Genomic DNA, 115,164 nt, shown 5'->3' with positions numbered 1-115,164 from the left:
AAGCATTCCGCCAGCGTTCAATCTGAGCCAGGATCAAACTCTACAGTTCGATCTTGATAAATTTATACTCTTTCGAGTTACTCATAAAAAAGGAATTGAAGTGAACTTCACTTCTATTCTCATGAGCGTTTGATAGTCTAAAAGACTTGGCAATTAACCCACCAAACGCTCACGCTTATCGGCTGTATATTTTTAATGAACCCAGTAGCAAACTTGTCGTTTTCTGCCTGACTCGCTGCGATCAGCGAAGCCTTGAATTATCGCACAGATTTTAAAGACCTGTCAAACTCTGGGGTTTTTTGCAGCTGAGTCCGAAAACTCAAAACCACCTAAACCCACCAGCAATTCAGTTAACTTGTTAACCTCCTTGCCACCTCACCGAACAACTTAGTTGTTATCAGCGAAGCCCTCGATTATGGCACAGTATTTTATAACCTTGCAACAACCGGGGTCTTTGTCTTCGCGTTTCAACTAAAAGCCAAAACATCTCCAACTCAACCCACCGCAAACTGCGCTTCTCAGCACCTTCTGCTTCGCCCCCGCTTCAAACTGCTTGCAGTCATCAGGGGAGGAGAGCGACTATAGCACCGTTTGGCGGGCCCTCACATACCCGCCTAAAAATAATTGACAGAAGGACCTGTCAGACTCGGCACCTTTCCTTCCTGCTTCTTCCTGATCTCTATACAGATGGCCCTGCTTACTTTGCTCGACGCTCAACTCGCCTTCGGTCACGTACCGCTACTAGACCATGCGGACTTCTCTCTTGAGGAGAATGAGCGTGTCGGTCTGATTGGCCGCAATGGCGCAGGCAAATCCTCCATGCTGCGCATTCTGGCCGGCATGGAACGCCCTGACGATGGCACCTTGCAAAAGCGCCTGGATTTGCGGGTGGCTTTTGTAGCCCAGGAACCCTCTCTTGATCCCGACGCCACCGTGTTCGATACGGTGGCGTCTAGCCTGGCCCCAGTACGCGCGCTGATTGATGCTTACTGTATGGGCACTGGTGACCTGGATTCCATGCAAGCCCAGATTGAAGCCCAGGATGGATGGACTTGGGAACAACGTGTGGAAGAAACGCTTCATCGGCTGCGCTTGTCACCCGAGAGCGTGATTGGCACGCTCTCAGGGGGAACCAAAAAGCGTGTGGCGCTGGCCCAAGCCCTGGTCAAGAGACCAGAAGTGCTGCTGCTCGATGAGCCCACGAACCATCTGGATCTTGACGCCATTCACTGGTTAGAAGAGCTGCTGAAGGATTTCAACGGAAGCCTGGTGACTATTACCCACGATCGCGCCTTTTTAGATAGCGTGGCTACCCGCATTGTGGAGCTGGACCGTGGACATCTGCGCTCGTACCCTGGCAATTTCGCCACCTACCAAATTACCAAGGAAGAGCAGGCGGCGCAAGAAGCAACCATCAACGCGCGCGCTGACAAGCTGCTGGCCCAGGAGGAGATCTGGATCCGCAAAGGTGTGGAGGCGCGCCGCACGCGTGCCCAAGGCCGCATCAACCGATTGCAAGGCCTGCGCGCTCAGCGTTCGGCCCGGCGCGATGCCGTCGGCCGGGTGCGTATGGATGTCGATTCAGCGGGTGTGAATGGCTACCAGGGCAAGCTAGTGGCCGATCTGGAAGATGTTTCCCTGGCTTTTGGCGACAAGCTGATCGTGCAGGGCCTCACCACCACGGTGCTGCGTGGCGACAAGATTGGCCTCATTGGTCCTAACGGGGCGGGCAAGACAACGCTGCTGAAACTCGTTCTCGGCCAACTGGCGGCGGATAGCGGCAGCATCAAGCTCGGCGCTAATCTGCAAGTGGCCTATTTCGATCAAATGCGCGATGCGCTGGATCTGGACGCTACGTTGGCAGATTTCATCAGCCCTGGAAGTGAATGGATCGAGATTGGGGCCCGTCGCCAGCATGTGAAAAGCTACCTGGGAGATTTTCTGTTCAGCCCGGCACGCGCAGCATCTCCGGTGCGCAGCCTTTCGGGTGGGGAGCGCAACCGCTTGCTTCTGGCACGTTTGTTCGCCCGCCCAGCCAATGTGCTGGTGCTCGATGAGCCCACCAACGACCTGGATATCGACACGCTGGAACTTCTTGAGGAGTTGCTGCAGGCCTACGAAGGCACCGTGTTCCTGGTCAGCCACGACCGGGCTTTTCTCGACAACGTGGCCACGAGTACGCTGGCTTGGGAAGGCCCCGGCCTCTGGCGTGAGTATGAAGGCGGTGTGCAAGATTGGTTGACGCAGAGTGCGCGCTGGCGAGCGCTACAAGCCGCCGATGTGGACCAAGCCACTCCAGCCATTGCGGCTCCCGCTGCGGCGCCAATGCCGGGAGCTACCAGCACGGCGTTAAAAAAGAAGCTTTCCTACAAGGACCAGCGCGAGCTCGACACCCTGCCGGGACAGATTCAAGCGCTGGAGGCCGAGCAGAATAACTTGCGCGCGGCTTTAGCCGACGGCACCCTCTATCAAACGGATCTGGAAAAGGCCATGGCGATGCAAGCACGCGATGCGGCTATCGACGAAGAGCTCTTGGGTGCCATGGAGCGCTGGGAGAGCCTCTCCGCTTGAAGTGTCGCGGGACCTTACCAGCGCAAGCTGGCAGGTCCTAGTTGTTGATACGGCCGCATGAAATTTGAATTCCGTTCGCCCTGAAAAGGGTCTAAGCCCTTCGACAAGCTCAGGGCGAACGGTTAATACATCACCGTGCCTGATCAACAGTCTGATGCAGACATGGCGTAGGCCCACGGCCTAAGCTCTCGGTCCGCAGCGCGAAATTCCTCTATTTCTGGCAGGCGCTGGAGCGTGAGCGCGATCTCATCCATTCCTTCGAGCAGCATGGCTCGTAAGGCCTGGGGCGCAGTAAACGACCAAACCCTCCCGGTGGGTGACTCCACACACTGCCGCTCCAGGTCCACCGTGACGCGGCCCATGCCCTGGCTGGACTCGACTTCTTCCGCGATGGTGCGCACGTGCTCTATGGGCAACTCCACCGGCACCATGCCGTTGCGAAAGCAGTTGTTGTAGAAAATTCCGCCGAACGATGGCGCAATAACGGCACGAAATCCAAACTCGCGCAGAGCCTTGGGCGCTCGCTCGCGCGAAGAACCGCATCCAAAATTGCGGTCCGCCAGCAGTACCTGGGCATGGTTGTAAGGAGCTTGGTTAAGCACGAAGTCTGTATTGGGCGAACCATCAGGCAGAAAGCGCCAGTGATGGAACAGGTTCGCGCCATATCCTTTAGCGTCAGTGCCACCCAGGAAAAGCGCCGGAATGATCTGATCGGTATCGATATTGATGTGCAGCAGCGGTGCGGCTATGCCGCTCACTTGGCGGAAGGCTTCCATGGTGGTTCTTCAGTCAGTGCCCGTGAGAAGGCGGGGATCGGCGATGCAGCCAGCGATGGCAGAAGCGGCCACGGTGGCGGGGCTGGCCAAATGGGTACGCGTGGCAGGGCCTTGGCGGTCTTCGAAATTGCGATTAGTGGTGCTGATGATGCGTTGGTCCGCAAAGCGCGAATCCCCCATGTTGGCGCAGAAGCCACAAGCGGCTTCTCGCCATTCAAACCCGGCCTCCATGAATACGCGATCAAGGCCTTCAGCCTCCGCTGCGTGCTTGACCGGCGTGGAGCCCGGTACACACACGGCTTGTATGCCCTGTTTGACACGTCGCCCACGCAGCAAGCGCGCTGCGGCTCGTAAGTCAGATAAACGTGCGTTCGTGCAGGAGCCGATGTAGGCCGCATCAATGGCGGTGCCCATAAGAGGCGCTCCGGGTGTGAGGCGCATGTACCTGATGGCTCGCTCAGCCAGTGCGCGGGACTCTGCATCTGGCGCAGTTGCGGGGTCAGGCACCACATCTCTTACCGACAACACCTGCTGCGGGCTGACGCCCCAGGTGATCTGCGGCGTAAGGCTTCGGCAGTCAATATCCACCTCTTTGTCGAACTCCGCTCCTTCGTCGGTGCGCAGACGGCGCCAATGAGCCACCGCCTGATCCCACGCGGCACCGCGCGGCGCGAACCGGCGCCCCACCAGATATTCGAAGGTGGTGTCATCAGCCGGCACAAAGCCGTACTTGGCCGAGAACTCCACTGACATATTGCACAGCGTAAGCCGGCCCTCTACCGGCAGGCTGGCCACAGCCGAGCCCGCGTACTCCACCGCGTAGCCGATGCCGCCCTGCGCCCCCAGCTTGCCAATCAGCGCCAGGATAAGGTCTTTGGCATATACGCCCTCGCCTATCGCGCCGTTGAAGTTCACCCGCATACGGCGCGGGCGGGTCTGCGCGAGTGTCTGAGTGGCCAACACGTGTTCGGCTTCACTGGCGCCTATACCCCAGGCCAAGGCACCAATGCCTCCTACCGTGCTGGTGTGGCTGTCGCAACAAACCAGCGTAGCCCCCGGAAAAACAATACCTTGCTCGGGTGCCACCACATGAGCAATGCCTTGAAGCGGATGGTCGTAGTCGAAGAAATGCAGCCCCCAGTCTCGCGAGGCCTGGCGCGTGGTCTCTATCATGATGGGCCCGCTCTTGGATGGCGATTCGATCGGCCCACGACCTGGGCGGGTGGAGATCAGGTGCTCGATCACGGTGAGCACTTGCTCACGCGCCATGGGGGTCCGCCCGCTCTCAGCCAGCGCACGCATGACCTGGCTACCCGAGAGTTCATGCAATACCAGCCTGTCGATCTGAAGCAGATCTGCATCAGGCGATAACGAAAGAATACGGTGCTCAGCCCATACCTTATCCAGGAAGGTGCGGGGTGGCGCGGGTGCTTTCATGCTCATGCATACCTCTGTTCCAGCGCCTTGAATCCGGCGCCATCCAACACTTGCTGACGCTCAGCAAACATCATGAGTTGATCTTCCGCCCCCTCAATGGAGCCATGTTGATGCAAGTGCCCCAGTACGCGCTCCATGGCGAGCATGGACGCTTGCAGCGCGGCGTTGGCGTAGCAAATGGCAGCGTATCCCGCACTTGCCAATTCCTCGCGTGGCAGCAACGGTGTCTTGCCACCGATCACCATGTTGCACATATGAATACCAGGCACTTCCCGGGGGATGGCAAGCAGCTCCTCTCTCGTCAAGGGAGCTTCAACAAACAGGAAATCAGCACCTGCCGCTTGATAGGCACGTGCTCGATCCAGCGCTGCCTCAAAGCCCTCCACGGCACGCGCGTCGGTGCGGGCGAGGATCATCAGTCCATCATCTTCACGCGCGTCGACCGCCGCCTTGATCTTGGACACCATTTCCTGCGTGGGCACCACGCCCTTCCCATCGAAGTGACCGCATCGCTTGGGATAAGTTTGGTCTTCCAGCATGATGGCGTTGGCGCCAGCGCGTTCCAGCAATTGCACCGTGCGGCGAGTGTTCAACGCGTTGCCAAAACCGGTGTCTGCATCGGCGAGGATGGGAAGACTCACGGCCTCACGAACGGCCGCCACGTGCTGAGCCAACTCGGTCACAGACACCAGCCCGATATCGGGCATGCCCAGGTACGAATTGGCCACCGCCGCGCCACTGACCATGAGCGAACGAAAACCCGCCCGTTCAATGAAACGCGCCGCCAGTGCGTTGCCGGCGCCAGGCATCAGCATGCCTGCGCCCGCACGCAACTCAGCACGCAACTGAGCATGGATGAGCTTCATGCTCATTGCACCACCACGTTGGCACGTTTGACCAGTGCTTTCCACGCACCGATCTCGTCACGCAATGTCTTGGCCAGCACGTCTGGGGAACCGCCCACGATGGCCACACCGTCGGCACGGAATTTTTCTTTCACGGCGTCCAGCGCCAGCACATCGTTCATGGCCTTATTGAGGGTTTGCACGACCTGAGGCGGTATGCCGGCTGGCCCGGCAATGGCTTTCCAGTCGTAGAGCACGTAATCTGGCCACCCTTGCTCCACGAAGGTGGGCACCTGGGGCAGCACATCGGTGCGCTCAGAGCCGCAAATGCCCAGCGCATGGACACGGCCCGATTTGACGAAACTCGCGCCATAAGTGGAGGTCGTGAGCATCAGATCGATGGAGCCTGACAAGAGATCATTGAAGGCTTGTGAAGAGCCTTTATAGGGAACGTGCTGCATCTGCACGCCCATGTGGAAGGCCAGGGCCTCCATGCCAAGGTGGGCAATCGTGCCAATCCCGGCGGAGCCATAAGTCAAACGACCGGGGTTTTGCTTGGCGGCTTGGTAGAGGTCTTTGCCGTTACGCAGTTTGGAGTTGGCATTGACCAGGATCACGCCGGGATCGCGCGAAACCATCACAAGAGGCTGGACATCCCGCACTGGATCAAAGGGCACGTTCGTCGTGGCGGCCTGCATGGCATAGCTGCTCGACATATTGAGCAAGGTGTAGCCATCGGGCGGGGAACGTAATACGTGAGCACTGCCTATGGTGCCCCCTGCCCCAGCCTTGTTTTCAACCACCACGGCAGTCTTCAGGCGTTCCCCGAGATGCTTGGCCATCAGGCGCGCCACCATGTCACCACCACCCCCGGCTGTAAAGGGCACTACAAACGTGATGGGCCGACTGGGGAATTCACTCTGAGCGGAAGCCATATGAGGCCAGGCAAGGCCCAAGCTGCTGCACGCACCTGCATGTAGCCATTGGCGGCGGTTCATGTTCATCGAGGTCTCCTGATTATTTTTAAGTTCAGGGCTGCAGTGTCCATAACCCAAGGCTGACACACAATAAGACCACTGGTCCTATCGTCATAAGACCAGAATTCCCCCACCATTCCGGCCGAAACTACTCGCCTTATGTCCGCAACGCTCAAGTACCGCCATGTCGAACATGCCCTGGCTCAACGCATCCAGCGGGGGGACTATGCGCAAGGCTTGCCGGGCGAGCGAGCGTTGGCTACGGAATTTTCTGTGGCGCGCGTCACTGTGCGCAGTGCTTTGCGTGCGCTGGAAGATGCGGGGCTGATCAAGCGCCAGCAACGCCGCGGCACCCAAGCCACGGGGGGCCCTGACATGGCAGCGCGACGCCGGCTACTGCGCGAGCATGTGGACAAATTTCTAGACCGCGGTCGCCGCGACCACCGCAAGGTGCTGTACTTTGGGCGCGTTGGGGCAAGCGCTTCCGTGGCGACATCGCTGCAGGTGCCGGCAGGCACGGAGGTCATACACATTGCCCGCCTCAGATCGGACGATACGGCGCCGCTCACCTATACCGAAACCTATCTGCCCGTGGCCATAGGCCATCCGCTCACCCGAGCTGAATTGGAGCGCAAGGCTTTGGTACAGATCCTGGAGGCAAGCGGCACCCGCATCGCGTCTGCGGAGCAGCGATTCACGTGCATCCCTGCTCCTTCGGGGGCGGCGCAGCATCTGGGTATTACCGAAGGCGCGCCGGTGTGGAAGATCCACCGCGTGCTGTTTGACTCCCAGGGCAAGCCTCTTCAGTTTCTACTGGGTTGGTATAGAGCAGACAGGTTTGAGATCGGGATGCGTCTTTCGCTGGAAGAGGATGCAACTAAGGTTTGGTTCGACTATCAGTGAGGGAGGTGTGGCCACCGGGTAAGGGCTGGTCTGATCTGGGTTTCAAATTTGGCGTTTCTGGGCGCCGGGTCCGGTCTTCGATCTGAAGACAAGAGAAGAAGGCAGCTATCAAGCGTTGTGAATAAATCTACCGCCGCTTGCCCTCACCCCCACCCTCTCCCAAAGGGAGAGGGAGTAAAAAAACCCGCGCCGAAGAGGTGAAAGGATCGCACTAACCCCCAGAGCCTTGAAGCCTTGAAGCCTTGAATTCCTGAAGCCCCAGGACTTCAGGAGTCCTACGAGGCCTTTTTGGGTCGTTCCCAATTGCCAAGGGTTGTCTGCTTGCCTCGTGCGACGCTCAGGGCGCCTTCAGGGACGTTCTTGGTAATGGTGGAGCCGCCTCCTATGGTGGCACCAGCGCCAATGGTCACCGGGGCTACCAGCACACAGTTGCTGCCCACGTGGACATCGGCCTCGATCACAGTACGGTGTTTGTTGGCGCCGTCATAGTTGGCGGTGATGCTGCCGGCGCCATAGTTCACACGTTCACCCACGGTGGCATCGCCCAGGTAGGCCAGGTGATTAGCCTTGGCGCCCGCGGCGAGGGTGGAGTTCTTGACCTCCACGAAATTTCCGATGTGCACCTCAGGGCCTAATTGAGCGCCGGGGCGCAGGCGGGCGTAAGGACCGATCAGGGCACCGGCGCCCACCGTGGCGCCCTCCCGACCACCGTCGATGTGGGTAAAGGGATGGATCACGGCGCCAGCATCAATGCGGGCATTCGCGATCACGCAATGCGCGCCGATCTTCACACCATCTGCCAGTGACACCGCACCTTCAAAAATGCAGCCAACGTCAATCTCGACGTCTTGCCCGCAATCGAGCGTGCCGCGCAAATCAAACCGGGCCGGATCTAACAGGCGAACACCAGCTTCCATTAAACGGGTGGCGGCGCGCCTTTGTACCCCTCGCTCCAGCTCAGCCAATTGCACGGGGCTGTTGACGCCGGCTACCTCCATTTCGTCATCGATCTTCAAGGCCACTACCGGCGTGCCGTGCGCCACCGCGTGCTTGACGACATCAGTCAGGTAGAACTCCTTTTGAGCGTTGTCGTCACGCAGGAGCGCCAAGTATTGTTTCAACAGCGCGGTGGGCGCTGCCATGACGCCGCTGTACCACTCGGTGATGCTGCGCTGGGTGGGAGTGGCGTCGCGGGCTTCGACAATGGCTTCCACAGGGGCGTCGGCCGCGCCCGAAGCTGCACGCACGATGCGGCCATAAGCGCCCGCGTCTTCTCCCGTGTCAACCGTCAGCAGCGCAATCTTCTGGCCGCCGCATTGAGCCACCAACTGACGCAACGTGGCAGGCTCCACCAAGGGAACATCGCCGTTGAGAATCAGGGTGACGCCATCGTCAGGCAGCAGTGGAGCGGCCTGTTGAACCGCGTGCCCGGTGCCTAGTTGGGGTTCCTGCCGCACAAACTGGAGTGGCATTTGAAGCGGTTCGCTCCCATTCAACCTGGAGCCTGCCGCGCAAAATGCCTCCACTTCCGCGGCCCCGTGGCCGACGACCAACGTGGCCCCTCTGGCACCCAACCGCTCGGCGGCCTGGAGTACATGGCCCAGCAGAGGCCTCCCTGCCAGCCGATGAAGCACCTTGGGTAGGCGGCTTTTCATGCGCGTGCCCTTGCCGGCCGCCATGATGACGACGTCCACGGAATTGAAGATCGGAGATGCGATTGGTTCGGTCATGGGAGCGAATTATCGGTCTCCCCGGAACATGGGGCGACAAGGCCTTGCGAAGAGTGGCTAGAGCACCTGCAATTGCAACGCCAGGCGTCGTTCGAGTCGCCCCAAAAATCTGAGTTTCATTTCCTGTTTCCGGTGCCGTCCAAGTTTCAATCAAAGACTGCGGGCCTGGTATGTACCAGCGCCGACGGGAACCTAGTGCATGAGCCTTGCGCCGATGTGCAAAGCAGAAGTGCCGCAGAGGGGCTTACTGAAAGCTTACTCGGATTACTACACTGAATTAACAACTACCCGGGAGACAGTTACATGATCAAGCGAGAGGGCGATTCAGCCTCAGCGTCTCGTCGAACCATTCTTCGAGCGTTTGCAGGCGGACTTGCGGCCATTTCTGCAGGCGTGCACGCCGAGGAGTTTCCTAACCGGACTATCAAGATCGTGGTGCCCTACCCACCAGGCGCGATCAACGACGTGCTGGCACGGGCCATCGCCGATCAGATGACGAAATCCTTGAAGCAGTCAGTCATTGTGGAGAACCGGGCGGGGGGTAATACGTTGATCGGTACAAACGCCGTGGCAACGTCCAAACCCGACGGCTACACCTTGCTCCAGATGCCCCCGGCTCACGCCATCAATGCCAGCTTGGTAGCCAACCTTCCCTACGACTCCGTCAAAAGCTTCACTCCCATTACTTTGGCGGCGAGCGCCCCCCTCCTACTGCTCGCGCGCAAGGATGCACCGGCCAAGAACGTCAAAGACCTAGTGCGACTGGCAAAGGAAAAACCTGGGCAGTACACGTTCGGATCTTCCGGAACTGGAGGAACTGCTCACCTCATGGGGGAAATGCTCCAGTCGGTAGCAGACATCAAGATGCTGCACGTGCCCTACAAAGGTACGGCTCCTGTCATTACCGACTTGATCGGAGGGCAGCTGGATTACACATTCGGCACGTACTCCGGGGCGGCATCTGCACTGAAGTCTGACCGGGTGCGGGTACTCGCCATCACGAGCGCAGAGCGCTCTCCCGCATTCAAAGACTACCCCACCATCGCTGAATCCGGTTACCCCACCTACGACATCGAAGGATGGTGGGCATTCGCCGCCCCGGCCAACACGCCTGCTCCGATCGTCGAGCGATTGAACAAAGCGATCGTTGAGGCCGTCAATGCCCCCGGCCTGGCCCCCAAGCTGGCCATGGAGGGCATCCGCGCCCGAGGCACCACACCCAAGGAATTCGAAGCTTTCCTGACCAAAGAGATAGAAACATGGAAAACGATCATCAAGGATCGCGGTATCAAACTTGATACATAAAGTCTTGGTGGATGCTGGACGCATTCGACTTCGAAAAGCATTCCGGTAACGCCAAATAAAAAGGGTCACGACAAGTCGTGACCCTTTTTGCTGGGAGGAGCTCTGCTCAGCAGGGCTGGGCAAGAGCGCCTGAAAATCAACCGTCAATCGGTTCTGTGGCTTTCAAAGAGGGGCGCTCGGAGAACTTGGCGTACCACTTGGCGAGATTCGGGGCTTGGGCACGCCAGCCGAAATTTTCGAAGCGATAGTCCATGTAGCCCAATGCACATGCCACGGTGATGCTGCCCATTGAAATCGGGGCCGCTTCAAGCGCAGGTGCTTCGGTATCCAGCTGGCGCAGCGAAGCGCGAGATTTCAATTCGAAGGCGTCCATCAAAGTCTGCAAGGGCTGTTCGCGCTCGCGTTCGTTGCGCCAAAGGATCAAGGCATCCAGCAGACCGTCTCCAAATGCATGCCAGCGCAGGGACTGCCAGCGGCTTTCCCCTTCCAGCGGGAACAGCGGGCCCCCAGCGAGATCGTTCAGATATTCACAGATGACCACTGAATCGAACAACACCGAACCATCCGGGCGAACCAGGGTGGGGATCTTGGAGAGCGGGTTCGCCACCATGATGTCCGGATTGGGCTTGAGCATGGCAGCCACGGAGCGAATCAGCTCCAGCTGCGGCAATAGATTGAGCTCGTGTGCACAGATCATCACCTTGCGCACATAGGGTGACCTGGGGGACCAATGGAGTTGCAGCTTACCGTTCATCAGATGACCTCCGAAGCGCGCAGCGCCTCTATATCAGCGGGTGCATAACCCAGCTCCGCGAGAATATCCTCGCTATGTTCACCCAGAAGCGGAGGCGCCGACCGGATCGGTAGCGGATCGCCTTCGAAGCGCATGGGGCTGGCCACCAAAGGTACATCTACGCCAGATGGATGCGGCACGTGACGCAGCATCTGCCTCTCCACCACTTGAGGCTCCTCAAAGACTTCAGCCACGTTGTTGATCGGGCCACACGGTACACCAACCGTGTCCAGTGCGGTGATCAGTTTCTCGCGGGTCCACTGGGCGAACTCAGCGCGCAGCAGCTCGGACAATTCACCTATGTTGCGCACGCGCTGTGCATTGGTGGCGAAGCGCTCATCCTCCACCCATTCGGTTCTTCCAAAAACCTTGCACAAGCGAGCAAATTGGCCATCGTTACCTACGACCAGGATCACATCACCATCTGCGCAGGCATACACGTCTTGCGGCTGGATATTTGGATGCGCGTTGCCATTTCGGCGGGGCACCTTTCCACTCACGAGATAGTTCATGGCCTGGTTGGCCAGCGTGGCCACTTGAACATCCAGCATGGCGATGTCAATGTAGCCCCCCACACCGGTTTCATTGCGCCGCGCAAGCGCCGCCAATACAGAAACCGCTGTGTACATGCCGGTCATCAGATCCACGATGGGCACGCCTACCTTCTGCGGCCCGCCACCCGGTTTGCCGTCTTTCTCACCGGTCACGCTCATAAGACCGCCCATGGCTTGAATGAGAAAATCATAGGCGGGTTGATCGCGACGTGGGCCAGTCTGACCAAAGCCGGTCACCGAGCAATAGATCAAGCGAGGATTGATTTGGCGCAGTGAAGCTTCGTCCAGCCCGTAGCGCTCCAAGGTGCCCGCCTTGTAATTTTCAAGAACGATATCGGCGCGTTTGGCCAGCTCCTTGATGATCTGCTGGCCTTCAGGCTTCTCCAGGCTCACGGTGATGGAGCGCTTGCCACGGTTAACGGCCAGGTAGTAGCCCGCCTCCTTGGTGGGTTTGCCCTCAGCATCCTTCAGAAAGGGAGGACCCCAGCTTCGGGTGTCGTCGCCTGCTCCGGGACGTTCTACCTTGATGACTTCGGCGCCCAGATCAGCCAGGATTTGACCCGCCCAGGGGGCGGCCAGAATGCGGCTGAGGTCAAGGACCTTGACGTGGGACAGGGGGCCAGTTTGGGTGCTCATAGGAAAAAGGGAGTCTTGGAGAAATACGAAAGACAGTGTTGAAATTCGGCGTAAGGGATTACTTATCCCCCAACAAACCCAGGGTGCCGAGTAGTTGCTGCATGGCTTGCTTGTCTTTCTGGACGAAAGCCGTGGTTTCTGCCGGTGAAAGCTGCAGTTGTTCAGCCCCTTGGGTGGTCAGCACCTTCTGCCATTCGGGATCGGCACTCACGCTTTCGAAAGTCTTGCGCAAAGTTTCAATCACTTCTGGCGGCGTTCCCTTGGGCGCAGCCAAGCTATACCAAGTGGCGGTAGCCGTATTGCCGTACCCGAGCTCTGCCATAGTGGGCACCTGTGGTAGTTGTGGGCTTCGCTTGGCACCGCCGTAAGCCAAGGCCTTCATTCGGCCATCATCGATAAAGGGCTTCACTGCGGCAAAGTTAAGCATGCCCAGTTGCACCTGACCGCCCAGCAGATCTTTGAGGGCTGGAGCCGCACCGGAATAAGGGACATGCGTCATTCGGATCTGCGCGGCCTGCGCAAATGCTTCCGCACCGAGATGGGTCGCGCCCCCCGTGCCTGCGGAAGCGTAGTTCAGCGTTCCTGGATGCTGGCGCGCGTAGGTGATCAGGCCTTGCAGATCGTTCACGGGAAGCGAAGGGTGAGCCACGAGGACGTTGGGTTGACTCACCACAATAGCTATAAAGGAGAAGTCTCCAATGCCGTCGTAGGGAATGCGCTGCATCAGTGGCGTCACCACATGACCGGCTGAAGTGCTGATCAACAAGGTGTAGCCATCAGGTTTGGCACGTGCCACAAAGCCTGTGCCAATGGTGGCCGCCCCGCCTGCCTTGGCTTCTACGATAAAGCTCTGGTTAAGCCGCTTCGATAGTTGCTGCCCCAAGGCTCGCGCCATCCCATCGGCCGGGCCCCCAGCCGCGTAGGGATGAACTAGCGTGACAGGCCGAGCCGGCCAGGCGCTCTGCGCTTGTGCAAAAGGGACCGCGGCAAAGACTGCTGACAGCAGCAAGGCGCGGCGAGCGAAGGACTTGATTAGCAAATGGGCCACGGTGTCTCCAATATTAAAGTTATGACCGATTCCGGCGTGCGAATCAGGATGACGGGTTGCTCTGTGAACTAATGGGGGCCCAGCCCTCTCCGCCCGGTGGTTTTTGCAGCATGGGGCGATGAAAAATTTCCCCTAAACCAGCATAGAAAGGACCGCCCAAGCGGGCCACAGGCCGCATAGCTTCGGAATTCACGCGGTGGCCGTCATAAACACGGTCTGCCAGATGGAAGGCCACCACCTCGCCAATGTAGAGCGTGTTGATGCCACGCCCGAGTGTCACTATCTGGTCGAGCTTGCATTCCATCTGCACCGGGGAATTCGCGATGCGTGGTGCACGCACGTGTTTGCTGGGCAGCAAATCAATGCCCAGCGCTTCCGTTTCGCTCACTTCAGGTCCAAACTCCTGAGCCGTGCGATGCATGACGTCCATCTGGTCTTCAGTGGCGATGTTCACGACAAATTCGCGTGTAAGGGCGATATTGCGGGATGTATCTTTGACGTTCCCGCTACCGGGCCGCAGAGCAATGTTGACCGCCAGCATAGGCGGGCTGGTCGCGACATAGTTGAAGGAGCTGAAAGGCGCTGCGTTCACGCGCCCTTGCTCATCGACTGTGGTGATCCAGGCAATTGGCCGCGGCACCACGCACCCCACCAGCAGCCGATAGGCAGTTTCGGTGTCCAGCGCTTCTCCGTCAACCAGTTGAAAGCGATCTTTGTTCGTGGAGCCAGCGGCCTGCTTGGGATCGTTCATCATTGTTCAATTCTTTCGGAGCACAGGGTTAGCAGCAAGGGTATAGCCGGCATAGCAGCTTTGCGGCTTGAGGGCCAGGGCTAAAAGTCTGGGCTTAGGAATAAAGGCGCTCAGGATTAAGGGTTAGAACCTGCTTCACGACGGCGTCGCTTCCGCTCCAATCCATGAACATGTCCAGCAGTTTCACTGGATCCGGCGTGGGCGTGACGCGCAGATGCGGCCAATCGCTGCCCCACAGCAGCCGTTCGGGGTTGGCTTCGACCATTTTCTTCTGGAACACACGCCCCGCCTCCCAATCGGGCTCCTGCAAGAGGTTGCGGTAAGCGCACAGCTTCACCCAGACGCGCCCGGTTTCCAGCAGCTCCAAAAGCACGCGAAAGCCCGGCTCATCAGGCCCGGCCTTGACATCGAAACCGCCCATATGATCAATTACCACAGGCATGGGCAGCTTGCGGACGTCGTCTGCGATGTCTGGAAGCGCCTTGCAATCGGTCCAGAGTTCGGCATGCAAGCCGGCATCCATCAGTGCCGGGGTCAGTGCATGCAGATCGGCCAGCGAGGCGCTGCCCGAAAAATTGGTGCCAGCGCCGCTGCGATGACTGAAACGAGCCCCGCGCACGCCGCGGTCACGCAAACCCTTCAGCGGGAGCGGGCTGCCAGGTCGCACCACCACCACACCGCGCAACGTTGGCTGTGCAGCCAGCGCATGAAGCAGCAGAGAGTGATCATCTCCATACGCACTTGGGTGCACGAGCACGCCATGGCGCAGACCCAGGCGGCGCAACAAGGCCATGTATTGCGGTTCCATGGCCTCTGGAGGGGTGTAGCTCCGATCGGCCGCAAGCGGGAAGCGCTCGTAAGGCCCGAACAGATGAGCGTGGCAATCCCAGCCGCCCAAACTGGGCTCCTCAGTCGTCATGTCAGCTCCCCTTCCTGCGGCAGCGCAAAGGCTGGGGCCACGCCTTCGGGCAAGGGAATTTCGTGGCAATTGAGCGTCATGGCCACCAAGGTGTAGTAGCCGACGAGCGCTGTCAGCTCTACCACCGCACGGACTCCAAAGCGCTCCACTACAGCTTGGTACGTGGCGTCAGAAACGGATTTGTGACGATTCAGTTCAGTGGCGTACTTCCAGATGACGGCGTCATCTTGCGACATGCCAGGAGGCTCTTGCTGTGCCAGAAGTGCTTCAAGAATGGCCAGCTCGATACCTGCTTTTTCGGCTTCGATGCGGTGGGCATACCATTCGAACGGCGAATGGCACGCGCGGCCTGTGACCAGGATGGCGAGCTCTGACAAGCGCGGAGGCAAGGATGTCTCATAGCGCAGGATGGCACCGATGGCCTGCCACTTCTCGGCGAGTTCGGCATTGTGCAAAGCCGCGCGCAGCGGGCCTTGGATTTTCCCGCGAGGGCCGGAAACGATCTTGTCGAGCACCGCACGCTGGGCGTCGCTCATCTCTTCAGCAGGGAATAGTGGAATGCGAGGCATAAGAATCCGATGATGAAGAGAAAGAATCAACGTCCAGTGAACACGGGGGGGCGTTTTTCGGCGAACGCGGCTTGCGCTTCCTTGGCATCATCCGTCTTGGCGATCTGGGCGGTCATATCCTGCTCGTAGCGATAGCCATCGCGCAGGCTCATGTCCTCAATCACGTTCAGCGTGTGCTTGAACATCCGGGTAGCCACGGGGCTCTTGGAAGCAATGGTGCGAGCGATTGAATACGCTTTGGGCATCAACTCTTCAGGAGGTACACAGGCTTCGACGATCCCCAGGCGGTAAAGCTCCTCACCGCCCATGCGCGTGCCAGTGAGCGCCATGAAGCGCAGCCGTGAATGACTGAAAAGGCGCATGGCATGCCTGCCACCGCCCAGCAAGCCCACGTCAACTTCCGGCATCCCCAGCGTAGCTTTCTCTGAAGCCACCAAAATATCGCTGGACGCGGCCATGGCAAGGCCCGAACCAAGAGCCGCGCCATTAATGGCGACAATCACCGGCTTCGCGCATTCCCGGATGGCATGAAAGCACTCGCGCGTACGACGGGAGTGCGCTGGCAGATCGCCAGGGCCTTTGATCACATCCTTGCGGCCTTTGAGATCCGCGCCGGCACAGAACACTTTTCCGGCGCCAGTGAGAACAACGGCACGCACTTCATCCATCTCGGAGATGCGATCCAAAGCGAGCGTGAGTTCATCGTTCAGCACACGCGTCAGCGCATTGACTGGCGGTGAATTCAGCGTAAGAGTGGCGACGAAGTCTTCTATCTGGACTTGGAGTTGGGTCAGGTCATTCATGGCTAGTGTCTCGGTTTTCTATGAAGTACCTGGGCCACCTTCTGCAAGGAGCCTCAGGATTGGATTGCAGTCTAGAGGGAGCGGTGCTGGCAAGTCATGAACCGTTCCCGCAATACTGGTATGCGCTGCAGGGGCATGGCATTCAGGACGTTTGCAGGGCCAACACTGGCCGCCCTTCAATCCACGCAAGAATATTCTCCACCACCCCCGCATAGAAGGCGGTGAAATTTTCCAAGGTGGCATATCCCAGGTGCGGCGTCAGGACGACGTTTTCCATTTTCAGCAGCGGATGCGAAGCTGGAAGCGGCTCCTGCCAGAAAACATCCAGCCCCGCGCCAGCAATGCGCCGCTCACGCAAGGCGTCTAGAAGTGCCTCCTCCTGGACGAGCCCAGCGCGCGACGTATTGATGAGCACGGCCTCACGCTTCATTTGCGCCAGCCTGGCCGCTGAAACAAGTCCAGCCGTGCGTTCGCTGAGCACCAGATGCAAGGAAAGTACGTCTGACTGCTGAAACAGCTCATCACAGCTCACTGCGCGGGCGCCATGCTCGGCGGCTCGATCTGCCGTGAGATTGGGGCTCCACGCGATGACTTCCATGCCTAAGGCGCGGCCGAGTTGCGCCATCTGTGCACCAATATTTCCCAGGCCGGCAAGGCCCAGCACACGACCGGCCACGCTGGACGCTAGCCTGGGCTGCCAACGCCCCTCAAGCAAGGCCTGATGGGATGGCACGATCTGCTTGGCTAGCGCGAGGATCAGTGCCAAGGCTGTCTCAGACGTGCTGGTACGCCCGTTGCGTGCTCCACGGGATCCGCTGACCAAGACACCTTGGCGCTTGCAGGCTTCGAGATCAATCGAAGCATTGCGCAAGCCCGTGCTGGCCAGCAGCCGCAGTTGGGGTAAGCGCTCGATTACGCGTGCAGGAAACGCGGTGCGCTCGCGCATGGCAACGACCACCTGAAAAGGCTCCAGGCGCCGCACCAACTCGTCCTCATCGGCGGCGGGCGTGGCGAATGCCTGCACCCGTACCCTCTCGGGTAAGGCATTCCACACTGGAAGATCTACCGCCAGTTGCTGGTAGTCGTCCAGAACGGCAACATTCAGTTGCCCGTGGCGATGGTCAGTCAAGTTTGATACCGGCTTTTTTGACCAGCGCACCCCAACGGGCAGACTCGGATTGCATCAGCTTGCGATACTCATCCGGAGTGGTGCTGATGGCGACAGCGCCCAGACCGGCCAGACGGCTTTTCACATCGGGTGTGGCGAGAGTGGTCACGAGTGCCTGGCGCATTTTCTCGAAGATAGGTGCTGGCAGGCCTTTGGGCGCGATGATGCCGTAGTTCGACTCCGCCACCACTTCTGGCAAGCCAAGTTCTCCGGTGCTGGGCACGTCTGGAAGCAACTCAGAACGGCGTGCGCTGGAAACAGCAAGAATCTTCACGCCGCGCGCGGTAAAGGCGCGCACTGCGGGAAGGTCAGCCGCCAGCACCTGCACTTCGCCGCCGAGCAAGCCGGTTACCGCCGGGGCAGCACCTTTATATGCGATGTGCACCATATTGATGCCGGCCTCCTGGGCGAACAGCGCAGCGCCAAGATGCGGCGTAGTTGCATTTCCTGCGGACCCGTAGTTAAGCTTGCCTGCGTCCTTTTTGCCCAGAGCGATCAACTCCTTAAGGGTGTTCACTGGAACCTGAGGCCCCACCGTGATGACCTGTGGCACGCGCGCGACCAGCGAAACGTAGTTGATTTCGTTAACGTCGTAAGGCATCTTTTGCAAATGCGGCAAAACGGTAATGCCACCAGGCACACCAAAGCCGAAGGTGTAGCCATCCGGATCGGCCTTGATAGCTGCGTCCATACCAATGATGCCACTGGCCCCGGAGCGGTTATCCACCAGAATGCTTTGCCCCAGCACCTCACCCAGGCGCTGTTGAATGGCGCGTGCGATCTGGTCCACAGGCCCTCCGGGCGGATAGGGCACGACGATGCGGATGGGTTTGGCGGGCCAGTTGGACTGCGCCATTGTGGGCATGGCGGTGCCGGCCAGCAAGGCCGAAGCGATGATGAGCAGGGAACGTTTTTTCATTTGAAGTCTCCTTATTGACGCGATAAAAACTAAAAAATGGGAAATGCTCACTCGTCTTGCAGCAGCAAGATGAACTGAGCGACCACAGCGGGGCGCTGCTGGCCTTCGATCTCGAACTCACACGCGGTGGTGATGCGCGTACCTGCGCCTACGCGCTCAGCGGCGTGCAGGCTCTGATGCAGGCGCACACGCGAACCTACGGGAACCGGTGCGGTGTAGCGCACACGGTCGGAGCCGTAGTTAAGGCCCTTGCCCCGGCGTTCCACACGGAATATCTGGCGCTGCAAACGAGGCACCAGAGCCAGCACGAACAAGCCATGCGCGATGGTTTTTCCTTGCGGCATCTCACGCGCCGCCCGCTCCGTGTCCACGTGAATCCAGAAGTCGTCTCCGGTCACTTCGGCGAAGCCATCGAGGTGGCGCTGCTCGATGGTGAACCAGTCGCTGGTACCAAGTTTCTGGCCGATGTGATCAAGAAAATCAGCGGGAGTTTGCAAAATCAACATGTTCGATCCTTGAAGAACGTGTTCATGAACTCAGGCGGGAAGTTCCAGCACGGTCTTGGCCAGAATGTTTCGCTGGATTTCATTGCTACCGGCAAAGATCTTGGCGTTCATGGCGTTAAATAGCGGCGACACCACATGCAGATCAATCTCACCGGTACGGCAATGGTCTCGAAACGCGCCATAGTCCTGCGCTGACTCGATCAGCAAGAGTGCCAGGCGCTCGTAGGTTTCTGTCGACCATATCTTCAGCATGGAGATCGTTGGCGGAATCGGCTCTCCCCGTTTGGCAATTTCCGCAAACCCGGCGTAGGCGGCGCCGAGATCGGCCGTATCCAACTGCAGTTCTGCCAAGCGAGCCGCGAAAGCCGCGTCGTCCAGCAACCCACGCTGCGCAGCCAGCATTTCCACTTGATGGAGGGTGTGCTGCGAATGCTTGGGACTTCCGGTGAACAGACGCTCGAACCCCAGCAAGGCCTTGGCCACGGTCCAGCCCTGATTCAGCTCTCCCACCAGGTTTTCACGCGGCACCCGAACGTCATCAAAGAAGACCTCGCAGAATTCCTGCTCGCCGGCGAGATTGCGGATGGGTCGTACGGTAATGCCGGGCGACTTCAGATCCACCAGCAGGAAGCTGATGCCCGCCTGCTTCTTCACGGTTTTGTCTGAGCGCACCAGCATGAACATGTGAGTGCCATCGCTGCCGTAGGTGGTCCAGGTCTTCTGGCCGTTGACTACGAAATGATCCCCATCCAACACGGCCTCCGTGCGGACGGCGGCAAGATCGGAGCCTGCATTGGGCTCGGAATAGCCTTGCGTCCAGACGTGCTCGCCTGCCAGCACCTTGGGCAGGAAACGCTGGCGCTGCTCGTCGGAGCCGAAGCGCATCAGAATGGGCCCTATCATCACCAGACCTTGATCAGGCGAGCGCGCCACACCCCAGGCCTCGGTCTCCTCAATATAGGCGATGAGCTTGTCGGCCGGAAGACCCAAGCCGCCGTATTGCTTGGGCCACGCAGGCGCCAACCATCCCAGGCGCGACAGCGTCATGTACCAATCCCGGCTTTCCGCCCAGGTCTGCCGATACGGCAGGTGTCTGCGCTCTTCGGGGTAATGCGCCGCGAAGAGCGCGCGCACCAAGGTACGGAACTCCCCCTCCGGCATGGCTTGCCAATCCTGATCAGGCGAAAAATCAGGTGCGGCGTTTGGAGCTGCTGCAAGCGCGTGGAAAGCGGCGGGTTCTGTCAATTTCTGCCAGCGGCGGCGATGCGCCGCAGGATTTCCCCAGCGACTGGCCAGTGCCATGGCTCGCTTGAAATACAAACCTACATCGTATTCGTTGGTGGTACCGATGGCGCCATGCATCTGTATGGCCATGCGCGTCATCTCAGTGGCGGCGTATGCGCAGCGCGCCTTGATGCGGCTGGCAGTGGCCGAAAGGTTAGCCTCGGTGAGCGCCGCCACCCCTTCACGCAGGCATGCCGTGGCCAGCTCGACCTGGATCAAGCCGTCGACCGAACGATGCTGCAAGGCCTGAAAGCTGCCAATGGGTTTTCCGAACTGCACCCGCGTATTGAGGTAATCCCGTGTCAACTCCAGGCTGCGGCGCGCAATACCCACCAGTTCGGCACTTTGGGCAATGCGTGCAATTTCGTTGGCTTGCGAAAGCGCGTTCAATACGGCTTCGCCCTGCGCGATCAACTGCCCCTCGGCACTGTCGAAATGCAGCGTAGCAATGGCACCACCATCCACACCACAATCATTTTCCACCCGCAGCCCCGGAGCACCCACAGCCACCCAGCACAGGACGAAAGACGATTCAGACTGTGCAGATACGATCCAGCCGTCCGCCCCCATACCAGGACGCACAAACGCCTTGCGTCCCTTGAGCACCACTTGATCGCCCTGCACGCTGGCCGCAGTGTTGCTTTCACCAGGATCCAATACACCAGCGCCCTCTTGCCAGGCCACGCCCGTCACAAGGCCACCAGATTGCAAATCAGCAAGCAAACGATCACGCAAGCCGCCTGCAGGCAAACGTGCCAGCAAGGCGATGGGATGCACACCGGCATCCACCAGTGGCTCCGGCAACAGATGCCGGCCAGCCTCTTCGGTAATGGCGACAAGTTCAGGCACTCCCAGACCCAAGCCGTCATCAGCCTCAGGCACCAGAATGGATAGCCACCCCAGTTCCGCGATCTCACTCCATACGGCGCGATCAAACCCGCCGCCCGCAGCTTCTAGCTCACGTACGCGGTGGCGCTGATCCACGCCCCCTAGAAAGCCCGCCGCACTATCGCGAAACATCGCGATGGATTCATTTTCAGCCATGTTGTTGTTCCCTAGCGCTCTGCGCCATCCTTAGCGTGTAAACCGCAAAAAATCAAAAGGCTGCGGAGCAAGCCATGCGAGGGCCACCGCGGAGCTGGCTTTGCCAGGTCGCTAGTGGCGTCCCCCGAGGGGGAAGGCGCGTAAGCGCCACAGGGGGCTAAATAACTTTCGCGGCCCGCAGCTGGGCAATGCGCTCGTCGTCACAGGCCAGCCTCTCTCTCAATACCTCTTCGGTATGCTCGCCAAGCAGCGGCGGAGCACGGTCGTATTGCACCGGGGTGGCAGAAAATTTGACGGGATTGGCCACCTGCGGAATGCTGCCAGCCGATGTGTGCGGCATATCGAAACGCATCTGCCTATGCAGGATCTGGGGATCAGCGAACACCTCAGCAAAGCCGTTGATGGGCCCGGCGGGCACGCCGGCGGCCTCCAGGGTTTCGTTCCAGTCTTGCACGCCGCGTGTGAGGAACACTGCAGAGATCAACGGAATCAGCACTTGGCGGTTTTTGGCTCGCACCGGATTGGTGGCAAAGCGTTCGTCCGTAGCCCATTCGGGGTGCCCTAGCTCGCGGCAAAGCGAAGCAAACTGGGTATCGTTGCCCACCGCGATGACAATTTGCCCATCGGCGCAGTCGAAAGACTGCCAAGGGCAGGTAATGGGAGATACGTTGCCCAGGCGCGGCGGCTGCTGGCCGGATACCAGGTACATCATGCCCACATGCGAAATGGCGGCCACCTGCGCATCCAGCAGGGCCAGATCGATGTACTGACCTTCCCCGGAGACCATGTCCCGGTGACGGAGCGCAGCCAGGATCGCGCTCACCGCGTAGAACCCTGCAGTGATATCGCCTACGGAATAGCCCACACGCAAAGGGCCTCCACCCGGCTCGCTATCGGCGTGCCCCGTAATGCTCATGAGCCCGCTCATGGATTGAAACAGCGGGTCGTATCCAGGCAAATGGCTGTAGGGCCCAGATTGGCCAAAGCCGCTGATCGAGCAATACACCAGACGCGGATTCACCTCTTTCAGCGAGGCGTAGTCCAGCCCATAGCGCACCAGATCCCCCGCTTTGAAGTTTTCGATGACGATGTCGCTGTCTTTGGCCAACTCACGCACCAAGGCTTGCCCCGCCACTTGAGCGATATCCACCGTTACGGAGCGCTTACCGCGATTCATCGCGATGAAAGAAGAGGTCTCTCGCGTTTCAGCGCCCTGGGCGTCTCGCACGCGCAGCCCCTGATGCCGTACGTCGTCACCGCGACCAGGACGTTCCACCTTGATCACATCAGCGCCGAAATCGGCCAGCATCTGCGCCGCCCACGGACCGGAAAACACGCGGCTCAGATCAAGCACGCGCACGCCATTCAAGCTACCCATAAAAGTCTGCTCCTCTTTGTATCCCGCTAATTTAGGAAACTCTGGCCATGGTTGCCAGCCTGCGCGAGCGCAAAGCTGCTATGCAGGCAGGCCATTGCCGTCTTGTGCGAAACGGAGAATCGCTTCGCGGTCTTGATCCAAGCCCGGTACGCGCCCCAGACGATCAGGGTAGGCATGGCCGGTCATCAGAATGGGGGTGACTGGTGCACGTTGGCCGCCACCGCTGTCAATCTCTGGCAAGACACCGCGGTTGACCACTTGAGGATCGGCCATCATGGTGGCGACATCGTTCAACGGCCCCGCTGGCACGCCAGCCTCGTCCAACCGAGAAAGCCAATGGTCCACGGGTGAACGAGCCAGCGCGCTCTCGATGGCGAGCTTCAGTTCCGCATGGTTCACCACCCTCAGCGCGCGTTGTGCGAACCGCGGATCCTGCAAAAGGCCTGGCTGCTCCAGGACGGCCGCCAAGCTTGCGAATAGATGATCCGATCCTGCGGCAATGACCAGATGTCCGTCAGCTGCGCGAAAAGCATCGAAGGGTGCCGACCCCGGATGGCGCGCTCCGAGCGGCTGGGGAGACTGCCCGGTGCACCAGAGCTGGGGAATGGCGCCCTCCAACATGGCGATCTGGGCCTCGAACATGGAAACGTCCACATGTCCGCCCACTCCGGTGCGGGAGCGCCTCAGCAAAGCCGCCTGTATTCCATTGCAGGCGAAAAGCGCGGCCGAGAGATCACCTATGGACGAGCCGGCACGCGTAGGCGGGCCACCAGGGTGGCCTGTGATGCTCATCATGCCGCTCATGGCCTGCACCACCACATCGTACGCCGCACGGTCGCGGTAGGGGCCGGTCTGGCCGAAGCCGGAAATGGACGCCAGGACCAGCCTGGGGTGCAGAAGCTTAAGCTTTTCCCAACCGTAGCCGAGTCGATCGAGAACGCCAGGGCGGTAGTTCTCCACCAGCACATCAGCGCGCGCCAGCAAGCGCTCGAAGATGACGCGGTCATCCTGGGACTTGAGATCCAGCGCGATGGATTCCTTGCCTCGGTTGACGGCCGCGAAGTAGGCTGATTTCCCATCCGGTGCCATAGGCAGGAAATGGCGGGCTTCGTCGCCGGAGCCGGGTTGTTCCACCTTGATCACGCGGGCGCCCAGATCACACAGCATCATCGTGCAGTACGGCCCCGACAGAACCCTGCTCAAGTCCAGTACGACAAAGCCATCCAGCGGTCCGGGCGTTTGATTTGAGTGCATCACTTGAAGAAGCCGCCGAAGGAGGTCGGAAAAATGGAGCGTGCCGCATTCTGCGTTGATCCTCTGCAAGACTGCAAGGCGCCACGCAAAATACCAGCCTTGCGCTCAAGCGCATGCCTCGACCGGCAGAGGCAGGATAAAGTCCGCCCTAAACAGGAGACCTCATGCTTACGACTCACCGAATTGGCCGCCGCGCCCTCGCCATCGCTCTCGCCGCTGCGGCAGCCATCCCCCTCCCCGCTTTTGCCGCTTTTCCAGACAAGCCGCTGCGCATGGTGGTTCCGTTCCCAGCGGGTGGCGCAGCCGATGTGATGGCACGTGGCCTTGCCTTGCATATGGGCGAGCAGCTCGGCCAGCAGGTTGTGATCGACAACCGTGGCGGCGCCGGCGGCACCATGGGTGCTGAAATGGTGGCACGGGCACCTGCAGATGGGTACACCGTATTTTTCGCCACGATGGGAACGCACGCCATCAACGCCTCGCTCTACCAAAAGCTCCGCTACGACCCGGTCAAGGATTTCGCGCCTATTGCCTTGACGCACATCACGCCTCGCGTTTTAGTGGTCGGCCCCTCCGTCAAGGCCCGCAACGTCGCCGATTTCATCGCATTGGCCAAATCCAAGCCTGGCACCATCACCTACGGCTCGGCTGGTAACGGCAGCTCCAGCCATCTTTCAGGTGCCCTGTTTGCCAGCATGGCTGGTGTCGACATGCAGCACGTTCCCTATAAAGGAAGCTCACCGCTGCTGACCGACCTGTTGGCAGGCCGGATTGATGCGACGTTCGACTCCTACACCGTGTACGAAGAATTCATCAAAACCGGTAAAGTTCACGCGCTGGGCGTCACTTCGGCCAAACGCATGGGCGCCCTCTCTCAAGTTCCCACGTTGGAAGAAGCCGGACTGAAGGGATACGAAGTCTCCAACTGGCTCGGCGTGCTGGCGCCGGCAGGCACACCACGTGACGTGGTGATGCGCCTGAATGGCGCCATCGTGAAAGCCATGGCCGATGCTGGCTTGAAGAAACAGCTCACTGGATTGGGCATCGAGCCCACCGCTTCTACACCCGAGGAGTTCGGCGCACTGATTCGCAGCGAAATCCCGAAATGGGAACGCATCGTGAAGAATTCCGGCGCACGCGTGGAGTGAGCGCACCAGCCACTCAACGTGAACTGGCAGACTCTTTGACCCGGATCGCAACCACTCGGGAAATCCCTAGTGCCAGCCACGCGCTGGTACCAGAGCAGCCGCATGTAATGGTTCAGGCTATTACGGATTGGGCCAGCGGGTTGGATAATCCCGCGAATGCATAAGCCAAAAGCGTCCGACTTCGCACTAGACATCACCGCTGACCTTCAAAAATGGCGAGCCTTCGTCGCCATTGGTGAACTGGGCAGCCTGACGCGTGCAGCGCTTTTTCTAGATAGCAGCCAATCGTTCCTGAGCCGACAGGTCAATGGACTGGAGCGTGAGTGCGGGGCGCGCTTGTTCAACCGAACAGGTCGAGGCGTGGAGTTGTCTGAAGCAGGGCAGCGCCTGTTCCCCCAGGTCAAAGAACTGTTGGAGCGAGCGCAGTCACTGGAACACGAGATCCGCGCCGACCTCCATGAGCCGGTTGGCACGGTCACAGTAGCTACATTGCCATCTATCGGCACGATCTTGATCGGCAAGCTATACGCTGAAGTACGTGCCAAGCACCCTGGTGTGAATCTGAAAATTCTGGAAGGATCGAGTGGTCAGGTGGAGGAGTGGCTGACCGATGCGCGAACCGATCTCGCGATCCTCTATCGCTACGGCCCAACGCTTCCGGAGCAAGAGGAATCTTTAGCAACGGTTGATAGTTATCTGATCGGTGCAAAAGGCAATCGCTTGACCGCACAACCCACAGTGGCCTTCGCCAGCCTGGATGGCTTGCCCTTTATTCTGCCGGCAGCCCCCAACGGACTGCGCACTGCCCTGGATGCGGGCGCGCGGCGACACAGAATCGTGATCACCCCTGCCATTGAGGCGGATTCGTTGCCCCTGCAAAAGCAGCTTTCCGCGGATGAAGGTCTCTACACGGTGCTCCCCATTCACGCTGTGTGGAACGAGGTTCAGGAAGGCAAGCTCCAAGCGGCACGTATTGTGGAGCCTTCATTTTCCCGCGTGGTCTCTCTGGCCTATTCGAAATCGAAAGGGCCCACCCGGGCTGTCACAGCCGTAGCCGCGAGGTTGATCGATATCGTGGGGCAAATCGGGAACCAGGGACTCTGGCTGGCCAATTGACGGGCGCGGACCAGGAGCGCGGGCTCTTTAAGCAAACTTTCAGTTCACGACACTAGAGTCTGACCCGCCCTCCCGGGCAGGCCAGAGCTCCAACTGGATCAATGAACAATGTTCAGCGCCACCAGGAATCGAGAAACCATGTTGTAGGCGGCCACCGTAGCCACCATTTCCACCACTCCGCGATCATCGAAACGCTCGCGCACTTTCTTCATCAAAGCTTCAGGCACTTCGATCTCTCGCGTCATGGCGTCGGCAAGATCGAGTGAAAGTTGCTCATCGGGCGTGAACGCGTCGCGTTGCTCTGGCCAATGTCGGACCGATTCGACCTTTTCTTGCGATACCCCTGCTTTGCGCGCAAGCGGTGCATGGGCTTCGAACTCGAAGGACGCCCTATTGATGACCGCTACACGCAAAATGACCAGCTCGCGCAAGTCCGCAGGAACCACTGTACGGTTTCTCACGGCTGTGAGCATCTTCTCCCAGCCGGAGGCAATCGACGGGCTATTGAGCAGCGCCTGGTAGAGGATGGCGATCTCGCCTCCTCGCTCGGCACGTATCGTGGCCTCAATTTCAGCCAGTTCCGGACGGGTACCGGGCTCAACCAGCGGCACACGAATCGATGAAGCCATCACTTTTCCTTTTAGATCTCTCGCGCCAGAACGAGGCGTCCCTGAACTTTTCCTGAGCGAAGTCGATCAAGTGCTTCGTTGACCGCAGCGAACTCGACGGATTCCACAGGCAAGGGTGCGATCTTGTTGGTTCGCACCAGCTCGATCAGTTGCTTGAGCTCGGCGAGGTTTCCAACATAGGAGCCCCGCACCGTAATGGCGCGCTGCACCAGCGGGGGAAGCGGCAGCGTGATGTCGCCCCCAAAAAGACCGACCGCGATGTAGATCCCGCCTTTGCGTAGCGCGGCAATGGCAAACTCCGCAGTGGCCTTGGCGCCGACAAAATCGACCGCACCTGCAAGCCCTCCCGCTTCGGCGAGAACGCCAGCAGCGCCCGCGTCGCGTGGATCCACGACCAAGGTAGCGCCATGTTTCAGCGCCAGCTCACGTTTGATGGGATCAATCTCAGCCACCGCGACCTTGCGATAGCCCAGGCCCTGAGCAATTTGCAAGCCACTCATACCTACGCCGCCAAATCCCATGAGCAGCAGCAGGTCGTTCTCTTTATCGATATCTAGCTTGCGCAGCGCGCTAAAGGCCGTCAAGCCCGAGCATGCATAGGTAGCCGCAATGGAAGGGTCGACGCCAGACACGTCCACCAGATACTTGGGGTGAGGAACCACGCAATGCGTCGCATAGCCACCGGAGCGGAATACTCCGAGCGAACCTGGCTTGGCGCACAGGTTTTCCTGGCCACGGTTGCAGGCATCACATACGCCGCAACCAATCCACGGATAGACAAGGAAGGTCTTGCCAACTTCAGAGTCGGCAATGGGGGCGTCTGGCCCCTTGGATGCGAGGCGCCCCAGAACCTCATGCCCCATGACCAGAGGCGGCTTGATACCCCGGTCCGCCAAGTTAAGGCGTTTGCCCCCTCCAATATCGTAGTAACCATCTTGCAAGTGGAGATCGGTATGACACACGCCACAACGGCTCACTTCAACAACCACTTCTGTTCCCGTCGCTTGAGGGTCTACGGCCTCGATCTCGACAAGTGGTTCGGTAAAAGAATTCACGGCATATGCCCGCATGTTAAGTCCTTTGGTTTAATTCGAGTAATCCATCCGATATCCGTCACCCCAGCGGCGTACACGCCCGGCCGATGGCGGCGGAAAGTGTGATGTGCAACAGAGGGTGGGCGTATCGCAGTAGCGCTCCAGGAAATTCCGGCGAGTCTTCTGCGCAAGTTCTGGGTCCTTGTCCCTGGCGAAATTCAGCTCGGGATAACGCATCTGCAAGGGTACATGAATCAGATCCCCAGTCACCACAAGCTCGTCTCGTTCACGACCAAAGCAGAATGAAACATGGCCTTCCGTGTGGCCCGGCGTGGGCAGCAGGCGGACGTGATCGCCGAGGGCGTAGTTGTCTTCGACAAGTTCTGCCATGCCTTTTCGGATCACGGGCAGCACACTATCCTGGTAGGGAGCCAGCGGCACCTTCTTATCTTCTGCACTGGCCCATTCCATTTCACGCTTGCTGAAGACGTAGCGAGCATTGGAGAAGGTGGGGACCCACTCGCCATTGACCAGTTGAGTGTTCCACCCCACATGATCGCCATGCAGATGGGTACACATGACGTAGTCGATATCGGCAGGCGTCAGTCCCAAGCGAGCCAGGCCACGCATGAAACTGTCATTGGTCTTCATGTGCCATTCAGGCCGCGGCCTGCTCTTGTGGTTACCCAGGCAGCTATCCACCAGAATGTTGTGATGGGGTGTCCGCACCAGGTACGCCTGGTAACACAGCTTGAATGCGTCGCTTTCGTCGAGTGAGTCTTGCAGCCAGTGCCGATTTTCATCCAGGAGCTGGGGTGTCAGCGCTGGCAGCATTTCCATGGCATGAAGAAAAGGAGCTTCCAGATCGATGATCCGGTGGACTGTCATGTCCGCTCTTGCAAAGTCGAGCTTCATCCAGGTTCTCCTTCCGCCGACAAGGGCACGATGGTTGTGCCGGGCGCCGAGGCACGCGCATGTGTTGCACCGATGTGCTGCCTCATGCGCAACTCGGCTTGTGGGCCGTCTCCAGCCTCAATCGCTTCCATGATTCGCGCATGGATACGAATGACTTGTTTGCGGGTTTCGGGCGTGTCGTATTCCTCGGTAGAGGTGGATACCGAAACGCCGTAAGCGATGGATTCAAGAACACCAGCCAGCAACTCGTTGTGGCTGGCACTCGCAATAGCGCGGTGCCAACGAATATTCAAGGTCGCAAACTCCGGGAAATTTCCTTGGGCAGCCACCAAGGACTCATGCAGTTGCCTGAGAGCCTGGATATCTTCAGCCGTTCGATGCAGGGCGGCCAAGTGAGCCAACGCAGGCTCAAGGATGTCCCTGGTCTCGTGCAAGCTCTTCAGAGGAAGCCGGCGTCCGCGCACAAACCGTCCAATGGCGCTAGCCATGAACTCGCGGCTGGGCAAGGTCACGACATTGCCGCCGAATCTCCCTGAACGCGCTTCCAGAAACCCTTCTACAGCCAGGGTTCGCAATGCTTCGCGCACGGCCCCTCGGGTCAGCCCGGTGGCCAAGACCAGCTCACGCTCCGGCGGAAGAACCTGCCCTTGTACGAACTCACCGCTGAGAATGGCCTCTCGCAGCTGATCTGCCAGCAGCACCTGTGGTTTGGGCGTCGCGATGCGTTTGAGGACGACAGTCTGATCTCTAAGCGTTTCGGCCATGCTCGGTTCTCGATTCATTGTTTGACGATCGGATCGTAGATGCAACGAGCAAGGTGGCCACAAGAGAAGGCTTACTTTTTCTCAATATTCGCGGCGCGGACGATCTCAGCCCAGGTCTTGGTCTCCGCAGCGATAAAGGACGTGAGCTCTCGCGTCGACATGGGCATGGTGGCGCCATTGATGGAGGTCATGTATTCCACCGTTGCCGCGTCCTTCGCGTAGCCATCCACCAGTGAGGCCAGACGAGTACGCACAGCCGCCGGGGTGTCCTGGCGAACCACCACGCCTACCCAGGCACCGAAACTGAACCCAGGCATTTCTTCTGCGACTGTGGGGATGTTTGGCAAGCTGGCGAGGCGCTTTTCGCTCGTGATCGTCAGCCCTTTCAGGCGGCCATCCTGAAGAAAGGGCCGAACGGTATTGGCGTCGATGAACGCGAAATCGAATTGACCGCCCAGAAGGTCAGCCACGACCTGGGGCGATCCTTTATAGGGGATATGGTCTGCTGGGAAGTTATAGCGCAACTTGAACAGCTCTGAAGCGCCTCGTGTGGAGTTGTTTCCAGTGGCATAGAACAGCGGCTTCGTGCGCTTTTTAGCTTCTGCCACGAACTGCGACACATTGCTGGCTGGGAAATCCGGCTTCACCGTGAGAACCATTGGAATGGTCATGACACCGCCAATGGACTCGAAGTCTTTGATGGGGTCAAACGGCAACTGCTTGTAAAGGTTGGCATTCGCGCCGTGTACTGAGTTACCGGTGACAAACAAGGTGTGGCCATCAGCCGGCTGCCTGAGCACGAACTGAGCCGCGATATTGCCATCTGCCCCAGCCTTGTTGTCTACCAGCACGGTACCCCCGGTCTTTGCGCGCATGTATTCGGCCATCTTGCGAGCTACGTTGTCTGTAGTGCTGCCTGCCGGGAAAGGCACGACCAGCGTCAAAGGCCTGTCTGATGAGCTCTGGGCATGGGCAGACCCTGCAGCCAGGGTCAACGCTAAAACAGACATGACGGGAACGAAGAAATTTTTCATGCTTATCTCCTTTTATAAATTAGATGGGGTAAATCAAAGCTCTACCAGCTGTTTACCCAGGTTTTCGCCGCGCATCATTCGCAAGAACGCGTTAGGAAGCTCGCCAATGCCTTTGGCAACATCCTCGCGGAACTTGAGTGCACCAGTGGCGTGCCAATCCGCCAGGCGACGCAGGCCTTCTTCACGGCGATGCCACCAGTCATACACCACAAAGCCCTCCACACGAGCACGGCTGGCTATGAGCTTTCCGCTGGCGCGCAGGCCCAGATCTTCGTGAGCTGCCTTGTTGGCGACCGCGACCTTGCCAACGATGGCGACGCGCGAGCGGAGTGCAAGATTGGCCATCACTGCATCGTGAACAGGCCCACCGGTGCAGTCAAAAAAGACGTTGACGCCCTGCGGGCAGACACGCGCTACGGCCCCGGCCAGATCGGCTTCCGAGCGGTAGTTGATGGTGTCATCGAAACCTAGGGTCTTGCACCATGCGAGCTTCATGTCAGCGCCGGCAATCCCCACAACCCGCGCACCCGCAAGCTTGGCGATCTGCCCGGCGATCTGCCCTACCGCCCCCGCGGCGGCAGAAACAACCACGGTGTCACCCGGTTGAGGCTTCGCGATCTCAAGCATTGCAAAGTAGGCTGTGAGCCCAGGCATCCCATACCAGGAGAGTGCTGATTGCATGGCGATGGGTCCGGCCACGAGCTTGTTCACTCGCGCCGGGCCAGGGATATCTGGATTGAGCACCGCCCACTCCTGCCAGCCGAGTTCGAGCCCCTCTGCGATATCACCCACGCTCCACTCCGCGTGGTTGGACTGAACGACTTCACCTACTCCGCCGCCCAACATCAGATCACCAATTCGCATCGCGCCCTGATTGAGTTTGGAGCGCATGTAAGGGTCTACGGAAAGCCAGCGCACCCGCACCAGAATTTGTCCGGCAGCAAGTAGCGGCAAGTCTTGCTCCACAAGCTTCCAGGTGGTCGCATCGACTTCCTGTTTGGGGTGCGATGCAAGCACCCATTGGCGGTTTTTCATCTCAAGCATTCCTTGCGCAATCGGGAGCCTGAAGCTTAGGAGTCGCGTTTTTAAATGTCAACCATTGATCATGCTGATCTTCTGATTCCCGTCATCACCATTTCAGAACACTCTATAAACATCGGTGAAACCGATCGCCGGCATTAGAAAATCAAATATGGTTAACCATTGACTATGAGGCCGCTCCAGACCTACATTGCACGACATCAACTTGAGGACAAAAAATGTTCAGACTTTCCGGAGAGCAGAGCGCCATAGTTGACGGTGTGACCGCCGTCTGCAAACGTTTCGGCGACGACTATTGGGCCGAGTGTGAGGAGCACGCGCGCTTCCCCAAGGAGTTTCACCGTGCAATGGCGGCAGATGGGTGGCTAGGCGTGACCATGCCCGAGCAATATGGCGGTGCAGGCCTGGGCATCAAGGAAGCCGTGTTGGTCATGCATACAGTCGCCCGCAACGGCGGTGGCATGGCGGCCACGTCGTCCATTCACATGAATATGTTTGGCCCACATCCAATGCTGGTCCATGGCAGCGAAGCGCAGAAGGCCAGCTGGATTCCCGGCCTGGTGGCGGGAACCACCCAGGTGTGCTTTGGCGTCACGGAGCCAGATGCCGGCCTGGACACAACCAGCATCAAGACATTTGCGAAAAAGGTCGACGGCGGCTTTCGGGTGTCTGGACGCAAGATGTGGATCTCCACTGCGCAAGTCGCGCACAAGATCTTGCTGCTCGCTCGTACGTCCCCCAAACCGGAAAAGGGAAAGGGCAAAGCGACGGATGGCATGTCGCTGTTTTACACCGACCTCGATCGCTCGAAGATCGAAGTGCGCCGCATCCCCAAACACGGCCGCGCAGCAGTGGACTCCAACGCGCTGTTCATCGATGACTATTTCGTGCCCGACTCCGATCTCATCGGCGAAGAAGGGAAAGGGTTTCACTATCTTTTGGACGGCCTGAACCCTGAACGTTGCCTGATTGCGGCCGAGTCGATTGGCATTGGCCAGGATGCCTTGGAACGCGCGACACGTTACGCCAAGGAGCGCGTGGTCTTTGGGCGACCCATTGGGAAAAACCAAGGCATTCAGCACCCATTGGCTGAGAACTGGATTGCACTGGAAGCGGCGCAACTCATGGTCGAACGGGCCGTTGAGCTCTACGACGCCGGCTTGCCCTGTGGCGCCGAAGCCAATAGCGCCAAATTACTCGGATCTCGCGCCGGCTATCAAGCATGCCAACAAGCTGTTCTGACGATGGGCGGTATGGGCTATGCCAAGGAGTACGTGGTGGAGCGCCTCCTGCGTGAGGTGTTGGTGTGTCGAATTGGGCCCATCACTGACCAAATGATCCTCAACTACATCGGCGAGAAGGTTCTCGATCTGCCGAAATCCTACTAAGGAAACATCACATGCCTGGACTCTATTTCGAAGATTTCAAAGTTGGCCAAGTCTTCAATCACACCGTTCGCCGCACGGTCACGGAGATGGACAACGTTCTCTTTTCCGCACTCACCCACAACCCTGCGCCGCTCCACATTGACGAGGAGTATTGCCGCGAGCACACCGAGTTCGGTCAACGCATTGTGAATAGCGCATTCACGCTTGGCCTGATGGTCGGGGTTTCGGTGGAAGACACCACACTGGGTACCACGGTGGGAAACCTGGGGTGGAACGAAGTCAGGTTTCCACGCCCGCTTTTTCACGGAGACACCGTGCATTGCCGCACCACGGTCGACGAACTGCGCGAGAGCAAGTCCCGGCCAGATGCCGGCATCACGATATTTCTTCATGAAGCGTTCAATCAGAAAAACGAGCTTGTGGCGTTGTGCAAACGCGTGGCATTGATGAAGCGGAGAGCGAAGTGATCAAACCTTTGGCGGGCATCCGGGTTTTGGATTTCTCGAAAACGCTTGCGGGACCATTGTGTACACAGTCGCTGGCCGATCTGGGCGCGGAAGTCATCAAGGTCGAGCCGCTCAAGCTGGGCGATGAGACGCGCGGCTGGCCCCCGTTCCGCCGCGAAGGGCTAGGCGCGGTATTTCTTAGCGTGAACCGGAACAAGCGAAGCATTGCACTGGATCTCAAGACCGAGTCCGGACGGCGTGTTGCTCATGCGCTCACAAAGGGCGCCGACATCGTGATTGAGAGTTTTGGCACCGGCGTGGCCGAACGGCTGGCGATTGATGCCAAAACGCTGCAGGGCATCAATGAGAAGCTGATCCATTGCAGTATCTCGGGTTATGGCCGAAGCGGGCCTCTGAAGCATCTTGGTGGATACGACGTCATCCTTCAGGCGTTCAGCGGGATGATGTCCCTGACGGGAGAGGAAGACGGCGGACATATCCGCAGTCCGATTTCTCCTATCGACCAAATGACCGGCACGCACGCGCTCACGGGCATCCTCGCAGCGCTGATCGAACGCGGCAGAACGGGCAAAGGCACCACCGTATCAGCCAATCTGTTTGACACCGCTCTGGCGCTTCTTCGCTACAACGTGCAGAGCTTCTGGGAACGTGGAGAGCAACCTCCAAGGTGCGGATCCACACATGAATCACTGTGTCCGTACAAGGTATTCGATGCGTCCGACCGTCCTATATTGCTGGGCGTGGCCAACGACAACCTCTGGCAGAAATTCTGCGCCGTCGCAGGGCTAAAAGATATCGCGGATGCGCCTGAGTTCCGCACCAATGCAGCGCGCGTGGCACGTCGGCAAGAGACGGAAGCCCGAGTGCAACAAGCCATCGCTCTGCAGAGTGCCGAGTTCTGGAGTGAGGAGTTAGCCAAGGTCGGTGTTCCCTGCGCACCCATCAACACCCTCAAACAGGTACTGGAGCATGCCCACACCAAAGCCAGCGGAGTCGTTGTCAGCTATGAGCATCCACATGCCGGCGCCATTCAGTCCATAGGCCAGGCCTTTGTGCTGGGAGGCGAGCCACGTGAGGCTGGATCACCGCCGCCCCTCCATGGCGAACACACCGAAGAGATTCTTCGCGAGTCGGGGTTCTCCGAGAGCGACATCACAGAACTGAGATCCATCCAAGCGATCAACTGAAAGAGATCATTCATGTACATCCGTTCCATGCTCTATGTGCCCGGAGACAATGACAAAAAATTGGGCAAAGTGGACACCTGCGGTGCCGATGCGGTTGTGCTCGATCTCGAGGACTCTGTCGCCCCGCAAAATCGCGCCGAAGCACGCCGGAAGGTGCGGGCTTTTCTCGATCAACGTCCCATCGGCGCTCGTAAGTCCAAACTATGGGTGCGCATTAACGCGTTCGACGACTCCGCACTCGTAGATCTTGCCGCGGTGTTGGGCGGTCAACCAGACGGCATCGTGCAGCCGAAGATTGATAGCCCGGAGGATGTTCAGCGGCTTAGTTACATGCTGGACGCGCTGGAGGTTCGCGATAGCGTGCCAACGGGACAAACAAAAATATGCGCGGTAGCCACGGAAACCGCATCGGCAGTGCTGCGCTTGCCGGAGTTCGCCACCGCCAAGCTGCCTCGGCTTGCCATTCTGAACTGGGGCGCGGAAGACTTGAGCGCCGCAATAGGCGCTTCGACCAACCTTGATTCGTCAGGGCAATGGACATTGACCTACCGTGCTACCCGCTCATCCATGCTGCTGGCGGCCAAGGCATGCGGCGCGCAAGCGATGGAAACGGTGTATGTGGACTACCGTGACACAGAAGGTCTGCGCGCAAGCTGCCGTGCTGCAGCGCAGGAAGGCTTCACGGGGCGGGCAGCCATTCATCCAGACCAGGTTGCCCCCATCAACGAGACGTTCAGTCCTTCGATGGAGGACGTTGAGTTGGCCAAAAAAGTGGTGGCGGCTTTTGATAGCGTGGATGGTGTGGGAACGGTCGGGATCGACGGGAAGATGTTTGACATTCCGCATCTGAAGCGCGCGCACCGCACTTTGAAGTTGCACGAGATGTATTCGCTCTGATGTTCAGCTTGCTGCGGGGGTTCTAAGATGTATATGCGGAGTGCCATGGACAAACCGCAGCGCGTAGATCCACCGCACTCGACCCTCACCGGTTGGCCGGCCCCGCCCACCCTCTCCCGCATGCGGAAGAGGGGGTTCGGTCGGCAGCGCGAGAACTAGGGCGTATTCACACTGAATACACCCCCGCGTGAATTTAGTGTGAATACGCCCTAATCTAGCGTTGCCTTAAGCTTCGAGCCTGAATCGTCCCCGAAAGAGCGGACGGCCTGGAGACTGACATGTTGATTGACCTCGTTCACTTGCGAACCTTCATCGCTGTTGCTGAAGAACAGCATCTCACGCGCGCCGCAGAACGGCTGTACATCAGCCAATCGACCGCCAGCGCGCATGTACGCGCGATCGAAGAGACGCTGAATATGATGCTTTTCGTTCGCACCAATCGGAGCCTCGAACCGACCAAGGCGGGCGAGTTGTTGCTGGAGCGCGCCAAGGCCATCCTGAGCGGCGCAGGTGAATTCATGGCGTATGCGCGCGAGTTGAGCGACAAGGTCGATGGAAAAATTGTCCTTGGAACAAGCACAGAACCAGACACTCGTGTCGGCTCAATAGTCGCGCAATTGCGAAGCTTGCACGAACTGATCACGGTAGACCTCAGAGGAAGGACTTCCGCCAGCGGCCGGCAGGGTCTGCGAAACGGTGAGCTGGATGCGTGCCTTCTTCTGGGCGCGCCCACTGACCCGGGGATCACCTACTACGAGCTAGGCAAAGTGCAATTCAGGGTCGCGGGACCCATCGCCTGGAAAGACAGGATCGAAACAGCAGATGTGTCAGAACTTGCGGCACTCCCTTGGATAGCGCCCGGAAATCCGCATTCCGCCTACTCAGGGATGTTCACCACACTATTTTCCGATCGCGGCCTTGAAATGAATGTCGTTGCAAGCTTCGACAACCCGAGTCTTGGGCGGACCATGCTTGAAAACAATGTAGGCATGATGTTGCTTCGAGACGAATATGTACAGGAGGGGATCCGCGCGGGCGTGCTGGCCTCCTCCCCGCTCGTGAATGCCAATTACGCCATGTCACTCGGGCATCAGGCAGGCCGTACAGATGACCCCTTGATCAAGGCGCTCGTGGAAGCAGTCAGGATGGTTTGGCCCTCCGCCCAGCTTGCTCCGCCGGCCAAGACATGAACGAGTTGAGCTGGAGTGGATTGCGTTCACTTAGGCTTGCTCACGCCCCGGCCGAACTACCGGGCTTGGGAGCTTCTGTAGTCAAGCCCTGCTCAAGGATGCCAATCACTTCATCGGCGTAGGCGCTATAGCTGATGGGGCCCCCGGGGCGCAACCAGGTGAATGTCCAGTTGATCATGCCGAACAAGGTCATGGTGATCGCAGTCTGGTTGTTGGTGTTCAGGCGTTGGGGGTAGGCGCGCCGCAGAAAGCGCCCGACAGCGGCCACCACATCGCGTTGGCGGTTAAGAATAATCTCTCTCTGCTCGACGGCAAGAAACTGAGTGCTACCCAGAAGCGCCGCGTGCCTGGTGGCCGAGGTTTCGTACTCACGCAGGAAAGCGCGCACAAGCTCGTGCAGCGCGGCACGTTCATCCATCGCCTGGCGCTCCGCCCGCGCCTCCGCTTGGCCAATGATCAACAACAGCTTCTGGGTGTAGCGATCAAGCAGGTCAAAAAGGATGGACTCCTTGCTGCCATAGTAGTGATAGAGCCGGGCCTTGGATGTGCCACAAGCCGCAGCGATATCGTTCATGCTGGTGGCTGGGTAGCTCTGTCGAGCGAAACAGGCCGCCGCGACGTCTAGGATTTCGTCTCGGCGCTTGTCATGCGAAGCGGAAATGGGGCGTGCCATCTGGTGATTATCCAGCGCTTGCGGGTTCCATGGCGGCTACGGCGGCCACACGCGCGCGCCGTATCGCCTCACCGATCTGCTCGCCGACAGCGCCACGAGCTTGTGCCGTGCGCGCGATCTCGTCGGTGGCAACCGTTTGCGCCGCTGTCAAGGCCTGAATGAGGCGATCGCGCTGCGGGTATTCGGTCTCCTGCAGGCCTTGCCGCCCACGTGCATCGCATTCGCAAGCCAACAGGATGTCTCGCAGACGCTCTGGCTTGCGAAAGGCATCGCAGCGCTCAAGGAGCCGCACCACAGCCGCCGGGTTCAAATCGCCGCTGCGGTGAATACCGCCGTGCTCACGCGCCACCACATCGGCCAAGGCATGGCATTCAGTGGGCACGCGCAGGCGCTCTGAGAGAGATCCCAGCAGTTCGGCACTGCGCTTCTCATGGCCGATGTGACGCGGCAAAATGTCAGCTGGCGTGGTGCCTTTGCCAAGATCGTGCGTGAGGCAGGCGTAACGAACGGGTAAGGGCGCTTCCAGGCGAGCCGCCATCTGGAGCACCAACATCAGGTGCACGCCAGTATCCACCTCGGGGTGATATTCAGCGCGCTGGGGCACGCCCCACAGACGATCGACCTCGGGCAGGATCACGCGCAGCGCGCCGCACTCGCGCAGCACCTCGAACATGCGCTCGGGGTGCTGCTCCATCAATCCGCGCGAAAGCTCCTGCCAAACGCGCTCCGGCACCAGATGATCGACCTCACCGTCTTGCACCATGCCTTGCATCAATCCCATGGTCTCTGGTGCTACCGTGAAATCATGAAAGCGCGCCGCGAATCGCGCCAGCCGCAAGATGCGTACCGGGTCCTCGCCAAAAGCTTCAGTGACGTGGCGAAGCACCTTGGCGGCGAGGTCGCGTTGGCCCCCGTAAGGGTCCACCAGATCTTCAGGGGAATCCTCGCAAGCAGCTATGGCATTGATGGTGAGATCGCGCCGGGCCAGATCTTCTTCCAAAGTCACGCCAGCGTCTGCGAGCACCGTGAAGCCCCGGTACCCTCTCCCGCTCTTGCGCTCCGTGCGAGCAAGAGCATATTCCTCTCGTGTGCCGGGATGCAGGAAAACAGGGAAGTCTTTGCCCACAGGGGTGAATCCTTGGGCGGTCATCTGCTCCGGGGTGGCGCCCACCACCACCCAATCGCGATCTTGCACCGGTATCCCGAGCAAACGATCGCGAACGGCGCCGCCAACCATATATATTTTCATCGGCCCATTATTAATGAGCTTGGCTGCGCACTTCCTACATCTCAGCCTTTTCGCAAAAGAGGGAATTCGCCACAGCCTGGGCACTAAGGCTGCGCCGCCACCTCCACCAGGAGTGCTATCGTTGCGCCATGAATGGCACACTGACGGAAAGCGCCCGCGAGACCCCGGTTCTCGATGAAGTAGACGTATTGATACTGGGAGGTGGCCCCGCAGGATTGGCGGCTGCAGCATCCGCGGCTCAATCAGGCGCGCGTACGCTGTTGGTGGAACGCTATGGTTTTCTAGGTGGCATGGGCACGGCGGCGGGGGTGACCAATTTTTGTGGTCTGCATGCCAACGTGCACGGCTCGCTCCGTCAGGTGGTGCACGGCGTGGCTGACGGCCTGCTCTCACGTATCGATTCCCTGGGAGGTCTCAATACGCCTCATCTTCTATTTGGGGGCCGTATCGCGGCGCAAGCCTATGACACGGCGGCATTCAAGATTGCGGCAGACGAGCTTCTGGCTACCAGCGGCAGCCGAGTGCTGCTGCATGCCTGGGTAGCCGGTGTGGCGATGCGAGATGCGGCGAATCTCGAAGCAGTGTTCATCGAAACCAAATCTGGCCGCTTTGCTGTTCGCGCGCGCTGCTTCATTGATTGCACCGGAGATGGCGACGTTGCAGCGCTGGCTGGGGCCCCCTATGAAAAAGGTACCGACGGGCACGAGATGATGTATCCGTCGACCATGATGCGCGTGGGTGGGGTTGATCCAGCCAGAGCCGGCCCGGCCTGGGCCAGCGTGGCGGCACTGATGGAAAAGGCCACCGAGCGCGGCGAACGCTTCGCGCGCAAGGCGCCCATCCTGCGACCGCAGAAGAACCCAACCGAGTGGCGTGCCAATGTTTCTCAACTGGCGCGGGCCGACGGCGGCCCAGTCGACGGCACCGATGCGCTGCAGCTCTCGGCAGCGGAGGCGGAGGGCCGGCGCCAAGCAGCGCATTTCCTGGGTTTTCTGCGCCGCGATGTGCCAGGTTTCGAGTCCGCTTACCTGATCGATATTCCGCCGCAGATTGGCGTTCGCGAGACGCGGCGCGTGCTCGGTGACTATCAGCTGAGCGAGCAAGACGTGCTTTCCTGCGTCAGTTTTGAAGACACCATAGGCGTGAATGGCTGGATGGTGGAAGAGCATGTGGCGGGCAATGTCAGTTTTCGCTGGCCGAACGGCACTGATACCCCCCAGGGACAAGCCGCCAGCCGGGGTTTCAATCACTTGCCCTGGCGTATGCTGCTGGCGCAGGGGCTTGACAATCTTCTGGTGGCCGGACGCTGCGCCTCCATGACACACGGCGGTCAATCTGCCGCGCGGGTATCGGGTGGATGCTTCGTCATGGGGCAGGCAGCGGGCACAGGGGCCGCACTGGCGCTGTCTCAAAGGGTGCCGCCCCGCCGTATCGATGTCGCCACTTTGCAGAGCCAATTGCTTCGCGCCGGCGCCTTTCTGGGGCGAGACGGCGACTCTCTTCCAAACAAGATCTAGTGAGAATTTATGTACCGTAGACAGTTCATGAGCTTGGCCGCTGCGGCGACCACCCTATCCGTGCCGGCGTTCGCACAAGGCGAGCCGTGGCCCAATAAGCCAATCCGCATCCTGGTAGGTTTTCCTGGGGGCTCCACCCCTGATATGTCGGCGCGGGCCATCGCTGAGCCTTTGTCACACGCGTTGGGCCAACCGGTGATCGTGGATAACAAGCCCGGGGCTAGCGGCAATATTGCGGCGGATGCTGTGGCGAAAGCCATTGATGACCACACGCTTGGCGTTGTCATCAACGGCAACCTCACGTCCTCCAAAACCTTGTACCCAAAACTCGCCTACGATCCCGCGCGTGATTTCTCCTATCTCAGCCTGCTGACCACTGCCCCGCTGATTCTGGTGGCACCGGCCAATGTGCCTGGCGGCGCGGCGTTTTTTGAAGAAGCCCGGCGGCAAGGCGACAAATGGAACTATGGCTCCGTAGGTGCAGGTTCGGTGGGACATCTTGGGATGGAGCTATTGAAGGCTCGGGTGCCTGGCTTACAGGCCGTGCATGTTCCCTACAACGGCAATCCAGCTGTGGTGGGGGCACTGATCGGCGGTCAGGTCCAGATGGCCCTGATTCCTCCCGGTGTGGCCATGCCGCAAATCAAGGGCGGAAAGCTGCAAGCCATTGGCCTCACAACCAGCGGGCGTAGCGCGCTGGTGCCCGAATTGCCCTCCTTGGCACAGGAAGGCGTCAAGGATTTCAATCTGGAGGTATGGACGGCGCTGATCGGCCCCGCCAACTTGAGTGCCACTACTCGGCAACGCATTTCCGCAGCGCTCGGCACTGTCATGAAAAGTGCCGATGTGCGCCAGCGCATGTTCCAGCAAGGCTGGCAGGCGGTAGGCACTTCGCCAGAAGGCCTGGCCCAGCGGGTACGTCTGGAAACCACCTTGCTGGATGGCATCATCAAGTCACGCGGCATCAAGATCGACTGAACTTCAGCGCCAAACGCAGAAAACGTACTCATCATGAAATCGCTAGGCAAACGCGCTGAAGGCCTCCGCCTGGAGCGCATGCGCGCTTCCCCACGCTGGGCAGAAACAGGTTTTCGAAACGTGAGGCCGATTCCAGCGGGATTGCGGGACACCTCAGTGCCCATGCCAAGCCTGCGGGAATTTCTCAGTCGCGGGGGCCGCCGCGTACCTGAGGCACCGCTACCAGTGAATGATCCTCGCCAGTCTTGGCTGCACAAGCCTGACACCGGCTTGCGTACAACCTGGCTCGGCCATTCGACGGTGCTGATCGAGATCGACGGCTACCGTGTGCTGACTGACCCCGTTTGGGGTCCGCGCGCTTCGCCTTCGGTCCTGGTAGGCCCAAAGCGTTTTCAGCCGGCACCTGTCACGCTACGTGACATGCCTGCCGTCGACCTAGTGGTGATCTCGCACGACCATTACGACCACCTCGACTACCCCACCATCAAAGTACTGGCTAAAAGCAATGTACCTTTCGTGACCTCACTCGGCGTGGGGGCCCATCTCCAGGCTTGGGGGATTGCGGCGGATCGCATCCATGAACTGGATTGGTGGGAAGACTTCAAGTTGCCCGGCACAGGCCTTCAAGTGACCGCGGCACCATCACAGCACTTTTCGGGGCGCGGTCTGAAAGACCGCAATGCCACGCTGTGGTCATCGATGGTGGTGCGCGGGCCACGCCATGCGGTGTTTTTCAGTGGCGACACGGGCCTCACGGGCGAATACGCCACGATTCGCGAACGCCTGGGTCCATTCGATCTGGTGATGCTGGAAGTGGGTGCATTCCATCCAGCCTGGGGCGATATCCACCTGGGGCCTGATCATGCGCTGGAAGCTGCCGCACTGCTGGGCAATGCGCCTTTGCTGCCTGTGCACTGGGGAACGTTTGCGCTGGCCATGCACTCATGGGACCAACCTCCAGAGCGGCTGCTGGAGCTGGCGCCGAAATTCGGCACCCGCCTGGTGATGCCGCGCCTTGGCGAAGCAGTGCAACCGGCGCTCGTGGAAACGGTCACGCCCTGGTGGCGCAGCGCTCGCGCGGAGCAACAAGCCACACCTGAAGAGCCACCAACCGATCAAGCGCCGCCCAGTGCCTCTGCTCAGGTACCGTGGCCGATGGACTAACGCACGTTCATTCCTACCGCGAAAGCCGGTAGGGTTCCTCGAATGCCAGGAAATCCTGCTCGGCCAGCGCGCCATCGATCCAGGCTTTAACCCCCGGCAGTGCACACACACGCCCGATGTAGGCGTCCACCGCCGCAGGCACCGGCAAGGCATAGGTTCGGATGCGCATCACGACCGGCGCGAAGTAAGCATCGGCGATGGTGAAATCGCCATACAGGAAAGGCCCGTCATGGCGTGCGAGCACGCCACCCCATAGTTCGGCCAAGCGATTCAGGTCTGCTCCCACGCCAGGCTGATCGCGCAAAACGAGCGCGCCAATATCCGGTAGGCTGGCTTCGATGTTCATTGGGCAGGCACCGCGCAACGCGGAAAATCCCGAATGCATTTCGGCGCACACGCTGCGGGCATGGGCACGTGCCTTGGTGTCTTTCGGCCACAGCTGCTTTTCAGGAAAAGCCTCTGCCAGATATTCGGCGATGGCCAGCGTATCCCATACGGCAATGTCACCATCCACCAGCAACGGAACCTTGCCAGTGGGGCTCAGCTCGATCAGCGCACGCTTGAACTGCGAATCGGCCTCGAAAGAGTCAAAGCGCACCATCACCTCTTCGAACGCAATACCCGCCTGTTTGAGAAGAACCCATGGACGCATGGACCAGGACGAGTAGTTCTTGTTGCCAATATAAAGCTTGAGCAAGGAGGCCTCCATCATGAATATGTACAGTACCCCATGGCGCACAGGCCGCCTAAACGCCTTCACCGACCTGCGCGACGGCGCATTTCGTTAAAGCGCGCGGCAAAACCCGCATCGCCAAGGTATAGCGGCACGACACCCCCCAGCGGTGCAGGGGTCACGCCCAACGCAGCCAAGCCAGGCAGTTGACCGCCAGCGATATTGTCTACACGAAGCGAATCGAGATTATCGCGGCTCATCAGCGGCTTGGAAGAGATCAACTCCATCACCAGCGCCTGCAGTTTGCCTATGCCCATAGGCAGCCCGATCACCGGCCGTCCACGGCCACCACGCACACCCGCCCAGCAGCCAGCGAGACGCACCAGTTCGCCAAGCGTGAACACATCGGGGCCGCATGCTTCATAGGTTTGACCGATGGTGGCGTCATCGTCCAGCGCGCGGGCGATGGCTTGCCCCACATCGCGCACCCACACCGGCTGCAGGCGAGCATCGGCCCCAGACAGTGGCATCACTAAAAGAAATTTTTGCAGCCGTGCGAACAGATTCATGAAGCGGTCTTCACGGCCAAAGATCACGCTAGGCCGCAGCACCGTGAGATCGAGCAGACCAGCCGTTGCTGCGGCTCGCAATACTGCTTCGCCTTCGGCTTTGCTGCGCTGGTATCTCGAAGGCCCACCGGAATCGGCGCCGAGCGCACTGACATGAATCAATCGGCGCACACCCGCTTGCGTGCACGCCTGGGCCACTTGGCGCGGCCATTCCACATGCACGCGAGCGAAGGTTTTTTCGCTGCCGTGTAGAACGGCGATGAGGTTGATCACGGCGTGGCAGCCCGGTAAAAGCCGCTCCAATTCACCTGGAGCCATGACATCAGCCTCCACCAGCTGCAGGCTGGGCAGGCTTAGCAGGTGCTTGCCCGCCGCGTATTGGCGTGTAGGAACGATGGTGCGCCAACCCTGCCGCTGCAGGTGCTCGCACACATAACGACCGACAAATCCACCACCGCCGAGAACAAGTGCGCGCTGCATTATCTTTTGGCCTTTCGTAGCTGTGAGATGGAATTCACTCGCGGAACATGCAAGCAAGCGATCCCTAGAGCCATCAAGGTTCAGCTCGCACTCTTTGGCAGGCGCTAGGAGGCTGTCGGACTTGGAAATCGCCGGCTGCAAATGGTCCGCAGCGGTCCATTTTTCACGGTCTTTTTGACCCATAGCTAGGCTATGGGCCTGCAAATCCCGTGAAAACTGTCCTCGCTGGGGCCCATTTTCGCTATCGGCGCTCCAAGTCCGACAGCCTCCTAGCACCCGCCGCCATTCATCTCTATCTCCTCTGGCAACATCCGGTCAACGCAGGTCGGGCGAACCCCTCTCGTACCCGGATCTTTAAGGTGGAACCAGCTCAGTGCTCAAATCCACCGCCCCGGTAGGCAGCGGGCCTACCGTACCCAGCCGGGCTTTGAGCGATTGCGGCTGGCCGGTCAGGATGGCCGCGTAATCGACCGTGTTGGAGAGAACCTTTTTCACGTAATCACGGGTCTCGGAAAATGGGACGTTTTCGGCCCAGATCGCACCATCGAGGGTGGGGTTTGAGCCTCCGGGCGCCCGCCACAACCGCGGCCGACCGGGACCTGCGTTGTAGGCAGCGGCCGCCAGGGGCAGAGAGTTCTGGAAATCGTCGAGCGCCAACTTGAGGTAGCTCGTTCCCAGCAAGATATTCGTGTCTTGCTGGTAGATCTGGTCAGGGGTAAAGCCGGTCAGGCCAATTTTGCGCGCCGTCCACCGCGCTGTGGCTGGCATGACCTGCATCAACCCTGAGGCGCCCACGCCCGACCGGGCCGCAATAATGAAACGACTCTCCTGGCGAATCAAGCCGTACACGTACGCCGGATCAAGACCTATGGAGCGCGACTGATTCACCACCGCATCGCGGAAAGGCATAGGAAAGCGATGTCCGTAGTCGAATGACGTCCGTGTACGCTCGCTGGTGTTGATGCAGCGGTCCCATACCTGAAATTGGCAAGCAAGGTCAGCGGCGGCGTGCAGTTCACGCTCCGGCATGCCGCCTGGAGTGTGCAGATTCGTGGTGTAGTTCCATTCACGCACGCCTTCGCTGCGCAAACCGACGGAAATAGCCAGCAGGGCACGATTTAAACCTGCATTGCTTCGCGCTGCGGCTTTTTCGGCTTCAGTGAGAGGCGCTGGCGCGGGAGGCACGCTGATCAGGCGACCCAAATCCTCTTGTGCAAGCTTTTCGTAGAAGCCTTGCACGCCCGCAATGCTCTCAAGCAACTGGCGCGGCAATACGCGGTCAGCGTCGCTGCGGGCTAAAGCCGTCAGGGCGCGAGCACGCCAATAAACCCAAACGGGTTCTTCCCGCGCCGACGCATCCATGGCCTCGATGGCCGATTTCACGGTCCGCCATTGGCCCTGCCGCATGGCGGAGCGGGCCTTCCAAGCCAGCATTTCGTCGCTCAAATCCTTGTCACGCGTCACCTTGGCGAAAATCTGTACCGCGCCATCCTGCAGCTTCAGAGCTGCCTGGCGGCCAATCACGCCCCAAACCCAATTGCGCTCCTCCGGCCTGAGCTGGACGCTCCATTTGGACTCCATCTGAGCCGCGGCTTGGTCAGGGTCTTGCGTGGCCAGCTTGATGAGCGCCAGAACGATCAACTCCTGCCCCTTACGGGTGCCCACAGCCGCGCGGCTCGTCAGATAGCGGATTGGGCTGGTCTGGATTTGCGCCACGGTGGCAGCGGCATCTGGCGCATCCAGCTCGACCGCCGCGCGTGCCATGCCAGGCCGATTGGCCTCCATCGCCAATCGCGCTTTCAACCATAGATCGTTAAAAGGCAGCTTGCCGGCCTGATGCAGCAACCCCGCAGCCAACAGACAACCGTCATCAAGTTCGCGCTGCGCAAACCAATCGCGGCGCACATCAGCGACTACTTCGGCTGTCACTGCACGGCCTTGCGCTACCTCCATGGCCGCTGCGTAGCAGCGCGCCTCCCGGTCGTCTCGCATGCGAAAGCGTGGCCATTCAGCTGAAAAACCTGCCCAGTCACGCCGCTTGCCCGCAAGCAGCAGCCAATCGTTTCGCAAGCGGTCTTCCTGGTAGCTGCCTGCATAGCGAGACAGGAAATCCTGCACGTCCAGCACGTTGGCCTCGTCGAGCCGCGCCTTCATCTCCCAATAGGCTGCCCATGGCTCCAGGGCGTGTCCGCGAGCGAGCGGCAGGAGCGCGGCCAAGCGTGCTTTATCCCCGCGCCGAGCCGCCTCGCGCATGTCCAAAATGATGCCATCGCTACCAGGCGCCGATGCCGATTGGGGTGCGCCGGGCCTGGCTCCCTGGGCCGCCAACAACCCCGGTAGCAACACTCCGCAGGCTGGCAATACAAGCAAGCGAATGAACGATGTCAGAATCTTCGGAAAATACATCAAGGCCATTATGGACAATTCCCACAGAAAAAAGGCACTGCGTGAGCGCCTGATCGAGCAACGCCTTCACCTGGAAGACCGGCTGGCACGCGCCGATATGCTGCAAAGCGTCATGCGGATCTGGCTCCTGGACCGCCCCGACACTGTGATTGGAGCCTATTGGCCCATCAAAGGCGAATTCGATCCCCTGCCCGCGCTCCACCGCTGGAAAGAGGATGGAGAATTACAGGGCGAAGCGCAGCGCCGCCGCATAGGCCTGCCGGTGATCGACAAAGTACACAAAACGCTTACCTTCCACGTTTGGTACCCCGGTTGCCCCATGGAAGAAGACGCCTACGGAATACCCAAGCCCAAGGATACCGAACTCATTACCCCGACCCTGCTCTTCGTGCCCTGCGTAGGCTATGCACCAGGTGGCTACAGGCTGGGCTACGGCGGCGGCTTCTATGACCGCACGCTCGCCGCGCTTGAACCGCGCCCCCACACCGTGGGGCTCGGTTTTACCAATGGTTTCATCGACGATTTCGAACCTGAAGCGCATGATCAACCGCTCGATGCCATCTTGAACGACAACGGCATTGTCTGGCCTCAGTAACTTCCTTCCATGTTGGCGTCCAAAACACGCTTTCTTGACAAAAAAGCAATACCAACGGTTTAATGCCATTAGTCGTGATCATTCGCTACTCGAATATCAGGCTTTAGCCAGAGGTTGGCCTGGCCCAAAAACTGGATTGGATATCGCATGCGAGATATTCGACCCGTCCGGCTGCAAGCGCATGTCCAGCGCACCACTTGCATTTTTTCTGAACCCTTAACCAGGTCTTAATATGAGCAATTTCAAGTGGTGTCGGGCCCATACCCTTGCGGTAGGTGCCAGCCTGGGGTCTAGCCTTTTTTCGGTAACTGCTCAGGCCCAAGTGCTTCCTCCTATGTGCATGGCAATGCTGAGCTACGCCGCCGTGCCGGCCACCCCGACTGCAGTTCCTTCTTCCTCCACCTGGGGATTGCTTGTCCTGGCTTCCTTGCTTGCGATTTTGGTTGCACGTCATCTCCGCTTGAATAAATTCCAGAAGATCGTTGCTGTTCTGGGTGTATCGCTTTTCTTGGCTGCGAATGGCAGCAACCAATTTTCGTCATTGGCGGAAGCAGCCACAGCAAGCCTGGCCAATGCTACAGGCGGAAGTATTCCGATTACCGAGCCCAATACGACGATCACGAACACCAGTGGTACGCCTTTGATCATTGGCAACCTGATTGTCAGTGTTGGCGCGATCGGCGCGGGTTCCACATGTCAGGCAGGGCAACAACTCGCGTCATTGGCTTCCTGTGAGGTCGTTCTGGTAAGTTGCACGGGGCAGACTCCTATAGAGGCGGGCCCCGAATAGAGTTGGTTGGAATGAGTGGGGCGTATCTCAATCCAGATCGTTCACCAGATCAGGATCCTCTCCTTCTCCACTCGTAAGGCGCGTGGCCACAGCCTGCGCTAATAGCCATTGGGAAAACGCCTGAACTTCGGGACGTGAACCGCTTCGGGGGGCCACCAACATCCAGTAGGCCATAGGTGAGTGCAGCCTGGCACCGGGCAACACCTCAATCAGATCGCCGCTGGCGAGGTTTTCTGCTACCAGCGGCGGACGCGCCAGCACCAAGCCCTGCCCTGACAGCGCCGCCTGCACCATCTGGTAGGCATAGTTGAAACTCAACCAACGCTTGGGCTGGGCATGGCCCAATCCGTTGGAATCAAGCCAGCGCCGCCAGGTCAGCCACTCGAGGTGCGGGGTGTAGGCATCGCCGGCCTCGATCAGCGTGAACGCCAGCACATCGCGCGGCTGCCTGATGGCAGGACTGCTTTTAAGCAACCACGGGCTGGCCATAGGCGTGACCGACTCACCGAACAATCTTCGCGCCGAAGGGGGCATATTGGCTGCTGGCGCATAGCGTATGGCGACGTCGATATCGGCCAGATCGAGGTCGAAGGCAGTGTCGGAAGCGTCTATGCGGATGTCGATATCCGGATTTTCTCGCTGAAACACCTCCAGGCGGGGGATCAGCCACATCGAAGCGAACGAGGCGAAAGTGGTGATGGACACCTGCTTACGCCCTGCGGTCTGGCGAATATGCCGTACAGCCCCATCGATTCGTGGCAGCGCCTGTGCCACGGCTTGAAGCAGTTGCATACCCGCAGCGGTGAGTTCCACCGCACGCGTATGGCGCAGAAAGAGCGCCACGCCCACTTCATCTTCCAATCCCTGGATCTGTCGGCTCACGGCAGATTGGGTGAGCGCCATCTCCTCGGCCGCCATACGAAAGTTCAAATGCCGCGCCACCGCTTCGAAGGCGCGCAGATGGCCCGCCTGGATAGGGCGGCTACGAAGATGGGTTTGAGAATGGAGCATGGCGCCAACCATTAATGTGATTTCGGAATCAATAGCGTTGCTTAAATTCATTGGACTGTCAATGAGAGCAAGCGCACGATAGCGTCTACCAACTCATTCTGAAACCGCCCCCTAGGAGCCTGCCATGACATCCAATACACCCTACCTGCCCACGCTAGGCCGTGCGAGCGGCGCATGGACATTGGAGCCAGGACACGCCATGACGCTGCGGCCGCGCCAGAATGGCGAAATTCTGATCATTCACGGCGCCGTCTGGGCTACCTTGGATGGCCCTCACGAGGGCCTGGAAAGCGGCCCTCTGGGCGATTTGCACCTTCAGCCCGGAGCGCGGCTAGCATTGCGCGCAGGCCGGCAGATCGTGTTGGAGCCCATCGTTGCCCAGGGCGCCTGCGCCGCGAGCACTCCCGCAGTGAACTTCGACTGGATTGCATCCCCGCCCTCCGCCGCCGCCGCATCCTGGGAAACCACCGTGGCGCAGCCGGCTGGCGAGCTAAGTCGAGCGCTGAATGAAGCCCGAGGCGCCTTCAAACGCCTGGTGTGGGGGGTGTTGACCTGGAGCGGCGAACGGCTCACGCCCGCCACAGCACCTCGCTAGAGCTCACTGAAAAACGGCCATCAAGGCCCGCAAGACCACCGGGTCAGCAACCCGGTGGAAGCTTGTAACGCAGATAACGTTTTTCAAGGCCTCAAACGCTGCAATGATGGCGGGTGAACCCGTTGTGCGGGCATTCAACTTTGCGCCGAGAAGGAGCCGGACCAGGAAAACCCTCCTACTGGCTTCTCGGGCAACGTCCGATTTTGGGTTAGGCTAGAGGTGCCTCCCGTTTTTTCCGGAACTGGCGGCTTCTCACGCGGACGGATAAAAAGAGGACGACACCATATGCCACAACAGCTTTCACCCACGGAAATGGCGCTGCGCGATGCTGCGCGCGAATATCACCGGTCTCCCACACGGGGCAAGATCGCCGTTTCTCCCACGAAACCCCTCTCCAACCAGCTCGATCTATCGCTCGCCTATTCACCGGGCGTAGCCTATCCTTGCCTGGACATTCAGGCCGACCCTTCCAAGGCAGCTGAATACACCTCGCGCGGAAACCTCGTAGCCGTGATCACCAACGGCACCGCCGTGCTGGGCTTGGGCGACATTGGCCCACTGGCCAGCAAGCCCGTGATGGAGGGCAAAGGCTGCTTGTTCAAGAAATTCGCGGGCATCGACGTGTTCGATATCGAACTGGACGAGCGCGATCCGGACAAGCTGGTCGACATGATCGCTGCTCTGGAGCCCACTTTGGGCGGCATCAACCTCGAGGACATCAAAGCACCTGAGTGCTTCTACATCGAGACCAAGCTGCGCGAACGCATGAACATTCCGGTGTTCCATGACGACCAACATGGCACGGCCATCATCTCCTCAGCGGCCCTGCTCAATGGGCTTGAGCTGGTGGGTAAAGAAATCGGCCAGGTCAAGCTGGCGGTATCCGGGGCCGGCGCGGCAGCCATTGCCTGCCTGGACGTGATGGTCGCGCTTGGGGTGAATCCCAAAAACGTGTTCGCTTGCGACTCCAAAGGCGTGATCTATGAAGGCCGCCCAGGTGGCTACGACGCCTCCAAAGCCAGATACGCCCAAAAAACCGATGCCCGCACGCTGGCTGATGCGGTCAAAGGTGCTGACGTATTCCTGGGTTGCTCAGCTCCTGGCGTGCTGACGGAGGACATGGTCAAGACCATGGCCGACAAACCTGTGATCCTGGCTCTGGCCAACCCTGAGCCCGAAATCCGCCCTGAATTGGCCAAGGCCGCACGGCCGGATTGCATCGTGGCCACGGGGCGATCAGACTACCCGAACCAGGTCAACAACGTCCTGTGCTTTCCCTATATCTTCCGCGGCGCGCTCGATTGCGGCGCCACCAAGATCACGGAAGAGATGAAGCTCGCCTGTGTGCGCGAAATCGCCGCGCTTGCCAAAGCCGAATCCAGCGCCGAGGTAGCTGCCGCTTACGCTGGCAAGGATCTCCAGTTCGGCCCGGACTACATCATTCCCACGCCGTTTGACCCGCGTTTGATCTTGCGCATCGCGCCCGCCGTGGCAGAAGCAGCGGTCGCTTCTGGCGTGGCCACACGGCCAATCGAAGACATGGATGCTTACCGCGCCAGCCTGGGCCGCTTTGTCTATCAAACCGGCATGGTGATGCAGCCGGTGTTTGCGGCCGCGAAAGCAGTGCCGAAGGCGCAAAAGCGCGTGGCCTATGCGGAAGGTGAAGATGAGCGCGTGCTGCGCGCAGCCCAGATCGCGGTGGACGATAACCTGGCTCTGCCCATCCTCATCGGCCGCCCTGCGGTTATCGAACAACGCATTCTGAAAGCCGGTCTGCGCATCCGCCTGGGGAAAGACGTTGAAAACGTCAACCCAGATGATGATCCACGCTTTCGGCAGTACTGGGAAACCTATCACGGCCTGATGGGGCGCAATGGGGTGACCACTGAAGTGGCCAAGGCGGCAGTACGCCGCTCCAGCACCATCATCGCCGCGCTGATGGTGCACCTGGGCGATGCCGATGCCATGCTGTGCGGAACACTGGGGCGATTCGATCAGCACCTGGAGCACATCGAATCCATCATCGGTGTGGAACCTGGTGCGCCCGGCCTGGCCACGTTGAACGCGCTGATGCTGGAAGACCGCACGCTGTTCATGACCGACACCTACGTCAATGAAGACCCCAGCGCCGAGCTGCTGGCCGCCATCGCAAAAATGGCAGCCAAAGAAGTGGAGAACTTCGGCCTGCCACCCAAGGTGGCATTCCTCTCGCACTCCAATTTCGGCACCTCCAAGCGTGGGTCGGCACTCAAGATGCGGCGTGCCCGCGATCTGTTCCGCGAACTCGCACCCGATATCGAGTGCGATGGTGAAATGCATGGCGACACGGCATTGTCTTCCGTCCTGCGCGACCGCGCGGTGGCAGATAGCACGCTCACTGGCGAAGCCAACCTGCTGGTGTGCCCCAATCTGGACGCAGCCAACATCTTGTTCAACGTGCTCAAGATCACGGTGGGCCATGGTGTGACGATTGGACCCATGCTGCTGGGCACAGCAGCGCCAGCCCATGTGTTGACGCCTTCAGCCACGGTGCGCAGGCTGGTCAACATGACGGCGCTTTCAGTGGCAGAGGCAGCGGCGCGGCGAAGCGCTTGAGCGTTGCACCGGTGGAGTCGAAACCTTCCCGGGAACAACGCTGAATGAGCCCCCTCCTCGCCCGAGCAAGATCCAGAAAGCCCGTGTGCAGCGGGACTGGTTTCTTGCTTGCGCGGGATGAACGGAAGGGCCGGGATGGCTAAATCAGCAACCGTTGCGACAAGAACGAATCGCAGCGACGATTTCTTGCCCACCGGCGCTTTCCTGATTCGCGACAGTGGCTCCACCGAGATGCCGCAGCCGCCGCTGCATAGGCATGACTACTTCCAGATCCATGTCAATCTGGCCGGCAGTACTCAGCAAACGCTCGGGGCAACCACCCTTCCCATTCGGCCGGGCACCGTCAGCTTCATTCTGCCCATGCGCATGCACCGCATCGACCATGTGGAGGGCGGTGATTTTTTCCTGATCAACTACCGGCTGGGCTTCCTGCGCCCAGAGAGCTCTCTGAACTTGCTGGAGCTTGAGGACCTTCCTTTAGGCGAGTTGCCTGAGCTTGCGCCCTTCATGTACCAGGAGCACATGGACTTCATGCTCGAAGGTGCGGAACTTCAGGAAGCGGCGTTGCTGTGTGCGCGCATGTTGAAAGAGCAACAGCAGGGAGGCTTCTACGCCACTGAATTCATCCGCGCAGATCTGACCCGCCTGATTGGCTTGGTTTGTCGCCGCTGGGATGCCGCGTTGCAGCGGCTAGCAACCCAAAACCTATTGACTGGCAGCCGGCGCGCCTCGCTGGCACGTGTTAGCCGGTACATCCGTGCTCATCTGGCTGAGCCAATCACTTTGAGCGATGCGGCGGCGGCAGCCTTCCTCTCGCCGAGTTACCTCGCGCACCTTCTCAAGCGCGAGACGGGAAATACGTTTGTAGAGATCGTTACCGCGCGGAGGATGGACCTTGCCTGCCGTATGCTGGCAACCACTGATCGGCCTATTTCCGAAATCGCCGTGCGTGTGGGCTTTGAGGACGAGGCGTACTTCTCCCGCCGCTTCCGCCAGTTGCGCGGACTGAGCCCGAGCATCTTCCGCCAGCAGCAACAAGCCACGCTTGCGCGCATCGCCTGAACTGGGCGCATGTTCACGATCTAAGCGCCGAACGGCGAAAAGTCCAAGTTCTGCCCAATCCGCTCCATTGGGCGTGCGGGATAGGCGTTCCTATACTGGAGTCGTTCCCGGTTCAGCAACAGGAGTTCAGATGCCCAATTGCACGCGCCGCTCGTACCTCGCCAGCGCCTTGCTCGCCGCCATGCTGCCTGCGTCTGGCTTCGCCGCCGACTTTCCCAATCGCCCTCTTCGACTGATCGTGCCCTATAACGCAGGCGGTAGCACCGACCTCCTGGGACGCATCTTTGCGCAGCGGCTCAGCACCGTATTGGGCCAACCAGTGATCGTGGAGAACAACGGCGGTGCGGCCAGCATGATCGGCAGCGGGCTCGTGGCGCGCGCCGCACCAGACGGCTACACCCTCGGCCTTCTCGACACCGCTTTCGCGATCAATCCCAGCCTGTACGCCAAAATTCCCTATAACAGTCTGCGCGACTTCGACTTCCTGTCCGTCATCGCCACCGCCAATGCGGTGCTGGTCGTGAATACGCAACGAGTGAAGGCGCGCACTGTCGCTGAATTGGTAGCGCAGGCCAAGGCCCAACCAGATCAACTCAGCTTCGCTTCCGCAGGCTCTGGCACTGTCATCCACCTGCACGGCGAAATACTCAAAAGTGCAGCGGGGATCAAACTTTTGCATGTGCCTTACAAGGGCGCTGGACCAGCCATTTCGGACCTGCTCGGAGGACAGGTCGACATGATGTTCAACTTGGCGGGCCTGGTCACCCAACAGGTGCAATCAGGCACCCTCGCTCCGATCGCGGTCACCGGCCAAGCTCGCTCACGGCTATTTCCCCAGACCCCAACGTTCGCCGAAGCCGGCTATTCGGGTGTGGATGCCGCATCACTATGGGTAGTCGCAACCCCGAAGGGCCTACCCGCGGATGTACATGCGCGGCTTGTGCAAGCCATAGGCAAGACTATGGAGGAGCCCGAGGTGCAGGCCAAGCTCGCTGAGAATTCCTTCGAACCCACAGTGATTCCGGCTCCGCGCGCGATCAACTTCGTGGAGCAGCAGATGAGCAAGTTTTCAGCCGCCGTCAAAGCCTCTGGCGCTACGCCCAACTGAACATGCGCATCACCCGCATCGTTGAGCGCTCTGTACCACTGCAGACCCACCTCTCCAACGCCCGCTCAGATTTCAGTCAGATGACCACCAGCGTGGTCGCCGTGGTGTCAGACGTTATCCGCGACGGCCAGCCTCTGGTGGGGTACGCCTTCAACTCCTTCGGTCGCTACGCATGCGGTGAGCAGATTCGCGAACGCATCGCCCCGCGTATTCTGGCCGCATCCCCGCATAGCCTGCTGGAGCCTGACCACAGCAACTTCGACCCCTTCGCGATCGCCCGTCAAGGGCAATATCGGGAGCGCCGTGGTGGTTACGCCGAACGCTCCATCCCCATGGGAACCGTCGACGTTGCCGTGTGGGATCTCGTCGCCAAAGTCGCTGAGCAACCGTTGCATCGGCTCTTGGCTGATCGTTTCAACGAAGGCAGGACCATGACGCAAGCCCCCACCTATGTTGGTGGCGGTTGGTATTTTCCAGGACAGACGGCGGCAGACCTGCGCGAAGAAATGCAGCGCCACCTGGATGCGGGTTACAACATGGTCAAGATGAAGATAGGAGGCATGTCGATGGGCGAAGACTGCCGTCGCATTGAGGCCATCTTGAGTGTCATGGGGGAGGGACGCAATCTGGCCGTGGACGCCAGTTGCAGCTTCGACCGAGCCCAGGCACTCTCCTATGCGCAAGCCATCGCGCCGTACCAGCTGCGCTGGTTCGAAGAACCGTGCGATTGCCTCGACTACCAAAGCTTCGCTGAACTCTCTGCTGCATACGATGGGCCGCTGGCTACCGGAGAGAACATGGCCTGCGCCTTGGAGTTGGACCATTTTTTATCTTATGGCGGATTCCGCGCTGATCGCGACATCATCCAGATCGACCCCCCTCTTGCCTTCGGCATTACTGAATATCTGAAGGTGCTGAAGGTCGCTGAGCGACATGGATTTGAGCGGCGATCCATGTATCCGCATGGAGGCAACCTGATGTGCCTTCAACTGGTCGGCGGCCTTGGGCTGGGGGCCTGCGAATCCTACCCGGACACCTTCGGGATATTCAGCGGCTTCGGCAACGAGGTCACGATCGAAGCTGGCCTCGCCAGGCTTCCGCAAACTCCAGGCATTGGCTTTGAGCAGCAGCCGTCCCTCTATTCCGTAATGCGCGAACTGGCCACCTAAGCGGCCCTATCCAAGGAGCAATGAATGAAAGTAGCACGCATGGCGACTGTCGCCGGCCCGCACGTGTGCGTGGTTGAGGGCGATCAAGTGTTGGACCTCTGTCTCGCCGCCTGCGAGGCCGGGATGGATTGGATTGCCCCCCTGTTTCGAGATCTGCGGCTGTTCCTGGCCGCTGACGAGGCTGCGCGCAGTGCAGCCTCCCAACTGGTGCGTGCCAGCCGGAACAGGTTCGTGCCGCTGGGTTCCGTGAAACTGTTGGCCCCCATAGAAAACGGCTCGCGCATCCTGGCCCACGTAGTCAACTATGACGACCATGGCGCGGAAGGCAAACTGATTCCGCCGGAGCAACCCTTCTTTTTTACGAAACTGCCCGGTACCACGGTGGCCCACGGAGACCCGATTGCGGACCACAGCTTTGGCGAAAAAGTGGACTATGAGGTCGAATTGGCGGTGGTGATTGGACGCGGAGGCAGGGACATTGCCGAAAGCGACGCTTATCAGCATGTGGCCGGCTACACCATCTGTAACGACATCAGCTATCGAGGCCTGCAGGCGAATGAGGCAGCACGCACACTGACCGGTCGCTACGGACAGAACTGGGTACAGGGCAAGAGCCTGGACCATTCATGCCCATTGGGGCCAGCGATCGCCTTGAGCGACGAATTGCCAGACCCCTATCCCTTGCGAATCATCTGCCGCGTCAATGGCGAAATCCGCCAAGACGCTTCCACGGCGCAAATGATCTACAAGGTGCCCAAGCTGCTTGCCAGCATTTCGCGCGCGATGACATTGAATCCGGGCGACATCATTTCCACAGGTACCCCCGCTGGTTGCGCCGTTGCGGACGGGCGCTACCTGCGTTCCGGCGATCTGGTGGAGTGCGAGATCGAGGGGATCGGCATCTTGTCCAACCCGGTCATCCTGCACAGCTCATGACGGCGAAGGTGGCCGCGCGCACGGCTCATAGCAAGTGGTGACTTCTCAATCGGTTGCCTAGCTCCCGCACTCTTAGGCCATAGTGGCAGCCGCCATCCGCCCTCTGCAGCACGGGGCGGGTCAGGCGCCTGCTTCAGATTGCCTGGGGAGGTCGGGATTTACACGCCTTCACAGCGACTTCATGCAGCGCCGTTATGCTTAGGCCATGAGCATTCGCAACCTTGACTCGCTGTTCGATCCACGCTCTGTCGCCGTTATCGGCGCTTCGGAGCGGCCTTTCTCAGTGGGCGGCACGCTTTGGCGCAACATGCGCTCAGGCGGTAAGGCGCAGCGCGTCTACCCGGTCAACCCCAAATACAAGAATCTCACAGGTGAACGCTGCTACTCCAGCGTAGGCGATCTACCCGAGACACCTGAACTCGCGGTGATCTGCACGCCGCCCTCCACCGTGGTCGATCTGATCCGGCAATTGGCCAAGCGAGGCACTCAGGCTGCGGTGATCATCAGCGCGGGACTCACTGCAGAACAGAAGCAGGCAATGTTAGACGCTGCCCGCCCCACCCTGATGCGTATCCTGGGACCCAACTGCGTCGGTTTACTGGCGCCTCACGCTGGGCTGAACGCCAGCTTTGCCCACATTCCGGCACGGCCCGGTGAGCTTGCATTCATCTCGCAATCGGGCGCGCTGGTGACGGCCATGCTGGATTGGGCGGATGCGCGGCGCATTGGGTTTTCGCACTTTGTTTCACTGGGCGAGCATGCAGACGTTGATTTTGGCGACATGCTCGACTACCTGGCCAGCGATGCGCGCACGCGCGCCATCCTGCTCTACATCGAATCGATTGACCAGGCGCGCAAGTTCATGTCGGCGGCGCGCTCTGCGGCGCGCAACAAGCCCGTGATCGTGGTGAAAGCCGGGCGGAGCGCGCAGGGACAAAAGGCTGCGACCTCCCATACAGGCGCGCTGGCTGGTGCCGATGCCGTTTACGACGCTGCCATCGCCCGGGCGGGGATGCTGCGCGTAGACAGCCTTGAAGAGCTGTTCCTCGCGGCCGAGGTCCTCACACGGTTCAAGGGGCCAATCGGGGACCGCATGACCATTCTGACCAACGGCGGTGGCGCCGGCGTGATGGCTGCCGATGCCGCTGCGGCCAGCAAGGTGTCACTCGCTGAGCTGGGGAGCCCCCTGATCAAGGATCTGGACGCGGTACTGCCCGCCAACTGGTCGCGAGGCAACCCGGTGGACATCATTGGTGATGCACCCGCCCAACGCTATGTAGACGCATTGGACGCGCTGGCCCGCCACCCCGGTGATACCGGCACTATTCTTTTCATCCACGCACCCACAGCCATCGTGCCAGCCTCCGATATCGCGCGCGCCATGGTGTCTTCCATCCAACCGACAGGCAAGCCGGCCTTGCCGGTAGTTAGCGCCTGGGTAGGTGGCCACGCCGTGGCCGAGGCGCGGGAGATTTTTCTCCAGGCGGGCATTGCCTGCTACGACATGCCTGAGCAAGCCGTGCAGGCCATAGGCATGCTGCAGCGCTACGGAGACAACCAGACGGAGTTGTCTGAAGCGCCCCCTAGTCACCCTTTCAGTGGATCTCTTCCGGAAGAAGGGCGGCCCGACACCGCCCAAGTGCGCTCCATCGTGAGGCAGGTGCTGGACAGTGGCCGCGAGCTTCTGACAGAGCCCGAGGCCAAAGCCGTATGTGAGGCCTATCGCATTCCCGTGGTAGCCACGCGCAGCGTACCGGCGAATCCGGATGCCGCAGCGAACGAGGCGGTGAACATCGGGTTTCCGGTGGTGATGAAAATTCTGTCGGAAGACATCACCCATAAGTCAGACGTTGGCGGCGTGGTCTTGAATCTGCAAGATGCCGAGGCCGTGCGCACCGCCGCGCGCGAGATGCTCACGCGTATCCGTAAAAGCCACCCGCAGGCCCAACTCGATGGATTCACCGTACAGCAGATGGTGAAAATGCCACAGGCTCAGGAACTGATCATTGGCGCCAGCGTGGACCCGACTTTCGGACCCGTGATTTTGTTCGGCCAGGGCGGCACGGCGGTCGAAGTCATGAAAGACAGCGCCATGGCCTTGCCGCCCCTGAATGCGCCGCTGGCACGCGCACTCATAGGCCGCACGCGCGTTTCGCACCTGCTCGCGGGCTATCGCGATGTGCCAGCCGCCGATATGAATTCCATCATCCGGGTGCTGCAGGCTGTTTCGCAGTTGCTGGCGGATGTCCCTGAGATTGCCGAACTGGACATCAATCCGCTGATCGTGAACCACGCAGGAGCGATGGCCCTCGACGCCCGTGTTCGCGTGAGCGCGAAAGAGCCCGCTGGTTCTGCCCACTTCGCCATCCAGCCCTATCCCGATGAATTGATTGAAACCATACCTTGGCAAGGCACGAGCTTGACGCTGAGACCCATTCGTCCGGAAGACGAAACTCAGCATCGTGCCTTCCTGGAAAGCCTGGATCCGGACGACATCCGCATGCGCGTGTTCTACAGCCGCCGCACCATGGAACGCAGCGAGCTCGCACGACTGGTGCAGATTGATTACGCACGCGAAATGGCCTTTGTCGCGACCATCCGGGAAGCTGATGGCGCTGAAAAAACACTGGGAGTAGCGCGGGCACAGGCTGATCCGGACAACATCGGTGCGGAGTTCGGCATCATCTTGCGCCCCGATCTCAAGGGAACCGGATTAGGCCGCATCCTCATGGATAAGCTGATCAGCTATCAACGCGCTGCGGGCACGCAGCGCCTTACAGCCACCGTGTTGACCGAAAACCAGCGCATGCGGCAACTCGCGCAGGCGCTTGGCTTCGTGGAGCAGCGCATCGCCGATTCCGCGAACACGTCCATACTGGCGCTGGATTTGCAGACTACACACGATTAAAGAAGCCGTCGCTCCGGCACTCACCTCTACGCTATCATTTTTTACATGAACCGACTCGTCCGAACGACACTTTCCGCCCTCTCACTCGCTGCTTTCGTGGCCCCGGCTGCCCTGGCGCAAGACCTTCCTCCCAAGCTGGATCCCGCGGAATTCAGCACTTGCTTGAATGAGCTGCGAGGTACAGCCGCCTTCAAAGCCATCACGCCAGCCACCTTCACTCGTTTCACGGATGCCCTGGCTCCTGATCCGTCCGTGCTGGTGCTACTCAATCGGCAGCCGGAATTCACCATGCCCGTTTGGGACTACCTGGCCGTGCTCGTGGACGATGAGCGGGTCGCGGCGGGCCGTGCGGGATTTGCCAAATGGAACGAGACACTGCAACAGATTGAGCAGCAGACCGGCGTGGCGGCCAATGTAGTGGTTGGTGTGTGGGGAGTGGAGAGCAACTTTGGCCAAAACCTGGGTGGCAGGTCACTGGTTCAATCGCTGGCCACACTGAGCTGCTTCGGGCGCCGGCAAGCGTATTTCCGTGGAGAGTTCGCCGCTGCCCTGCGGATCTTGCAAGAAGGCCACATCGCGCCCGAGAAGCTGGCCGGATCCTGGGCGGGTGCGTTTGGGCAAACGCAGTTCATGCCCAGCACGTTTTTCCGTAGCGCAGTGGATTTCGACGGTGACGGACGCCGGGACATCGTAGACAGCGTACCGGATGCCCTGGCCTCCACTGCACGCTTCCTGCAAAACGCGGGTTATCGGCGCGGCGAGTCCTGGGGGTTTGAAGTCCGGTTGCCCGCTGGCATCGATACGAGCAGCGCGGGGCGCAAGAATAAGCAGCCCATCAGTAATTGGCGTGCGGCTGGGCTCACACTGGTAGACGGCTCGCCTCTGCCGGGCAGTGTGAGCACCGCAGGTTTGTTGATTCCGGCGCGCGGTGGCCCGGCGTTTCTGGTGGGACGAAATTTCGACGCGCTCTATAGCTACAACGCGAGCGAGAACTACGCGCTCGCCATCGCCCACCTTTCTGATCTCGTTGGGCGATCGGGAACCGGCACCGCCTTCGCAACGCCGTGGCCTACTGACGACCCCGGACTCAGCCGCGCGCAGAACCGGGAGCTGCAAACTTTGTTGCTGGCACGCGGTCACGACATTGGGAGTGCCGACGGCATGATCGGCGCCAAGACACGGGAGGCCATTAAGGCCGAGCAGCAACGGCTTGGGCACAAGGCGGATGGGCGTGGGGGACAGAAATTATTGAAGGCGTTGGGACAGGTTGGGGGCTAGGAATTAACCGGGGGCTGGTTTTGGTGGGGCGTACGATTCGAGGGCCGCTCACCCCCTACCCTACCCAAGAACCCCGATAACGCGCTGATTTTTCATGTTGAGATGAATATATGAACCTGCGCGGATCGTGAACGTGTTGCTAGAGTCCGCTCTGTCAAAGTCTTAAATTTTTTTCTTTTCCGATAGGAAAAGACTAACCTCCCGAAGGCCGAGCGCAGCAATGGCCCGAGCATGGCTCCCACCCCTTGAGGCCGTGCCGAGGAGCGCAGGGTAAGGGGCGGACAAGAGCACTGAAAGATGCTCTTGCTTCAAGAACTAGCTTGCGGCAGCTGTTTGAACGTAGTGAGCGAAGCGAAAGAAGTGAGTTCTGCCGCACCGCCCCGGATGGCCGGCCCCCTTGACCGAGCACCGGAGGGTGCCCGGAGCGCAGCGCAGGGACACGGACTTGGGGTCGCATTTCTTTGGTTCCTTGCTTTGTGCGAGCAAAGAAAGGGACTGCGCTGCCGGGGGCAATCCCGGCCTCCGACCTCAATACAAGAGCAGAAGGGACTTACAACCGCACCGCTTCAATCGACCGCTGCTTGCCCCCACCGGTTGGCCGGCCCCTCCCAACCTTCCCCCAGCGGGGGAAGGAGTAAAACCAGCCTCGGGTTCTGGGGCTCAAGTCGGCAGGCGCGCCTGCATCAGTCTCTCCCGCATTGCTCTTGGTCCGGGGACTCCATGTCGAACAAGCACTCAGCATCAGGACACTCAATAAGGATAAAAAATGCAGTGACCGCCAGTGGCGCACGGGAGTGATCCGCCGGAAACGAGTTCAAGTGGGTATGCGCCAGTATCATCGACAGATGTCCCTCGGTTCCGAAATATCCGCCATCGCACCAAAGGCTCGCGCCAGACGCGCGTCTATGCACGGCTTCGGAACAGCGCTGGCTATCGCCTATGCCGTGTGGTGTATAGGCGTACTATGGTTCCAACCGCGCTCACCTCTGGCCATCCTGAGCTTTCTTGCGCCCTGCATCCTGTTTGCCTGTTCCTGGGCCTGGCGTCAGCACAGGCTCCTTGGCGCCGCGTTGGCTGTGCTCCTGCCGTTGGGGCTTTATGTCATCTATCAGCACAATGCCGAACGGGCGGAACTGTTCTACGTTGCCGAATATTCCACTGTTTATCTGACTCTTTGCCTCTGGTTCGCAGCTTCGCTTCGTTCGCAGCCACTCATCACGGGCGTGGCCCGGCGTGTGCATCCCTTGACTCCTGCCATGGAGATCTACACCCGCAAACTCACGCGCTCCTGGGCGATTTACTTCCTGGTCATGGCATTGCTTTCAATCGCCATTTACGTCTTGGGAGGCTTGAAGGCGTGGGGATTCTTTACACTCGCCGTCTCCCCAGCATCTCTGCTGGGGTTTTTCGTGATTGAACACGTGCTGCGTTACCGCTGGCATCCTGAGTTCGAGCGTGCAACCATTGGCCAGGCGATCCGGAGTTGGCGAGGTAATGCCAACGCTGATCACGAACATTGAACCGCAACATGACCTCCGACGCGCCTTTTCGACTTCAGCTCTCCGGCATTACCAAGCATTACCCTGGGGTGGTGGCCAATGATGACATTTCGCTCGCCGTACGGCCGGGTGAAATCCACGCCGTGCTGGGCGAGAACGGCGCGGGCAAGAGCACGCTGATGAAAATCATCTACGGTTCGGTCAAACCGGACGCGGGTGAAGTCTTGTTCGACGGCGTGCCCGTGCATATTCACAACCCTCAGGAAGCACGGGCCCTGGGAATTTCCATGGTGTTCCAGCATTTCAGCCTGTTTGAGACCTTGAGCGTGGCCGAAAATGTCTGGTTGGGATTGGACAAGAGCCTGACCCTGGTCGATGTGTCCCGCCGCATTGCCGAAGTGGCAAGTGCTTACGGGCTGGAGGTCGATCCACAGCGGCCTGTGCACACGCTGGGTGTCGGTGAGATGCAGCGAGTGGAAATCATCCGCGCGTTGCTGGCGCGCCCGCGCCTGCTGATTCTGGATGAACCCACCTCTGTACTGACCCCTCAAGCAGTCGACAAGCTCTTCGTCACCTTGCGGCAGTTGGCTGCCGAAGGCTGCAGCATTCTTTATATCAGCCACAAGCTTCATGAGATCCGCGCACTGTGCACAGCCTGCACGGTCATTCGCGGAGGCCGCGTGACGGGCCTATGTGATCCGCGCCAGGAAAGCAACGCATCCCTCAGCCGCATGATGATTGGTGCTGAGCCCCCTGCGTTGGAGCACCACGAACGGACTCCAGGTGAAGTCGTGTTGCAGGTGCAGGGACTGAATCTGAAACGTGAATCTCCCTTTGGAACTGATTTGGTCGATATGTCACTTGACGTCCGGGCGGGTGAGATCGTCGGCATTGCCGGCGTATCAGGCAACGGCCAGCGTGAATTGATGTTCGCGCTTTCGGGAGAAGACCAGCGAGCCCCAGCTTCAGCCATCTCCCTGTGCGGGCAGGCTGCAGCCAGGATGTCGCCAGGCAAACGGCGCGCGTCTGGCCTGCACTTCGTGCCTGAAGAGCGGCTGGGCCGTGGCGCCGTACCGGAGCTGCCTTTGGCGCACAACTTGCTGCTCACTCGCCATGAATCGGTGGGCAAGCTCGGTTGGTTGAGGACAAGAGAGCTCACTCAGCAGGCCACAGGAATCATTGAACGCTTCAAGGTCAAAGCAGCCGGGCCACAGGCACCTGCTCGCTCCCTCTCAGGCGGTAATCTGCAGAAATTCATCATGGGACGCGAGATAGACGCCAAGCCCCGCCTGCTCATCGTGGCTCAACCCACCTGGGGGGTTGATGTGGGCGCGGCCTCCCAGATCCGCAGCGAGCTCCTCGCTTTGCGCGATTCAGGGTGCGCAGTGCTGGTCGTCAGCGAGGAGTTGGAGGAACTCTTCGAAATCTGCGATCGCCTGCATGTGATCGCCAAAGGGCAGCTCTCGCCTGCCATCTCGAGGCGAGAAGCCACGGTGGAAAAAATAGGTCAGTGGATGAGCGGGCTCTGGCACGAAGATGTGCAGTCGAGCCTGAACCAGATGCAGCGGGAGAGCGACCATGCTGCGGCTTGAACCACGGCCAACCCCCTCCAGGTGGTGGACCTACGGCTCCCCCTTGCTTGCGCTCACGCTCACGGTGTTGCTCGGCGTTCTGCTCTTCGTTGCGCTGGGCAAAGACCCTTTGAGAGGCCTGCAGGTTTTCTTCTGGGAACCCATCAAATCCGCTTACGCGCTGGGCGAGCTGAGCCTGAAAGCGACTCCGCTGTTGTTGATCGCGCTCGGGCTCGCCGTTTGCTTTCGCTCCAACATATGGAATATTGGCGCGGAAGGCCAGTTCATCGTTGGCGCCGTTGCCGCGGGCGGCGCCGCCTTGCTGGCCGACAAGGACACGGGACGGTGGATCTTCGTGATCGTATTGCTGGCCGGCACTCTGGGCGGTATGGCCTGGGCCGCCATCACGGCATTCCTGCGCGACAAGTTCAACGCGGGTGAAATTCTCGTCAGCCTGATGCTGGTGTACGTGGCCATCCAATTGCTGGGCTTTCTGGTCTATGGCCCGTGGAAAGACCCTGCAGGCTACAACTTCCCGCAGACGCGCACCTTTGACAGCGCCGCGCTCGTGCCGCGTCTGATGGCAGGTTCCCGCGCCAGCATCGGTTTGCTGATTGCACTGGCCAGCGCGGTGTTTTTATGGCTTTACTTGTTTCGTACCCGCAGCGGTTTCGCTCAACAGGTGGGGGGCCTTGCTCCGGCGGCCGCGCGCTACGCCGGCTTTTCTTCCCGCAAGGCCTTGTGGGTGGCGTTATTGATTTCTGGCGGCGCAGCGGGCCTTGCGGGAGCGCTTGAGGTGGCGGGTCCTGTCGGCCAGCTCACACCTCACATCCCGGCGGGATACGGCTTCGCAGCCATCATCGTCGCCTTTGTGGGACGACTGCACCCGCTTGGCATGGTTCTGTCGGCTATTTTGCTCAGCATGTTCTATATAGGTGGCGAGCTGGCGCAATCGCGGTTGGGCCTGCCAAAATCAATCTCTGGCGTATTCCAGGGCTTGCTGCTGTTCATGCTGCTCGCCTGTGACACCATGGTCAACTACCGTATCCGCCTGGGAAGGTCAGCCTGATGGAAAGTTACGCCCTTCTTATCGCCGCGTCTTTGAATGCAGGCACTGTGCTGGCCATTGCCTCCCTGGGCCTGTTGATCAACGAAAAAGCGGGCATCGTCAACCTCGGGGCGGAGGGCATGATGCTCTGCGCCGCCATTGCCGGTTTCGCCGCGGTGGTGCATACAGGCAGTGATTGGCTTGGGTTCCTGGCCGGCATGGGCGCTGGTGCGTTGCTCGCCGCCATTCTGGGCGTACTGGTGATCTGGCTCAACACCAATCAATACGCCACGGGGTTGGCCCTGAGCCTTTTCGGGGTAGGATTTTCTGCGTTCGTCGGCATCGGCTATGTACAGGCCAAGCTGCCGGAGCGCCCTCGCTTTGCCATTCCGTTCCTGGAAAACCTGCCCTTCGTAGGGCCCGCCTTGTTCCGCCAGCACCCCCTGGTTTATGGTGCGATGCTTCTGGCGGCCGGGATGGTCTGGTTTCTCTATCGCACGCGTGCTGGTCTGGTCTTGCGCTCGGTAGGTGAATCACCCACCTCGGCTCACGCGCTAGGCTATCCGGTACGGCGCATCCGGTTGGCAGCGGTCGTATTTGGTGGCGCACTTTGCGGGCTGGCTGGCGCCTACTTGTCGGTAATTTACACGCCGCTCTGGGTGGAAGGCATGGTTGCCGGTAAGGGTTGGATCGCGCTCGCGTTAACCACCTTTGCCACATGGCGACCAGGGCGCGTGTTGCTGGGCGCTTATCTGTTTGGGGGCGTGACCATGCTGCAGTTTCACCTTCAAGGCCAGGGCGTACACATCGCCAGCCAGTTCCTGACCATGCTGCCCTATGTGGCCACCATCGTCGTTTTGGCGCTAATTTCGCGAAATCCCACGTGGATTCGCCTCAATATGCCGGCATCGCTGGGTAAGCCGTTCTATCCAGGTACTTGAAGCAGTGCCTCAACGCTGCTCATGAACCGATCCGCCTGACATCTACGAATCCAGCCACTACTGAGGCTGGAAGGTCACCACCTCGCCGCTGTCACGCTTCAAATAAAGGACGTTGTCCTTTTTCTTCATTTCATTGCATCCCGGGTTTTTGCCCGAGTCCTGGCAAACGCTGCTCTCCTTCGTGCTCCACTTTCCGGCGTTGCTGTATGAAGCGATATTGAGCAAGAAATCACCGTTGGCATCAAAACGCCACCGCCACGGCTGGCCATTAGCGGGTTTAATAGCGAACACTTTTCCTGACAAGGCTTCGCGAAGAACCTCGGGGGTTATCGCCTCAGCGCCTTCGGGGAACGCAGTCAGGGGTTGCGCAAGGGCATTGACGCTGAAAGCCATTACGGCGGCCGCCACCATCAAGGATGTTTTCAAGATATCCCCTTCAAGATTTTTGTTCACTGGAAATCGAGTCTTGTTGCCGAACTTTCGGACTACGGCCTCCGCACTTCTAGAATGCTAGCTTTTCCACTCCCTCCAAAGCATCCGAGGAAACCATGACCGATCTAAAAAAACGCTCGCTATTCAAAGCCGTCGCTCTCTCGGCCTTGGCTGCGGCCGCGCTGGCTGCGTGTGGCAAAAAAGAGGAAGCGCCAGCAGCCGCCGCGCCCGCTCCGGAGCCTGCAGTGGCCAGCGCCCCGGCCCCTGCCAAACCTGAGCCGCTGAAGATCGGCTTTGTGTACGTTGGCCCGGTTGGCGATGGCGGCTGGACTTTCGCCCATGACAATGCCCGCAAGGCATTGGAGAAAGAATTCGGTGATCGCATCAGCACCACCTTCGTGGAAAACGTGCATGAAGGCCCGGATGCCGAGCGCGTGGTCCGCGACTTGGTGAGCCAAGGCTCCAAGCTCGTTTTCACCACCAGTTTTGGCTTCATGGAGCCCACGCTGAAGGTGGCGCAAGACACTCCAGACGTGAAGTTCGAGCATGCCACCGGCTACAAGACAGCGCCCAACATGCGCACCTACGATAGCCGCACCTACGAGGGCGCCTATCTGGCGGGCGTGGTCGCTGGCGCCATGACCAAATCCGACACACTGGGCGTGGTCGGTTCGGTGCCAATTCCTGAAGTGCTTCGCAACATCAACAGCTTCACGCTGGGCGCCCAGTCCACCAACCCCAAGATCAAAACCAAGGTGGTCTGGGTCAACGACTGGAACAACCCACCCAAGGAAACTGAAGCAGCCACCTCGCTCATCAACGGTGGCGCTGACGTTCTGTTCCAGAACACCGACTCACCCGCCGTGCTCAAGACCGCGGAATCCATGGGTAAGCGCGCTTTCGGCTGGGACAGCGATATGACCGCCTACGGCCCCAAAGCTCACCTGGGCTCCGCCATCATCAACTGGACCCCGTACTACACCAAGACCGTGAGCGAAGTGTTGGATGGCAAATGGGCCACTGGTGAGAGCTGGTATGGCGTGAAAGATGGCGCCATGGACCTGGTCTCGCTGGCAGCCGACGTGCCTGACAACATCAAAGCCAAGCTGGACACCATCAAGGCCGGCCTGAAGGATGGCAGCTTCAACATCTGGAAAGGCCCCATTCTCGACAACACCGGCAAAGAGGTGATGGCAAAAGACCAGGTAGCTGACGATAAGTTCTTGCGCGGCATCATGTTCTACGTCAAAGGCGTAGAAGGCAAAGTGCCAGGCGAACAGAAGTAAGCAAACGAGGGTGGCATGCAAAGGGGCGCATGCCACTCCCAGCCCAACTCAGGGTGAACTTCAATCCACCCTGTGAAGCTTGAAACCCGCTCGGGCGCGTCCTGAGCAGGTCGAAAGCTCGAAGCCTTGCGCAACGCTTCGACAAAGTCAGGGTGAACGGTCAATAAGTCACAGGGCCGGAGCCACCAGCAGAGCACGATGACCAGAAAACTCGCGTACCCTGCAACGCCCCAGCCAGTAGCACCTGCTGATACCCAAGCATCGCGCGAACGTAAGCCACACGCTTGCGATGACAATAGCGTTTCAAGCCCTCGCTTTTAATATTGCCGTGCCGTTTTTCGACCTGACCAATGCTGACCTCGTGAACCTGGCCTTCTACCAGGTGATGGCGTTCGGTCTGTTTTATTTCAGCGCGTTGTACCTCGGTGGCGCTTTGTTGACTTTGGCACTCACAAAGCATGTATTGCCGCGTTTACAGCATGGATCAGTGCTAGATCCGCGCCCCCTTCCCGCTGGCCAAAGGGCACGTGAATGGCGGCAATCAGCGCTCTCCATATTCATCTTTGGCACTGGCCTGGTCGCGCCCTGGCTGGTACTGAAATGGGGCTGGTCTCGCGTGGCCGAAGACGCAAGCGGCGCCCGCATCGTTGCAGAAATCGTGGTGCTTACCCTGTGGAACGAGGTGCATTTCTACCTCTGCCACCGCCTGCTGCACACCGATCGGCTAAAGCGCTTTCATCTAGATCACCACCGCTCGGTGATCACCACACCCTGGGCCACCTTCAGCTTCCACCCCCTGGAGGCTGCTTTGTTGGGTAGCGTGATCGTGCCACCTATGCTGGTGCACCATTTCAGCCTCACTTCGTTGCTCATGCTGCCGGTCATCAGCATCCTGTTCAACAACATCGGGCACTCCAATTACGACTTTCTGCCCGGTGCGGCGCATGATCGTTGGTGGCTCAACGGCGCACGCCGGCACCACATGCACCATGTGCGCTACAAGGGCAACTTTGGCTTCATGCTCCCCTTCATGGATCGCTGGCTCCGAACCGATCTAAAGAATGAACCTCGCCCCTGAGTCGTTCGGAACAAGCTCTGCGAGATTGCGAACTTCAGCGCTTCGTCATCGCGCGGACATGGTCAGCCTGGCCTACCTTCTGGCGTGGCCTCTGCTGCTGGCGCTGCTGTATAGCGGACAACTGGGCGCCTGGGCGCACGCCGTAGCCTACGCACTGCTCGTTTATCTAAGCCTGGCGCTGGTGGTGATCGAGCACAACCATATGCACCTTCGCATCTGGCGCCAGCGCGGTTTGAACCGGGTTACAGATACTGTGCTGTCCATGTTCACAGGCCATGCCAGCCATGTGTTCCACGCCACGCACAACGCCAACCACCACCGGTATCACCATGGCCCGCTGGATGCAGCCCGCACCTATCGTTTCAGTTTTGGCGATACCAATCACCTGGCCGGCTATTTGCTGCATCCGGCCCAGGCGCTCAGCGTGCTGTGGCCATTGATTCACCAGTGGCACGCACGCCTGAAGGCGCGCGCTCCCGCCGTGCACCGCTACTACCAGCGCCAGTGGCTGTGGGTGCTGGGTTTTCATGGGGTGCTGGCCACCCTTGATCCCGTGGCCTGGGGCCTCTATGTGCTGGTGCCCCAGTTATTGGCGTTGCATTGGCTGCTAGGGGCCAACTACCTGCAACACGCTCATGCGGACGGTCGCTCTCGCCTGCAATTCGCGCGCAATTTCACTGGTGGCGTGAATCGGCTGTTCTTCAACATTGGCTATCACACCGCTCATCATCTGCACCCCAGGGTCCACTGGAGCGAGTTGCCCAAATATCACCTGCTCTATGCCCAGCGACTGCACGCCAGCCTGATCGAAGCCTCATTGCTGCGCTATTTCTGGGTCACGCTCACGCTGGGAATGGTATGGCCGGGCATGGCCAGCCGTACGCTGATGACCTCCACCGACAAAGAAGGCGAACAAGCTCGTCCGAGCCTGCCTACCCCCTGATCTCTCCAAGGAGCACCTTTCTTGCCCACCGCCTACCGAAGCGCCTATATCACCGGCCTTGGCCATTACCTGCCGGGAGAGCCCATCAGCAATGACGAGATGGACGCCTATGTGGCGCCGCTCAACCGCGCATCGCAACGTATCAAGCAGCGCATCCTGGCAGAAAACGGCATCCACACACGCCACTACGCCATTGATCCAGGCGGGGAAACGCGGGAAAGTCATGCACATCTGGCGGCGCAGGCCATTCGCGCCTGCCTGAGTAGCGCCTCCTCGGCGCTGGACACGGTGTCCTTGCTGGCCGTGGGCTCCTCCGGTGGTGATGCGCTCATGCCAGGCTTCGCCAACATGATCCAGGGCGAACTAGGCGCTCCGCCCATGCAAACGCTGTCATCCCAAGGCATCTGCGTCGCCGGCGTTTCGGCACTGGAGTTTGCCGCACAGGCCGTGGAACTGGGAAGTCACTCGCAAGCACTGGCGGTCGGGGTGGAGTTGCCCTCGCGCCTTTTCAAGCATTCGCGCTTCGGGCCGTCAGGCTACAACATCGACTTCGACGCCCACTTCCTGCGCTGGATGCTCTCAGACGGCGCTGGCGCCTGCCTGGTGAGCCATGCTCCGGCGGCGATTGGCAGCAGCGGGCTGGCTTTGCAACTCAAATGGACGCATCAGAAGAGCTTCTCGGGTGATTACCCGGTCTGCATGCAGCTCGGCCTCACACATGACCGCTCCAAATCGTTCCTGGATTTCGCCACCTCTGCCGAAGCTGAGGCCGCCGGCGCGCTCTCTTTGCGTCAGGACATCCGTTTGCTGCCGCACGTATTTGACGTGGGTATTCACGAGTACGTGAAGCTGGCGCACGAAGGATGGATCGCTCCCGGCCAAGTGGATCATTTTCTGTGCCACTACTCCTCGGCCAAGTTCGCCCCCGTGATCGATGATCTGCTGGAAAAAGCGGGCTTGCGAATTCCGCAGGAACGCTGGTATAGCAATCTCTCCACACGCGGAAATACGGGCGCGGCCTCCATCTTCGTGATGCTGGCGGAGTGGTTCGCCACCCGTGCGCCCAAGGCCGGCGACACCGTGCTCTGCTTCATTCCAGAGTCTGGCCGCATGACAGCGGCTTTCATGTGCTTTGAGGTGGTGCCAGCACACGGCGCGCTTGCCAAACCCTCTGCACCCAAGGCCACCGTAGCCCCACCCCCTCAGCTTTTGCCCGAAACCTTTGCGGCACCGCATGCGGCCGACAGCGGCGGCGATGTGCTTCGCCCTGTGCTGACTGCCCTGGCGAGCGCCTGGCAAGACTATCGCTCCCGCGTGTGGCGCGCGCCCGTGATGCAGCAACTCGTGCACGGACGCTTCAATACCGAGGCCTACCAGCGCTGGACAGCCAACTGGGTGCCGCAGGTGCGTGAAGGCAGCAAGTGGATGCGCGAAGGGGCGGCTTCGCTCGATAGCCGTTTTATTCCGCTGGCCGCCTTGATCGGCCAACATGCTGGCGAAGAGCAGAACGACTTTCAGATCCTTTATGAGGACTACCTGGCCGCGGGTGGTCAGATGCCCATAGACCAGCTCAAACGAAATCCCGGCGGCGAAGCACTCAACGCCTACTTGCACGGGCTGGCTGCCACGCCCAATCCGCTGGGTTTGCTGGGGGCCATCTACATCATCGAAGGCACTGGCCAGCGCATCGTACCGGCGTTGCTGCCCCTGCTGCGCGCGCAAGTCGACCTCCCCGCCAGCGCCTTCCGCTTCCTGGCCTACCATGGCGCCAATGACGAGCACCATCTGGAGCGTTGGCTACAGGCAGTGAAAATGGTTCTGGAGATCGAACCGTCCGCAGCCGACAAGATCGTGCAAACTGCCCGCCACACCGCACAGCTCTACGCCCTGCAGTTTGAATCCATTTGACTGACCTTACGGTACAAAAATTGTGAGCCCAAGCCTGGACCCCAAGGAACTCTCGCACGACCCCCGCGACCCCAGCCCATGGCTGGCCAGCTATCTCGATCAGAGCACGCCGCTCGAAGACGGCGTCAAGCGAGCATGGTTGGCTGATGCTGCTTCAGGGTCACGCCAGTATTTGCTGCCACTCATCCGGCCGCTGGCACGCACCTGCATCGTGCTGATCCAACTGCTGAAAATCCCATTGCCACGCAACTGGTCTGCCTCACGCGCGTTGCACAGTATTTTGGCGCGAGGCATGCGCCGCACGCTGTCTCCGCGAGCCAACTGGTTAATCATGCGGCACTTCCACCTGGGCTCGCAGATCCTGGCCTTCATTGCAGCGAACTCCGGCGTGAAGGTGCAACTCAGCCCGCTCACGCCCATGGACATCGATGACCTGAAGGAAGAGCTGTTCCTGAAGCACGACCTGAACCTGTACAACTTCATCATCAACCTGAACACGGCGCTGCGGGCCAACGGCAGCACGCTCGCGCCCGTGCCACTTGATCAGGTTGATTTCAGCATGCTGGAGCAGCCGGAGCTGCACTTGGCCGATATGCCCAACGGCCGGCTCAATGCCATAGACCTGCAATCGGCCATTGAAATCTTTACGCCGGTCTACCAGCTCTTTCTGACCGACAACGATTTCTGGCGCGCCTCCAACTCCTTGCAGCTGGATGAGACCATCGGCATCTACTGCGCCACCATTTTGAACAGCCCTGAACACCTGATTTTGCTCAACAACAAACACCCGCTGGTCCCCATGAGCACCCTGCGTGCCGGCTACCGGCTGGTGCTGCACGGGCTATCTACCGAGATGCTGCACTGCCTGCTGATGCAGATGAAAGCAACTCAGGCTCAACAGAGGCAAGGCGAACTATCGCCGGAGGCCTAGGTATCTACGATCTATCAGTGGCGCAGCCAACAGCTGGAGTTGTGGCGAGCCCCACGACCTCACGACTCGCGGCGTAAGCGGCTCGCTCCAAATCCTGCGGCGGAGATGGCCAGCAACAGCAAAGTCCATTCGGAAAGTGTGGGCACGGCCGTCACGGTTGGTGTTGGATTTACTGGTTGCACGTTCAAGCTGATGGCCGCAGGTCCTTCGATCCTGTACGCAAAGTTACCGGGGATATCAGGCGCCCCTTCTCCAGGGGAGACGCCGCCGAAGCTTGTCATGACCAGGGTATATGTTCCGGCGGCCAAAGTTAGCGTGCTGCCGTCATCCACACTTGCCACGCAGTTGGTTCCGAGGGACGCGGGATTGAAAGGCCCAGAGTAGACGGCCATCGTGCCGTTCGAACCGCTCACATCGCTGAAACTATAGGCGCCCGTCGCTGTCACCGTCATGGGCATGGTGCGATATCGATTGTCTATAGGCGTGCTATCAATGTCGCAAGGCTGACCACCGGAGTAGCGGTTGAACATTGGAGCATCTGTGAGCGCCAGGCTGTAGCTCAAGTTGGTAGTCACCTGGGCCTGTGCGGACAGAGCGCAGGAAGCCATTGCAACGGTGGCCAAAAGATTTTTTAATGCGGACATGGCGTTCTTCCAATGAGCTTGAAGTTATCAGCAGTATCTGTGCCCAACGGCTTAAAAGGTGAACTTTTCCGCATAATTCGCAACAAATTACATCAGCGCGTAAAGATATTCTCGTGTTCTAAGTCCATTGATAGCCCTCGCTCAAAGACTCTGCGCACGTTCTAACTGCCGATTGGGTGATAGAACGTTCGGTCGTCGAGGCATCCCGAAAGGTGCTACGCTGCGATAGCTCTCACCCTTCCTACAATAAGCCTTTCCAGCACATCAGACAGACTCGCGCAATGAGCATCAAGAGCGACAAATGGATCCGCCGCATGGCCGAGCAACACGGCATGATCGAGCCTTTCGAACCCGGACAAGTACGGCACTCGCCCACTGGCGAGAAGATCGTCAGCTACGGCACTTCCAGCTATGGCTACGACATCCGCTGTGCCCCCGAATTCAAGGTATTCACCAACATCTATTCGACTGTGGTGGACCCCAAGAATTTCGACGAAAGAAGCTTTGTAGACATCAACGCCCCGGTCTGCGTCATTCCGCCCAACAGCTTCGCTCTGGCCCGCACGATGGAATACTTCCGCATTCCACGCAATGTGCTGACCATCTGCCTGGGCAAAAGCACCTATGCCCGCTGCGGCATCATCGTGAACGTTACGCCCTTCGAACCTGAGTGGGAAGGCTACGTTACGCTGGAGTTTTCCAACACCACCCCTCTCCCAGCCAAAATCTATGCGGGTGAAGGATGTGCGCAGGTGTTGTTTTTCGAGAGCGACCCCGACGACGTCTGCGAAACCAGCTACAAGGACCGCGGCGGTAAGTACCAGGGCCAAGTCGGCGTTACCCTTCCCAAGACTTGAGCTTGGCGTAAGTTCGACGGGTCGAAGTTCTGCGCAAGGCTTCGACAAGCTCAGCCCGAACGGTGTTTATAGGTTTAACGCAGTTCGGTATCAGCCAGGGAGCCTCTGCAAAACCTATCGCAGATGCCGGGCGCTGGCCACGGGATGGGCTGCAAGGCGAGTTTTGCAGCCAATACCGCGTGCTATTGGCAAAAAAATCAACGCAGCAGACTGCCCGGGGGCAGTGATCTGGCGTCGCGAGGGGTTTTGCAGAGGTTCCTTAGCCCCTCAGCTGAGACTTCCGCCTTCTTCACGAATATCCGTATCCGCCGTCAGCGCGGTATGGATACCAGTGCGAATACCCTCAACCAATTGAGCCAGGGGCAAGCCAGTACCCTCCCTTTCGGACAAGGGCGGCACGTGAACGAAGCCGCCTCGCACGGCTTGCAAGCTGGGGTCAGTTGCCAGCAGATGCATCAGGCCAAAAAACACATGGTTGCAGACAAAGGTACCCGCTGTCTGTGAGATTTCGGCAGGAATACCTTTGGCGTTAATTGCCGCCCTCATGGCTTTGATGGGCAAGCTGCTGAAATAAGCTGCCGGCGCACCTTCGACCACCGGCTCATCGATGGGCTGATAGCCAGCGTTGTCTGTGATACGGGCGTCATCCACGTTGATCGCAACACGCTCAATGGATATCGCGCGGCTTTCCCCCGCCAAACCCAGGCAGATCACCAGTGACGGACGATGCTGGCGAACCAATGCACGCAACATCACCAACGAATGGCCGAAAACGGTGGGAAGTTGCGCCGCCACCAAGCGGTGCCCCGCCACGCGGCTGCCATGCAGGTTCTGGGCGAGTAGCCAGCTTGGATTGAGGGCATGGCCCCCAAAGGGATCGAACCCAGTCAGCAACACCGACCGCGAAACAGCATGCAAGCGTGACGCAGCGGGCTTGGTTAGGGATACCATTGGGGTAATTTAGCGCATCAGCGCGTTTTGGCGAGGAGTTCACCCATGAGATGGGAAGGCAATCGGCAGTCGGACAACGTAGAAGACCGACGCTCTGGGAGCGGCGGTGGCGGCGGTGGAGGGTTTGGCTTTGGCGGAAAGTCGATCGGTATTGGCACCATCGTGATCGCCTTGATCGCCTGGGGTGTATTCGGCATCAACCCACTGACCACGATAGGTGTGCTTGGTGGCGGGGGCCAGCCCGCGCAGGTACAACAGCAGGGGCCGGCACAAAAACCACCCGCTGGAGATACCAAAGCGGCCTTTGTCTCCACCGTGCTGGCGTCCACCGAGGACGCGTGGGCTCAAGTCTTCCGCGATGGCGGTGCACAGTATCGAGCGCCTCGTCTGGTGCTCTATCGCGGGGTCACGCCCACGGCTTGCGGCACAGGTCAGGCGGCCATGGGACCGTTTTATTGCCCCGGTGACCAAAAAGTCTACCTGGACATGAATTTCTTCGACACGCTTAGCCGCCAGCTGGGCGCTCCAGGCGACTTCGCTCAGGCCTATGTGATTGCACACGAGGTGGCCCACCATGTACAGACCTTGCTGGGAATCACGCAGAAAGTAGATGCGATGAGAGGGCGAACCAGCCAGTCTCAGCAAAACGCGCTCAGTGTGCGGGTGGAGTTGCAGGCCGACTGCTTTGCGGGCATCTGGGCCAATAAATCGCAGCAAGCCAAAAATTGGCTGGAACAAGGCGATATTGAATCAGCGATGAACGCGGCAGCCCGTATTGGTGATGATGCCATTCAGCGCCAGCAAACCGGTACAGTGCGCCCCGATAGCTTCACTCACGGCTCCAGTGCCCAACGCCAGCGTTGGTTCACCACCGGCCTGAAGACCGGCAACGTGCAAGCCTGCGACACCTTCAATACCCAGGCACTTTGAGTTCGCACTCATCTAGAGCCCGCTGGGCAATCAGAACGGGTTCCTGAGTTCTTCAGGGCCTCAAAAAAGGCGGTGAACACGTCTTAAGACGGTGTTCACGCGTCAAAGGGGGATAATGCTGGGTTAATGAGCAACTCATACTCCAATCTCTCGCTAGCTGAACCCTTGAAGCGCGCCGTGGCCGAAATGGGCTACGAAACCCTGACGCCCATCCAGGCTGAAGCGATTCCGGTGGTCCTCGAAGGCCGCGACGTCATGGGCGCCGCACAAACCGGCACAGGTAAAACCGCCGCTTTCTCGCTGCCTCTGCTTCAGCGCATGCTCAAGCACGAAAACGCCAGCACCTCGCCCGCCCGCCACCCTGTACGCGCCCTGGTGCTTCTGCCCACGCGCGAGCTGGCCGATCAGGTGGCCGGCCAAATCAAGCAATACGCCAAATACACCCAACTCCGCAGCGCGGTCGTGTTCGGCGGTATGGACATGAAGCCGCAAACGGCCGAGCTGAAAAAAGGTGTGGAGGTCCTGGTGGCCACGCCTGGTCGGCTCCTGGACCATATCGAAGCCAAGACGGCCGTGCTGAGCCAAGTTGAGTACGTGGTTCTGGATGAAGCCGACCGCATGCTCGACATCGGTTTTCTGCCCGATCTGCAGCGCATCTTGAGCTATTTGCCCAAAGAACGCATCACCCTGCTGTTTTCGGCCACGTTCTCCCCTGAGATCAAACGGCTGGCCGGCAGCTATCTGCAAGATCCGGTCACGATCGAGGTCGCACGCCCGAATGAAACTGCCTCAACGGTAGAGCAACATTTCTACCTGGTCTCAGATGAAGACAAACGCCGTGCGTTGCACCAGGTGCTGAAAGACCGTGGCGTGCGCCAGGCCTTTGTTTTCGTCAACAGCAAACTCGGTTGCGCTCGACTTGCCCGTACGCTGGAGCGCGAAGGACTGAAGACTACTGCGCTGCATGGCGACAAGACCCAGGACGAACGCCTGAAAGCACTGGCCGCCTTCAAGGCCGGCGAAGTCGATCTGCTGGTAGCTACTGATGTCGCCGCGCGCGGTTTGGACATCAAGGATGTCCCGGCCGTATTTAACTTCGACGTCCCCTTCAACGCCGAAGACTATGTTCACCGTATCGGCCGCACTGGCCGAGCAGGTGCTTCCGGGCTGGCCGTGACCATGGTCACCAAGTCCGATAGCCGCTTGATGGGTGATCTGGAAAAGCTGCTCAAGAAAAAAATTGAGCTCGAGCACATCGCGTTCGAAGAGGAAAAACCACGCGGCCGCTTCAATGATGGTCGGCGAGCATGGCAGGAAGAGGGAGAGGCGCCTCGCGAACGCAGGGGCGGCAATGAACGCCGTTCGTTCACGCCCTCGGCACCACCTGCCGATCCGTTTTTTGACCGGCCTTATGAGTCACCTAGCGAAGCCCAGGAGCAGCCTGCGACCTGGGAATCGGCTGCACGGCCTGCGCGGTCGGGGATTTCGGCGAATATCAAGCCTAAACGTAAGATTGCGGCCTTGTTTAAGGCTAGTGAGACGTCTTCTTAGATTGCGGGCCTCCTCTCCCACTGGGGACGCCGGAGCGGCGGGCTTCACTCCCTCTCCCTCTGGGAGAGGGCTGGGGTGAGGGCAAGCGGCGGTTGATTGAGCGCTGTGGTTGCTAATTACCTTCTGCGCTTGTATCGAAGTCGGAGGCCGGGAATTGCGCCCGGCGGCGCACATACTATTTTTTGCGTCGCCACCGGATGGCCGGCCCAAAAATAGTATGCACAAAAAAGGCGACCCCAAGTCCGTGTCCCTACGCTGCGCTCCGGGCACCCTCCGGTGCTCAGTCAAGATGCGGTGCGGCAGAACTCTCTTCTTTCGCTTCGCTCTCTACGTTCAAACAGCTGCCGCAAGCTAGTTCACGAAGCAAGAGCATCTTTCAGTGCTCTTGCCCGCCCCTTGCACTGCGCTCCTCGGCACGGCCTAAAGGGGTGGGATACCCATTCGGGCCATTGCTTCGCTCGGCCCTCGAATGGTTCGTCTTTTCCGTGCCGTGAAAAGATAAATTGAAGACCTTGAAAGACATGTCTTCAAGAAGTTACTCACATTCTTGACTGGCGCCCAATTTCATTTGCGCTCGCAGAAATCTCCCCTCACCCTGCCTTCCATAAATTCGTCAGGGCGTGGATCACCAGCCCGACCACCCCCCCCACCAACGTACCATTGATGCGGATAAACTGGAGATCGCGCCCAATATGATGCTCCAGCTCAGAAGTCATTTCCTTAGCGTCCCAGGCCTGCACGCGGGCAACGATGTAGCGACGGATATCCTCGCGGTAGCGCGCTATGAGTTGCGGCGCAGCCGTCTGCAGCTCGCCGTTGATCCAGCTGCGGATAGCTTCGTCGCCAGCAAGCCTTTCGCCGAGTGTCTGCGCAGCCTGAGTAATGCGTGCACGGATCGATGAATCAGCTCGCCCAATATCGGATACCAGCCAACCGAGCAATTGCGTCCACAACTGGTTCACGTAGGAGCCCACGGCCGGGTTGTCCAGCAACTCGGCCTTGAGCCGTTCGCCTCGTTCCAGCAAAGAGGGATCGTCCTTCAGGCGCTGCACAAAGCCGGTGACCATCTCATCGAAACGCAATCGCATACTGTGCTGAGGATCATCCGCCATGTCGATGATGGTCTTGGCGATGATCACCACCACTTTGCGAGTCGCCATGCGGGCGGCCATCTGATCGAGACCCACGTATTTAAGCGCTTTGATCTCGCGCGCTATGGCCTCGGTGATGCTCTCCTGAACGACATCCTCTCCCAGCAGCTTGGCCAATTGCAGCAGCACGCCATCCAGCAGTTCCTGATGGCGCCTATCCTGCGTCATGGCTTCAAACACCTGTCCCGAAACACGCGTGAGCTCGATCTGGCGCAGCCCTCCTTTGGCCAGTTCCGCCACGAACTGGCGAACGTGCTCATCATCCAGCGCGCCCACGGTCCAGCGAACCACCTCCACAAGCCGCTCACTCACGCGCTCCGCGTTGGCCGGCGCGGAAAGCCAGGTGGCCACACGCCCCGCGGCGTCGAACTCTCGCAAGCGCGCCAGTACCTGATCCGTCGCGAGAAAATGCTCGCAAAGAAAGTTAGCCAGGTTCTCGCCTATGCGGTCCTTGTTCTCCGGGATGATGGCAGTGTGGGGAATGGGGAGCCCCATGGGGTGCCGAAACAGCGCCACCACGGCAAACCAATCGGCGATCGCGCCCACCATCGCGGCCTCGGCAAAGGCCGCCACATAGCCCCAGGCCGAGTGGTGCGGCGTTTGCCAGGTGGCCAGCATGTACAGGGCCGCAGCGGCTACCAGCAAGCCCAGCGCCAAGCGCTTCATGCCGGCAGGAGACTGACCTACACCTGCACTCATACCCGTGCGCCCGGTACCCGCGCTTGCTCGCAGCGCACCTGAATCAGCTCGCGCTCCTGCGCTCCGCGTCCCAAGCGCACCGCGCTCAAGCAGCCGCCCCAAACGCAGCCCGTGTCCAGTGACAGGATGTCCGGCCGATTCACCCAACCCAGCGTGGACCAATGGCCAAAGGCGACCACGTCGTTCGCCGTTTTGCGGTTCGGGATGTCGAACCAGGGCAGATGGCCCGGAGGTGCGTCCTGCGCGCCTCCCGCTTTGGTTTCGAACTCCATGCGGCCATCCGGCGTGCAATAACGCAGCCGCGTGAGCGCGTTGACAATCACCCGCAGGCGATCAGCGCCTTGCAATTCGTCATGCCATTGATTGGGTTGATTGCCGTACATCTGGTGCATGAACGCCCCCCAATCATCCCCACGCAGCACGGCCTCAACCTCTCCCGCAAGCGCGAGCACCTGATCGGCGCTCCATTGCGGCAACACACCGGCATGCACCATCAACACACCATGCTCGCGCCATGCCAGAGGGCGTGATCGCAGCCAGTCCAGCAGCGCATCACGCTGGGGTGATTGCAGGATGTCGGCCACGGTGTCGCCCTTATGAAGCTTGCGCACGCCGTTGGCCACGGCCAGCAGATGCAGATCATGGTTACCTAGCAAGCAATGCGCGGCATCGCCCAATGCCATCAGGCGGTGCAGCACCCCAAGCGAGACCGGACCGCGGTTAACCAGATCGCCCAGCAACACGATTCGATCGCGGCTGGGAGAGAAAGCAATTTCATCCAATAAACGGCCAAGTGCGGCATCGCATCCCTGTACGTCACCAATCATGTAGAGTGCCATGGTGTCAATTTCCCACCGGGGAGGATCCCGGTTTATATGAATTTTCTGCTGATTGCCTTCCTCACGCTGCTTAACGGCGTGTTCGCCATGTCCGAACTGGCTCTTGCGTCGAGCCGCAAAGCCCGGCTAACGGCGATGGCAGAAAGTGGCGATGCGGGCGCGGCTGCAGCGCTCAAGCTTCTCGACAACCCCACTCAGTTCCTCTCAACCGTTCAGGTTGGTATCACCTCCATCGGCATGCTCAACGGGATCGTAGGTGAAGCGGCTTTCAGCGGCCCCGTGGCGGCGTGGGTAGAGACCATGGGCGTCAGCACCTCAGCTGCATCAGTGATCGCCACTGCCTTGGTCGTGACCATCATCACCTTCACGACCATCATATTCGGTGAATTGGTCCCTAAGCGCATAGGCCAGTTATATCCGGAAACGGTCGCGCGCTGGGTCTCACAACCCATGCGTTGGTTGGCCACGGGTGCCAAACCATTTGTGAAACTGTTGTCGCTCTGCACCCACCTCACTTTGAAACTCCTGCGAATCGACAACACGCAGGAACGCAGCATGACCACGGAGGAAATTTCAGCAAGCCTGGAAGAAGGCGTAGATGCGGGTCTGATCGAAGAACACGAACATCAAATGGTGAGAAACGTATTTCACCTTGATGACCGGCCACTGACCTCATTGATGGTGCCTAGAAGCGATATCGAATGGCTGGATGCGAGCCAAAGCGTCACTGAAGCACTGGATTATGTCGCTGGGCGCGGTGAGAAAGGGGCGCATTCGTGGTACCCCGTTTGCCACGATGGCCTTGACGATGTTGTGGGGCTTATCAGCGTCGCACGACTTTTGGAACTGAGTCGCCAAGAGAACGATTTGCTCCAAAATCACGCGGCACCGGCTGCATTTCTGCCAGAAACTCTGAGCGTCATGGAAATGCTGGAGCAACTGCGTTCCAATTCGGGACGTTTGGCCTTAGTGGTAGATGAATATGGCGTGGTTCAAGGAATGATGACGCCGAGGGATTTGCTCGAAGCCATTACGGGTGAATTGAAACCGAATGCTCACATGGATGCCTGGGCTATTCCCGGTGCAGACGGCTCATGGATTCTCGACGGATTGATGCCGGTCGGGGAATTGAAGGCGCGCCTGGACATCAAGGATTTGCCGCAGGAAGACAAAGGCCGTTACAACACACTCGCCGGGCTGCTGCTCTCAGTGGCCGGGCATTTGCCTACTGTTGGTGAAAAGATCGAATGTGCCGGCTGGATATTCGAGGTGACCGAACTTGAAGGCCGGCGTATCGAGAAAATCCTCGCGACACCCAGTCATTTGATTAAGAACTGAAAACAATATGTTTAAAAATGTGTTTTGCGAATAGATTTCGCAAAACAATTTGAGGACAAAGCACGCGATACCTTGGCGAAACCGCTCCTTCGCTGAATCGTCCTGGGACGGCTCTTGAACGTGCCCGAGCCGGCTGGCATCTAGCGAGCTGGCAAGGCGAACGGACGTGCCAGGCTATCCGTCTGGCAAACAGGAGCCCTGCAGGCTCAGTGGCGCCTGTATGCTTCTGGGAAGCGTCAACACGCTCAGCTACACCCTGGCCTTTGGCTCCGTCTAGCCCTTGCATGGCAGAGCAATGCCACCAACACTTTTGAAGGCGGTTTGATCGGGAGCGTAGCGCTCCGGCCAGACAAGTGAAATTGGGGCGAAGCGCGCAAAGCCTGTATTCGCGCCTATTTTTTCAAACTCTCAAGCAATGAACTGCCGTTTCCAGGAACATTGCAGGGCTTGCACGTTTTCTTCAACGACATGGGTTTACCGATTACTTTCACAAAGCGCACTTACCTCTCGCTAAAGTGATATATTAATGGGACCCTAATATCACACACCTTCGAATCATGGCAACTTACAAAGAACTTCTGAAACAACAGGAAGAACTGGCATCACGTATCGAAGAAGCTCGCAAGGCCGAGATTTCTGACGCTGTTCAACGCGTCCGCACACTGGTTGGTGAATATAACCTCACCGCCAATGACATTTTCCCCTCTGGTCGCCGCGCCAGCAAAGCTTCCGGCCCTACTGGCAAAGTAGCCCCTAAATACCGCGACCCAGCTACCGGCCAAACATGGACTGGCCGTGGCAAGGCTCCAAAATGGATTGACGGTCAGGACCGCGCGAAATTCGTGATTGCCTGAGCGATTTACGTCACTCAACAAAAAAAGGTGCCTTGAGCACCTTTTTTCATTTCAAGCTTGTTTTTAGCGCACTCAAATAGACCCAGGGCCGCTCTGCACAAACCGATCGGGAAGCGTTGGCGGTGAATCGGGTCTGGCGGCCAGCTATGGGATGCAAGGCGATTTTCTTGCCAATAGCTCCGCTATTGGCAAGAAAATCGACCCCGCAGACCGCCCGAGGCCGACGATCCGGCGCCACGAGGGGTTCTGCAGAGGCGCCCCAAGGCGCGTAGGACGCCGCTCAAGCACCACGGGGAACCAGAAAAGGGCGCTGTACGCACACCGTTTTCCACAACGCGGCTATCGGTTCACCCCAAGAAAAATCGGGCAACGACATCTTTGCGCAGCTTCTACGATAATTAGGCCATTGCATCCAACTAGGAATTTCGCCATGAGCGACGATACACAGCAACGCATCGATCAATTGGTCAAAAGTAACCAGGTCGTCTTGTTCATGAAGGGCAACGCGAGTTTTCCCATGTGCGGCTTTTCTGGTCGCGCCATCCAGATCTTGAAAGCCTGCGGAGTCACCCCCCAGGGTCTGACCACGTTCAACGTGCTTGAAGACGATGCCGTTCGTCAAGGCATCAAGGACTACAGCCACTGGCCCACGATTCCCCAGCTGTATGTCAACGGCGAATTTGTCGGCGGCTCAGATATCATGATGGAAATGTACGAATCTGGCGAATTGCAGCAGTTGGTGGGTGCGAGCGACTAAGCGCGTGCTGATCTAAAAGCCCTGCCCGCTCTTGGCAAGGTCCGCTGTACTCTGCGGGCGTGCTTTTAGTTTGAGACTGGCTAGCCATAAAAAACGGACGCGAATGCGTCCGTTTTTTTATGGGTTGCGCGATTCTTACTTGCGCACCACAACTTCGACGCGGCGGGAAGCAGAGTTCGTTGCACCGGTTCCCGTAGGTTCGGCGGGCTTTTCAAGCACGGTGCGATCTTGCGGCACCCCGGCAGCCACGAGCGCGGCCTGCACAGCCTCCGCACGCTGCTTGGAAAGCTCGGCATTTTTCGCTGCGTCTCCGGTAGGGTCATTGAATCCTGAAATGACCGCCTTGGCGTCAGCGTGCTCTTTCAAGTAATTGACCAGCTCAGTGGCTTTGGCACCGAGTTCATTCGAAACCTCTGTTTTACCGGATTCGAAGTACACCTTAAGCGCCGGGGCTTCGCTGGAGAGCCAAGCCAATATCCCAGAGCCTGCGGGCTCTGCGCTCGCTTGAACATCCCCGCCAGGTACGCTTGCACCAGTGGATGGAGCCGAGGCAGGCGCCATGGCCGGACCGGGGCCAAAACTACCGACCGGGCCAGATGCACCGGAGCTAGGTGCGGATGCCGGAGCCACTGCTGGCACAGGCTCAGCCGTGCGGCTCTTCGAGCAGTAGTTCAAGCCGAACAATGCGGCAATCGCCACAATGATCCATGGCAACCACTTCATCGCCCCGCCGCCACCTGCGGCAGCCGACGAAGAGGCCACGACCGGAACTGCCAGGAGCGTTTGCCCGGCAGCAGCCAAACTGGCGATCTCAGGTGGCAAACTGGAAGGGATGCTTCCGCCGGGCGTCAACTTGCCGACCACGGCGGGCAGCAAATAACCTACCGCTGAAGCGACGTTCTCGCGATCGACGCCAAGCTTGGAAGTCAGCAGCGACAGCAGCCCGCCACTGGCACCAACCACCGTTTCGAGTTGGCTATTGCTGACCGGCTGTGCCGCGGGACCGCCGCCGAGCCACGATTGCACGATAGGCCCTAGACCGGCTGCCTTGAATTTTTCCAGGAATCCGACCAAGCCGCCCGTTTCCTTGGCAGTCATATAGGCCAGCAGCATTTGCAGCAGTGGCAGTGCCTTGTCTCCCACGCCAAAGCGCGTGGCAGCTTCACGAATTAAGATTTCAAACATAATAGACCTTTAGTTGCAGGTACCGAGTTGCGCGGGTGCTCCCACGATTTCGCACTTCAGTGATGGTTCACAGCGGGCAGAGGTGTCCCCGGAAACATCTTCGTAAGGTCGCTACCTTAATTCATTATAGGGAGCGAAATGAACTCAGCATGTCATCCGGGTCCTACAAGAGCGCATGCGTTTTCCTGGGTAATTTCCCAATGAAAATTTGCAAAATTGATCACTAGTCCAGTGAAACAGAGCATGCTGAGTTGTCTCCGGTGCGAACTCCTTGAGACATTCTTTTTTCCTGGGCACGCATGAGCTTTACACAACAACTTCTGGTCATTGCCCTGCTGATTGGCGCCAGCGCGTTTTTCTCTGTAGCTGAAATTTCCCTGGCCGCATCGCGGCGGTTGCGCCTGCGCCAATTTGCGGATGAAGGCGATGCACGGGCGCTGCGCGTGTTGCGCGTTCAAGAGCAACCCGGCTACTACTTCACTGCCGTTCAGATTGGCGTGAACGCCATTTCCATTCTCGGCGGCATCGTAGGCGAAGGGCTGCTCAGCCCCCATTTGAGTCGGTGGTTGAGTCTGTGGCTGTCCGAAGGCTCGGCAGGTACGTTGGCCTTCGTGGGCTCAGTGATCGCGGTCACCTCGGTGTTCGTGGTGTTCGCGGATCTTGTACCCAAGCGTCTCGGCATGGCCGAGCCGGAACGGGTAGCGATGTGGGTAGTGGGGCCCATGGAGCAATTCCTGCGCGCCTTCAAGCCCGTGGTGTGGCTCTACACCAGGGCCTCAGACCTCACCATGAAATTGTTCAGCCTGCCCACTCAGCGTGATGAGCGCATCACGCCGGAAGACATTCTCGCGCTGGCCGAGGCAGGTGCACAGGCGGGCGTGCTGGCGCGCCGCGAACAGCAAGTGATCGAAAACGTGTTCGAGCTGGACACACGTGTGGTCTCCAGCGCCATGACACCACGCGATCGCATTGCCTGGCTTGGCAAGGACGACCCCGACGCCGTGGTTCGCGCACGTATTGCCGCCGAGCCCTTTTCCACCTATCCGGTATGCGACGGCCAACTGGACCGCTTGCTCGGCTATGTGGATGCGAAGGATCTCTTCCAATGCGTACTCAATGGCCGGCCGATTCACCTCACCGATCCAAGCCTCTTGCACAAAGTAGTGGTCGTACCCGATCGCCTGACGCTCTCCGAAGTGCTGCTGCAGTTTCGCCACCAGCACGAGGATTTTGCGGTCATCGTCAACGAATACGGCACCGTGGTAGGCGTGGTGACGCTCAACGACGTCATGAGCACCGTGATGGGAGAGCTCGTCACCCCGGAAGATGAAGAGCTGATTGTGCGCAGGGACGACGGCTCGTGGCTGATAGACGGTCACACCCCCATGCAGGACGTACAGCGTGCGCTCTATCTTTCGGATCTACCCGACCCTGAAGAGTACGACACCCTGGGCGGCTTCCTGATGGTCATGCTGAGGCGCGTGCCCCGCCGCACGGACAGCGTAAATTGGGGTGGCTACCGCTTCGAGGTCTTGGACGTGGATAACTACCGGATCGATCAGGTGCTCGTCACCGCCCCTGGCGATGCCGCGGCGACTCAAGCCCCGGTTGGGGATGCTTGATCGCTCCAGAGCCAGCGGCTCTGCGCTCCTGTGACCGCGTTGGGATACTGCGGTTTTCCGCGAGAGCCGTTGTAGCGTCCCAGGGCCATGAAGGTATCTCCCCGCTCACGATCCAGGTAATGCCGCAAGATGATGCAGCCAAAGCGAAGATTGGTCTGCATATGGAACAGCTTGCCGGGGTCGCCATCGCCGATCACTCTGGTCCAGAAAGGCATCACTTGCATATATCCGCGAGCGCCTACGCTGGAGACTGCAAACTTGCGAAACGCGCTTTCCACCTGTATCAAGCCCAGCACCAGGGAAATGTCTAGTCCCGCACGCCGGGCCTCATACCAAACCGTCTGCAGAAACTCGATCCGGCTGGAAAACTCTTTCTTGCGTCCGTAGAGCCGGTCGCTCATGCTTGAAAGCCATCGGAGATAGGAAAGGCGCGCGGCAGTGGAGCTGAAGGTTGGCACGGGCGGCGCCCTGTTGGCAACGGCAGAACTCAGTGCAGTGCGCACCGAGTCCATCAACGGCTCTTCCAACTGCCCGCCCGCCCAAGCCGGCTCTGGGATCAATAACGGCCCGGCCATCACGGGCGCCGATAAGAGGAGTTTTCTCCTTGAAATTCCGCTCGCAATCAGCGGCCCGCCACCCACGCGTATTTGGCACGTACCTTCGGCTTCGCCTGCGGTGCGAGCTTGCTTGGGGCGGCCCGGCGCTGCGCTGATGGACACACCTCCAGCTTCGCCTACGGTGAGAGCTTGCTTGGGGCGGCCCGGCGCTGCGCTCATGCCCCCAGCTTGCCTTTCACGAAAGCAGCGATCTCACCGGCAGCCACTTTGGTGGGCGCGGCATCGCGACGGTGCTGGTACTCGACCTGACCTTCTTTCAGCCCGCGATCACCGATGGTCACGCGGTGTGGCACACCGATGAGTTCCCAATCGGCAAACATGGCCCCAGGACGTTCGCCGCGATCATCAATGATGACATCGACACCGGCAGCCAACAGCTCCTGATAGAGGCTTTCAGCACTGGTTTTCACCGCTTCGCTGCGGTCCATGCCCACAGGGCAGATCACCAGGGTGAATGGGGCAATGGCGTCAGGCCAGATGATGCCGCGCTCGTCGTGGTTCTGCTCAATAGCCGCCGCTGGCAGGCGGGTGATGCCAATGCCATAGCAGCCCATTTGGAAATGCTTGGGCTTGCCGTCTTCGTCGAGGAAGGTAGCGTTCATGGGCTGGCTGTATTTGGTGCCCAGGAAAAAGATATGACCCACCTCGATGCCGCGCTGAATAGCCAGCTCGCCCTGCCCGTCTGGCGAGGGATCGCCAGCCACCACATTGCGGATGTCAGCCACCAGATCAGGCTCGGGCAAATCACGGCCCCAATTGACACCTGTCAGGTGAAAATCTTCTTCATTGGCGCCGCAGACCCAGTCCGCCATCACGGCCACCTCACGGTCAGCAATGACCTTGACGGGCTTTTTCAGCTGGAGCGGGCCGAGATAGCCAGGTTTGGTGCCGAAATGCTCGATGATTTCAGGGACCGTGGCAAAACGGAAATCCTGATCCAGCCCTGGCAGCTTGCCAACCTTGATCTCGTTCATGTCATGGTCACCGCGCAGCAGCAGTAGCCAGACCTGAGTCTTTACGATCTCACCCTGATCATTAAGCGCATCCGTGGCCAGCACAAGCGATTTGACCGTGGCACTCAAAGAGATGTTCAGCAACTCAGCCACATCCGCGCAGGTACTCTTTGCGGGCGTGGGAGTTTTCGTCAAGGCTTGCGTGGCGGCCGGGCGCGATGCAGCTGGCGCAGCGCTTTCGGCCTTTTCCATATTGGCGGCGTATTCACTGCCGGTGCTGTAGACGATGGCGTCTTCACCGGTGGAGGCGATCACCTGGAACTCTTCACTCATATCGCCGCCGATGGCGCCGGAATCTGCCGCTACCGCGCGATAGCTCAGCCCAAAACGATCAAAGATGGCCCGGTAAGCCCGTGCCATGATCTGATAGCTGGCCTTGGCGCTGGTTTCATCACGGTCGAAGCTGTAGGCATCTTTCATGGTGAACTCACGTCCACGCATCAAGCCGAAGCGCGGACGGCGTTCATCTCGAAACTTGGTCTGGATCTGATAGATGTTCTTGGGCAACTGCTTGTAGCTGCGGAAATCCTGGCGCGCGATGTCTGTCACGGCCTCTTCGCTAGTAGGCTGGATGACGAAATCACGCTCGTGCCTATCCTTGATGCGAAGCAATTCGGCACCCATGGATTGGAACCGGCCAGTTTCCCGCCACAATTCAGCCGGTTGCACCACCGGCATGGCGCACTCCACGGCGCCTGCACGGTTCATTTCCTCTCGCACAATGGCTTCAACCTTGCGTATGACGCGCAAGCCCATCGGCATATAGGTATACACACCTGCTGACAGGCGTTTGATCATTCCGGCGCGGGTCATCAGCTGGTGGCTGACAACCTCGGCGTCCGCCGGAGCTTCCTTGAGTGTGGAAATGAGGAACTGGGATGCTTTCATCAGAGCAAAAAAATGTCTGCGCAAGCCATGGGGTTAGTGCCACCCCTCCATGCCCGTTTAAGCGTGCATAATGACTGCAATTATTGAAATATTGAGGTCCGATTATGCTCGACCGGGAAGGCTTTCGCCCGAATGTCGGCATCATCTTACTCAACCAGCGAAATCAGGTATTTTGGGGCAAGCGCATTCGCACCCATTCCTGGCAGTTTCCGCAAGGAGGCATTGATCGAGGCGAATCGCCCGAACAAGCCATGTTCCGCGAACTGCATGAGGAAGTCGGGCTACAGCCTGAGCATGTGCGTATCGTGGCCCGAACCCGCGACTGGTTGCGTTATGAGGTGCCAGACCGGTTCATCCGTCGCGATGCGCGCGGGCACTACAAAGGCCAGAAGCAGATATGGTATCTGCTTCAGCTGACGGGTTACGACTGGCAGCTCAACCTGCGAGCCACCAGCCACCCGGAATTCGACGCCTGGCGTTGGAATGACTACTGGGTGCCGCTTGATGTCGTGGTGGAGTTCAAGCGCGGCGTCTATGAAATGGCGCTGACCGAATTGGCGCGCTACCTCCCGCGCAATGAATACCGCAACCGCTATTTGCGGGGCGGTATGCGTCCGCGCGAGCATGACAATTTAGAGCCTATTCAGACCCAGGCATCTGTGCATGATGGTCATGAGCAGCACCCTGCTTTCGAGCACCGTAACCGGATGTCCGGTTTCGCGCTCCCCCCTGACGCCACGTTGGAGAGCCTGCCAGACGGCGGTGAGGCCAAGCAACAAGGCAGTGCATGAATAAAAGGCAGCGCATGAAATATGCCTGCCGATCTCCAATGAAGAAACCGCGCTATTCCCTCCTCCCTTCGCTCGCGGCCGCTGGGGCTATGGCGGCAACGCTGTGCCTGCCGTTGCCCTCCGCAGCTCAATCTGCTGATATGGATCGTGTCGACTGGAAGGAAGATTCAGTTCCTCCACCGCTGCCCTACAGTCTCAAAGGCCTGATCGAAGTGGAAATGCCCAGAGCATCTTCAGTCAAGATCGGCATTGATCCGAGCACCATCGTGATCAACCACACGACCGGTATCGTTCGCTATGTGGTGGTCGCCCGCGGCCCTAGCGCCGTGAACGCCATGTATGAGGGCATCCGTTGCTCCACTGGCGAGTACCGTGTGTATGCCCGCCAAACGCAAGGCGGTGAATGGTCCCCAAACAGCTCCAGCGAATGGAACAGCATGCTGGGCCAAACGACCTACCGACACCCGTTCCGATTGGCACGCAACGGCATATGCATTGGCACGGGTACCGCTCAGACCAATGAGGATATGGTGCGTGCACTCAAATCGCCCAAGGGCACGCTGTACGAAGATTAAACGGCCAAGAACCTGGGTCATGGCCCCAGGAGCTTACAAAGGTCAGCGCGGATTGAGCTTAGAGGCTCAGCGCTTTGTTTTCAGCGGCTAAGAACCAAGTTGTCGCGGTGAACCATCTCTGGCTCGGCCGTATACCCCAGTAGCGCCTCAATCTGGCTGGAAGACTTGCGGCATAGAAGGCGCGCTTCCGCACTTGAGTAATTGGCCAGACCACGCGCGATCTCCACTCCGGTGGTATCTCGGATGGCCACCACGTCACCGCGCGAGAACACGCCTTCGACTGCAGTCATGCCTACAGGCAGCAAACTCTTACCTTCGGCGCGGAGTTTGACGGCCGCGCCATCATCCACGGCAAGGGCACCACGCAGTTGCAGGTGGTCAGCCATCCACTGTTTGCGCGCCTGCGTTTTCTGCGTGGGCGCCACGAGCAGCGTACCAATGCGCTCGCCGCGTGCCAGCCGCAAAAGCGCATCCGGCTCGCGGCCCCAGGCGATCACCGTAGAAGCCCCGGAGCCTGCGGCGCGCCGCGCCGCCACAATCTTGGTCAGCATGCCGCCCTTGCCAATGGAAGAACCTGCGCCGCCAGCCATCAACTCCAGAGCCGGGTCTCCCGCGCGGGCCTCGTGCACAAACTCCGCAGTGGGATTTTGGCGTGGATCGGCAGTAAAAAGGCCTTTCTGGTCAGTCAGAATCACCAACAGATCCGCTTCGACGAGGTTGGCCACCAGCGCACCCAAAGTGTCGTTATCGCCAAACTTGATCTCGTCGTTGACGACCGTATCGTTCTCATTGATCACCGGCAGCACCTGGTGCTGCAGGAGCGTCAGCAAGGTGGAGCGCGCATTCAGGTAGCGTTCGCGGTCAGCCAGATCGGCGTGCGTGAGCAGCACCTGCGCACTGCGCAGGCCTTGCTCGCGGAGCTTGGTCTCGTACATCTGCGCCAAACCCATTTGCCCCACAGCTGCGGCAGCCTGAAGTTCATTGATCTCCCGGGGGCGCTTAGCCCAGCCCAGGCGTTTCATGCCTTCTGCGATGGCCCCGCTGGACACCATGATGACTTCGCGCCGAGCGCCACCCAGACCGGCCTCCGGCTCGCCGCGTGCGAGTTGCGCCATTTGCCGGCTCCACTCGCCGATGGCCTGCTCGTCCAGGCCACGGCCGTCATTGGTCACTAGGCTGGAGCCAACTTTTACGACGATGCGGCGGGCGTTGCGCAGCAATTCGGATGTATCTTGTTGAGTCATTCAGTTGTCCATGGGGCTACGGGGCCTGAGCTTGAGGGTGTTAACCCCCTCTCCCTCTGGGAGGGTTGGGGCGAGGGTATTGACTCCCTCTCCCTCTGGGAGAGGGCGGGGGCGGCGGCCGGCTGCGGCGTGAGAGCAAGCGGCGGTTGATTGAGCGCTGCAGTTGCTAATGGCCTTCTGCGCTTCTCTTTAGGTCGGAGGCCGGGAATTGCGCCCGGCAGCGCACCTACTTTTCTTTGCTTCGCCAAAGAAACGTAGGCAAAAGAAAGGCGACCCCACTTGCCGTGTCCCTGCGCTACGCTCCGGGCAACCTGCGGTGCTCGGTCAAGGCGCGGTGCGGCAGAACTCTCTTCGTTCACTTCGCTCTCTACGTTCAAACAGCTGCCGCAAGCTAGTTCACGAAGCAAGAGCATCTTGCAGTGCTCTTGCCCGCCCCTTACCCTGCGCTCCTCGGCACGGCCAGAGGGGTGGGGAGACTCACTCGGGCCATTGCTGCGCTCGGCCTTTGAGTAATTAGTCTTTCCCCTAGCGGGGAAAGATAAATTCAAATCTTGGAAAGCGCTGGCTCTGGATCTCGGAGCTGACTCAAAAAAACTCCACCCATCGCCCCCCATTCCGGAGGCTGCGGAGCAAGCCACACCAGTGCGACCGCGGAGCGGGCTCCGCCCGGCCGCTAGTAGCGTCCCCCGCAGGGGGAAGGCGCGTAAGCGACTCAGGGGGGATCTCATTGATTCAGGGGGTGTCTCATCACGTGAATCGTGGGTCTGGAGCCTCTTCAGGCTGCGTGGCCAAATGCTCTACGCGCAGATACTTGTAAACGGCCTGTACCAGTGGCTCGCAACCCTCGCGGGTCAGCGCGGAAATCTCGAAAACCGGGCCCTTCCAGCGCATACGCTTGACGAAGTCCTTCACTCGAGCCTCACGTTCATCCGTCGGCACCATATCCAGCTTGTTGAGCACCAGCCAACGCGGCTTGGCATGGAGCGCTTTGTCGTATTTTTTAAGCTCCGCAATGATCGCTTTGGCCTGCGCAACGGGGTCGACCCCCTCATCGAAGGGCGCGAGATCGACCAGATGCAGCAAAACACGGGTGCGTTGCAAGTGGCGCAGGAACAGATGCCCCAAGCCTGCGCCCTCTGAGGCGCCTTCGATCAAGCCTGGAAGGTCGGCCACTACGAAGCTTTGCTCGGGGCCCACGCGCACCACGCCCAGATTGGGGTGCAAAGTGGTGAAGGGGTAGTCAGCAATCCTTGGCCGTGCATTGCTGACGGCGGAAATGAAGGTGGATTTGCCAGCGTTGGGCATACCCAGCAAGCCCACGTCAGCGAGCACTTTCAGCTCAAGCTTGAGGCTTTTCTTATCGCCCGGCCAGCCTGGGGTTTTCTGGCGTGGCGCACGGTTGATAGCGCTTTTGAAGCGCATATTGCCAAAACCACCGTCGCCACCCTTGGCGATCATGATCTTCTCACCGTCCGTGAGGAGCTCATACAGGACTTCGCCAGTTTCCGAATCTGTAATCAAGGTGCCTACCGGCACCTTGAGCACGATGTCGTCGCCAGCGGCGCCAAACATATCCGAGCCCATGCCGTGCTGCCCGCGCTTGGCTTCGTGCCGGCGCGCATAGCGAAAGTCGACCAGGGTGTTCAGCGCCGAATCAGCCAGGGCGTAGACATGGCCGCCACGTCCGCCGTCACCGCCATTAGGGCCACCGAATTCCTTGTACTTCTCATGCCTGAACGAAACGCAGCCGTTGCCGCCGTCTCCGGCAGCGATTTCAATAAATGCTTCGTCTACGAACTTCATGATGTTCTCCTAGCCTCAGGCTGAGATTTTCGCCTTGGTCTACCTCTCTCAAGAAGAGGAAGCCTTGAGAACCTGCTCAAAGTCTCCTCGCGGCCCCATTGCACCCGAAAACCCGCGTCTGCAGCGTTAAAAATACTCGCGATACCACAAGGTATCCCTGCGTTTTTCGCCTTGCATCCACAGCTTTTCGAACACAATGGTCCTCGCGCAGAGACTTTAAGCAGGCTCTTAGAGCGTGTTCAAAGTCTCCGCACTACACATTGCGCAGAGACTTTGAACACGCTCTAAAACACAAAAGCCCCGCTTGGCGGGGCTCCGGCGCATAGAGCGTCAGTGATCAGGCAGCTGGAGTTACAAACACCGTCTGCCGATTCAATGCACCCTTGATGGCGAATGACACGTGGCCATCAACCAATGCGAAGAGCGTGTGGTCTTTGCCCACGCCGACATTGGTGCCAGCATGGAAGCGCGTACCACGCTGGCGAACAATAATGGAGCCAGCGCTGATGCTCTGGCCACCAAATATCTTCACACCCAGCATCTTGGGCTTGGAATCACGCCCGTTTCGCGTTGAGCCGCCGCCTTTTTTCTGTGCCATGGTTCTTTACTCCTTGGACTTGCCGACGCCATTGATAGCGCCGATCTCGATTTCGGTGAAGCACTGGCGATGGCCTTGGCGCTTCTGATAATGCTTACGACGACGCATTTTGAAAATGCGCACTTTGTCGTGCTTGCCTTGAGCGACGACAGTAGCCGTCACTGTGGCGCCGGACACCAGGGGTGCCCCGATCTGCAACTCACTGCCGCTTCCGACAGCCAGCACCTGATCAAGGGTGATTTCCTGGCCAACGTCCGCAGCAATCTGTTCTATTTTAATTTTTTCGCCAGCGACAACGCGATACTGCTTGCCGCCGGTTTTTATGACCGCGTACATATGAACCTCTTCATAAACTTGAAAAGCCTCTACCAGACCCATTTCCGGCAGAACCGCGTATTCTAGCAGCACTTAGGGTTTTCGCCAAATAGAGGCGCTTCGCCCCTACAAATTGCGCCTAAGAGCGTGTTCATAGACCTTCGATGACATCGGTCAACACCCGGTGTGACTTCTTCACGTAAAAACCCGGCACCGCAACGTGACGAGGTCATTTGCGATAATGCCGATCGCCACGCAGCTCGTGCACGGCGCCTTCTCACTTCCCAGTAGTCTCAGCCCTTGTCAGCCACCTCCACGACCACCAGCCAGGCCTTGAATCTCGTTGCTGCGGACATGCGCGAGGTCGATGCCACCATTGCCCGCCGACTCGATTCAGGCGTACCGCTGGTTGGGGAAGTCGCACGCTACATCATCTCCGCAGGTGGCAAGCGGCTGCGGCCCGTGCTGTTGCTACTGATGTGCGGCGCGCTGGGTTGCCGCAGCGAACAGCGCTTTAATCTGGCTGCGGTGGTCGAATTCATCCATACCGCTACCCTGCTTCACGACGACGTAGTGGACGAATCCACACTCCGGCGAGGCCGCAGCACCGCCAACGAGGTGTTCGGCAACCCCGCCAGCGTGCTAGTGGGTGACTTTCTCTATTCGCGTGCTTTCCAGATGATGGTGGACGCAGGCAGCATGCGGGTAATGCAAATCCTGGCAGATGCCACCAACATCATCTCGGAAGGCGAAGTGCTGCAACTCATGAACATGCATGATGCCGCGCTTGATGAGGAAGACTACCTTCGCGTGATTCGCTCCAAAACAGCGAAGCTCTTCGAGGCCAGTGCCCGGTTGGGCGCAGTGCTTGCCGGCGCCGATGCCAATATCGAAGCCGCCTGCGCTGAATACGGCCAATCGCTCGGTACGGCTTTTCAGGTGATCGACGACGTGCTCGACTACGACGGTGACGCGGCGGAGATGGGCAAAAACCTGGGCGACGATCTTCGTGAAGGCAAAGCTACGCTGCCCATGATCCTCGCCATGCGCCTGGGTACAAAAGAGCAGGCAAGCCTGCTGCAGCAAGCTATCGAAACGGGCAGCACTGAAAATCTCGCCGCAATTGCCGACATCGTGCGCCAGACCGGCGCTCTTGAACGCACCCGCGCCGCTGCAGCAGAGCAGGCGCAAAGAGCCATCGACGCAGCCCGCATGCTGCCGCCCAATGAATACACCGACAGCCTGCTGGAATTGGCCTCTCAGCTTTTGCTACGGCGCTCGTAACACTGCACTGCCGAGCTTTTCCGGGTGGGCTTCGCCTGGCTGAGCGCGAGGTTCGGCTCGAAGAAGCTGGGGGCTCGAATTCAGACTAAGCGTTCTGCTTAGCTTTGGCGCACGTCTAAAGGTTTAGTGAATACCCGATGCTTGCACCCGATCAGCGCGAAGAGTCCGTGAAAGTAAGGCCTTCAAGGTACCTGTCCATTTCAGCGCGAGCAAAGGTGTTTTGCTCTGTGAGCGTCATGGCGTCTGGAACGCTCACGATATAAGACAACTCGATTAATAGGCCATTCCGAACAAAGAATCTTCCGATACCGACCGTTTTCACACCCTTTTCAGGGGGAGAAAACCTGAACTCTGAGGTCGGAAAGCACGGACTACTTATCCGATTGGATGCTATGTATTCAATACCTTGTCCTAATCTGAGGTCAGCGATATGCCGGCGCTCGATAGGAACGGGGGAGGATTTTGCGAGGTTGCGCTGCATCCCGTCCACCACGTCCAACACTGCTTTTGCGCTTGGAATGTTAGGTGGCAATTGAGTTACGACCAGCGCGCCTATTGGTGGCGCGAGGTCATGGTCCGAAATCAGTACGTAGTTGTCGGTAAGGCCGCGTGACTTATCGTCGAAAGCAAGCTTGAGTGCAAATTCATCGACCTTTGGAATGTGGGGAATTTGGTAGCGCACACCAAGTTTATGCAGCTCAACCGCCCCATCGGCCTTGATCCTCTCTGCGTCTGGTGATCGAGTCATGGTTTCGGAAGCTGGCCCCCTACAGCTTTGACTGATGAGCCAAACGGCGTAAATGGGCTGGGGCGCCGCTCTACCGCCCTGGCCATTTGCGCTGGCGATCCCGCAAGAGCACGCAAGAAGAAATGCAAGAAAAGAAAATAGCAGGCGATTCAACGGAAAGTTCTCCAGGTTATTCAACAATGAGGCGGGATTCGAGCGATTGCGACCTCTTAGGCAATCCGCGAGACGGCAGAACGGCGCAATCTCTCTGAGACCCCGACCGTAAGTAACCAATGTGGGTGACGAGTTCTATGGGCGCTCTATATCCGAAAGCAGCGTGACGCTCACCAAGAGTACGGAGCCCAGTGAACCCCGAAACCCGGCTGCCTGCCCGCTCCTGACGGGGAGGCGCTTCCCTGAAGCCAGCGCCCCCCGACCTCCAGCTCGCGCTCCCAACGTCAATAAGGCGGGCGCTGCTTCGTCAAGGCTAGAGGCGCCTTGCCAAATCCAGGCTCAAACGCCCTTTGAAAGTCGCAATATGGTGCGTTGCGGCAAGGTGACATCGTTGTGACATAACACCGTGCAATGTCTCAACCCAGGCGCTTATTGACCAAGATCAATTTGCCGCCGTCGCAGCAGCCGATAGTGATTACAGAGGGCGCCGCACCGCCACTAGTTCAATCACAACCGAGCACAACCATGCGAGAAAAAGCCGCTGCCGCAAAAAAATCCGTGCCTGCCAAAGTCATTCGCAAGACGGCGCAGCCAGCTGGTCGCAAGACCGGCACCAAGAAAGATCTGAACAACCTGGCTCGCCCAACCAGCCGGGGAGACGTCTCGCCTTCGCTGGCGCCCCGCGCAATGGAACAGTTCGTGGTTGAAAGCGCCACCTCTTCCGCTCGCGACAAGCAACTGGCTGCGGCCCGGCACCTGCTCAACGACCCGTCTGCCGGCACCACGACCGAGCGCGCCAGCGGACTGCGCGCCATCCTTGATGGTGCATCTTCGGACGACCGTAAGGCCTTACGCAAAGCGCTCCGCTCACCGGTCGATGCACCCCTGCGCAACGCATCCAACCCCGACGAAGAACTGGTTGAGGGCTGGCGCGACGGTGGCTACCCTTACAAAAACCTGCTACGCCGCTCAGTCTATGAGCAAGAAAAATTCAAGCTGCAGGTGGAGTTGCTCAAGCTGCAGAACTGGGTCAAGGAGACCGGGGCGCGGGTCGTCATCTTGTTTGAGGGCCGAGACGCCGCGGGAAAAGGGGGCACTATCAAGCGCTTCATGGAGCATTTGAACCCACGCGGCGCCCGCGTGGTGGCGCTTGAAAAGCCCACCGACACCGAGCGCGGCCAATGGTACTTCCAACGTTATGTGCAGCATCTGCCCACCCACGGCGAGATCGTGCTGTTCGATCGCAGCTGGTACAACCGTGCCGGCGTTGAGCGCGTCATGGGATTTTGCGAAGAGCAGGAATATCAGGCGTTCATGCGACAGGCGCCCGAGTTCGAGCGCCACCTGGTCAGCAGCGGCGTTTATCTGATCAAGTTCTGGTTCAGCGTCAGCCGTGCCGAGCAGCGCCGGCGGTTCAAAGAGCGAGAAGGCCACCCACTCAAACAGTGGAAGCTGAGCCCCATCGACAAGGCCAGCCTCGACAAATGGGAAGACTACACGCGTGCCAAAGAGCAGATGTTCTTTGATACCGACACCGCTGACAGCCCTTGGACCGTGATCAAGAGCGACTGCAAGAAGCGCGCCCGTCTCAACGCCATGCGCTATGTACTCCACAAACTCCCCTACGCCAGCAAGGAGATGAAGTTGATAGGGAAACTCGACCCGTTAGTGGTCGGCCGGGCGCACGTAGTGTATGAACGAGGAGAGAAACCGCAAGCGCTGATCTGAGCGAGTATTCATGCTCCTCCCGTGGCGCCGAATGGGCCATCGTGATGAAATTTGAAGGTCATGTTCGTCGCAGAGGCGGTGGACCTTATACGCGCCCGACATACCATCTCGGCACGCCATAAGGCCGCTCACATCCCCGTTCAGTTACGAGACAGTTTCCATGGTGATACGGCTCCCTCGATTAGTTTACAAAACGTAAGATTAGAACCACCAAAATCGGGGTCTTCTGACGCAATGTGTTGATTCACCCATACAGTCTGTGGCTTGGTCTTGCATCACCGTTTACAGATACACACTGATCGGCGATGATTGAAGGCGTAACTTAGTAGTATTTCTTCACCCATGGTCACTGCCGAACCCGTTTCCAAGATTCCAGCTTCTGCACTTCCTGGCCTGGGTCGCGCTCTGGTCATGGCTGGCAAACTCAGCCAGCAGGCGGCAGATGACATTTACCGCAAGGCGCTGGCCGGCAATAAGAACTTCATTGCCGAGTTGACAGGGTCCGGCACAGTGTCAGCGGCGGATCTGGCCCATACGATGTCCACGGCGTTTTCAGCGCCCCTGATAGATATTGATGCGCTGGATTCGCAAAAGCTACCCGCCAACCTGATTGACGCCAAGCTGGCGCAGTCCTATCGCCTGCTGGCGCTTGGCAAGCGTAACAACCGCCTGATCATCGCCACGGCAGACCCATCGAACCTCGAAGCGGCAGAAAAGATCAAGTTCACCACGCAAATGGGCGTGGAATGGGTGATCGCCGAGTTCGACAAGCTTTCCACCCTGATCGAAGCGCTCAACCAGTCGACCACTCAGGCGATGGAGGGCCTTGTCGGGGCAGAGTTCGAGTTCGATGAGGCATCCCTGGACACCAACGTTCCGGCGGAAGAAGAGGCGCCACAGACCGATGTAGAAGACGCCCCGGTCGTCAAGTTCTTGCACAAGATGCTGCTTGATGCATTCAATATGCGCGCATCAGACTTGCATTTCGAGCCATTTGAGCATACCTACCGCGTGCGTTTTCGCGTGGATGGCGAACTGAGAGAAATTGCATCGCCACCTGTAGCCATCAAGGAGAAACTGGCCTCGCGCATCAAGGTGATCTCGCGGCTGGATATTTCCGAGAAGCGGGTACCCCAAGACGGCCGTATGAAGCTCAAGATCGGCCCTGATCGCGTGATCGACTTTCGGGTGAGCACCTTGCCGACGCTGTTTGGCGAAAAGATCGTGATCCGGATTCTGGACTCCAGCAGTGCCAAGGTGGGTATTGAGGCACTGGGCTACGAAACGGAAGAGAAAGAGCGCCTGATCAAAGCCATTGCGAGGCCCTATGGGATGATCCTGGTGACAGGCCCCACCGGCTCAGGCAAGACGGTTTCGCTCTACACCTGCCTGAACATGCTGAACAAGCCCGGCGTGAACATCGCCACGGCTGAAGACCCCTCCGAGATCAACCTCCCCGGGGTCAATCAGGTCAACGTCAATGAAAAGGCCGGTCTCACCTTTGCCGTCGCCTTGAAGTCGTTCCTGCGTCAAGATCCGGACATCATCATGGTGGGTGAGATCCGCGATCTGGAAACCGCAGATATCTCCATCAAAGCTGCGCAAACGGGGCATTTGGTGCTCTCCACGCTGCACACGAACGACGCGCCCACCACGCTCACACGTTTGCGCAACATGGGCATTGCCCCTTTCAACATTGCCTCCAGCGTGATCTTGATCACGGCACAACGCCTGGCGCGGCGCCTTTGCCCTAATTGCAAAGCACCAATTGATATTCCCCGCGAAGCCCTCCTGGAGGCTGGCTATCAGGAATCAGAGCTGGACGGCAGTTGGACGCCCTACAAACCCGTAGGTTGCGCCAGTTGCAATAACGGTTACAAAGGCCGCGTCGGCATTTATGAAGTCATGCCGATCAGTGAGGAAATGCAACGCATCATCTTGCGTGACGGCAACGCATTGGAAATCGCCGCTCAGGCGCGTACAGAAGGCGTGCGCTCGCTGCGCACTTCGGGATTGCACAAGGTCAAGCTGGGGGTCACCTCGATGGAAGAGGTCCAGGCTGTGACCAACCTGTAAATCTGCATAACTAGAAAGAATCACCCCGTATGGCAACCCGAGCCGCTACCGCCAAGCAGATCAAGGAATTTGTCTTTGAGTGGAAAGGCAAAGACCGCAATGGCAAAATCGTTCGCGGCGAAACCCGGGCGGCGGGCGAAAAGCAGGTTCAGGCCATGCTGCGCCGTCAAGGCGTTCTGGCCACCCAAATCAAGAAGCGGCGCATGCGCTCGGGCAAGAAGATCAAGCCCAAAGATATCGCCATTTTTACCCGTCAGCTGGCCACAATGATGAAAGCTGGCGTGCCGTTGCTGCAGGCCTTCGATATTGTGGGCCGAGGCAACCCGAACGCCAGCGTCACCAAGCTGCTCAACGATATTCGCCTGGATGTCGAGACCGGCAGCTCTCTTTCGAGCGCGTTCCGAAAGTACCCCCTTTACTTCAACAGCCTCTACTGCAACTTGGTAGAAGCCGGTGAAGCCGCGGGTATTTTGGAGTCTCTGCTCGACCGCCTGGCCACCTACATGGAGAAAACAGAGGCGATCAAATCAAAGATCAAATCGGCGCTGATGTACCCGATCGCCGTGCTGGTGGTGGCCTTCATCGTGGTGACCATCATCATGATCTTCGTGATCCCATCTTTCAAGGATGTGTTCACCTCGTTCGGCGCAGACCTCCCCGCTCCGACTTTGCTCGTCATCGCCATCAGCGAGTTCTTCGTCAAGTACTGGTGGCTCATCTTCGGCATCCTGGGCGGAGGCGGCTACTTTTTCATGCAGGCTTGGAAGCGCAGCGAGAAGATGCAGAAATTCATGGACCGAGTGCTCCTGAAGGTACCTATTTTCGGCGCCCTGGTGGAGAAAGCGGTCGTTGCCCGCTGGACTCGCACTCTCTCCACGATGTTCGCTGCTGGCGTGCCGCTGGTGGAAGCTCTGGACTCAGTGGGCGGCGCTGCCGGAAACTCGGTCTACCTCACCGCCACGGAGAGCATTCAGCAGGAAGTCTCCACCGGTACCAGCTTGACCACCGCCATGACCAATGCGAACTTGTTTCCCAGCATGGTGATACAGATGGCAGCCATCGGCGAAGAATCAGGCTCGCTGGACCACATGCTGGGCAAGGCTGCAGATTTCTACGAAGCGGAAGTCGATGAGATGGTTGCAGGGCTTTCCAGCCTCATGGAGCCCGTCATCATCGTGGTCCTGGGTACGTTGATTGGGGGCATCGTGATCTCCATGTATCTTCCAATTTTCAAGCTTGGACAGGTCGTCTGATGGAATTTTCTAGTTGGTTACACGCCGCCGTTGGCGGCCTGATGGGGCTGCTCGTCGGTAGTTTTCTGAATGTAGTTATCCATCGTTTGCCCAAAATGATGGAGCGCAAGTGGGCTGCCGAATGCGCTGAGCTGTCTGGCCAGGAGCCGGCGTCGCAAGAACCCTTCAGCCTGGTGGCCCCGCGTTCGCGCTGCCCGCACTGCGGGCATCAGATCGGCTGGCATGAAAACATTCCGGTGCTGAGCTATGTGTTCCTTCGCGGTAAGTGCTCTGCCTGCAGCAAGCCCATCAGTGCCCGCTACCCATTGGTAGAGTTGGTGACCGGCGGCTTGTTCGCCTGGTGTGCCTGGACCTGGGGCTGGACACCCATCGCCGGCGCCTGGTGCCTCTTTTCGGCGGCTCTGGTGGCTCTCACGCTGATCGACTGGGACACCACGTTGCTGCCGGATGACATCACTTTACCCCTGCTCTGGGCGGGCCTGATCGCCTCGGTGCTGGGCTGGACAGGCGTCGAGATATCGAGCGCCTTGTGGGGTGCGGTAGCTGGTTATATGTCACTATGGTTGGTGTTCTGGGGCTTCAAGCTGGCTACCGGCAAAGAGGGCATGGGCTACGGCGATTTCAAGCTGTTCGCAGCTCTGGGGGCCTGGTTTGGATGGCAGGCTCTGGTACCCATCATCCTGATGGCCTCCGTAATCGGTGCGTTGGTGGGCATAGGCATGAAGATGAACAGCTCGCTGCGTGAGGGCGGTGTGGTGCCCTTCGGCCCATTCCTGGCCATGGGTGGCATAACCGCCATGCTGTTTGGCCCTCAAACCATCTTGCGTGTGATTGGGCTGGGGTAACCCCCTGAGGCGCTTTCGCGCCTTCCCCCAAGGGGGACGCAGCCAGCGGCCTGGCAAAGCCAGCTCCGCGGCTGCCCTGGCATGGCGTGCTCCGCGGCCTTCAGCGTTGTCCCCCTATGGGGAAGGCACCGAAGGTGACACAGGGGGGCTTACACTCCTCTTATGTGGTGTGATGGACAACTGAAATGAACCAGCCTTTGCGTCTTGGACTTACCGGCGGTATCGGTAGCGGGAAAAGCACTGTGGCCGGGATGCTCGCCGAGTACGGCGCGGCCATCATTGATTCAGATGCTATTTCGCGGGCCACCACGGCGGTCGGTGGCGTGGCCTTACCGGCCATTGAAGCTGCTTTTGGCTCACAGATGATAGGGATGGATGGTGCGCTGGATCGCGCCACCATGCGCCAGTTGGTGTTCAGCGATCCTTCGGCCCGGCAAAGGCTTGAAGCTATCGTTCATCCACTGATCAGCCATGAGGTTGACCGGCAAGCTTCGCTTGGCGTGGAGCAAGGCAAGAAATTCCTGGTGTTCGATGTACCTCTGCTTGTGGAATCCGGCGCGCGCTGGCGAAGTAAAGTCGACCGTGTGCTGGTGGTTGACTGCCCTGCCCAGACACAGATTGAGCGCGTGATGGTGCGCAGCGGTCTCACGAGCGAGGAAGTGCAGCGCGTCATCGATGCCCAGGCGTCTCGCGAAGCGCGCCTTTCGGCTGCAGATATCGTGATCTACAACGGCTCTGGCGTGTCACTTTCCACATTGCACGAAAGCGTGGAAAACGTAGTCACCAGCTTGGGACTATGATGGTGGCCGCCCCAGCCATGGCAACACCCGCGTGATACTTTACGAATATCCATTTAACGAGCGCATTCGCACATACCTCAGACTCGAACATCTGTTTGGACGTCTCGGCCAATTGCTGCCGCGCGAAGCGGCGCTCGATCATCATTTCGCCCTCATCACGATCTTCGAGATCATGGATGTGAGCAGCCGCGCCGATTTGAAATCGGACGTACTCAAAGATCTGGAGAAGCTGAAAAGCCATATGTCTGCGTTTCGCGGCAACCCGGCTATTTCAGAAACTTCACTCGACTTCATCCTTGGACAAATCGAAAACGCATTCACACAGTTCAGCCAGCAGATCGGCAAACCCGGCCATGAACTGACAGACAACGAGTGGCTCATGAGCATTCGTAGTCGAGCCGTTATTCCAGGCGGGACATGCGAGTTTGACTTGCCGGCCTACCATGCCTGGCAGCACGGCGCTTCGGCCAACCGGAGAGCCGATCTTGATCGATGGGCCAACACCCTGGGACCGCTTGCACGCGCTCTAGCGCTGCTGATGCAGATTCTGCGTGACTCCGGGAAACCACAAAAGGTGATGTCCACGGCCGGGCAATTCCAACAGACGCTTCCGCAGGGCCGCAGTTTTCAATTGCTTCGCCTGCGGATCGACGAATCGCTGGGCCTGGTCCCGGAAATCAGCGGCAACCGGTTAGTGACCTCTGTGCGCCTCATGCGACACGGGGATGACGGCAAGCTGCACACGGCGCGCGAAGAAGTGCCATTCGAACTCACTCTTTGCGCATGAGCACCCCGCCTACCCCTCCGCAGAAGGCAGACAAGCCTCGCACCGTGCGCTGCCCGGCCTGTAGCGGCCCCAGCCTCTACTCACCGGAGAACATCTTCAGGCCTTTTTGCAGCGAGCGCTGCAAAATGCATGACCTCGGCGCCTGGGCCAGCGAGAGTTTCCGCATGGAGGTGCAAGAGGACGATGGCGCCACTACGCCAGAAAGCGGAGTGCCTCTTCAATAGCCGCCCTGGGAGAGGCTGATGCAGGTGCGCCTGCCGACTTGAGCCCCAGAACCCGAGGCTGTGAGCTGGGTTACTCCTTCCCCCTCTGGGGGAAGGTGGGGCGGGGCCGGCCAACCGGTGGGGGCAAGCGGCGGTTGATTGAGCGCTGCGTTGCGAGTTACCCCCTGCTCTTCTCCCGAAGTCAGAGGCCGGGAATTGCACCCGGCAGCGCAGTCACTTTCGTTCGCTCCGCCGCCGGATGGCCGGCCCAAAGAAAGTAACCAAAGAAAGGGCGGCCCCACCGGACGCGTCCCTGCGCTGCGCTCCGGGCAACTTGCGATGCTCAGCCAAGGGGCGGTGCAGCCGAACTCACTGCGTTCACTTCGTTCTCTACGTTCAAACAACGGCTGCAAGCTAGTTCACGAAGCAAGAGCATCTTTCAGTGCTCTTGCCCGCCCCTTGCCCTGCGCTTCTCAGCGCGGCCAGAGGGGTGGGATACCCATTCGGGCCATCGCTGCGCTCGGCCCTCAGGATGCTCGTCTTTCCCAATCGGGAAAGAAAAATTCAAGGCTTTGGCAGAGTGGGCTCTAGCAACACGTTCAAGATCCGCGCAGGCTCATATATTCACATCAGCATGAAAAATCAGCGCCTTGTCACGGTTCTTGTGGAGGCTGTCAGGGAGTCTCTTCTTCTAACCATCGTAGAACGGGGAGCGCGCCGGGCAATACCGGAGTTGCCTGTACTGGCAAGCTCTCCCAGGCAAAAGCCTGGCCTTCGCGCATTGAAAGCTCGCCTTGCCAGGTGGTCACCTTGCAAAAATACAGCCGTACCAAGGCGTGTGGATAGTCCACCATTTGTTCCCGCCAACGGATGACTTGCGCAGGCTCCACCTGAATACCCAGCTCTTCGTGCAGCTCGCGCGCCAGAGCCTGCTCCACGGTTTCGCCCGCCTCCAGCTTGCCGCCAGGAAACTCCCAGTACCCTTCGTAGACCTTGCCTGCGGGCCGTGAGGTGAGCAAGAACGCGCCGTCTGCTCTGAACAGGACACCCACGCCCACATCCACTACAGGCCGCTCCCCGCCCTGCGCACGCGGCAAGTGCGTGTCGGCTTTGATGAGGGGATCGTTCACCGCTTCTCAGCGCTGCGCCCGACGAAATCGCGGGCGAACTGGTAAGCCACTCGGCCTGAGCGCGAACCGCGTTCCAACGCCCACACCAGGGCCTCTGGCCGCGACGCCGCAATCTCTTGCTGCGAAGCCCCAAGCGACGACAGCCATTGGGCCACGATGACCAAGTATTCGTCCTGGCTGAAGGGATAAAAGCTGACCCAGAGGCCAAACCGCTCAGAAAGCGATATCTTTTCTTCGATAACTTCGCCCGGGTGTACCTCACCATCTTCGGTGTGCTGATAGCTGAGGTTTTCCTTCATGTACTCCGGCAGCAGATGCCGCCGATTACTGGTGGCATAGATCAACACATTCGGCGTGCTAGCGGCCACGGAGCCATCGAGAATGGATTTCAGCGCCTTGTAGGAACCATCGCCCTCTTCAAAGCTGATGTCATCGCAGTAAACGATGAATTTCTCAGGCAGCCCGGCCACGATTTCCACAATGTCAGGCAGATCGATCAGATCGGCTTTGTCGACCTCAATCAGCCTGAGACCCTGTGGTGAATAAGTGCTCAAGCAAGCCTTGATGAGCGAAGACTTACCTGTACCGCGTGCCCCGGTGAGCAGCACGTTGTTGGCGGGGCGCCCTTCCACAAACTGGCGCGTATTGCGATCGATCTTTTCCTTCTGCTGGTCGATTTCCTTCAGGTCATCGAGCGACATGGCAGCCACGTGGCGCACAGGCTCCAGGGAGCCGTGCCCCGAGGACCGTTTGCGATAGCGCCAGGCTACAGATTGGCTCCAATCCGGCGCCGACAAAGGCCGGGGAAGCACCGTTTCGATTCGCGTGATGAGGCTATCGAGCCGGTCAATCAGCTTGGAAACCATCGAGTCCATAAGAATCCGTCAAAAATTGATCGTTACAAGATCAAGGATCAAGAGTGGTGCCAAGTCGCCTTCAAAAACACACCCGTTCACGCTGAGCTTGGCATGTCCTGAGCCTGGTCGAAGGGTCGAAGCACCGCGCGAGGCTTCAACAGACTCAGCCCGAACGGTGTTTTTCGATTAACAGCAACTCGACCTGAGATTTATCAGGACCTGTAATCCGCGTTGATGCTCACGTATTCGTGGCTGAAGTCGCAAGTCCAGACCGTGTCGGTCGCCGTGCCTCGGCCAAGCAAGACCCGCACCGTAATCTCGGATTGTTTCATGACGCGCTGACCATCTTCCTCGCGGTAGGCGGGATTGCGGCCGCCTTTGATGGCCACGTGCACGTCGTCCAGATAGAGGTCGATCAAGGTCTGTTCGAGATCGTTGATGCCCGCGTAGCCTACGGCGGCCAAAATGCGACCAAGATTAGGATCGCTGGCGAAAAACGCTGTTTTGACCAGAGGGGAGTGCGCTATCGAGTAAGCCACCTGACGGCATTCAGCGGCGGTCTTGCCCCCTTCAACGCGGACAGTAATGAACTTGGTGGCGCCCTCGCCATCTCGCACAATGGCTTGCGCCAACTGGCGAGCCACGCCAAGCAGCGCCTCTTTCAGGGCGCGGCCATCTGCCGAGTCAAGCGAGGTCACTGGTGCGTGGGCGGCCTGATTCGAAGCGATGACAATGAAGGAATCATTGGTGGATGTGTCCCCGTCAATCGTCACGCGATTGAATGAGCCTTCCGCCAACTCCAGCGCCAGCTGGTGCATCACGGCCGGGTCAACACGCGCATCCGTGGCGAGGAATCCAAGCATGGTCGCCATGTTGGGGCGGATCATGCCAGCCCCTTTGCTGATGCCGGTGATGGTGATTTCCACACCGCCCACCATGGCCTTGGCACTGAAGGCCTTGGGCAAGGTGTCGGTGGTCATGATGGCCTCGGCAGCCCGGCCCCAGTGAGCAACTTGGGCATCCGCCAAGGCAGCTGGGAGGCCAGCGATGATGCGGTCCACCGGAAGCGGCTCCATGATGACACCGGTTGAAAACGGCAGCACCTGTTCGGGGGAAACCTTGAGCAAATCGGCCAGGGCGGCGCTGGTCTGGCGTGCACGCTTCAAACCATCTTCACCGGTGCCGGCATTGGCATTGCCGGTGTTCACCACCAGCGCCCGGATGGGTAAGCCCTTCTGATTTTGCAGGTGTTCGCGGCAAACCTGCACCGGCGCGGCGCAAAAGCGGTTGCTGGTGAAGACGCCGCCGATGCTGGCCCCTTCATCGATCAGGAAAACCGTGAGGTCTTTTCGGTTCGCCTTGCGCACGCCTGCTTCAGCAACGCCGATGCGCACGCCGGCTACAGGAAATAGGCGAGAAGGATCAGGAGCAGCGAGGTTGACAGGCATGCTGGGCTTTCTAGAAATGAGTCTGCGCGTCAGCTTAAAGCGCCATGGCACTGCTTGTACTTTTTGCCGCTACCGCAAGGGCAGGGCTCATTGCGGCCTACGCGAGGTAAATCCCCCGCGGCGGCGCCCAGGGCCAGGGCAGACGCTGGAACGGTCTCGGCTTCGCCGGTTTCAGTAGGCGCGGTGTAAGTCACGTTGCTGAACTTCTCGGCGCGCTGCTCCAGATTCTCAGCCGCTTGCTCGATCTCCTCGCTAGACTGGATTTTCACCGTCATCAGCGTACGCGTGACTTCGTTTTTCACGATGTCCAACAATTGGCCGAACAGCGCGAAGGCTTCCCGCTTGTACTCTTGCTTAGGCTGCTTTTGCGCGTAACCGCGCAAATGGATGCCTTGGCGCAGGTAGTCCAGCGCACTCAGGTGCTCACGCCAGTGGCTATCAATGTTTTGCAGTAGCACTGCACGCTCGAACGGACGGAAATTTTCTACCCCGACCAGCTCCCGCTTGGCCGCGTAGGCCTCGTCTGCAGCCTTGAGTACTTTTTCCAGGATTTCTTCATCGGTCATGGCCGCTGAAGCTTCGATTTCCTTTTGCAAAGGCAAATCGATATGCCATTCATCTGCCAGCACCTTCTCCAGAGCAGGTATGTCCCACTGCTCTTCCACCGAATCTGCCGGCACGTACTGACGCACCAGATCCGTGAAGCAGCCCTGCCGCAAGGATGCAATCTGGGCTTCGAGATCGATCGCGTCCAGGATCTCATTGCGCTGCTGGTAGATGACCTTGCGCTGGTCATTGGACACGTCGTCATACTCAAGCAATTGCTTGCGTACATCGAAGTTGCGAGCCTCAACCTTGCGCTGCGCGCTTTCGATGCTGCGCGTGACGATGCCGGCTTCAATGGCCTCGCCTTCGGGCATTTTCAGGCGGTCCATGATGGAGCGCACGCGGTCACCAGCGAAGATGCGCATGAGTGCGTCATCCAGGCTCAGATAAAAGCGTGAAGAACCGTTGTCGCCCTGACGGCCTGAACGGCCGCGCAGTTGGTTGTCGATCCGGCGGCTCTCATGGCGCTCGGTGGCAATGATGCGCAAACCGCCCAGAGATTTGACATGCTCATGATCTGCCTGCCACTGCTCACGCAGCTTGGCGCGCATTGCCTCACGGCCTGCTTCGTCCAGGGAAGGATCGGCCTCCAGGGCCTCGATCGCTTTTTCGACGTTGCCGCCGAGAACAATGTCCGTACCCCGGCCCGCCATGTTGGTGGCGATGGTGATCATCTTTGGACGCCCGGCCTGGGCCACGATGTCAGCTTCCCGCGCATGCTGCTTGGCGTTGAGCACCTGGTGAGGCAGCTTTTCCTTTTGCAGCAACTCGTCGATGACTTCGGAGTTCTCAATCGAGGTCGTGCCCACCAGCACCGGCTGCCCGCGTTCGTAGCACTCACGGATATCCGCAATCGCGGCGGCGTACTTTTCCTCGGTGGTTTTGTAAACCCGATCGAGTTGGTCGTCGCGTCGGCTTGGCTTGTTGGGCGGGATCACTACGGTTTCCAGACCGTAGATTTCCTGAAACTCATAAGCTTCGGTGTCGGCCGTGCCGGTCATGCCCGAAAGCTTCTTATAGAGGCGGAAATAGTTCTGGAAGGTGATGGAGGCGAGCGTCTGGTTCTCAGCCTGGATCTGTACGCCTTCTTTGGCTTCCACGGCTTGATGCAGACCATCGCTCCAGCGGCGACCACTCATGAGACGGCCGGTGAATTCGTCGACGATTACGATCTCTGGCCCACGCTCGCCTTCCTGCACCACGTAATGCTGATCACGATGGTAGAGGTGGTTGGCCCGCAGCGCTGCATACAGATGGTGCATGAGCGAGATATTGGCTGGGTCGTAGAGGCTGGCGCCAGGCGCGATCAGACCTTGCTCGGCCAAAACGCGCTCAGCGGTCTCATGCCCCTGCTCTGTCAGGTACACCTGATGGGCTTTTTCATCGACCGTAAAGTCGCCCGGCTTGGTGACACCTGCGCCGGTACGGGGGTCGGCTTCGCCTTCCTGGCGGGTCAAAGCGGGGATGACCTTGTTGATGGCCACGTAGGTGGCCGTGTGGTCTTCAGCCTGACCGCTGATGATCAGCGGCGTGCGGGCTTCATCGATCAGGATCGAATCCACCTCATCGACAATGGCGTAGTTGAGCTTGCGCTGCACGCGCTCACCCGGCTCGTAGACCATGTTGTCGCGCAGGTAGTCAAAGCCGTATTCGTTATTGGTGCCGTAGGTGATGTCAGAGCCGTACGCAGCCTGCTTCTCCTCACGCGACATCTGGGGCAGGTTGACACCCACTGCCAGGCCGAGGAAGGAATAGAGTCGGCCCATCCACTGGGCATCCCGGTTGGCGAGGTAGTCGTTCACCGTGACCACGTGAACGCCATTGCCTGCCAGGGCATTGAGATAAACGGGAAGCGTGGCGGTGAGCGTCTTGCCCTCGCCCGTACGCATTTCGGCGATTTTCCCCTCGTGCAGCGCCATGCCGCCAATGAGCTGCGCATCGAAATGGCGCATCTTCATCACGCGTTTGGAGCCCTCTCGCACAACTGCGAAGGCTTCAGGCAGGAGTTGATCCAGGGTTTCGCCCTTCTCAATCCTGTCTTTGAATTCCTGCGTTTTTGCGCGCAGGTCATCGTCGCTCAGCTTCTCGAAATCAGGTTCAAGAGCATTGATGCGGGCCGCAACTTTGCGGAATTGTTTGAGCAGACGGTCATTGCGACTGCCAAAAATCTTGGTGAGGAAATTGGTGGCCATGCGTGCACGGCCGCCTTGCTCGTTGACACAAGCAGACGGCCAAAACCCCTAAGACGTCAGAAATGAATACGGAAACTGAGGGCGATCAGCCTGAAATACAAGTCTGGAGGCACTAACGTACCTCACAAACCCATAAACTGACCACCCTTCGCTCGCGCGAGTAACCAAACATTTTACCTGCGCTACAAGAGACCCCGTTGACACGATAATTCCGCTTCAATCTGGAAACGAAAATGGAGCTCACTCTGAGAGCGTATTTACCGATGAATTCTTGCTGCGAACAGGGCGGGACGGGAGGTACAGTCAGGACGTGTTAGAAAGGGCTGGGCTCCCTTGAATAGGCGTACTTAGCCGTTTAACGCCTTCACTCGGTGGGACCGGGTCCTACAACCATTCGCAAATTGCCGTTCGTGGGATTTCCTAAAGATTTCAAGCGATTAACCCAATAAGTTTCCCAGGTTCAATGCACACTCCCCGCCGTCCCTCTGCTGTTTCTGTGCTTCAAGCGGTTGAGAGCGCCCCCACCCTCGCCCACCTGAGCCAGATGGCCAGCCAGTCGGCCATCCGGTTGGCACTCATCCGGCCCTTGATTCCCAAGGCCTTGCAGGGCGCTGTGCAGGCAGGTGCGCTCGAAGAAGGTAGCTGGTGCCTGCTGGTTCCCAATAGCGCGGCCGCCGCCAAGCTGCGCCAAATGACCCCCTCGCTGCTGGAAGTGTTGCAGGCGAGAGGTCATGCCGTGACGAAGCTGCGGATCAAGATAGTGACCACCACAGGGCAAGCTGGCTTCAGGCGCTGAGCGCCCGACAGACTCTTCGTACCTTAGGTCTGAAGCCTGCAGAACATCAGGTCCCAACGACCACGTGATACAAGCCCCAAGGACACTTCGCAAAGCGCTCGGTCACAGGTTTGGCGGCCAGTTCAGGATTTCGGTCGGCGTCAAGCACCGCCCATAAGGGCCCCAGGCCGCCCAAAGGCATGGGTTTGCCATCGAGATGCGTGGCCACAATCAGCTCAAGTTTGCGGGCTTCGCCCAGGGAAAGCTCGATCGTGTAGCCGTCGATGGCGCGCATCGCCAATGGTGTGGCCGCGTCTTCGGGGGCCCCAGCGGCGCGAAGCACCTCTGTCAACAAGGGGCCGCGCAGGGCGTGCACCTTGTTGTCATATTCGAGCGTGGGGCGGATGGTTCGGGCAGGCAACTTCTGCAGCGCCGCGAAATCGAAGACGTGGGCACGAGTAAAGTTCTGCTGCTGCTTGACCATCATCTGGTCGAGGGCTTTGTCTAGAGGTCCGCGGTTGGTGTTGCGCACCGAGCCGGTCACCGTCAACAAGCCTGGGCCTGCGCCGCCTCCGGCCTTGGTTGTCGCCGCGCCTGCGGTTCCACCGATTGCTGCCAGTGTGGTGGCTGCTAGGAATTGTCGTTTGCTGGTCATGCCCTTGCTCCTTTTGGTGGTGCGGATTTTTGATCGGGTGGGGGCTGGGGTCAAATGGGGAGGTGGGGATGAGGGGTATTGCTTGGCATCGTGGGCTGATTGCCTTCGGCCTCGCCGGGCGGGCTGGTCCTTCAGTACGCGGGCTAGTGCCGGGTTTGCTGCTGAGTTAGGAGCGACGACATTTGATTGGGTTAGTACGCGCTTTGTAACGACCTTCTGTTCTTCAATTTAGGTCGGAGGCCGGGATTGCGCCCGGCTGCGCAGTCCCTTTCTTTGCTCGCCCAAAGTAAGGAACCAAAGAAATGCGACCCCAAGTCCGTGTCCCTGCGCTGCGCTCCGGGCACCCTCCGGTGCTCAGTCAAGGGGCGGTGCGGCAGAACTCGCTCCGTTCGCTTCGCTCACTACGTTCAAACAGCTGCCGCAAGCTAGTTCTTGAAGCAAGAGCATCTTGCAGTGCTCTTGCACGCCCCTTGCCCTGCGCTCCTCGGCACGGCCTCAAGGGGTGGGATACCCACTCGGGCCATTGCTGCGCTCGGCCCTGAAACTGTCAGTCGCGCGCGAATGGTTTTACACCCTCTCCCGCAGGCGGGAGAGGGTGGGGTGAGGGTCAGCGCCTCAATCACAACCGACCTTTTCAGGCCTACATCGGCAGGAATATCTACGACTTCATGCGCCAAAAAAAGAACTCATTCGTAATAGACGCGCTGCCAACCCTCACCCCAGCCCTCTCCCGCCTGCGGGAGAGGGAGCAAGATCAGAAGGCCGCGGAGCAGGCCATGCGGGGTAGCCGCGGAGCTGGCTTTGCCAGGCCGCTGGCTGCGTCCCCCTCAGGGGGATGGCGCGAAGCGACTCAGGGGGAACTAGCAATCAAGGCTCAGCGATCAGCGTGTAAAGCACTTGGCCACTATAGGCGTCATCGAAGTCCATCGACTTGTCGCGCAGGCCTAAAACGCAATTGATGGTGGCGGTCCGAGTGCCAGTGTCCACGCTGCTATTGAGGTCCACGAGCACTTGCCCGAAATGATGATCCTCACCATTGGCGAAACCTACTCTGAAGCCCCTCAAAACTACGAACACCCGATCAACTGGGTTGGGGAACGTATGAACCTGGGGCGCGGTGCTTGCCGGCCCTCCAGTCTGCAACGAGAAGTCGAACTGACCTTGATGGATTTGCATGGTGCTGAATCTCCCGAAGAATGACAAAGACAGACCTATTGCGGCCCATGCATTACGCGCTGCGTCTGAATTCTCTTGACGTGTCGCTCAGGCGCACAGGGTTCGTAGGCAATGGGACTCTCCCAGTAACCAATGCCCGTCGCAATGCCGCTTGAGGCGAGCACCCGCAGCTTGGTCAACTTCAAGCTGTCAAGCAAACGGGTCTTGTCAATGATGAGGAACGGCTTCGTACTGCGGGGAGCGAGGCCAGCCCAATCCCCGCCGTCAACCTGAACCTGTACCACGTAGATCAGATCGGCCGCGCACCCCTGAGGCTGCTCAACGCTCCACTCCAATACAACGTGCGGTGAGCACTCGTCGTCATGGCCAGTCGCCGTCACTTGGACGACAGGGGCGGCGGGGATGCACTCCTCATGAATAAGCTCGTCGCATTCATAGATCGACAGTTTCTTAGCCCGTACATCGTAGGGCACAGGATGGCGATACCTGATTGGCCATTTCGATGAGCCACAGCATCCACAACCGCCGCCATCCTTGTACGTTTCATCATAGATAGGGCTTGACACCAGCACACGCCCGTCCTCACCCGAGAATTCAATGGAAAAAGCAGTTGAGCGCTTCTGCAACGTGCGCGGACGGACTGGAAAATGGAAAGTTGAAGCGAGCGTGACTTGCCTTTGCCGATCAATCTGGATGTCAAGAAACAAGTTCTCGCGTTTGCCGGACACCGGCTCTCCCACAGTCATGCTCATCGGGGAGGGGTTCATATAGTGTGCAGACCACTGGTTGAACGCGTTCAGATAGGTGTATGGACTCACCCACTGAGTTGGAGCATAGCCAAGCACGTCGCGGGAAACCTGAGGGGTCCGAAGGGTGATGTTTGAGCCATTGATCTCCACCCCAAACTCACCAATGCTGCCAATCGCATAAGGCTGATAGTTTGGATAGTTGTCATCCGGGTTTGGAGGCATGCGTACACACTCCCCAGGCTGGCAGGGCGCGTGATCGAAACCCAGGGCGTGCCCGAACTCATGCGCGAACCTAGCGTCGCTGCCGCTGTCGATCCGGCTAACACAGCCGCCATCTCCGCCACATCCACCGGCCCGTGGGTAACCAGGCGGCATGAAGCCGACGATGACCCCGCGTCTATCACCGAGCATGTCCAACAGCGCGCTAACAATGCCACCAAACGAGTCGCAGACAGGCGAATTTCCATCGGGGTCGGGCGCCTCTGACCAATCCATGTAGTCGTAGCTGGATGTGATCGGGGCCATCGGGTACAACCGATTTGCAAAGGCCATCTCGTTACGACATTCGGAAGGAAGTGGGTAGAACGTGGATGCACCTGGAATGCGGTGCGGTCCAACATCCGGCCCGGTGTAACGCACTCCGACGAGATGGATCGGTGGTGGCGTTGTTTTGACGAACTTGGTCTGGGAACGGTACTCACGCACGAACTCACCTGGACGATTCACAAGCACGAGGTTGACCGTGATGGTCGGTTCACCTTCGCACAGCGTGGTGGGGAGCAAGAAATTGAGCGTTCGATCAGCGCGTTGGCGAGACACGATGCCATCAGGATGTGGCGTAATTTCAGCAACTGGCGCGTCGATTGCCACGCCATCAACGCCAGTGAAGGCGACCGGAGACACGGTAATTTCCTGGTTTCCATTGCGAATAGTCAATGTGCCTGAAAGCGGTGACATTGGATGGGTGGAGCTCCCATCGAGGTCCACATAGACACGTGCACAGGTGGGTTTACCCTCAACCAATGGAATGGCGTTATCCGGAAGTGCATGCTGTATGGCCAGATGTTGGCTGCTCCGGAAAGCCTGGATGGCTTGATTGAATTCGATCCCGGTTACCCAGATGTCAGGCCTCGGCTCACCGGGTACTAATGCGCCGACCGGCTCAAGCTCCGCGAAGATGACGAATTCAATCAGTGCCGTATAGCGTGCGCTGAGGTCCACATCGCGAACTTCGACATCGATGGTTACTTCGACCGCGCTCTTGTCATCAGGCGTCACCTTGACATCCAGCAGGATGGACAGCATGCCCAGCTCATCGTCGTCACTGCCCAGCAAGCGTGCGTTGTAGCCCGAAAGTCCAATCCCGCAAGCCTGAACGTTACGCGAAAAACTGAAGCGCCCTCGACTCAGGTGGCGTCCGGCACCGATCTCGATGTTGAGGCTGTGCTGAGTGATCATCGTCGACCTGTTCAGAGTATTTGATGCTCATTAAATACCCAATGAACCGACTGTCAACGGTGGAGTGAGGAGCGTAGTGTTTGATTGTGTTACTACGCGCTCTTTAACTAGCTTCTGTTCTTCGATTGAGGTCGGAGGCCGGGATTGCGCCCGGCTGCGCAGTCCCTTTCTTTGCTCGCCCAAAGTAAGGAACCAAAGAAAAGGCGCCCCACCGGACGCGTCCCTGCGCTGCGCTCCGGGCAACTTGCGATGCTCGGTCAAGGGGCGGTGCAGCCGAACTCACTGCGTTCACTTCGTTCTCTACGTTCAAACAGCGGCTGCAAGCTAGGGCGTGTTAACACTAATTGAGTTACCCCTGGGTGGCCAGAGATACTTCATCCATGGAAATCACACCAGCCCAGTTTGCCCAGATCGAGCACTGCCTTCCTGTACAGCGCGGCAATGTAGGTGTCTCGAATTTGGACGTGTTGAATGCGATTCTTTATGTTGCTGAGCACGGGTGCAAATGGCGTGGCCTGCCCGCGCGCTTGGGCAACTGGCACACCATCTACACGCGCATGAGTCGCTGGTCCAAGAGTGGCGTGCTCGATCGTGTGTTTGCCGAGCTTCAGCAGGCCCAAGTTGTGCGCATCAAGATCGAGGCAGT

General features: G+C 59.2%; 100 protein-coding genes and 1 pseudogene. 51 read left to right on the top strand and 50 right to left on the bottom strand.

What is annotated here, in order from left to right; genetic code table 11:
* The first annotated feature begins 687 nt into the window (after positions 1-687).
* Entirely contained in the window at positions 688-2,571 is a 1,884-nt protein-coding gene (locus tag G518_RS0117210) for an ATP-binding cassette domain-containing protein (protein ID WP_028603624.1), read from the top strand.
* 143 nt (positions 2,572-2,714) lie between these two features.
* Here G518_RS0117210 and leuD read toward each other — a convergent pair whose 3' ends face one another.
* The 4 genes from leuD to G518_RS35590 are packed head-to-tail and all read right to left on the bottom strand — an operon-like array spanning position 2,715 to position 6,633.
* On the bottom strand, positions 2,715-3,347 hold the full coding sequence (gene leuD / locus G518_RS0117205; protein WP_028603623.1) for a 3-isopropylmalate dehydratase small subunit: 633 nt from the start codon (positions 3,345-3,347) through the stop codon (positions 2,715-2,717).
* Between the two features lie 9 nt (positions 3,348-3,356).
* Positions 3,357-4,790 (bottom strand): 3-isopropylmalate dehydratase large subunit, encoded by a 1,434-nt coding sequence (locus G518_RS0117200; protein ID WP_245597991.1) that lies wholly within the window; start codon positions 4,788-4,790, stop codon positions 3,357-3,359.
* Positions 4,787-5,656, bottom strand: a complete 870-nt coding sequence (locus G518_RS0117195; RefSeq protein WP_028603621.1) for an isocitrate lyase/phosphoenolpyruvate mutase family protein — start codon at positions 5,654-5,656, stop codon at positions 4,787-4,789. The genes G518_RS0117200 and G518_RS0117195 overlap by 4 nt, the downstream gene beginning before the upstream one ends.
* The gene (locus G518_RS35590; protein ID WP_051236902.1) at positions 5,653-6,633 is read right to left on the bottom strand and encodes a Bug family tripartite tricarboxylate transporter substrate binding protein; all 981 of its coding nucleotides are present in this window, start codon (positions 6,631-6,633) and stop codon (positions 5,653-5,655) included. The genes G518_RS0117195 and G518_RS35590 overlap by 4 nt, the downstream gene beginning before the upstream one ends.
* 132 nt (positions 6,634-6,765) lie before the next feature.
* On the opposite strand from G518_RS35590, the gene G518_RS0117185 reads away from it, so the two are divergent.
* Positions 6,766-7,509 (top strand): GntR family transcriptional regulator, encoded by a 744-nt coding sequence (locus G518_RS0117185; RefSeq protein WP_028603620.1) that lies wholly within the window; start codon positions 6,766-6,768, stop codon positions 7,507-7,509.
* Between the two features lie 275 nt (positions 7,510-7,784).
* On the opposite strand, the gene glmU is transcribed toward G518_RS0117185, so the two are convergent.
* The gene (gene glmU, locus G518_RS0117180) at positions 7,785-9,239 is read right to left on the bottom strand and encodes a bifunctional UDP-N-acetylglucosamine diphosphorylase/glucosamine-1-phosphate N-acetyltransferase GlmU (RefSeq protein WP_051236899.1); all 1,455 of its coding nucleotides are present in this window, start codon (positions 9,237-9,239) and stop codon (positions 7,785-7,787) included.
* A 303-nt stretch (positions 9,240-9,542) separates the two neighbouring features.
* Between glmU and G518_RS0117175 the strand changes: the two genes are divergently transcribed.
* Positions 9,543-10,544: a Bug family tripartite tricarboxylate transporter substrate binding protein gene (locus G518_RS0117175; protein WP_036595069.1), complete on the top strand. Its 1,002-nt coding sequence runs from the start codon at positions 9,543-9,545 to the stop codon at positions 10,542-10,544.
* A gap of 136 nt (positions 10,545-10,680) precedes the next feature.
* Here G518_RS0117175 and G518_RS0117170 read toward each other — a convergent pair whose 3' ends face one another.
* The 13 genes from G518_RS0117170 to G518_RS0117110 form a co-directional block, all read right to left on the bottom strand.
* Positions 10,681-11,298: a glutathione S-transferase family protein gene (locus G518_RS0117170; RefSeq protein ID WP_084651919.1), complete on the bottom strand. Its 618-nt coding sequence runs from the start codon at positions 11,296-11,298 to the stop codon at positions 10,681-10,683.
* Positions 11,298-12,527 (bottom strand): CaiB/BaiF CoA transferase family protein, encoded by a 1,230-nt coding sequence (locus tag G518_RS0117165; RefSeq protein WP_028603616.1) that lies wholly within the window; start codon positions 12,525-12,527, stop codon positions 11,298-11,300. The genes G518_RS0117170 and G518_RS0117165 overlap by 1 nt, the downstream gene beginning before the upstream one ends.
* A gap of 58 nt (positions 12,528-12,585) precedes the next feature.
* Positions 12,586-13,575, bottom strand: coding sequence for a Bug family tripartite tricarboxylate transporter substrate binding protein (locus tag G518_RS0117160; protein WP_245597990.1), 990 nt, complete (start codon positions 13,573-13,575; stop codon positions 12,586-12,588).
* A 43-nt stretch (positions 13,576-13,618) separates the two neighbouring features.
* Complete coding sequence (locus G518_RS35585) at positions 13,619-14,326, bottom strand: flavin reductase family protein (protein ID WP_051236897.1); 708 nt, start codon at positions 14,324-14,326, stop codon at positions 13,619-13,621.
* 94 nt (positions 14,327-14,420) lie between these two features.
* Positions 14,421-15,245, bottom strand: a complete 825-nt coding sequence (locus G518_RS0117150) for an amidohydrolase family protein (protein WP_028603614.1) — start codon at positions 15,243-15,245, stop codon at positions 14,421-14,423.
* Entirely contained in the window at positions 15,242-15,781 is a 540-nt protein-coding gene (locus G518_RS35580; RefSeq protein ID WP_245597989.1) for a carboxymuconolactone decarboxylase family protein, read from the bottom strand. The genes G518_RS0117150 and G518_RS35580 overlap by 4 nt, the downstream gene beginning before the upstream one ends.
* Positions 15,782-15,840: 59 nt before the next feature.
* Positions 15,841-16,617 carry an enoyl-CoA hydratase/isomerase family protein gene (locus G518_RS0117140; RefSeq protein WP_028603613.1) on the bottom strand — a complete coding sequence of 259 codons (777 nt, stop codon included), beginning with the start codon at positions 16,615-16,617 and terminating at the stop codon, positions 15,841-15,843.
* 142 nt (positions 16,618-16,759) lie between these two features.
* Positions 16,760-17,746, bottom strand: coding sequence for a D-2-hydroxyacid dehydrogenase family protein (locus G518_RS0117135; protein WP_211231728.1), 987 nt, complete (start codon positions 17,744-17,746; stop codon positions 16,760-16,762).
* Positions 17,739-18,704 (bottom strand): Bug family tripartite tricarboxylate transporter substrate binding protein, encoded by a 966-nt coding sequence (locus G518_RS0117130; protein ID WP_028603611.1) that lies wholly within the window; start codon positions 18,702-18,704, stop codon positions 17,739-17,741. Before G518_RS0117130 ends, G518_RS0117135 begins: the two co-directional genes overlap by 8 nt.
* Before the next feature lie 47 nt (positions 18,705-18,751).
* Positions 18,752-19,210, bottom strand: coding sequence for a MaoC family dehydratase (locus G518_RS0117125; RefSeq protein WP_028603610.1), 459 nt, complete (start codon positions 19,208-19,210; stop codon positions 18,752-18,754).
* Between the two features lie 30 nt (positions 19,211-19,240).
* Positions 19,241-21,538 (bottom strand): acyl-CoA dehydrogenase family protein, encoded by a 2,298-nt coding sequence (locus G518_RS0117120; protein ID WP_028603609.1) that lies wholly within the window; start codon positions 21,536-21,538, stop codon positions 19,241-19,243.
* A 157-nt stretch (positions 21,539-21,695) separates the two neighbouring features.
* The gene (locus G518_RS0117115) at positions 21,696-22,916 is read right to left on the bottom strand and encodes a CaiB/BaiF CoA transferase family protein (protein WP_028603608.1); all 1,221 of its coding nucleotides are present in this window, start codon (positions 22,914-22,916) and stop codon (positions 21,696-21,698) included.
* A gap of 78 nt (positions 22,917-22,994) precedes the next feature.
* The gene (locus tag G518_RS0117110) at positions 22,995-24,170 is read right to left on the bottom strand and encodes a CaiB/BaiF CoA transferase family protein (RefSeq protein WP_028603607.1); all 1,176 of its coding nucleotides are present in this window, start codon (positions 24,168-24,170) and stop codon (positions 22,995-22,997) included.
* Between the two features lie 164 nt (positions 24,171-24,334).
* Here G518_RS0117110 and G518_RS0117105 point away from each other — a divergent pair, with 164 nt between their 5' ends.
* Both G518_RS0117105 and G518_RS0117100 read left to right on the top strand, forming a co-directional pair.
* Positions 24,335-25,318, top strand: a complete 984-nt coding sequence (locus G518_RS0117105; RefSeq protein WP_028603606.1) for a Bug family tripartite tricarboxylate transporter substrate binding protein — start codon at positions 24,335-24,337, stop codon at positions 25,316-25,318.
* A 156-nt stretch (positions 25,319-25,474) separates the two neighbouring features.
* The gene (locus G518_RS0117100) at positions 25,475-26,434 is read left to right on the top strand and encodes a LysR family transcriptional regulator (RefSeq protein ID WP_028603605.1); all 960 of its coding nucleotides are present in this window, start codon (positions 25,475-25,477) and stop codon (positions 26,432-26,434) included.
* A 98-nt stretch (positions 26,435-26,532) separates the two neighbouring features.
* Here G518_RS0117100 and G518_RS0117095 read toward each other — a convergent pair whose 3' ends face one another.
* From G518_RS0117095 to G518_RS0117070, 6 genes are all read right to left on the bottom strand, one after another.
* The gene (locus G518_RS0117095) at positions 26,533-27,063 is read right to left on the bottom strand and encodes a carboxymuconolactone decarboxylase family protein (RefSeq protein ID WP_211231727.1); all 531 of its coding nucleotides are present in this window, start codon (positions 27,061-27,063) and stop codon (positions 26,533-26,535) included.
* Between the two features lie 11 nt (positions 27,064-27,074).
* A complete protein-coding gene (locus G518_RS0117090; protein ID WP_211231726.1) occupies positions 27,075-28,118 on the bottom strand; it encodes an alcohol dehydrogenase in 1,044 nt (347 codons plus the stop codon).
* 30 nt (positions 28,119-28,148) lie between these two features.
* The gene (locus tag G518_RS0117085; RefSeq protein ID WP_028603602.1) at positions 28,149-29,012 is read right to left on the bottom strand and encodes an MBL fold metallo-hydrolase; all 864 of its coding nucleotides are present in this window, start codon (positions 29,010-29,012) and stop codon (positions 28,149-28,151) included.
* Entirely contained in the window at positions 29,009-29,776 is a 768-nt protein-coding gene (locus G518_RS35575) for a FadR/GntR family transcriptional regulator (protein WP_051236895.1), read from the bottom strand. Before G518_RS35575 ends, G518_RS0117085 begins: the two co-directional genes overlap by 4 nt.
* Before the next feature lie 71 nt (positions 29,777-29,847).
* Positions 29,848-30,810, bottom strand: a complete 963-nt coding sequence (locus G518_RS0117075; RefSeq protein WP_036595064.1) for a Bug family tripartite tricarboxylate transporter substrate binding protein — start codon at positions 30,808-30,810, stop codon at positions 29,848-29,850.
* A 33-nt stretch (positions 30,811-30,843) separates the two neighbouring features.
* Positions 30,844-31,845: an NADP-dependent oxidoreductase gene (locus G518_RS0117070; RefSeq protein WP_036595061.1), complete on the bottom strand. Its 1,002-nt coding sequence runs from the start codon at positions 31,843-31,845 to the stop codon at positions 30,844-30,846.
* Between the two features lie 224 nt (positions 31,846-32,069).
* On the opposite strand from G518_RS0117070, the gene G518_RS0117060 reads away from it, so the two are divergent.
* From G518_RS0117060 to G518_RS0117040, 5 genes are all read left to right on the top strand, one after another.
* A complete protein-coding gene (locus G518_RS0117060) occupies positions 32,070-33,239 on the top strand; it encodes an acyl-CoA dehydrogenase family protein (protein WP_028603599.1) in 1,170 nt (389 codons plus the stop codon).
* A gap of 11 nt (positions 33,240-33,250) precedes the next feature.
* Positions 33,251-33,706 carry a MaoC family dehydratase gene (locus G518_RS0117055; RefSeq protein WP_028603598.1) on the top strand — a complete coding sequence of 152 codons (456 nt, stop codon included), beginning with the start codon at positions 33,251-33,253 and terminating at the stop codon, positions 33,704-33,706.
* Positions 33,703-34,893, top strand: coding sequence for a CaiB/BaiF CoA transferase family protein (locus tag G518_RS0117050; protein ID WP_211231725.1), 1,191 nt, complete (start codon positions 33,703-33,705; stop codon positions 34,891-34,893). Before G518_RS0117055 ends, G518_RS0117050 begins: the two co-directional genes overlap by 4 nt.
* 12 nt (positions 34,894-34,905) lie before the next feature.
* Positions 34,906-35,790: an HpcH/HpaI aldolase/citrate lyase family protein gene (locus G518_RS0117045; RefSeq protein WP_028603596.1), complete on the top strand. Its 885-nt coding sequence runs from the start codon at positions 34,906-34,908 to the stop codon at positions 35,788-35,790.
* A 278-nt stretch (positions 35,791-36,068) separates the two neighbouring features.
* Positions 36,069-36,980, top strand: a complete 912-nt coding sequence (locus tag G518_RS0117040) for a LysR family transcriptional regulator (protein ID WP_028603595.1) — start codon at positions 36,069-36,071, stop codon at positions 36,978-36,980.
* Positions 36,981-37,020: 40 nt separating this feature from the next.
* Here G518_RS0117040 and G518_RS0117035 read toward each other — a convergent pair whose 3' ends face one another.
* The gene (locus G518_RS0117035; protein ID WP_028603594.1) at positions 37,021-37,653 is read right to left on the bottom strand and encodes a TetR/AcrR family transcriptional regulator; all 633 of its coding nucleotides are present in this window, start codon (positions 37,651-37,653) and stop codon (positions 37,021-37,023) included.
* A 7-nt stretch (positions 37,654-37,660) separates the two neighbouring features.
* Complete coding sequence (locus G518_RS0117030; RefSeq protein WP_028603593.1) at positions 37,661-38,902, bottom strand: multifunctional CCA addition/repair protein; 1,242 nt, start codon at positions 38,900-38,902, stop codon at positions 37,661-37,663.
* A gap of 128 nt (positions 38,903-39,030) precedes the next feature.
* On the opposite strand from G518_RS0117030, the gene G518_RS0117025 reads away from it, so the two are divergent.
* From G518_RS0117025 to G518_RS35570, 3 genes are read left to right on the top strand one after another with little or no spacing between them, the layout of a single operon-like run.
* Entirely contained in the window at positions 39,031-40,419 is a 1,389-nt protein-coding gene (locus G518_RS0117025) for an FAD-dependent oxidoreductase (protein WP_028603592.1), read from the top strand.
* A gap of 9 nt (positions 40,420-40,428) precedes the next feature.
* Positions 40,429-41,397, top strand: coding sequence for a Bug family tripartite tricarboxylate transporter substrate binding protein (locus tag G518_RS0117020; protein WP_028603591.1), 969 nt, complete (start codon positions 40,429-40,431; stop codon positions 41,395-41,397).
* A gap of 33 nt (positions 41,398-41,430) precedes the next feature.
* On the top strand, positions 41,431-42,561 hold the full coding sequence (locus G518_RS35570) for an MBL fold metallo-hydrolase (RefSeq protein WP_036595058.1): 1,131 nt from the start codon (positions 41,431-41,433) through the stop codon (positions 42,559-42,561).
* Positions 42,562-42,574: 13 nt separating this feature from the next.
* Here the strand turns inward: G518_RS35570 and G518_RS0117010 are convergent, their stop codons facing one another.
* The 3 genes from G518_RS0117010 to G518_RS0117000 all read right to left on the bottom strand — a co-directional run bounded on the left by G518_RS0117010 (position 42,575) and on the right by G518_RS0117000 (position 46,689).
* A complete protein-coding gene (locus G518_RS0117010) occupies positions 42,575-43,258 on the bottom strand; it encodes a glutathione S-transferase family protein (RefSeq protein WP_028603590.1) in 684 nt (227 codons plus the stop codon).
* 59 nt (positions 43,259-43,317) lie between these two features.
* Entirely contained in the window at positions 43,318-44,283 is a 966-nt protein-coding gene (locus G518_RS0117005) for a complex I NDUFA9 subunit family protein (RefSeq protein ID WP_028603589.1), read from the bottom strand.
* Between the two features lie 354 nt (positions 44,284-44,637).
* On the bottom strand, positions 44,638-46,689 hold the full coding sequence (locus G518_RS0117000; RefSeq protein ID WP_051236908.1) for a lytic transglycosylase domain-containing protein: 2,052 nt from the start codon (positions 46,687-46,689) through the stop codon (positions 44,638-44,640).
* Positions 46,690-46,699: 10 nt separating this feature from the next.
* Between G518_RS0117000 and G518_RS0116995 the strand changes: the two genes are divergently transcribed.
* A complete protein-coding gene (locus G518_RS0116995; protein WP_028603587.1) occupies positions 46,700-47,284 on the top strand; it encodes a 5-formyltetrahydrofolate cyclo-ligase in 585 nt (194 codons plus the stop codon).
* Between the two features lie 232 nt (positions 47,285-47,516).
* A complete protein-coding gene (locus G518_RS0116990) occupies positions 47,517-48,074 on the top strand; it encodes a midcut-by-XrtH protein (protein WP_028603586.1) in 558 nt (185 codons plus the stop codon).
* A gap of 27 nt (positions 48,075-48,101) precedes the next feature.
* Here the strand turns inward: G518_RS0116990 and G518_RS0116985 are convergent, their stop codons facing one another.
* On the bottom strand, positions 48,102-49,085 hold the full coding sequence (locus G518_RS0116985; RefSeq protein ID WP_028603585.1) for a LysR substrate-binding domain-containing protein: 984 nt from the start codon (positions 49,083-49,085) through the stop codon (positions 48,102-48,104).
* 124 nt (positions 49,086-49,209) lie between these two features.
* Here G518_RS0116985 and G518_RS0116980 point away from each other — a divergent pair, with 124 nt between their 5' ends.
* The 12 genes from G518_RS0116980 (at position 49,210) to G518_RS0116925 (ending at position 65,795) form a co-directional block, all read left to right on the top strand.
* Entirely contained in the window at positions 49,210-49,680 is a 471-nt protein-coding gene (locus tag G518_RS0116980; protein WP_028603584.1) for a DUF2917 domain-containing protein, read from the top strand.
* Between the two features lie 285 nt (positions 49,681-49,965).
* A complete protein-coding gene (locus G518_RS0116975; protein WP_028603583.1) occupies positions 49,966-52,275 on the top strand; it encodes an NADP-dependent malic enzyme in 2,310 nt (769 codons plus the stop codon).
* Positions 52,276-52,410: 135 nt separating this feature from the next.
* The gene (locus G518_RS0116970; protein WP_028603582.1) at positions 52,411-53,337 is read left to right on the top strand and encodes a helix-turn-helix transcriptional regulator; all 927 of its coding nucleotides are present in this window, start codon (positions 52,411-52,413) and stop codon (positions 53,335-53,337) included.
* Positions 53,338-53,467: 130 nt separating this feature from the next.
* Positions 53,468-54,445, top strand: a complete 978-nt coding sequence (locus G518_RS0116965) for a tripartite tricarboxylate transporter substrate binding protein (RefSeq protein ID WP_028603581.1) — start codon at positions 53,468-53,470, stop codon at positions 54,443-54,445.
* Between the two features lie 2 nt (positions 54,446-54,447).
* Positions 54,448-55,614, top strand: a complete 1,167-nt coding sequence (locus tag G518_RS0116960; protein WP_028603580.1) for an enolase C-terminal domain-like protein — start codon at positions 54,448-54,450, stop codon at positions 55,612-55,614.
* Positions 55,615-55,638: 24 nt separating this feature from the next.
* Positions 55,639-56,550 carry a fumarylacetoacetate hydrolase family protein gene (locus G518_RS0116955; RefSeq protein WP_051236893.1) on the top strand — a complete coding sequence of 304 codons (912 nt, stop codon included), beginning with the start codon at positions 55,639-55,641 and terminating at the stop codon, positions 56,548-56,550.
* Between the two features lie 205 nt (positions 56,551-56,755).
* Positions 56,756-59,458 (top strand): bifunctional acetate--CoA ligase family protein/GNAT family N-acetyltransferase, encoded by a 2,703-nt coding sequence (locus tag G518_RS0116950; protein ID WP_028603578.1) that lies wholly within the window; start codon positions 56,756-56,758, stop codon positions 59,456-59,458.
* 45 nt (positions 59,459-59,503) lie between these two features.
* Positions 59,504-60,736, top strand: coding sequence for a lytic murein transglycosylase (locus tag G518_RS0116945; RefSeq protein ID WP_036595055.1), 1,233 nt, complete (start codon positions 59,504-59,506; stop codon positions 60,734-60,736).
* A gap of 845 nt (positions 60,737-61,581) precedes the next feature.
* A complete protein-coding gene (locus tag G518_RS35565; RefSeq protein ID WP_156909430.1) occupies positions 61,582-62,256 on the top strand; it encodes a hypothetical protein in 675 nt (224 codons plus the stop codon).
* Between the two features lie 8 nt (positions 62,257-62,264).
* Positions 62,265-63,827, top strand: a complete 1,563-nt coding sequence (locus G518_RS0116935; protein ID WP_028603576.1) for an ABC transporter ATP-binding protein — start codon at positions 62,265-62,267, stop codon at positions 63,825-63,827.
* Positions 63,814-64,875: an ABC transporter permease gene (locus G518_RS0116930; RefSeq protein ID WP_028603575.1), complete on the top strand. Its 1,062-nt coding sequence runs from the start codon at positions 63,814-63,816 to the stop codon at positions 64,873-64,875. Before G518_RS0116935 ends, G518_RS0116930 begins: the two co-directional genes overlap by 14 nt.
* Positions 64,875-65,795, top strand: a complete 921-nt coding sequence (locus G518_RS0116925; protein WP_028603574.1) for an ABC transporter permease — start codon at positions 64,875-64,877, stop codon at positions 65,793-65,795. Before G518_RS0116930 ends, G518_RS0116925 begins: the two co-directional genes overlap by 1 nt.
* A gap of 57 nt (positions 65,796-65,852) precedes the next feature.
* Here the strand turns inward: G518_RS0116925 and G518_RS0116920 are convergent, their stop codons facing one another.
* Positions 65,853-66,206, bottom strand: coding sequence for a hypothetical protein (locus G518_RS0116920; RefSeq protein ID WP_028603573.1), 354 nt, complete (start codon positions 66,204-66,206; stop codon positions 65,853-65,855).
* A 137-nt stretch (positions 66,207-66,343) separates the two neighbouring features.
* On the opposite strand from G518_RS0116920, the gene G518_RS0116915 reads away from it, so the two are divergent.
* The 5 genes from G518_RS0116915 (at position 66,344) to G518_RS0116895 (ending at position 72,373) form a co-directional block, all read left to right on the top strand.
* Positions 66,344-67,513, top strand: a complete 1,170-nt coding sequence (locus tag G518_RS0116915; protein WP_028603572.1) for a BMP family ABC transporter substrate-binding protein — start codon at positions 66,344-66,346, stop codon at positions 67,511-67,513.
* A gap of 289 nt (positions 67,514-67,802) precedes the next feature.
* Entirely contained in the window at positions 67,803-68,591 is a 789-nt protein-coding gene (locus tag G518_RS0116910) for a sterol desaturase family protein (protein WP_084651909.1), read from the top strand.
* Positions 68,575-69,534, top strand: a complete 960-nt coding sequence (locus G518_RS35560) for a fatty acid desaturase family protein (protein WP_051236888.1) — start codon at positions 68,575-68,577, stop codon at positions 69,532-69,534. The genes G518_RS0116910 and G518_RS35560 overlap by 17 nt, the downstream gene beginning before the upstream one ends.
* Positions 69,535-69,555: 21 nt before the next feature.
* Positions 69,556-71,442: a StlD/DarB family beta-ketosynthase gene (locus G518_RS0116900; RefSeq protein ID WP_028603570.1), complete on the top strand. Its 1,887-nt coding sequence runs from the start codon at positions 69,556-69,558 to the stop codon at positions 71,440-71,442.
* Between the two features lie 22 nt (positions 71,443-71,464).
* Positions 71,465-72,373, top strand: coding sequence for a DUF6999 family protein (locus G518_RS0116895; protein ID WP_245597988.1), 909 nt, complete (start codon positions 71,465-71,467; stop codon positions 72,371-72,373).
* Between the two features lie 59 nt (positions 72,374-72,432).
* On the opposite strand, the gene G518_RS0116890 is transcribed toward G518_RS0116895, so the two are convergent.
* Positions 72,433-73,017, bottom strand: coding sequence for an IPTL-CTERM sorting domain-containing protein (locus tag G518_RS0116890; RefSeq protein ID WP_028603568.1), 585 nt, complete (start codon positions 73,015-73,017; stop codon positions 72,433-72,435).
* Between the two features lie 281 nt (positions 73,018-73,298).
* Between G518_RS0116890 and dcd the strand changes: the two genes are divergently transcribed.
* On the top strand, positions 73,299-73,874 hold the full coding sequence (gene dcd / locus G518_RS0116885; RefSeq protein WP_028603567.1) for a dCTP deaminase: 576 nt from the start codon (positions 73,299-73,301) through the stop codon (positions 73,872-73,874).
* 267 nt (positions 73,875-74,141) lie between these two features.
* Here dcd and pcp read toward each other — a convergent pair whose 3' ends face one another.
* Complete coding sequence (pcp, locus tag G518_RS0116880; protein ID WP_051236886.1) at positions 74,142-74,825, bottom strand: pyroglutamyl-peptidase I; 684 nt, start codon at positions 74,823-74,825, stop codon at positions 74,142-74,144.
* 45 nt (positions 74,826-74,870) lie between these two features.
* On the opposite strand from pcp, the gene ypfJ reads away from it, so the two are divergent.
* Together ypfJ and G518_RS0116870 are read left to right on the top strand one after the other, a co-directional pair.
* Positions 74,871-75,755: a KPN_02809 family neutral zinc metallopeptidase gene (gene ypfJ, locus G518_RS0116875; protein ID WP_028603565.1), complete on the top strand. Its 885-nt coding sequence runs from the start codon at positions 74,871-74,873 to the stop codon at positions 75,753-75,755.
* A 126-nt stretch (positions 75,756-75,881) separates the two neighbouring features.
* Entirely contained in the window at positions 75,882-77,306 is a 1,425-nt protein-coding gene (locus tag G518_RS0116870; protein WP_028603564.1) for a DEAD/DEAH box helicase, read from the top strand.
* Positions 77,307-77,896: 590 nt separating this feature from the next.
* On the opposite strand, the gene G518_RS0116865 is transcribed toward G518_RS0116870, so the two are convergent.
* Together G518_RS0116865 and G518_RS0116860 are read right to left on the bottom strand one after the other, a co-directional pair.
* Positions 77,897-79,156, bottom strand: coding sequence for a DUF445 domain-containing protein (locus G518_RS0116865; RefSeq protein WP_028603563.1), 1,260 nt, complete (start codon positions 79,154-79,156; stop codon positions 77,897-77,899).
* Positions 79,153-79,995, bottom strand: a complete 843-nt coding sequence (locus G518_RS0116860) for a symmetrical bis(5'-nucleosyl)-tetraphosphatase (RefSeq protein ID WP_028603562.1) — start codon at positions 79,993-79,995, stop codon at positions 79,153-79,155. The genes G518_RS0116865 and G518_RS0116860 overlap by 4 nt, the downstream gene beginning before the upstream one ends.
* Before the next feature lie 36 nt (positions 79,996-80,031).
* Here G518_RS0116860 and G518_RS0116855 point away from each other — a divergent pair, with 36 nt between their 5' ends.
* The 3 genes from G518_RS0116855 (at position 80,032) to grxD (ending at position 82,944) form a co-directional block, all read left to right on the top strand.
* On the top strand, positions 80,032-81,333 hold the full coding sequence (locus G518_RS0116855) for a hemolysin family protein (RefSeq protein ID WP_028603561.1): 1,302 nt from the start codon (positions 80,032-80,034) through the stop codon (positions 81,331-81,333).
* 557 nt (positions 81,334-81,890) lie between these two features.
* Positions 81,891-82,187: an H-NS histone family protein gene (locus G518_RS0116850; RefSeq protein WP_028603560.1), complete on the top strand. Its 297-nt coding sequence runs from the start codon at positions 81,891-81,893 to the stop codon at positions 82,185-82,187.
* Between the two features lie 430 nt (positions 82,188-82,617).
* Entirely contained in the window at positions 82,618-82,944 is a 327-nt protein-coding gene (grxD, locus tag G518_RS0116845; RefSeq protein ID WP_028603559.1) for a Grx4 family monothiol glutaredoxin, read from the top strand.
* Between the two features lie 135 nt (positions 82,945-83,079).
* Here grxD and G518_RS38565 read toward each other — a convergent pair whose 3' ends face one another.
* Positions 83,080-84,129, bottom strand: coding sequence for a YidB family protein (locus tag G518_RS38565; RefSeq protein WP_051236881.1), 1,050 nt, complete (start codon positions 84,127-84,129; stop codon positions 83,080-83,082).
* Positions 84,130-84,428: 299 nt separating this feature from the next.
* On the opposite strand from G518_RS38565, the gene paeA reads away from it, so the two are divergent.
* Positions 84,429-85,751, top strand: a complete 1,323-nt coding sequence (paeA, locus tag G518_RS0116835; RefSeq protein WP_028603558.1) for a polyamine export protein PaeA — start codon at positions 84,429-84,431, stop codon at positions 85,749-85,751.
* Here the strand turns inward: paeA and G518_RS0116830 are convergent.
* The gene (locus tag G518_RS0116830) at positions 85,727-86,392 is read right to left on the bottom strand and encodes a lytic transglycosylase domain-containing protein (protein WP_028603557.1); all 666 of its coding nucleotides are present in this window, start codon (positions 86,390-86,392) and stop codon (positions 85,727-85,729) included. The two genes, paeA and G518_RS0116830, sit on opposite strands and share 25 nt — an antisense overlap.
* Before the next feature lie 131 nt (positions 86,393-86,523).
* Entirely contained in the window at positions 86,524-88,269 is a 1,746-nt protein-coding gene (locus tag G518_RS0116825) for a proline--tRNA ligase (RefSeq protein WP_028603556.1), read from the bottom strand.
* A gap of 104 nt (positions 88,270-88,373) precedes the next feature.
* On the opposite strand from G518_RS0116825, the pseudogene G518_RS35550 reads away from it, so the two are divergent.
* Positions 88,374-88,899: pseudogene (locus tag G518_RS35550) on the top strand (RNA pyrophosphohydrolase); the annotation flags it as partial.
* A gap of 199 nt (positions 88,900-89,098) precedes the next feature.
* Positions 89,099-89,635 carry a CNP1-like family protein gene (locus G518_RS0116815; RefSeq protein WP_051236877.1) on the top strand — a complete coding sequence of 179 codons (537 nt, stop codon included), beginning with the start codon at positions 89,099-89,101 and terminating at the stop codon, positions 89,633-89,635.
* An 80-nt stretch (positions 89,636-89,715) separates the two neighbouring features.
* Here G518_RS0116815 and proB read toward each other — a convergent pair whose 3' ends face one another.
* From proB to rplU, 4 genes are all read right to left on the bottom strand, one after another.
* Positions 89,716-90,879 carry a glutamate 5-kinase gene (proB, locus tag G518_RS0116810; protein WP_036595052.1) on the bottom strand — a complete coding sequence of 388 codons (1,164 nt, stop codon included), beginning with the start codon at positions 90,877-90,879 and terminating at the stop codon, positions 89,716-89,718.
* A gap of 747 nt (positions 90,880-91,626) precedes the next feature.
* A complete protein-coding gene (gene cgtA / locus G518_RS0116805; RefSeq protein WP_028603553.1) occupies positions 91,627-92,682 on the bottom strand; it encodes an Obg family GTPase CgtA in 1,056 nt (351 codons plus the stop codon).
* A 337-nt stretch (positions 92,683-93,019) separates the two neighbouring features.
* Positions 93,020-93,280: a 50S ribosomal protein L27 gene (gene rpmA / locus G518_RS0116800; RefSeq protein ID WP_028603552.1), complete on the bottom strand. Its 261-nt coding sequence runs from the start codon at positions 93,278-93,280 to the stop codon at positions 93,020-93,022.
* A gap of 6 nt (positions 93,281-93,286) precedes the next feature.
* Positions 93,287-93,616 (bottom strand): 50S ribosomal protein L21, encoded by a 330-nt coding sequence (gene rplU / locus G518_RS0116795; protein ID WP_028603551.1) that lies wholly within the window; start codon positions 93,614-93,616, stop codon positions 93,287-93,289.
* Between the two features lie 279 nt (positions 93,617-93,895).
* Here rplU and G518_RS0116790 point away from each other — a divergent pair, with 279 nt between their 5' ends.
* A complete protein-coding gene (locus G518_RS0116790; RefSeq protein ID WP_028603550.1) occupies positions 93,896-94,879 on the top strand; it encodes a polyprenyl synthetase family protein in 984 nt (327 codons plus the stop codon).
* Positions 94,880-95,030: 151 nt separating this feature from the next.
* On the opposite strand, the gene G518_RS0116785 is transcribed toward G518_RS0116790, so the two are convergent.
* Complete coding sequence (locus tag G518_RS0116785; protein WP_028603549.1) at positions 95,031-95,780, bottom strand: hypothetical protein; 750 nt, start codon at positions 95,778-95,780, stop codon at positions 95,031-95,033.
* A 525-nt stretch (positions 95,781-96,305) separates the two neighbouring features.
* On the opposite strand from G518_RS0116785, the gene ppk2 reads away from it, so the two are divergent.
* From ppk2 to G518_RS0116750, 7 genes are all read left to right on the top strand, one after another.
* Entirely contained in the window at positions 96,306-97,508 is a 1,203-nt protein-coding gene (gene ppk2 / locus G518_RS0116780) for a polyphosphate kinase 2 (protein WP_028603548.1), read from the top strand.
* Positions 97,509-97,850: 342 nt separating this feature from the next.
* Positions 97,851-99,584: a type IV-A pilus assembly ATPase PilB gene (gene pilB / locus G518_RS0116775; RefSeq protein ID WP_028603547.1), complete on the top strand. Its 1,734-nt coding sequence runs from the start codon at positions 97,851-97,853 to the stop codon at positions 99,582-99,584.
* Positions 99,585-99,613: 29 nt separating this feature from the next.
* Positions 99,614-100,837, top strand: a complete 1,224-nt coding sequence (locus G518_RS0116770) for a type II secretion system F family protein (protein ID WP_028603546.1) — start codon at positions 99,614-99,616, stop codon at positions 100,835-100,837.
* Entirely contained in the window at positions 100,837-101,682 is an 846-nt protein-coding gene (locus G518_RS0116765) for a prepilin peptidase (protein WP_028603545.1), read from the top strand. Before G518_RS0116770 ends, G518_RS0116765 begins: the two co-directional genes overlap by 1 nt.
* A gap of 185 nt (positions 101,683-101,867) precedes the next feature.
* Complete coding sequence (gene coaE, locus G518_RS0116760) at positions 101,868-102,482, top strand: dephospho-CoA kinase (RefSeq protein ID WP_028603544.1); 615 nt, start codon at positions 101,868-101,870, stop codon at positions 102,480-102,482.
* 31 nt (positions 102,483-102,513) lie between these two features.
* The gene (gene zapD / locus G518_RS0116755; protein WP_028603543.1) at positions 102,514-103,269 is read left to right on the top strand and encodes a cell division protein ZapD; all 756 of its coding nucleotides are present in this window, start codon (positions 102,514-102,516) and stop codon (positions 103,267-103,269) included.
* Entirely contained in the window at positions 103,266-103,493 is a 228-nt protein-coding gene (locus G518_RS0116750; protein WP_028603542.1) for a DNA gyrase inhibitor YacG, read from the top strand. Before zapD ends, G518_RS0116750 begins: the two co-directional genes overlap by 4 nt.
* 653 nt (positions 103,494-104,146) lie before the next feature.
* Here G518_RS0116750 and G518_RS0116745 read toward each other — a convergent pair.
* The 4 genes from G518_RS0116745 to secA form a co-directional block, all read right to left on the bottom strand.
* Positions 104,147-104,602: an NUDIX domain-containing protein gene (locus G518_RS0116745; protein ID WP_028603541.1), complete on the bottom strand. Its 456-nt coding sequence runs from the start codon at positions 104,600-104,602 to the stop codon at positions 104,147-104,149.
* Positions 104,599-105,477 carry an ATP-binding protein gene (locus G518_RS0116740; RefSeq protein WP_028603540.1) on the bottom strand — a complete coding sequence of 293 codons (879 nt, stop codon included), beginning with the start codon at positions 105,475-105,477 and terminating at the stop codon, positions 104,599-104,601. The genes G518_RS0116745 and G518_RS0116740 overlap by 4 nt, the downstream gene beginning before the upstream one ends.
* A gap of 194 nt (positions 105,478-105,671) precedes the next feature.
* On the bottom strand, positions 105,672-106,907 hold the full coding sequence (gene argJ / locus G518_RS0116735) for a bifunctional glutamate N-acetyltransferase/amino-acid acetyltransferase ArgJ (RefSeq protein WP_028603539.1): 1,236 nt from the start codon (positions 106,905-106,907) through the stop codon (positions 105,672-105,674).
* 29 nt (positions 106,908-106,936) lie between these two features.
* On the bottom strand, positions 106,937-109,705 hold the full coding sequence (gene secA, locus G518_RS0116730) for a preprotein translocase subunit SecA (protein ID WP_028603538.1): 2,769 nt from the start codon (positions 109,703-109,705) through the stop codon (positions 106,937-106,939).
* Between the two features lie 463 nt (positions 109,706-110,168).
* Between secA and G518_RS0116725 the strand changes: the two genes are divergently transcribed.
* Positions 110,169-110,501, top strand: a complete 333-nt coding sequence (locus G518_RS0116725) for a DciA family protein (protein ID WP_028603537.1) — start codon at positions 110,169-110,171, stop codon at positions 110,499-110,501.
* A gap of 46 nt (positions 110,502-110,547) precedes the next feature.
* Here the strand turns inward: G518_RS0116725 and G518_RS0116720 are convergent, their stop codons facing one another.
* The 3 genes from G518_RS0116720 to G518_RS0116710 all read right to left on the bottom strand — a co-directional run bounded on the left by G518_RS0116720 (position 110,548) and on the right by G518_RS0116710 (position 114,518).
* Positions 110,548-111,135: a putative pterin-binding protein gene (locus G518_RS0116720; protein WP_028603536.1), complete on the bottom strand. Its 588-nt coding sequence runs from the start codon at positions 111,133-111,135 to the stop codon at positions 110,548-110,550.
* Positions 111,136-112,002: 867 nt separating this feature from the next.
* A complete protein-coding gene (locus G518_RS0116715) occupies positions 112,003-112,311 on the bottom strand; it encodes a hypothetical protein (RefSeq protein ID WP_028603535.1) in 309 nt (102 codons plus the stop codon).
* Between the two features lie 35 nt (positions 112,312-112,346).
* Complete coding sequence (locus G518_RS0116710) at positions 112,347-114,518, bottom strand: zinc metalloprotease (RefSeq protein ID WP_028603534.1); 2,172 nt, start codon at positions 114,516-114,518, stop codon at positions 112,347-112,349.
* Positions 114,519-114,898: 380 nt separating this feature from the next.
* Here G518_RS0116710 and G518_RS0116705 point away from each other — a divergent pair.
* The coding region (locus tag G518_RS0116705) for an IS5 family transposase (protein WP_028603533.1) at positions 114,899-115,164 on the top strand (266 nt) is incomplete at its 3' end.

The sequence above is a fragment of the Ottowia thiooxydans DSM 14619 genome (genome assembly GCF_000422885.1).
Classification (GTDB): domain Bacteria; phylum Pseudomonadota; class Gammaproteobacteria; order Burkholderiales; family Burkholderiaceae_C; genus Ottowia; species Ottowia thiooxydans.
The sequence above is the reverse complement of the archived record's forward strand: the minus strand, read 5'-3'. Positions and strand labels throughout refer to the sequence as shown.

What these genes read in the sequence shown, in the direction of transcription:
- G518_RS0117210 (WP_028603624.1), top strand. Translation starts at nt 688, where the DNA reads ATGGCCCTGCTTACTTTGCTCGACGCTCAACTCGCCTTCGGTCACGTA.
- leuD (WP_028603623.1), bottom strand. Translation starts at nt 3,347, where the DNA reads ATGGAAGCCTTCCGCCAAGTGAGCGGCATAGCCGCACCGCTGCTGCAC.
- G518_RS0117200 (WP_245597991.1), bottom strand. Translation starts at nt 4,790, where the DNA reads ATGAGCATGAAAGCACCCGCGCCACCCCGCACCTTCCTGGATAAGGTA.
- G518_RS0117195 (WP_028603621.1), bottom strand. Translation starts at nt 5,656, where the DNA reads ATGAGCATGAAGCTCATCCATGCTCAGTTGCGTGCTGAGTTGCGTGCG.
- G518_RS35590 (WP_051236902.1), bottom strand. Translation starts at nt 6,633, where the DNA reads ATGAACATGAACCGCCGCCAATGGCTACATGCAGGTGCGTGCAGCAGC.
- G518_RS0117185 (WP_028603620.1), top strand. Translation starts at nt 6,766, where the DNA reads ATGTCCGCAACGCTCAAGTACCGCCATGTCGAACATGCCCTGGCTCAA.
- glmU (WP_051236899.1), bottom strand. Translation starts at nt 9,239, where the DNA reads ATGACCGAACCAATCGCATCTCCGATCTTCAATTCCGTGGACGTCGTC.
- G518_RS0117175 (WP_036595069.1), top strand. Translation starts at nt 9,543, where the DNA reads ATGATCAAGCGAGAGGGCGATTCAGCCTCAGCGTCTCGTCGAACCATT.
- G518_RS0117170 (WP_084651919.1), bottom strand. Translation starts at nt 11,298, where the DNA reads ATGAACGGTAAGCTGCAACTCCATTGGTCCCCCAGGTCACCCTATGTG.
- G518_RS0117165 (WP_028603616.1), bottom strand. Translation starts at nt 12,527, where the DNA reads ATGAGCACCCAAACTGGCCCCCTGTCCCACGTCAAGGTCCTTGACCTC.
- G518_RS35585 (WP_051236897.1), bottom strand. Translation starts at nt 14,326, where the DNA reads ATGAACGATCCCAAGCAGGCCGCTGGCTCCACGAACAAAGATCGCTTT.
- G518_RS0117150 (WP_028603614.1), bottom strand. Translation starts at nt 15,245, where the DNA reads ATGACGACTGAGGAGCCCAGTTTGGGCGGCTGGGATTGCCACGCTCAT.
- G518_RS35580 (WP_245597989.1), bottom strand. Translation starts at nt 15,781, where the DNA reads ATGAGCGACGCCCAGCGTGCGGTGCTCGACAAGATCGTTTCCGGCCCT.
- G518_RS0117140 (WP_028603613.1), bottom strand. Translation starts at nt 16,617, where the DNA reads ATGAATGACCTGACCCAACTCCAAGTCCAGATAGAAGACTTCGTCGCC.
- G518_RS0117130 (WP_028603611.1), bottom strand. Translation starts at nt 18,704, where the DNA reads ATGAAAAAACGTTCCCTGCTCATCATCGCTTCGGCCTTGCTGGCCGGC.
- G518_RS0117125 (WP_028603610.1), bottom strand. Translation starts at nt 19,210, where the DNA reads ATGTTGATTTTGCAAACTCCCGCTGATTTTCTTGATCACATCGGCCAG.
- G518_RS0117120 (WP_028603609.1), bottom strand. Translation starts at nt 21,538, where the DNA reads ATGGCTGAAAATGAATCCATCGCGATGTTTCGCGATAGTGCGGCGGGC.
- G518_RS0117115 (WP_028603608.1), bottom strand. Translation starts at nt 22,916, where the DNA reads ATGGGTAGCTTGAATGGCGTGCGCGTGCTTGATCTGAGCCGCGTGTTT.
- G518_RS0117110 (WP_028603607.1), bottom strand. Translation starts at nt 24,170, where the DNA reads ATGCACTCAAATCAAACGCCCGGACCGCTGGATGGCTTTGTCGTACTG.
- G518_RS0117105 (WP_028603606.1), top strand. Translation starts at nt 24,335, where the DNA reads ATGCTTACGACTCACCGAATTGGCCGCCGCGCCCTCGCCATCGCTCTC.
- G518_RS0117100 (WP_028603605.1), top strand. Translation starts at nt 25,475, where the DNA reads ATGCATAAGCCAAAAGCGTCCGACTTCGCACTAGACATCACCGCTGAC.
- G518_RS0117095 (WP_211231727.1), bottom strand. Translation starts at nt 27,063, where the DNA reads ATGGCTTCATCGATTCGTGTGCCGCTGGTTGAGCCCGGTACCCGTCCG.
- G518_RS0117085 (WP_028603602.1), bottom strand. Translation starts at nt 29,012, where the DNA reads ATGAAGCTCGACTTTGCAAGAGCGGACATGACAGTCCACCGGATCATC.
- G518_RS35575 (WP_051236895.1), bottom strand. Translation starts at nt 29,776, where the DNA reads ATGGCCGAAACGCTTAGAGATCAGACTGTCGTCCTCAAACGCATCGCG.
- G518_RS0117075 (WP_036595064.1), bottom strand. Translation starts at nt 30,810, where the DNA reads ATGAAAAATTTCTTCGTTCCCGTCATGTCTGTTTTAGCGTTGACCCTG.
- G518_RS0117070 (WP_036595061.1), bottom strand. Translation starts at nt 31,845, where the DNA reads ATGAAAAACCGCCAATGGGTGCTTGCATCGCACCCCAAACAGGAAGTC.
- G518_RS0117060 (WP_028603599.1), top strand. Translation starts at nt 32,070, where the DNA reads ATGTTCAGACTTTCCGGAGAGCAGAGCGCCATAGTTGACGGTGTGACC.
- G518_RS0117055 (WP_028603598.1), top strand. Translation starts at nt 33,251, where the DNA reads ATGCCTGGACTCTATTTCGAAGATTTCAAAGTTGGCCAAGTCTTCAAT.
- G518_RS0117045 (WP_028603596.1), top strand. Translation starts at nt 34,906, where the DNA reads ATGTACATCCGTTCCATGCTCTATGTGCCCGGAGACAATGACAAAAAA.
- G518_RS0117040 (WP_028603595.1), top strand. Translation starts at nt 36,069, where the DNA reads ATGTTGATTGACCTCGTTCACTTGCGAACCTTCATCGCTGTTGCTGAA.
- G518_RS0117035 (WP_028603594.1), bottom strand. Translation starts at nt 37,653, where the DNA reads ATGGCACGCCCCATTTCCGCTTCGCATGACAAGCGCCGAGACGAAATC.
- G518_RS0117030 (WP_028603593.1), bottom strand. Translation starts at nt 38,902, where the DNA reads ATGAAAATATATATGGTTGGCGGCGCCGTTCGCGATCGTTTGCTCGGG.
- G518_RS0117025 (WP_028603592.1), top strand. Translation starts at nt 39,031, where the DNA reads ATGAATGGCACACTGACGGAAAGCGCCCGCGAGACCCCGGTTCTCGAT.
- G518_RS0117020 (WP_028603591.1), top strand. Translation starts at nt 40,429, where the DNA reads ATGTACCGTAGACAGTTCATGAGCTTGGCCGCTGCGGCGACCACCCTA.
- G518_RS35570 (WP_036595058.1), top strand. Translation starts at nt 41,431, where the DNA reads ATGAAATCGCTAGGCAAACGCGCTGAAGGCCTCCGCCTGGAGCGCATG.
- G518_RS0117005 (WP_028603589.1), bottom strand. Translation starts at nt 44,283, where the DNA reads ATGCAGCGCGCACTTGTTCTCGGCGGTGGTGGATTTGTCGGTCGTTAT.
- G518_RS0117000 (WP_051236908.1), bottom strand. Translation starts at nt 46,689, where the DNA reads ATGTATTTTCCGAAGATTCTGACATCGTTCATTCGCTTGCTTGTATTG.
- G518_RS0116995 (WP_028603587.1), top strand. Translation starts at nt 46,700, where the DNA reads ATGGACAATTCCCACAGAAAAAAGGCACTGCGTGAGCGCCTGATCGAG.
- G518_RS0116990 (WP_028603586.1), top strand. Translation starts at nt 47,517, where the DNA reads ATGAGCAATTTCAAGTGGTGTCGGGCCCATACCCTTGCGGTAGGTGCC.
- G518_RS0116985 (WP_028603585.1), bottom strand. Translation starts at nt 49,085, where the DNA reads ATGCTCCATTCTCAAACCCATCTTCGTAGCCGCCCTATCCAGGCGGGC.
- G518_RS0116980 (WP_028603584.1), top strand. Translation starts at nt 49,210, where the DNA reads ATGACATCCAATACACCCTACCTGCCCACGCTAGGCCGTGCGAGCGGC.
- G518_RS0116975 (WP_028603583.1), top strand. Translation starts at nt 49,966, where the DNA reads ATGCCACAACAGCTTTCACCCACGGAAATGGCGCTGCGCGATGCTGCG.
- G518_RS0116970 (WP_028603582.1), top strand. Translation starts at nt 52,411, where the DNA reads ATGGCTAAATCAGCAACCGTTGCGACAAGAACGAATCGCAGCGACGAT.
- G518_RS0116965 (WP_028603581.1), top strand. Translation starts at nt 53,468, where the DNA reads ATGCCCAATTGCACGCGCCGCTCGTACCTCGCCAGCGCCTTGCTCGCC.
- G518_RS0116960 (WP_028603580.1), top strand. Translation starts at nt 54,448, where the DNA reads ATGCGCATCACCCGCATCGTTGAGCGCTCTGTACCACTGCAGACCCAC.
- G518_RS0116955 (WP_051236893.1), top strand. Translation starts at nt 55,639, where the DNA reads ATGAAAGTAGCACGCATGGCGACTGTCGCCGGCCCGCACGTGTGCGTG.
- G518_RS0116950 (WP_028603578.1), top strand. Translation starts at nt 56,756, where the DNA reads ATGAGCATTCGCAACCTTGACTCGCTGTTCGATCCACGCTCTGTCGCC.
- G518_RS0116945 (WP_036595055.1), top strand. Translation starts at nt 59,504, where the DNA reads ATGAACCGACTCGTCCGAACGACACTTTCCGCCCTCTCACTCGCTGCT.
- G518_RS35565 (WP_156909430.1), top strand. Translation starts at nt 61,582, where the DNA reads ATGTCCCTCGGTTCCGAAATATCCGCCATCGCACCAAAGGCTCGCGCC.
- G518_RS0116935 (WP_028603576.1), top strand. Translation starts at nt 62,265, where the DNA reads ATGACCTCCGACGCGCCTTTTCGACTTCAGCTCTCCGGCATTACCAAG.
- G518_RS0116930 (WP_028603575.1), top strand. Translation starts at nt 63,814, where the DNA reads ATGCTGCGGCTTGAACCACGGCCAACCCCCTCCAGGTGGTGGACCTAC.
- G518_RS0116925 (WP_028603574.1), top strand. Translation starts at nt 64,875, where the DNA reads ATGGAAAGTTACGCCCTTCTTATCGCCGCGTCTTTGAATGCAGGCACT.
- G518_RS0116920 (WP_028603573.1), bottom strand. Translation starts at nt 66,206, where the DNA reads ATGGTGGCGGCCGCCGTAATGGCTTTCAGCGTCAATGCCCTTGCGCAA.
- G518_RS0116915 (WP_028603572.1), top strand. Translation starts at nt 66,344, where the DNA reads ATGACCGATCTAAAAAAACGCTCGCTATTCAAAGCCGTCGCTCTCTCG.
- G518_RS0116910 (WP_084651909.1), top strand. Translation starts at nt 67,803, where the DNA reads ATGACAATAGCGTTTCAAGCCCTCGCTTTTAATATTGCCGTGCCGTTT.
- G518_RS35560 (WP_051236888.1), top strand. Translation starts at nt 68,575, where the DNA reads ATGAACCTCGCCCCTGAGTCGTTCGGAACAAGCTCTGCGAGATTGCGA.
- G518_RS0116890 (WP_028603568.1), bottom strand. Translation starts at nt 73,017, where the DNA reads ATGTCCGCATTAAAAAATCTTTTGGCCACCGTTGCAATGGCTTCCTGC.
- dcd (WP_028603567.1), top strand. Translation starts at nt 73,299, where the DNA reads ATGAGCATCAAGAGCGACAAATGGATCCGCCGCATGGCCGAGCAACAC.
- pcp (WP_051236886.1), bottom strand. Translation starts at nt 74,825, where the DNA reads ATGGTATCCCTAACCAAGCCCGCTGCGTCACGCTTGCATGCTGTTTCG.
- ypfJ (WP_028603565.1), top strand. Translation starts at nt 74,871, where the DNA reads ATGAGATGGGAAGGCAATCGGCAGTCGGACAACGTAGAAGACCGACGC.
- G518_RS0116870 (WP_028603564.1), top strand. Translation starts at nt 75,882, where the DNA reads ATGAGCAACTCATACTCCAATCTCTCGCTAGCTGAACCCTTGAAGCGC.
- G518_RS0116865 (WP_028603563.1), bottom strand. Translation starts at nt 79,156, where the DNA reads ATGAGTGCAGGTGTAGGTCAGTCTCCTGCCGGCATGAAGCGCTTGGCG.
- G518_RS0116860 (WP_028603562.1), bottom strand. Translation starts at nt 79,995, where the DNA reads ATGGCACTCTACATGATTGGTGACGTACAGGGATGCGATGCCGCACTT.
- G518_RS0116855 (WP_028603561.1), top strand. Translation starts at nt 80,032, where the DNA reads ATGAATTTTCTGCTGATTGCCTTCCTCACGCTGCTTAACGGCGTGTTC.
- G518_RS0116850 (WP_028603560.1), top strand. Translation starts at nt 81,891, where the DNA reads ATGGCAACTTACAAAGAACTTCTGAAACAACAGGAAGAACTGGCATCA.
- grxD (WP_028603559.1), top strand. Translation starts at nt 82,618, where the DNA reads ATGAGCGACGATACACAGCAACGCATCGATCAATTGGTCAAAAGTAAC.
- G518_RS38565 (WP_051236881.1), bottom strand. Translation starts at nt 84,129, where the DNA reads ATGTTTGAAATCTTAATTCGTGAAGCTGCCACGCGCTTTGGCGTGGGA.
- paeA (WP_028603558.1), top strand. Translation starts at nt 84,429, where the DNA reads ATGAGCTTTACACAACAACTTCTGGTCATTGCCCTGCTGATTGGCGCC.
- G518_RS0116825 (WP_028603556.1), bottom strand. Translation starts at nt 88,269, where the DNA reads ATGAAAGCATCCCAGTTCCTCATTTCCACACTCAAGGAAGCTCCGGCG.
- G518_RS0116815 (WP_051236877.1), top strand. Translation starts at nt 89,099, where the DNA reads ATGAAGAAACCGCGCTATTCCCTCCTCCCTTCGCTCGCGGCCGCTGGG.
- proB (WP_036595052.1), bottom strand. Translation starts at nt 90,879, where the DNA reads ATGACTCAACAAGATACATCCGAATTGCTGCGCAACGCCCGCCGCATC.
- cgtA (WP_028603553.1), bottom strand. Translation starts at nt 92,682, where the DNA reads ATGAAGTTCGTAGACGAAGCATTTATTGAAATCGCTGCCGGAGACGGC.
- rpmA (WP_028603552.1), bottom strand. Translation starts at nt 93,280, where the DNA reads ATGGCACAGAAAAAAGGCGGCGGCTCAACGCGAAACGGGCGTGATTCC.
- rplU (WP_028603551.1), bottom strand. Translation starts at nt 93,616, where the DNA reads ATGTACGCGGTCATAAAAACCGGCGGCAAGCAGTATCGCGTTGTCGCT.
- ppk2 (WP_028603548.1), top strand. Translation starts at nt 96,306, where the DNA reads ATGCGAGAAAAAGCCGCTGCCGCAAAAAAATCCGTGCCTGCCAAAGTC.
- pilB (WP_028603547.1), top strand. Translation starts at nt 97,851, where the DNA reads ATGGTCACTGCCGAACCCGTTTCCAAGATTCCAGCTTCTGCACTTCCT.
- G518_RS0116770 (WP_028603546.1), top strand. Translation starts at nt 99,614, where the DNA reads ATGGCAACCCGAGCCGCTACCGCCAAGCAGATCAAGGAATTTGTCTTT.
- G518_RS0116765 (WP_028603545.1), top strand. Translation starts at nt 100,837, where the DNA reads ATGGAATTTTCTAGTTGGTTACACGCCGCCGTTGGCGGCCTGATGGGG.
- coaE (WP_028603544.1), top strand. Translation starts at nt 101,868, where the DNA reads ATGAACCAGCCTTTGCGTCTTGGACTTACCGGCGGTATCGGTAGCGGG.
- G518_RS0116750 (WP_028603542.1), top strand. Translation starts at nt 103,266, where the DNA reads ATGAGCACCCCGCCTACCCCTCCGCAGAAGGCAGACAAGCCTCGCACC.
- G518_RS0116740 (WP_028603540.1), bottom strand. Translation starts at nt 105,477, where the DNA reads ATGGACTCGATGGTTTCCAAGCTGATTGACCGGCTCGATAGCCTCATC.
- argJ (WP_028603539.1), bottom strand. Translation starts at nt 106,907, where the DNA reads ATGCCTGTCAACCTCGCTGCTCCTGATCCTTCTCGCCTATTTCCTGTA.
- secA (WP_028603538.1), bottom strand. Translation starts at nt 109,705, where the DNA reads ATGGCCACCAATTTCCTCACCAAGATTTTTGGCAGTCGCAATGACCGT.
- G518_RS0116725 (WP_028603537.1), top strand. Translation starts at nt 110,169, where the DNA reads ATGCACACTCCCCGCCGTCCCTCTGCTGTTTCTGTGCTTCAAGCGGTT.
- G518_RS0116720 (WP_028603536.1), bottom strand. Translation starts at nt 111,135, where the DNA reads ATGACCAGCAAACGACAATTCCTAGCAGCCACCACACTGGCAGCAATC.
- G518_RS0116715 (WP_028603535.1), bottom strand. Translation starts at nt 112,311, where the DNA reads ATGCAAATCCATCAAGGTCAGTTCGACTTCTCGTTGCAGACTGGAGGG.
- G518_RS0116710 (WP_028603534.1), bottom strand. Translation starts at nt 114,518, where the DNA reads ATGATCACTCAGCACAGCCTCAACATCGAGATCGGTGCCGGACGCCAC.